Source organism: Parahoeflea alexandrii, assembly GCF_027214025.1.
Classification (GTDB): domain Bacteria; phylum Pseudomonadota; class Alphaproteobacteria; order Rhizobiales; family Rhizobiaceae; genus Hoeflea; species Hoeflea alexandrii_A.
In genome coordinates this window covers 454,140-564,827 of sequence record NZ_JAPWHB010000004.1, presented here as the reverse complement: position 1 = coordinate 564,827, position 110,688 = coordinate 454,140, and the positions used below count along the sequence as shown (strand labels likewise).

Genomic DNA, 110,688 nt, shown 5'->3' with positions numbered 1-110,688 from the left:
ATGAAGCCGCCAGGGGTCATGTGATAGGCAAGGCTGTTGTGGACCAGATCACCGGAACGAAACCCCGCGGCGAACAGCGCGCGCGCCGCGGACCAGGGGTCGGCGCCAAGGCCCTGCGGTTCCCAGACCGGGCCAGGTGACATGAAGACGCGGTTGCCCTTGAGCGCATCTGGATCGGCGAGGCCACCGAACGGCGGATTGGCCTCCTGCATCTGCATCAGATCCGGCTTGCGCAGGACCGGAAGTGCGGCCAGGGCAGGCCGGTCGACAAGACTTGCGGGATCCGGATGACCGAGCCAGGCATCGAGTGCGGGAAGCCGCTTGAGGCTGCGGCTCAACAGTGTCCTCAGGCCCTCAAACGTCTGCTGTTCGCGGATTTCGGGCGCACGCGTTTCGCGATCATCGAAATGGCTGGTCATGACAGGGGCCTGTGCTTGCTTAGATGCGGCGTACCAGGGTGAACTGGGCACCCGTGGACGAGGTGCAGTTGAGCTGCGACGGGGTGGCAAGCGCGCAATTGACCCGCGAGGTGGTCTGCCGCAGCAGCGAAGTCAGCTCGATCTCGACGATCTGATCCGACACGTAGCGATAGGACCCCTCCGCCAGCAACGAGTTGGTGTCGGTGGTGCGGGTTTCGAAGCGGCCATTGTAGAAGCTGGATATGATGCCGTTGGGGTCGGTCCACTGGCCATCGATCCCCTGCGGCTGCACTTCCACGGGACGGGGCGAGTAGGTCGCCGACTGACAGGCGGCAAGCAAACCGGCAAGTGCGCCAATGACGATGATGCGATTTAGGTTCATGATCCGGTGTTCCCCTCGAGCCGTCATCAATATGATTCCATCTATGAAAGAATGCAGCGCCGGCGTGTTGAAAGCAAGGCAGCACCTTGCCGGCGGGCCTTGCGGCCCGGCCGGCGGTCGAAGCCGATCTCGAGTCTAGTGGACCAGGACGTTGCGGAACTGCCAGGGATCGCTCTTGTCGATGTCTTCCGGGAACAGTCCCGGACGGCCATCAAGTGGTGTCCAGTCGGTGTAGTGACCTTCGACCGGCCCGAGATAGGGCGTCTGCACTTCGAGGCAGCGCTTGTAGTCGATCTCGTCGGCCTCGACGATGCCTGCCTGCGGGTTTTCCAGCGCCCAGACCATGCCGGCGAGCACGGCCGAGGTGACCTGCATGCCGGTGGCGTTCTGATAGGGGGCGAGCCGGCGGGTTTCCTCCAGCGACAGGCGCGAGCCATACCAGTAGGCGTTCTTGTCGTGACCATAGAGCAGCACGCCGAGCTCATCGAGACCCTCGACCAGCTCGTTTTCGTCGAGCACGTGCAGGACCGGCTGGGCGTTGCCGCCATTGCCAAACATCTCGTGCAGCGACAGCACGGCGTCATTGGCCGGATGATAGGCATAGTGGCAGGTCGGGCGGTAGGTGACGTCGCCGTCCTTGTTCTTGACAGTGAAATAGTCGGCAATCGAGATCGACTCGTTGTGGGTGACGAGGAAGCCGTATTGCGGGCCGGGAGTCGGGCACCAAGTACGAACCCGCGTGTTGGCGCCGGGCTGCTCGAGATAGATCGCCGCCTTGCAGCCTTTCTTATGCTTCTTGGCGTTTTTCGGCATCCAGTTTTCATGGGTGCCCCAGCCGAGTTCGGCCGGCTGCAGCCCCTCGGAAATAAAGCCTTCCACCGACCAGGTGTTCCAGAAGACGTTGAGCGGCTTGGGCGTCTTGGTCAGCTGGGTATCGCGCTCGGCGATGTGGACGCCCTTGACGCCGACCTTCTTCATCAGCTTGGCCCAGCCTTCACGGTCGTGCTGGTCGGGCTCCTCGAACTTGATGCCGAGATTATTGGCGAGGTTGACCAGAGCTTGCTTGACGAACCAGGACACCATGCCGGGGTTGGCGCCGCAGGTGGACACGGCGGTGGTGCCGCCGGGGTTCTTCTTCTTCTCGTGGCGCATGGTCTCGCGCAGGGCGTAATTCGTGCGCTCGGAATTCTTCATGTTCTTGTCGAAGTAGAAGCCGAGCCACGGCTCGACCACGGTGTCGATGTAGAGAACATCGAGTTTGCGGCACAGCTTCATCAGGTCGACCGAACCGGTGTCGACGGAGAGGTTGACGCAGAAGCCCTGGCCACCGCCCTCAGTGAGCAGCGGCTTGAGCAGTTCCTTGTAATTGTCCTTGGTCACATGCGCCTTGACGTGCCGGATGCCGTGCTGGGCGAGGATCTCCATGTCGGCAGCATCGTCGCGCGGGTCGATCACAACCATCCTGCTCTTGTCGAACTTGAAGTGACGTTCGATGAGCGGGAGGGTGCCTCGGCCGATGGAGCCGAAACCGATCATCACGATCGGGCCGGTGATTTCCCCGTAAACCGGATAATCCTCGTGGGACATGTCATTCGCTCCAAAAAATGGCGCTGCAGCCGTCTGCGGCGATTGCGGCGGCTAAACCATACTTCTCTGTTACAATAAAGCGAAATCAGACGGGTCAGCCGTCCATGGCATCGAGTTCGTCGATCAATCCCTCTATCATCGAAAGACCCTGGTTCCAGAAACCGGGATCCGATGCATCAAGTCCGAACGGCGCGAGAAGTTCCGTGTGATGCTTGGTGCCGCCGGCCTTGAGCATGTCGAAATAGCGCTCGCGGAACCCGTCCGGGGTTTTCTCGTAGACAGAGTAGAGCGAGTTCACCAGACAGTCCCCGAACGCGTAGGCGTAGACATAGAACGGCGAATGGATGAAATGCGGGATATAGGCCCAGAAGGTCTCGTATCCTTCCGACAGGTTGACCGCCGGACCGAGGCTTTCCGACTGCACGTCCAGCCAGAGTTTTCCAAGTTGCTCCGACGTCAGCTCTCCTTCGCGGCGCGCGGTGTGCACCCGTCTTTCGAATTCGTAGAACGCGATCTGGCGGACCACGGTGTTGATCATGTCCTCGACCTTCTGGGCGAGCATGGCCTTGCGTTCGCGGCGGTCGGTCGTGCGTTCGAGCAGGGCGCGGAAGGTCAGCATTTCGCCAAACACCGAGGCGGTCTCGGCAAGGGTGAGCGGCGTTGACGACATCAGCGCGCCCTGGGCGCCCGCCAGAACCTGATGAACCCCATGGCCAAGCTCATGCGCCAGCGTCATCACGTCGCGGGGCTTGCCCAGGTAATTGACCAGCACATAGGGGTGAACGGAAGGCACGGTCGGGTGGGCGAATGCCCCCGACATCTTGCCCGGACGGCTCGGGGCGTCGATCCAGCTGCGATCAAAGAAGCGGCGGGCGATGTCGGCCATTTCGGGGGCAAAGCCGTGATAGGCCGACAGGACCGTGTTCTTTGCCTCGTCCCATGCGATGGTTTCGCGCGGCGTTTCCGGCAGGGGCGCATTGCGGTCCCAGAATTCCAGCTTTTCCAGTCCAAGCCAGCGGGCTTTCATGGCGTAATAGCGATGCGACAGCCGCGGGCTGGCTTCGCGGACAGCCTGGGCGAGGGCGTCAACGACTGGCCGCTCCACCCGGTTGGCCAGGTGACGGCTGTCGGCGATGTCTTCGAAGCCTCGCCAGCGGTCGGAGATTTCCTTGTCCTTGGCGAGCGTGTTGGTGATCAGGGTGAAGGTGCGCAGGTTTTCCTTGAAGGTTGCGGCCAGCGCCAGGCCGGCTTTCTTGCGCTTTGCGCCATCGGCATCCTGCAACAGCGACAGGGTGACCTCGAGCGGCAGCGGTTCATCATCGATGGTGAATTCGAGGCTGCTCATGGTTTCATCGAACAGCCGGTTCCAGGCGGCATGCCCGGTCATCGACTTTTCATGGAATAGCTGCTCGATCCTGTCTTCGAGCTGGTAGGGCCGATCCAGCCTGAGGTCATGGATCCAGGGGGTGTAGCGGGCGGCGCGAGGATCCCGGTTCAGACTTTCCTCGATCAGGGCGTCGTCGATCCGGTTGAGTTCGAGCGCGAAGAACAGAAGATGGGCGCTGATGTCGGTCATCGCGCTCTGCACGTCGCCATAGAACTTGGCGATCGCCGGGTCGGAGGTGTTGGTGAAGTAGGCAAGACCTGCATATGAGATGATCCGGCCCAGCAACTCCTCGAGCTTTTCGTAGGCTTCGATTGCCGCGCCTAGGCCCTCATCGCCGGTGTTGCCGGCGGCTTCGGCGATCCTGCCCTTCCAGCGCGTTTCGAAGCTTTCCGCGCCGGTTCGCGCGGCGGCGAGATCTGCCTTGAACTCGGGCGCCTCCGGACCTGAATAGAGATCGCCGAGATTCCAGCCCGGCAGATTCCCGAGAGCGGCTTCGCTTCCCCGGGCCGTTGCGGGCGCACGGACTGGCGTATGGTCCAGAATCGACTTCGGCATCAGGGCACTCACTTTCATCTTCAGAACCGGGACTCAAAGGGGACGGCCGGGTGACGCCCGGTTTTACCGGCAGCGACGATTAAAATGCAAACATTTCTCGAAATCCGATTTTCAGCCTTTGCTGTCACTCTCGGGCAATGGTCAGAACCCTTCATGATGCCACCGGGAACGAGGAAACAAGATCCGTGTCCAAACGAATTTTGATTGTTGATGACGACCCGGTTCAACGCCGACTGCTCAAGGCGGCTGCGGAAAAAGCCGGCTACGATGTCGAGCTGTTGACCGAGGGGCGGTCGGCGCTTGCGCGCTTGATCGAACCGGAACACGGTTTTGATGCTGTCGTGCTCGATCTCATGATGCCGGAAATGGGCGGACTGGAAGTGCTCGAACGGCTTTCCGCCGCGGGCAGCACAACGCCGGTCATCGTGCAGACCGGGCAGGGCGGCATCGAGACCGTGGTCAAGGCAATGCGCGCCGGTGCTTTCGATTTCGTCGTCAAGCCTGTGTCGCCGGAGCGCCTGGCGCTGGCGCTGGGCAACGCGCTCAAGGCCTCGCGCATCAATTCGGTGCCGATGCCTTCGGTGCGGCACACCGGCTTCAATGGCATCGTGGCGGCCAGCCCTGCCATGGAACGGGTGATTTCGCTCGGCCGCCGCGCCGCGGCATCGACCATTCCGGTTGTGCTCGAAGGTGAGTCCGGCGTTGGCAAGGAAATGATCGCCCACGCCGTCCAGTCCGAAAGCGGACGGCGCAACAAGCCGTTTGTCACGGTCAATTGCGGGGCTATTCCCGAGAATCTGGTCGAGAGCATTCTGTTCGGCCATGAAAAGGGGGCCTTCACCGGCGCCACGGAACGGCATGCCGGCAAGTTTGTCGAGGCCGACGGCGGGACGCTGTTCCTGGACGAAGTCGGCGAGCTGCCGCTTGACGTCCAGGTCAAGCTGTTGCGCGCCGTGCAGATGGGCGAGATCGAAACCGTGGGCTCACGGATGCCCAGGAAGGTGGATATCCGGCTGATTTCCGCCACCAACAAGGACCTGATCGAGGAGGTCAAGGCCGGCCGGTTCCGCGAGGATCTGTACTACAGGCTCAATGTGTTCCCGATCCACGTTCCGGCCTTGCGCAAGCGCAAGGAAGACATTCCGCAACTGGTGCGCCACTTCACCGAGCGATATGCCGGTGTCATCGGCGGGCGACGCATTCGCAGCATCGCGCCCGATGCGATGGCACTGCTGACCGCCCATGACTGGCCGGGAAACATCCGCGAGCTGGAGAATGCGATTCACAGGGCCATCGTGCTTTGCGACGGCGACACGCTGACCATCGACCTGTTCCCGCAGATCGCCGCGCAGATACCCGGCTACAGTCTTGAGCCCACCGGCTCTGACAGGGAAGCTCCGGCCGGTTCGGGGGACGTGCCGGAGGCGCTCGATCTGACGCCGCAGCCAGCCGTTTCAGTCAAGGACCCGGTTGCCTATCCCGAGATCAGCGAGCCGCTCATTCCCGCCGACAGCGGCATGCCCGCGGTCAATGCCGTGACGCCCGAAGGCGAAGTCCGCCGGCTTGCCGAGGTTGAGGAGGAACTGATCCGCTTCGCCTTGTCCTTCTATCGCGGCCAGATGAGCGAAGTCGCCCGCAGGCTCGGGATCGGCCGCTCGACCCTGTACCGGAAACTGAAGGACTACGCGATCAATCCGGATGATCCCGACCGGGAGGCAGCGTGAAACAGTATTTTCGTCCCATGGTGAAATTACTGTTGCCGGTTTGATCTGCTTCATTCCCTGTTAAGTGATCATTCACTATAAGTGTCCCTGCAGCGATGCTTGGCAGCGATTGCCATTGTGTCACCGCATTTGATCACCAAATGGTGATCTGTAACGGTTTTCCGGCGCCCGGGGACAGCATTGGCGACATTGAACACAGTTTCAGTCCTGACACAGGCCACGTGTTGCACCGGTGTGCAAATCTGGCACATGATGCGTATTGCCGTGGCCCGGGTGGTTCTGCTGGCGATCATCGCGGTTTCAGCCGGGTTCGCGGCGATGCCGGAAGCGTCTGCGGAAACACGGTCTCTCAAGCTCTATTACCTGCATACCAAGGAAAAGGCCGAGATTGTTTTCAAGCGCAATGGCCAATACGACAAGGCCGGCCTGAACAAGCTCAACCGTTTCCTCAGGGACTGGCGGCGCAATGAACCGACCAACATGGATCCTCGCCTGTTCGACCTGGTCTGGGAAGTCTACAGGCAGGTCGGTGCGCGGGACTACATCAATGTCGTTTCCGCCTACCGGTCGCCGGCGACCAATGAGATGCTGCGGCGGACCCGCGGCGGGCAGGCCAAGAAAAGCCAGCACATGCTCGGCAAGGCAATGGATTTCTACATTCCCGGCGTGAAGCTGAGCAAGCTTCGCGCCACGGCCATGAAAATGCAGGGCGGCGGGGTCGGCTATTATCCGAAATCCGGATCGCCCTTCGTGCATCTCGATGTTGCCGGCGTGCGTGCCTGGCCGCGGATGAGCCGGCAGGAACTGGTCAGCCTGTTCCCGGACGGCAAGACCCTCCATTTGCCGCCGGATGGCAAGCCGCTCCCTGGCTATCAAACCGCGCTGGCGGAATACAAGCGGCGTGGCGGAGCGATCGCCTCTTCCAGCGGCGGTAATGTCGCTTCCGACAAGAATACCAAGCGCTCGGGCGGATTGCTGGCGGCCCTGTTCGGCGGCGGCGACGAGGATGAGGAGCCGGAAGCAATTGCGGCGGCGCCAAAACCGGTGCCCGCACCACCGCAGACACAAATCGCAGCGCTGCCGGGCGTTCTGGATACACCGGCGGAAGTGGCGCCCGCAGCAGTTGAGACGGCCTTGGCCTTGCCGGCACAGCCACCCATCCCGGTGGCGCGCCCGGTGATCGAACAGCCGCAGCCGGTAGTGGTGGCAGCGCTTGCTCCACCTGCGCCGGTCTTGCCGGCACAAAGCGAAATCAATGCATTCGCTGCAGCCGCAAATGCCGATGTCGTGCCAGAGGAATCTCAACAGATCGATCTGGCGAGCATTCGCGCACCGATCCCGCAATTGCTGGCTGAACGGGCCGTCGCGCCGGAACCTGCTGCCCCAGAAGCTTCTGCCGATGTCGCGGCCGTCGAATTGGCAGCACTTCCGGTCCCCAGCCTGATAAAGGCGCGGATGCAGATCGATACGTCGGAACAGCCCGTACAAGACCAGGAGATTGCCGCGGCACTGGTCGACCGGGCGGCCGAGGCTGCACCGATCCCTGCTGAAGCGGATACACGCCTGCCATCCGCCGCGGATTTCATCCCGTTGCCGATACGCCGGCCGGGAGATCGCGCAGCCGACCGGGTTGCGACTGCACCGCGCGAAGTCGAAATGGCATCGCTGGCCCCCGTGCAACGGGGCGCGCGGGTTGCCAGCCTGTCGGCAAGCGTCGCCGCATCCCGCAAGGGTGACCGGCCGACGGCCGTGGCGGCGGCAGAGCAACCGCAGCGCACGTCGATCCGGACCGAACCCAAGCTGACGGACACCATCATCTCGAAATGGGCGCTGGCCCAGGACCGCGTCAAGAAGATGGCGACGCCGCCCGGCAAGCCGCGCAAGTTCGTTGGCGCCCAGCTTCGGGCTGCTCCGACGGTTGTCTATGCAAACGGGTTTGCGCCCGGCGGCGGGGAGCTGCCGCACAATCAGTTCACCGGCTCGGCCGTCAATTTCATCACCGTCGCGCGATTCGACAACTGACGCCGACGGACAATTCCGGCACGGCGGTTGATCGCTGATTGCGCGCGATAGGGCGATTGCGCGAAAAGCCGGCGCCGGGTGCAAGCAGACTTCGGCCGACTTCAGGACCTTGCTGATATAAAACGACAACGCCGCGTGTTCGATCAAACACGCGGCGTTGTGAGTCTGGAACTGTCCAAAGGCCTGCATACCCACAGGAAACCCTGTGAGCGCGGGCGGCTTCGGGTCAGATTGCGTCTTCGGGCTCGGGCGCCATGCCCAGCGCGTGCAGGTAGGTATCAAGGATCGCCTCCTGCTCGAGACGGTCGTTCTGGTCCTGCTTGCGGATGGCGACGACCTTGCGAAGCACCTTGGTGTCGTAGCCGTTTGCCTTTGCCTCGCCGTAGACATCCTTGATGTCGTCGGCGATGGTTTTCTTCTCTTCTTCCAACCGTTCAATGCGTTCGACAATGGAACGGAGCTGGTCGCGGGCGACGGCGCCGGCATCGGACATGAGGTCTCTCCTGTTAGGACAATGAGGGGTAAAATGCGTAAGGCTTCAAGTGCCCAAACAGGGGCCTGGGGTCAAGGGCGTTTGAGCCATACCCCGGGAATAATCCCGATTTTCACCGGTCGCTAAGCCACGCGCGACCCATGCAGCTCGACCTGGTGCAATTCCGGCAGCCCGGTCAGGTCCATAAGGATCGGCGCAAGCCGTTCGACCCAGGAATCAACGCCGGAAGCGTCGCCGATCAGGTCCTGGCGAATCTCGAGAAGCGCATGCGGCAGCCCGGTCATCGAACAGTGCCTGTGCATGGTGTCGCCCCTGAGCGCCCCGTCATAAGGTTCATTGTCGCCGACGACCAGAGCGGGGTCCGTCCCCAGGGCATTGATCAGGGCGTGCGCCGCCCGCGGATCGGTATCCCATAGAATGCCGGCATGCCAGGGCCGTGGCACGCCTTTCCAGGCAGGGGTGAAGGAGTGAATCGAGATGATCAGCGGCGCCGTGCCGGCCTTGCGCCAAGTTTCGGTAATAACCGTGGAGACGGCGTCATGATAGGGCCGGTGAAACAGGTTGAGGCGGCGTTCCCGCTCTTCGGCGGTGAGCGGGTGATTGGCCGGGATGACCATCCCGTCCGAGAGTTTCATGATCAGGGTCGGGTCGTCCTCGCCCCGGTTGGGATCGATCAGCAAGCGTGAAAAACAGCCGAGAACCGCGGGAACCCCCAGCCGGGCTGCGAGTCCGCGGGTCACATCCTCGACGCCGATATCATAGGCGATATGGCGCGTGAATGCCTGCGCAGGCAGGCCGAGATCGCCATATTCGGCAGGAAGTCGGTTCATCGCATGATCGGCGAGAATCACCAGGGAATGGTTCGGATCGCCGGGAATGATCTCAAAAGGCTGAAAGCCTGACATGACGGGTACTGGGGCCAAGTTTGAAGGAAGTGCGGTTGACCGGATCAATTGCACAGCCGTGCTCTGTGGGCAACCGTCCGGAGTGGTACTTCATCTGCCATAAACATTTACAGGTGCATGATGTGAACGAAGCTTGCCTTTAGTCTAGCGTCTTTCGTTGACTTTCATGGCCCCCCGGCGCAAAAAGCAAAGCACAAATCGAGAGCGGAGACTGACCGAAATTGTTGTTTCGCAAGTTGCCAAAAGCCTATCTCCCCATCGTCAGATTCGCTGCGCTCATACCTCTGACTGCCGGAGCGATGATGCTTGCCTCGGCCCAGGAGGCGAGGGCTGACTTTCGGGTCTGCAATGGAACGCAGTCGCTTGTCGGCGGCGCTATCGGATACCGCACAGAGGAAGGCTGGGTGACGGAGGGCTGGTGGCAGATCCCCGCCAATTCCTGCGCCACCCTGATCGAGGGACAGCTGGGATCTCGTTATTATTACCTCTACGCAGAGGACGCCGGCGGCGGTGGCCGTTGGGCCGGTGACATCAACATGTGTGTCGCCGACAATGAATTTCGCATTGTCGGCGTCGAGGACTGTTTCGCCCGTGGTTTCCAGCGCGTGGGATTCAAGGAATACGATACCGGGAGACAGGGCAGCTGGATGGTCCAGCTATCGGATGCCCCGGAAGCGCCAGAAAGCCAGAATTGATGAAGCGGCTACGCAATGTAAAAATACTCGCGACCCTAGGTCCTGCCTCATCGGAAGAGGCAATGATCCAGAAGCTGCACGAAGCCGGCGCTGATCTGTTCCGCATCAACATGAGCCATTCGAGCCATGAGCTGATGCGTACGCTGGTAGGCCGTATTCGCGCGGTGGAGAAGACCTGCGGCCGGCCGATCGGCATCCTTGCCGATCTGCAGGGACCAAAACTGCGGGTGGGCAAGTTCGCGGACGGATCGGTGACGCTCAAGGCAGGGCAGACGTTCACCCTCGACAATAAGGATCTCCCTGGCGACGCGACGCGGGTTTTTCTGCCGCACCCCGAGATCCTTGAGGCCGTGCAGCCAGGTCACCGCTTGCTGATCGACGATGGCCGGCTGCAGTTACTGGCTGTCGAATCCAACAAGACATCGATTGTCTGCACTGTCGTCAGCGGGACCAAGATCTCCGATCGGAAAGGCGTCAGCCTGCCCGACACCACACTCGGCGTCGGGGCGCTGACCGAGAAGGACCGCAGCGATCTCGATGCGATCCTGGCCGTCGGCGATGTCGACTGGGTGGCCTTGTCGTTCATTCAGCGGCCGGAGGATCTTGCCGAAGTCCGCAAGATCGCGCGCGGCCGCGTCGGCCTGATGTCGAAGATCGAGAAGCCGCAAGCGCTTGAATGCATCGACGAGATCATCGAATTGTCGGATGCGTTGATGGTTGCGCGCGGCGACCTCGGGGTGGAAATGCCGATCGAGTCGGTTCCCGGCATCCAGAAGCAGCTGACCCGCGCCTGCCGCAGGGCCGGCAAGCCGGTCGTGGTTGCCACGCAGATGCTGGAATCGATGATCTCGGCGCCCGTCCCGACCCGGGCCGAGGTGTCCGACGTCGCCACGGCGGTGTTCGAAGGTGCGGACGCGGTGATGCTGTCGGCGGAATCCGCTGCCGGCGATTATCCCGTCGAAGCCGTCGAGATGATGGCCTCGATCGCCCGCAAGGTGGAGCGCGATCCGAACTATCCCGGCATCATCTATTCCCAGCGTCCGCAACCGGATGCGACCGGTGCGGATGCGATTTCGCTCGCTGCCCGGCAGATTGCCGAAACGCTCAACCTGTCCGCAATCGTCTGCTACACATCATCGGGCAACACCGGCCTGCGCGCCGCGCGGGAACGGCCGCAGGTGCCGATCATCGCCCTGTCGCCGGTCTTCCATACGGCGCGGCGGCTTTCGGTCGTCTGGGGGCTGCATTGCGTGGTCACCCAGGATGCCACCGATCTCGATGACATGGTCGACCGCGCCTGCCGGATTGCCTTCCGTGAGGGGTTCGGCAAGCCAGGCGACCGCATCATCATTTCCGCCGGCGTCCCGCTCGGAACTCCCGGCTCAACCAACATGCTGCGGATCGCCTATATCGGATCCGACGGGATGACCGGGATCTGAGTTTCCGTCGGGAAGTCCCCGTTTTCGATTGGATGACGGCAGCTCGGTACTAGCCAGGGCAGACGGCGTTGTCTGTGGCCAACGAGGCCTCGGCCGTCGCCGCGGCGACCTTCAGATCGACATCGATCCCGGCCACTTTCTCGATGGCACGGACAGCGAGATCCGTTGTCACGTGATCCGGCTTGTGGCCGAGATTGCGGATCCAGACGAGTTCTGCGCCGTCGATGTCGCGGGCCAGCCCCTCCGAGTGGATGTGAGCCAGAACGACCGAATCGCTGTCGCCGGTGACAATCACGGTCGGGCTCTTGATCTCCGTGTACCGCGGCGCGACCCGGGTCACATAGGGCTTGAGGTTGGCGACATCGATGGCGTTGTTGCGGAAGGCCTGCGGTCTTAACACCAGAGCCGGGGCGGTCTTGTCGACATAGTCGACCGGCTTCGGATTGGGCGCGAAGACGCAGGCCGATCCGCTTTCCAGGCGGGTCAGGCCGGCTGGAAGCGCCAGCGTGTTGGCAAACAGCGGGCCGATCAGCGGCGTGCGGGTCAGGCCGTAGTACCAGGCAATGCCGCCGGGCCATGAGTGGGTGGCAGGCGCAAGGAAGACCAGGCCTTCCGTCATCTGAGGATGAGCGAGCGCAAAACTTGCCGCGATCGCGCCGCCGAAGGAATGGCCGATGATGATGGCGCTGGATATGCCCTTGGCCTGCATGGCGCGGGCGATGGCTGCGGCTTGCCCGTCGGGCGTATTGTTGGCCGCGTCCCCGCGTTCGGACCAGCCATGGCCGGGCCGGTCGATGAACAGCATTTCGGCCCGCCCCTCGAGTTTGGGTCGAAACGGGACTTCCTGATCGAGCAGATTGCCGCTGGCGCCATGGATGAAAACCAGCGGCGGAAGGTCGGCGCCCTCCGGACGCGGCACATGCACGGCATGAAGCCTGTAGCCACCGACATCGATCATCTCGCCTGTCGGCGGATGTCGGGCCTCGATTTCACGCGCCTTCAGTCTGGTCCATACCGCGAGACCGGCCAACAACAGCAGAATGCTACTTATCAGGATTATCATGATGGTCCGGACCGGTCTTCGTGCGAGCATGAGGGATCATTGCCGATTGGTGGGGGATCAGGGCGTTTCAGCTTCCTACGGGAATTGCCCGGGGAAAGTTTCAGATCCTGCTGCCGGCGAGCTTGTCCGCCAATTCTCCAAGCCGCGTCTGGGCCTGCCGATTGGCGGGGTAGATTTCCAGCATCTGTTCCCAGGCCTTGAGCTCGAGCTCGTCGTTGCCCGAGGCTGCCAGTATGGCGGCCATGCCGGCGATGGCGCCGAAATGGCGGGGCTCGAGGGCCAGAACGCGGCTGATGTCGGACATGGATTTATCGTGTTTGCCCAGCGTGTAGTTCAGCGTGGCCCTGCGATTCCATCCCTCGGGGTAATCCGGCATCAGCACCACAACCTGGTCCAGCAGATCGAGAGCCAGGCCATTCTTGTTGTCAGCCATCGCCTTGTCGGCCCACTGCATCAGCAGATTGGCCGTGGCGCTGCCCGAATCGCGCCACTTGGCCCAGATGCGTTCGCTTATCCCGTTTCGCCTGCTTTTCATCCCGCTCGCGCTTGAGTTCCGCAAACAGTGTGTCCAGCGTGCTGACTGGCTGAACGGACGCCGTGGCTGGAGCTGATGTTTCGGCGCGAGCCGGCATGTCCTGAATGCTGCCGCAAAGGATGGCTGTGACGAAAACGGGAACAATTCTGGAATACGAAAAATGGCGCATGACGGAAAGCTAGTCCGTCTGCGCCAAATATCAATTGCAAATTTTGGTGAGGGCCATACAGGCCCTCGGCTTCAGCCCTGGCGAGCCTTGAAGCGCGGGTTCATCTTGTTGATGATGTAGACCCGGCCTTTGCGACGAACCAGGCGGTTGTCACGGTGACGAGCTTTGAGCGCCTTAAGCGAATTCTTGATCTTCATTGTTCTGATCCGCGAGTTATCCGGGCGACGAAGCCGCCTATTCAATCAAAAGCGCGCCAGTCAAGGACGCGCTCATCGGTTGGCAGGGCATGTACCCGCTTGGGCATTTCCTGTCAACCGCGGGGCCGCTTTTTCCCGCCAAGAACCTGTTCAGAAAGGCTCCGTGCGCGGGCTGATCCGGGTGACATGCCCCATCTTGCGGCCGGGCCGTGCTTCCGACTTGCCATAGAGGTGCACCACGGCGTCGGATTCTCCCGCCAATTCAACGACGTTGTTGATGTCGTCGCCGATGAGATTCTCCATCACGCAATCGGAATGGCGTCGCGTGTCGCCAAGCGGCAGTCCTGCTATGGCGCGAATATGCTGCTCGAACTGCGATATGGCGCAGGCGGCTTCGGTCCAGTGACCGGAATTGTGAACGCGTGGCGCGATTTCGTTGACCAGCAGCCGGTGATCGCCATCCTGGCGGACGGCGAAGAATTCAACGGCAAAAACCCCGACATAGTCCAGATGCCCGGCAATTGCGGTGGCAATCCTCAGAGCTTCGGACTGCGCCTCCGGGCCAAGGCTGGAGGGTACGGTCGATGTATGCAGGATGTGATTGCGGTGTTCGTTCTCGGCCACGTCATAGGCCCGGACTTCGCCGGACAGGCCGCGGGCGGCGACAACGGAAACCTCGCAGTCGAAGTGAACGAAGGATTCAAGGATGGCCATCTGGCCGAGCATGGCCTCGAAGGCCGTGTTGGCGTCCTCGGGACGCAGAAGTTTTGCCTGCCCCTTGCCGTCGTAGCCCAGGCGCGTGGTCTTCAACACCGCCGGAAGTCCCGTGAGTTCCATGGCCTCATCAAGATCGCTGCGCTGCGAGATCGCCGCAAACAGTGCTGTCTCTGCGCCGAGCTCCCGTGCCATGGCCTTTTCGAGCAGCCGGTCCTGGGCGACTTCGAGCGCCTTCGACCCCGGCCTGACCGGCACGCGGTCTTCGAGCCATTGAACGGCCTTGACCGGGACATTCTCGAATTCATAGGTGACGACGTCGCACAGATCCGCCAATTCCTGCAGCGCGGCCGGGTCATCATAGGCGGCGACGATCTGGGTGTTGGCGACCTGCGCAGCCGGCGCATTGCTGTCGGGCTCGAGAACGATGGTCTGGTAGCCCAGCCGCGCTGCGGCCATGGCCAGCATGCGGCCGAGCTGGCCGCCGCCAATGATGCCGATGACCGCGCCTGGCGCCAGTGCCTCGACGCTCATGGCTGATCCACCGGATGGTCAGCGACGGCGTCCGTCCGTGCCTGGCGCCAGTCGTCGAGCCGCCGGGCCAGCGCGTCGTCGGTGAGCGCCAGAACGCTTGCAGCGAGCAGGGCTGCGTTGACAGCACCGGCCTTGCCGATGGCGAGTGTTCCAACCGGGATGCCGGCCGGCATCTGGACGATCGACAACAGGCTGTCCTGGCCGGACAGCGCCTTGGATTCCACCGGAACGCCGAATACCGGCAGTGGCGTGAATGCCGCCGTCATGCCGGGCAGGTGAGCTGCACCGCCGGCGCCGGCGATAATCACCTTGTAGCCTTCAGCGCGGGCATTCTTGGAAAACGAAACCAGGCGGTCCGGCGTGCGGTGAGCGGAAATGATCAGCGGCCGATGGGGTATCCCCAGCTCCGCCAGCGTCTCGGCGGCATGTTTCATGGTCGGCCAGTCGGACTGGCTTCCCATGATCACGGCGACCTTCGGTGATTCGGCTTGGCTCATGGCACGCTCCCCGGTCAGGCTATTATGTCCGGTATGATCTGGTCTTCGATCTCGGTGATCCGGTCCTTGATCGCGAGCTTCTTCTTCTTCATTCGCTGTATACGCAACTGATCGCAGCCAGTCTGAATCATTGCATTGATGGCGACGTCGAAGTCTTCGTGCTCATGGCGCAACCGCGCCACCAGCATGCGAAGCTCCGCTTGTTCCTGATCGGACATGCAGTTTCCCCGTTTAACCCACCCCGTCGGCGCCTTGCCCGAACTTGGTGTCATGGCGGCGCTCGTATCACAAAAACAGGTGTAACGGGAAGTTATCCACCTTCAAGAAATCATCTTCGACAAATGGAAAAAGCCGTGGCACACTCCTTGGTGTCAACAAACGATTTGCACCGGTGTTCCGGCGCCGGCGCAGTCCAACGAAGGAGTCGCTTATGTCGATTGATGCTCACCTTGCCACACTTGAAAAAAAGCATGGCGAACTGGAGGCCGAACTCCGTACGGTGCAATCACAGCCATCCGTGCACGACGAGATGATTGTGGATATCAAACGACGCAAGCTTCGGCTCAAGGATGAGATCAACCGCCTGCGAGCCGACACCCAACACTGACCAGATTTGCATGACACGAGGATGACAGAGGGCGCGGGTCTTTCCCGCGCCTTTTCATTTCCGGATTTAGCCTTGCGCTTGTTTGACGCAGTCGGTCTGTTTGGTTCTGCAGCAAAGCGTCCGGATCAGGACCAGAACTGGTCGACCCAGAGGTTGAGGTGCAGGAATCCGTCGGTTCTCACCTTGTAGATCCGGCGTGTGCCCTGGTTGGTGACGGTCACCAATTTGCTTTCGAGAAGCGCCTTGAGATGCTGGGAGACCGCGGGCCTGCTGATCGGCAGGCCCTTCGCCAGTTCATTGACCGTGCGTGGCTGTCGGCGCAGTTCTTCCAGAAGAAAACGCCGGTTCGGATCTGCGATAGCTTGGAAAGCATCCATGGTCATGGATGCAGGCTATTTTAAAGACTCCAGCCCGGCAAGTCTTTTGTGTGCGCTGCAACCGGCCGTATTTCCGGTGTTTTCGCTTGTTTCAGACAAGTGAATGTCCGGGCATTTTACGGTTGTGCAACGGCTGCCGCTTCACGACGAGCTGAGGGTCTTTGCCTCGTCGCGCAGCAGATACTTCTGGATCTTGCCGGTCGATGTTTTCGGGACTTCATGGAAAATCACGGTGCGCGGGCATTTGAACTTTGCCAGCAGGCTGCGGCAATGCTCGATGACATCCTCTTCGGTCAGGTTGAAGCCGGGCCGGAGTTCGACGAAGGCGCAAGGCGTCTCCCCCCATTTGTCATCCGGGCGGGCGACCACCGCCGCTGCCATGATACCGGGATGCTTGTAGAGCGCGTCCTCGACCTCGATCGAGGAGATGTTTTCGCCACCCGAGATGATGATGTCCTTGGAGCGATCCTTGAGCTGCAGATAGCCGTCGGGATGCATGACGCCCAGATCGCCCGAATGAAACCATCCGCCGCGGAAGGCCTCGTCGCTGGCTGCAGGATTTTTCAGGTAGCCCTTCATGACGATGTTGCCGCGGAACATGACCTCGCCGATGGTCTCGCCATCGGCGGGAACCTTTTCCATGGTTTCGGGGTCCATCACCGCCAGGTCTTCCAGCGCCGGGTAGCGGACACCCTGGCGGGCCTTCTTGCTGGAGCGGGCGCCACGCTCGAGGTCGGACCATTCCGCCTTCCATTCATTGACGACCGCGGGTCCGTAGGTTTCCGTCAGGCCGTAGAGGTGGACGACCTCGAAGCCGGCGTCGGCCATGCCTGCGAGAACGGCTTCCGGCGGCGGGGCTGCCGCGGTGTTGAAGCTGACGGTCTGGGAGAATTCGCGCTTTTCATGGTCGGGCGCATTCAGAAGTGTCGACATGACAATCGGCGCACCGCAGAGATGGGTCACGCCATGGTCGGCGATGGCATCGTACATGGCCTTGGCGCGGACCCAGCGCAGGCAGACATGGGTGCCGCCAACCACGCCAAGCGTCCAGGGAAAGCACCAGCCGTTGCAATGGAACATCGGCAGGGTCCACAGATAGACCGGGTGGCGTCCCATTCCCGAGGCGATCACGTTGGAGTAGCCCATCAAGGCGGCGCCGCGGTGGTGATAGACCACGCCCTTGGGATTGCCCGTGGTTCCCGATGTGTAGTTCAGCGAGACAGAGTCCCATTCATCGACAGGCAAGGTACGGGTGAAGTCCGGAGACGCGGCAAGCACGAATTCATTGTAGTCGCGGGAACCGATACGGGCGCCTTTCGGAAAGGGCGCGTCATCTGGATACTCGGTGTCGTCGTAATCGATGACGACGGGGCTGACTTCGGCCAGGGTCAGCGCTTCCGCCATGACGGCGGAGAATTCGCGGTCCACGATCAGGATCTTGCAGTCGGCGTGATCAAGCTGAAAGGCGATTGCCTGTGCATCGAGCCGGGTGTTGATCGAATGCAGCACGGCTCCGATCATCGGCACGCCGTGATGGGCCTCGAGCATCGCCGGGGTGTTGGACAGCATCACCGAGACGGTATCGCCCCTGGTAATACCCAGCGCCGACAAGGCGTTGGCCAGCTGCCGCGAGCGCTCGAGGAATTCGCGATAACTCACGCGCATGGCGCCATGGATGATGGCCACGTGATCCGGCTGGATCAGCGCGGCGCGCTCAAGATGCGCCAGCGGCGTCAGCGGCTGGTAGTTGGCCGGATTGCGGTCGAGATCGGTTTCGTAGGGATTGGCGCTCAAGATCGGGTTCCAATGCATCGTGTCAGGGACAATGAAGCATCAAATCACCAGAACAGGGCCTTGTCATCACGCTAATATGTGAACCGCACCATCCCAGATCAGCTTCAACGCGGTAAAGAACACCATCAGGTACATGAACGGGTAGAAAATGTCGGGTTTCATGCGCCTGACGATGAATGCACCGGCCAAGGTCGCCACCGGCGCCAGCGGCGCCAGCACCAGCGAGGTGGAGAGATTGGTCATGTCGAACTGACCGAGCGCGAAATAGGGCACCAGCTTGATTGCATTGATGATGGCGAAGAAGCGAACGCTGGTCCCGGTGTAGGTCTTGGGATCCTGGCGCAGAGGCAAGGTGTAGATCTGGTAGGGCGGACCGCCGGCGTGGGAGACGAAACTGGTAAAGCCGGCAAGCGTTCCCCAAAGCGTGCCCTCGATCGGCCGGTGTCCGTGCGGGGCCGGCATGGCGCCGTTGCGGGCGGATGCAAACCTTTGTGCGACGTAGCGCAAGACAAACCAGAGCGCCACGGCACCGACGATCAGCCGGACCATCGGTGCGGTGACCCAGGCGGCGGTGGCCCATCCGATGGCAATCCCGATCAATGCGCCGGGCAGCATGATGACAAGCGTCTTGTTGTCGCTGTTGCCGCGCCAGGTCCAGAGGCTGACCATATCCATGACGATCAGGATCGGCAGCAGGATGGCAGCGGCCTGAACCGGTGAAATCGCCAGCGCCATCAGCGGCACACCAAGCAATGCCATGGCGCCTCCGAAACCACCTTTGGACAGGCCTACCATGATCACCGCCGGAATGGCGGCGGCGTAGAAGAACGGGTCAGTCATCATCGGGGCAGTTGATCCTTGTGTCGCGCCGGTCTATCCCGTTTGGAGCAAATTGGCCATATCGGCTTCCAGCGCTGGCCCTGACAGGAATTCTCATGACTGACCCGATCGATCGTTGCCGTCTCGTTCTCGTGACGCCGGATATCGCAGATGCCGCTCAACTGGCCCAGCTGACAGGTGACGCGCTTCGCGGCGGCGACGTGGCTTCCGTCATCATTCCGCAGCATGAGCTGGACGAGAAGAGCTTCCAGAAGCGGTGCGAGGCCCTGGTTCCCGTCATTCAGGCTGCCGGCGCGGCTGCACTCGTCGCCGGCGATACAAGGGTTGCCGGACGGGTGCGGCCCGATGGGCTGCACATCGAAGCGGGCCCCACGGCCATGGCCGAGGCCGTTGCCAAATATGCTCCGGGACTGATTGTCGGCGGCGGCAATGCGCGCGAGCGCCACGCCGCGTTGTCGATCGGCGAGGCGCAGCCGGATTACGTGATCTTCGGATCGATCGATGGCGACATCAAACCCGAGCCGCACTCGAAGAACATCGCCCTGGCGGAATGGTGGGCCGACATGATCGAGATCCCTTGCGTGCTGATGGGCGGGACGAGCATCGCCTTCGTGGAAGAAATGGCGCAAACCAGGGCCGAGTTCATCGCCTTCGGAAAAGCTGTCTTCGGCGATCCCGCCAATGCCGCGCGCATCGTTGCCGAAATCAATGCGGTTCTTGACGAAAAAGCGCCACGGTTAGGCCGATAATGGGTGAAATGTCCGATCTTGGTGTTTTGACCTGTCGCGGGATGGTTTCCATGCTTTGCCGATCATCCGGAATGCTGCCGCTTGCCTTGTTGCTGGCGCTTGCCGGCGGGCCCTCGGCTGCCCAGACGAGCGGCGGCGAGACGGCAGCAGCGGCCGATGTCAAGGAAGCCAAGACACCCGCGGATGCCACGGTACGGGCTTTCGGCGCATTTCAGCGCGGCTATTACCTGACCGCGATGGAACTGGCGCTGCCGCGGGCGCAGCTTGGCGATCCCGCCGCGCAGACCCTGCTGGCGGAACTGTTTGCCGCCGGCCTCGGGGTAGCGCGCAACATGGATGACGCCGCCTTCTGGTACAAGCAGGCTGCCGAGGCGGGCGACGCTTCCGCACAGTTCAAGTACGGGCTGATGCTGCTCGAGGGCAAGTATGTCGAGCCCGACCGGGCCAAGGCCGAAGAGCTGATGAAGAAGGCAGCCGATGCCGGCAACGCATTCGCACAGTTCAATCACGCGCAGATGCTGGTTGCGGACAAGCCCGGCGACGCCGGCGTGCTCGAGGCGCTGCCCTATTTCGAGAAGGCCGCCGAGCAGGGCGTTGCCGATGCGCAGTACGCTCTGGCCCAGATCTACAACAACACCGATGGGGTTCCCGACGAAAAGCGTGCCCGGGCGCGCGAGTTCATGGAGAAGGCGGCGCGTGCGGGGTATGACACCGCGCAACTGGATTATGCGATCTGGCTGATCGACGGAGTCGGCGGTCCGAAGGACTACGAAGCCGGTTTCCGCTGGATGCAGGTCGCCGCGACACGCGGAAACGTGGTGGCGCAGAACCGGATGGCGATCCTGCACATCAATGCGATCGGCACGAAGGGCGACCCGGTCGAGGCAGCAAAATGGTATATCCTGTCGCGGCGGGCCGGGTTTGACGATCGGGCGCTTGACGATTTCTACCAGGGCCTGACCGAAGAAGAGCAAAAACAGGCGATCGAGGCCGCAAACCAGTTCGGCAAGCGCTGATTCACCTCAATGACACTGTTGAGCAATGGCGCAGACTTGAAAAGCTGCGCTATTTGTGGTCTTGAAGCCGCCAAGCGGGCCCGAAAACCGGGCCCGGACAAAGCTCGACGCGGAAGCTCTCATGAAAATCAACGGAAACGAAATTCGCCCCGGCAATGTGCTTGAGCACAATGGTGGTCTGTGGGCGGTGGTGAAAACCAATGCGGTGAAGCCGGGCAAAGGCGGCGCCTTCAACCAGGTCGAGATGAAGAATCTCATCGACGGCACCAAGCTCAACGAACGGTTCCGGGCGTCCGAAACCGTCGAGCGCATCCGGCTTGAGCAGAAGGACTTCCAGTTCCTCTACGAGCAGGGCGATGCTCTGGTGTTCATGGATCTGGAAAGCTACGAGCAGCTTGAACTGCAGAAGGACTTTGTCGGCGATCGCCGCGCCTTCCTGCAGGACGGCATGATGGTGACTGTCGAGCTCTACGATGAGCGGCCGATCGGCATCGCGCTGCCCGATCACGTGACCCTGGCGATTGCCGAGGCCGATCCGGTGGTCAAGGGCCAGACGGCAGCTTCGTCCTACAAGCCCGCCATTCTCGAAAATGGCGTGCGCATTCTCGTCCCGCCGTTCATTTCGGCTGGCGAGCGGGTGATCGTGGACACCAACGAGCTGACCTACCTGCGCCGCGCCGACTAGAGCATTTCCGGCGAAACCAGAAACGCCGAAAGCTCTAACTTGCTGCTTGCATGCATTTCCAGCGAAACCGGAACCCGGTTTCGCTGGAAATGCTCTAAACCGGTCGCAAGACCATGCTCCGCCCGGAGCGTTGAGACACCGGCCTGTGGCGCGTTCATCCGTCGCGCTGCCGACACCAAGGAATAAGACAGATGGCGCGTTCAGCCCTTCTCAATGTAATGGTCCAGTCGGCGCTCAAGGCCGGTCGCTCGCTTGCGCGCGACTTCGGCGAAGTGCAGAACCTGCAGGTCTCGCTCAAGGGGCCGGGCGACTATGTCAGCCAGGCAGACCGCAAGGCCGAGACCATTATCAAGAGCGAACTGATGCGCGCGCGCCCGACCTATGGCTTCATGGGCGAGGAAAGCGTCGAGGAAAAAGGCACCGACGGCGCCCATCGCTGGATCGTCGACCCGCTGGACGGCACCACGAACTTCCTGCACGGCATGCCGCATTTCGCGGTCTCGATCGCGCTCGAACGCAATGGCGAGATCGTTGCCGGCGTCATCTACAATCCGTCCACGGACGAGCTCTACACGGCCGAGCGTGGCGGCGGAGCCTTCCTCAACGACCGCCGTCTCAGGGTTGCGGGCCGCAAGGCTATGTCTGACGCGGTGATCGGCACCGGCGTGCCGCATCTGGGGCGCGGCCATCACGGCAAGTTCCTGGTCGAGCTGCGCCATGTCATGGGCGAATGCGCAGGCATCCGCCGCATGGGAGCGGCTGCGCTCGACCTGGCCTATGTCGCGGCGGGCCGGCTCGACGGTTTCTGGGAGACGCCGCTCGAGCCCTGGGACATGGCGGCCGGCATCATCCTGATTCGCGAAGCCGGCGGATTTGTCTCCGACACCACCGGCGGGACCGACATGTTCGGCACTCGCTCCATCGCGGCCGGCAATGAATACATCCTCAAGGGCCTTCTCGAGCTTGTCCAGCGCCCTGTTCCCAAGGCCTGACCAAGATCTCACAGCGTTGTTTTGAAAGCACGCTTTCATTTCCGCCATATTATCGGTTAGTCTCCGCCTGATCTTTTGATTTGGGATAACGGCCGGGACGGACAACGCATGGCGAAACTGACATTGTCTGGTTGGGGTATCTCCGAAGACGGCAGCGGTGCGGATCCGCACAAGCTCTCCAGTCCGCTGGTGTTCTTCTGGAGCATGATGATCTTTCTGATCCTCTCCGGCTTCGTCGCCGCCATCCTCTACCGGCAGATCCAGACGGCGTTTCTCGCCAATCCGGGCCTCAACGGGCTGATTGTCGGGGTTTTGGCCGTTGGCGTGCTCTTGGTGTTCACCCACGTGCTCAGGCTTCGTCCGGAAGTGCGCTGGGTCAATTCGCTGCGCGCCACCGGCGATGCGGAGAAGGTGGGGCGCGACCCGGTGCTGCTCGCGCCGATGCGGGCGCTGATCGGCCGCCGCCAGGAAATGGCACTGTCGACCTCCTCGCTGCGCTCCATTCTCGATTCGATCGGCACCCGGCTCGACGAATCGCGTGACACGTCGCGTTATCTCATCGGCCTTCTGGTGTTCCTCGGGCTGCTCGGCACCTTCTGGGGCCTGCTTGGCACCATCGGCTCGATCAACCAGGTTATCCAGTCACTCGATCCTGGAAGCGGCGGGACCGAGGACGTGCTGTCAACGCTGAAGAGCGGGTTGTCGGCGCCGCTTGACGGCATGGGAACGGCGTTCTCGTCCTCGCTGTTCGGTCTGGCCGGATCGCTGGTTCTGGGTTTTCTGGACCTGCAGGCGGGCCGCGCGCAGAACCGGTTCTACACCGAGTTGGAAAACTGGCTGTCGACGATGACGGATCTCGATTCCGGCATGGTGATGCCGGCTGAGAGTGCCGGAACCACCGAAGAGATCCGGATGCTGTCCGAGCGGATGCAGAAAATGTCGCAGGAATCCGGCATGACCCCGCGCACAACGGCGGCGATGGCGAGCCTTGCCGAAGGCATCCAGGGCTTGGTCAAGAACATGCGCAACGAGCAACAGATGCTCAGGGACTGGATCGAGGCGCAGCAGGTTGAATCGCGGCGGATGCGCGAGACACTCGACAAGCTCAGCGACAAGATCGGGGAAAAATAGGCGATGGCGCTGGCACGAAACCGGCGGCGGGAGCGGACGGTCGACTACTGGCCGGGATTTGTCGATGCGTTGTCGACATTGCTGCTGGCGATTATGTTCCTGCTCACCGTATTCGTTCTGGCGCAGTTTTTCCTGTCGCGCGAAATATCGGGTCGCGACCAGGTGCTCAACCGGCTCAACAGCCAGATCAATGAACTGACCCAGCTGCTGGCGCTTGAGCGCTCGGGCAAGCAGGATCTCGAGGATACGCTGGCCAATCTGCAGGCGTCGCTGTCGGAATCGGAATCCGACCGGTCGAGATTGCAGGAACTGCTGGCCAGCGGTTCGGGCGCAAGTGCCGCCGCCGAGGCACGGATCGGCACGCTCTCGGAAACGCTTGATGCCGAGAAGAAAGTCTCGCAACGGGCGCTCAACCAGGTCGATCTGCTCAACCAGCAGATCGCAGCACTCAGGACCCAGCTCGGCGCGCTGGAAGACGCGCTTGAAGTCTCCGAGACCAAGGACCGGGAAACCCAGGCGAAGATTGCCGATCTCGGCCGCCGCCTGAATGTCGCGCTGGCGCAGCGGGTGCAGGAACTCAACCGCTACCGGTCCGATTTCTTTGGCCGCCTGCGCGAGATCCTGTCGAGCCGCGAGGATGTGCGTGTGGTGGGCGACCGGTTCGTGTTCCAGTCGGAAGTGCTGTTCCCCTCGGGTGGGGCCGAGCTCAATCCTGCGGGCAAGGAGCAGATGGCCAAGCTTGCCGCGGCGATCATCGAGCTTGCCCGCGAGATCCCTGAGGAAATCAACTGGGTGCTGCGCGTCGATGGCCACACCGACAACGTGCCGCTGTCAGGGACCGGCCGCTACGCCGACAACTGGGAGCTTTCCAGCGCCCGTGCGACATCGGTGGTCAAGTACCTGATCGATGAAGGTGTGCCTGCCAACCGCCTGGTGGCTGCAGGCTTCGGCGAGTTCCAGCCGATCGCCGAAGGCGATACCGACGAAGACCGCGCCACCAACCGCCGCATCGAGCTCAAGCTGACCGAACGCTGATGCGTGGCGTGCCTACAGCGCCGCGCATCCAACTGGATTCGCAAAGGACGCTGCAGCACTTTGACATGCATTAGCAGCGACCCGGCGGCCGCCGATATCAGCCGAGATGAGGGAATGCCTGTCGCACCGGCAGCGGCGCTGCCAGTGGCATGTAGTCCTCTGGCTTGAAGCGCACCAAGCCGGTGACGAACAGCGCATCGCGAACATCCTGCTCGAGTTCCCGGATCGCCGCCTCGACCGCATCGGCGATGATGCCGGCGCGTCCGGCATTTACGGCGCCGGTGATCAGCGGCAAGGCCGGTGTTTCAGGCGTTGTTGCAAAGACAGCCAGATCATCCGCCGCAGGCTCGTGGCGTTTTGCCAGTTCCCAGGCAACGGCATCGATTGCGGCCCAATCGGCCTCAGAGGCCGCGACGGCGCGGATCGAGGCACGGTGGGCACCGGTTTCCAAGGGGCGCGGCCTGGAATCATGTCCGCCTGACGCCAGCAGCCGGACCGGAGCCGCGAAGCCTGATTGCGAATGCGCCATGTTGTAGGCGAAGCGCATGTCGACGAGGTCGCCCAGATGTTGCGGCGCCTGGCTCTTGCGTGCGACGAGCACGCTGAAATACTTTCCGGGCGCGGCGCCGGTCACGGCATGGGCCGGGGTGCCGACGAGCGTCACCTTGTCAGCGAGCATGTTGGCATAGGGGTAGCCGCAGGTCTGTGAAAGAAGCAGGGCAGGTGCGTTCCACAGCGCCTCAGGATCCGTAACCCGCTCAAGCTGTTCAGGCGCGTCGATGCCTCGGCTTACCAACTGTCGCCGGATCGACTGCCAGTAGCTGTCGGTAGCCTCGCGGACTTCCGGCCAGTCATACATGGGCAGGGAGGCGGCGCCGGTTGGAGCGCCGTCTCCCTCTGTCACACGTCCGTTCACGCGTTGTCGCCGCGCGGTTTGCGTGGTTCGATCGGCCAGGCCACCGGCTCCTTCGGCTGGAAGCCGAAGCGGCGGAACACTTCCCAGTAGCTCTGGTAGCGGTAGCCGCCGTTCATGCGCAGGAACCGGGCACGGTTCTCCCGGAAGAAACCGGGGATGCGGTACCAGGCAAGCGATGGATAGGCGTGGTGCACCGAATGGAAGTTGTTGTTGAGAAACAAGAGGCTCAATGGCCCCCTGGTCTCGATGATCACCGAGCGCTGGTTGGCCTTTTCAACGGCCTGGTGCTCAATGAAGGAGCGCACCATCAAAAGCCCCATGCCGAAATAGGCGGCCGCGAAATAGGCCAGCGGATGGAGGCTGCCATAGAGGCCGATCAGCCAGAACAGCAAGGCTACTGCCAGAAAATGACGCAGCCATACGTTACGGATGACCTTGTCACCGGCTCTGGCGCGGACGAACTCGCTGCGCAGGAAACCGATCGTGGCAAGGGCCGGGCCGATCGTCATCCGGCCGATGAGGGTGTTGTTGGCCACCAGCAAGGCCCGCAACCAACGCGGCAGCGCCGCCCATGCCGACCGGTCGAGATAGTAGCTCTCCGGGTCGTCGTAGGGATCGGTGATGTTTTCGTTGATGTGATGGGTGAGGTGGCAGGATTTGAAGCGCAGGTAGGGCACCAGCACTCCAATTGGTGGAGCGATCAGGAGATCGTTCAGTTTCTGGTTTCTGAATGGATGACCATGCAAAAACTCATGTTGCAGCGAGGAATGTAGCGTGATCACGGGGATCAGCAGCAGGACACGTAGAATGTCGGGCAAGTCAGCCCACCCGAACGCCAGCAACAACCACACAGCATAGCAAACGCCTGCGAGAAGCAGGGTCCGCCACTCCGCGTCATTCCGCATCGTGGATACACCTTCTGAATGTTCCTGTTATAGCCCGCGGACCGAGGTCCCGCCCCCCGCGTGGCTTCCAGACGAACACCAGACAATTACCTTGATTTGACTGGTTTCACAATAATCCCGCCGTGGGATTTGCGAATTATTTGCCGGCTGTCGATTCCAGGGCGGCGCCGGCTTCCGCGGAGAGCGCTTCCGCCCCGTGCTCGAACTGCAACCGCGCGAGGCGGGCGTAGAGGCCGCCGCGGGCGACCAGTTCGGCGTGATTGCCTTCCTCGACAATCCGGCCCTTGTCCATCACCAGAATGCGGTCGGCGCGCAGCACGGTTGCCAGGCGGTGGGCAATGACGATCGTTGTGCGGTCGAGCATCAGCCCTTCGAGTGCCTTCTGCACCAGCGTTTCGTTTTCTGCGTCGAGCGCCGAGGTGGCCTCGTCGAGCAGCAGGATCGGCGCGTCGCGCAGGATTGCCCGGGCGATTGCCACGCGCTGGCGCTGGCCGCCGGAAAGCGTAATGCCGCGTTCACCCACCTGGGTGTCATATCCCTTGTCCAGAGCCATGATGAAATCATGCGCCTGTGCCGCCTTGGCGGCCGCCTCGAGATCCGCCTGGCTGGCATCAGACCTGCCGAAGGCAATGTTGTCGCCGACGCTGCCGGCAAAGATCGTCACGTCCTGGGGGACCAGGGCAATTCGGGAGCGCACGTCGGCCGGGTCGGCTTCCCGGACGTCGACAGTGTCGATGAAGACGGTTCCGGCGGTGGTGTCGTAGAATCTCAGGATCAGCGAGAACAGGGTCGACTTGCCGGCGCCGGACGCGCCGACCACCGCCACCGTCTCGCCGGGGCGGACGTGAAAGCTGGTTCCGGTCAGCGCAGAGGTGTCGGGCCGCGACGGGTAGGCGAAATGCACCTTGTCGAACCGGATATCCCCGATCGCGGGGGAGGGCAGCGCCTTGGGGGATTGCGGCGCGCGGATTTCGGGCACTTCATCGAGAAGTTCGCTGAGACGCTCGGCGGCACCGGCGGCCTGGGACAATTCACCCCAGACCTCGGACAAGGCGCCGAGGCTGCCGGCGGCGAAGACCGAGTAGAGCAGGAACTGGCCCAATGTGCCGGGCGAGAGCTCGCCCGAGAGCACCGACTGGGCGCCATACCAGAGCACCGCGACCACGGAACCGAAGGCCATGGCAATGGCAAAGCCGGTGAGGATGGAGCGGGCAAGAATGGATTGGCGGGTTGCCGTGAAAGCCGCTTCGACAGCCTGGCTGAAACGGGCCTGGGCGCGGGCTTCGGTATTGAATGCCTGCACGGTTCTGGTTGCGCCGATGGACTCGCCGGCAAAGGTCATGGCATCGGCAAGTTTGTCCTGGGCCATGCGGGAGCGCTTGCGGACCTTGCGGCCGAAACCGACCATGGGAAAGACAATGACCGGGATGGCAACGAGAACCAGGGCCGAGAGCTTGGGCGAGGTGATGAACATCATGGCGCCGGCGCCGATGCACAGGATGGTGTTGCGCAAGGCCAGGGATGCAGTGGCGCCAACGGTGGACTTGATCTGGGTGGTGTCCGCTGTCAGCCGCGAGACAATCTCGCCCGAGCGGTTGGCATCATAGAAGGCGGCGGACAGCTGGGTGACGTGGTCGAAGACATCGCGGCGGATATCGGAGACAACTCGCTCGCCCAGCGTGATGACGAAGTAATAGCGGCACGCCGAGGCAAGGGCCAGCATGACGGCAATAGCCGCGAGCATCGAGAAATAGGTGTTGATGAAACCGGCATCCTGGGCTGAAAAACCGTGATCGATCATCCGGCGCACGGCCATGGGCAGGGTCAGGGTGGTGACGGCGGCGAGCAGCAGGAAGGCAAGCGCGCCTATCACCAGATGCGGATAACGCCGGATATACGGGAAAAGCCGGGCGAGCGGCCGTACCGAAAGGCGGGCCGTTTTGGGTGTATCGGTTGGTTCAGCCACGTCTGCTCCTGGTATGCGCATTCAATGGACAGGCAGACCGGCAAAAACGGATGCGGCCCTTGTTATCGACAGTGCCTTCATGTATAGGCTCGCCATCGAATTGGGAAGTCGTTGTTCCAAGGGACACCGGCTTCATTTATGTGTTTGGCCAAAATGCCGCAAGCATCGCTGCGCAGGGGCCTCCCAACGGCAGGACGAAGAAGAAGATGAAGGCGAACATCCATCCCGATTACCACATGATCAAGGTGGTCATGACCGACGGCACCGAATACATGACCCAGTCGACCTGGGGTGCCGAAGGCGACACCATGAACCTCGAAATCGATCCGAAGTCGCACCCGGCATGGACCGGCGGCAACCAGCAGATGCTGGACCGTGGCGGCCGTCTTTCGAAGTTCAAGAAGCGTTTCGAAGGCCTCAGCCTCTAAGACGTTCGGCAATCGCCGGCACTCAGAACCCGCCGCTCCCGGCGGGTTTTTTGTTGTCGTCAAACCGGAGCGGCGGCGTCCGGCACAGCAACGTAAAAAGCCCGCGGCAGGCGCCGCGGGCTTTGAAAAATCTGATGTGGCTCAGCTCAGGCTATCAGCGCTTGGCGAAAACCGTCTGCAGGAGATGCTGCTGGGCCTGGACCGAGTTTTCGTTGTCCGGCTTCAGGGCCGCGGCTTCCACGGGACGGTAGATCTCGCGGTCGAGCAGCGCCACCCGGTTCTGAATCCGCAGGGAGCGTTCGACCAGATCGCGGAAGGCTTCCGGCAGATCGCTCCAGCCCTGGGCGGTGCGGTCGCAATTGAAGCTGTCGAGCCGGACCTTGTTCTTTTCGGCGAGAACCTGATCGCGGTTCATCTCGCCGTTGTTGACGGCACGCTGCAGCAGCAACCAGGACGCCATCTGCATCAACCTTGTGGTCAGCCGCATGGATTCCGCCGCGTAGAGAACGCCGGCCAGCCGCGGCAAACCCTTCGAGGCGATCCGGCCGGGGCCATCAAGATAGTTCGCGGTTTCCTCGACCAGGCCCATCCCTTCGGCATAGAGCGCCTTGAACTGGGCCGAGTTGGCCATGCGGTCCGCGAGGTTGATTGTGTTGAGGCTGGTTTCAGACATGGGCCGGAATATCCTGATTACAAAATACTGGGTAGGCGGCTTTCGCAGGGCGGGAAAGGTCTCTGCCTTGCCCGGGCAGAATGGACCGCGGGCCCTGTTCCGGCAAGTGTATTCTTAAGAAAGGGTTAACGTCAAAACCGCGGTGAAACAGCAAATGAAACATCCTGTTGGTGGCCGGTCGGCACGGATCCGGGACCCTTCATGCGGATCGTTCCCGCCCGCAAAATGTATCTGAATGAAGACGTTTTACCCTAGGGACTTTTGCCGCTCGGGAGCAAGGCAAAAAAAGAGCCGCATCAGCGGCTCTCAAGAGTTTAACAGGGAGGCGTCAAACAGAATGACCGCAGGTCAGACTGTCAAATCCAGGAAGTCTGGATGCGTTTAGTAAAGACTTGTAAAGCTTAACCGAAGCTTAACGGATTTTATCATTTCTGTAACGCATTGCGAATTAAGCTCTATTTTTGCTTGAAGAAGCTCTCGGCGGTGCTCCGGCTGGATGTCTTGGAGGATTTTTCTGCTTCCAGGCGCCGGATTTCTTCGTGCAGGAGCGCGATTCGCTCCTCCAGTTCTCCGGCAGACAGAAATGTCAGGTCGCAGCCGATTTCATGGCGTTGTCCGGGTTCGGGACGGTCTTCATCTGCAAACATGGTCTTGTCCTCGCGTTTCGGCCTTCTCGTGCATCGGATGTGCCGGGATCCGGGTTTTCCCGTGTATTGTCCCGGGTCAAGCCGCCGGCCGGCATTGCCGTTATCCTAGCCCGTGCCTAAGCTGTGGAAAAGTGTGAGCAGGAGAACGATCTGATGCGTGCAATCGAAATCCGCGAACCCGGCGGCCCCGAAGTCCTCACCCCGACAACGCGCGACAAGCCGGTCCCGGGCGAGACGGAACTGCTGGTCAAGGTGGCGGCCGCGGGGGTGAACCGCCCTGATTGCCTGCAGCGGCAGGGGGCCTATCCGCCGCCGCCGGGCGCGTCCGATATTCCGGGGCTGGAAATTGCCGGGGAGGTGGAAGCGGTCGGCGCCTCCGTTCAGGGGTTCAAGCCCGGTGATCAGATCTGTGCACTGGTGGCGGGCGGCGGATATGCCGAGTATTGCAGCGTGGACGAGACCAATGCGCTTATGGCCCCTGCGGCGCTGACCATGACCGAGGCGGCGGCGATTCCCGAGACTTTCTTCACGGTCTGGCACAATGTGTTCCAGCGCGGCGGGCTTAAGGCCGGTGAGACCTTCCTGGTTCATGGCGGAACCTCGGGCATCGGAACCACCGCCATACAGCTCGCCAAGGCGTTTGGCGCGCGGGTGCTGGCAACCGCCGGATCCGAGGCGAAATGCACCGCGATGCGCGAGCTGGGCGCCGATGTCGCCATCAACTACCGCGACACGGATTTTGTCGAGGCGGTCAGGGAGGCGACCGGCGGCAAGGGAGCGGATCTGATCCTGGACATGGTCGGCGGCGATTACATCACCCGCAATTACCAGGCGGCGGCAATCGAGGGCCGCATTGTTCAGATCGCCTTCCTCAGGGGCCGCAAGGCCGAGGCCGACTTTGCACTGCTGATGACGAAACGGCTGACGCACACCGGATCCACGCTGAGAGCCCGCGACATCACGTTCAAGGCTGAGATTGCCCGCGAGTTGCGCAAGCATGTCTGGCCGCTCTTGAGCGAGCGGAAGGTCTTGCCGGTGATGGATTCTATCTTCCCGATGGATCAGGCATCCGCCGCGCACCGGCGGATGGAGGATGGCGAACACATCGGCAAGATCGTGCTCGACATGAGTTGAAGCCGGTACCGGGCCGCACCCCAAGCCGAAATCGCGTGTGGGTCGGCCTATGCGTCGTGCGCGGCGCGCGGATCGAGATTGATCGATTCGGGCGTCGCCGCCTTGGCCGAAGGCGTCGAGGTGAAGCTTTCGCGCTCTTCAACGGGAATGGCCGCGCGCATGCGGGTCCGGATCAGGGCGTAGACCGCAACGCCGAGGTGGGCGACGGCCGTCACCACGAACAGAAGATGCGGTTCGACGGCCATGACGAGGCCGCCGAGAAGCGGGCCGACGATCGTGCCGATCCCGTACAGCAGCAGCAGGCCGCCCGAGACAGTGACAAACTTGTCGCTGGCCGCAAAGTCATTCGCGTGCGCCACCGTGATTGAATAGAGCGTGTAGGACATCGCGCCATAGAGCGAGACAAGACCAAACAGGATAGCAAGGCTGTCCGGTTTGATGATGGTGATGGCAAGACCGGAAAGTCCGGCGATGGCGGCAAGGGCGGCCAGGACATAGCGCCGGTCCATCCGGTCGGAGATGCGGCCGGCGGGTACCTGCATGACGGCGCCGGAGAAGATCGTGATCGACATCATGGTGGCGATTGTGAAGGTGCTCAGGCCGACATTGGCGCCGAAAACCGGGGCCAAGGTGCCAAACGCCCCGTTGGCGACGCCGATCAGCAGGATCGCAATGAAGGACACCGGCGAATTGCGGTAGATCATCCCGAGATCGAGCTTGACCTCCTTCAATGGCGCCGGGCTGGACGCGGTCGACACGGCCGTGGGCAGCAGCGCCAGGCAGTAGAGGATGCCTGCGATGATGAAGAACGTCGTCTGGGTGACGTCGCCGAAGGCGATGCTCATCTGGCCGGCGACGATGGCGACATAGGTGACGGTCATGTAGAGCGAGAAGATCAGGCCGCGGGTTTCGTTGGTGGCGCGCTCGTTCAGCCAGCTCTCGATGATCATGAAGGCGGCAGCCAGCGAGAAGCCGGTGACCACACGCAGCACGATCCAGCTGACCGGATCAACCAGTAATCCGGTCAGAAGCGCGATGATGGCAATGGTTGCCGAAAACGCCGAGAAGGCTCGCACATGGCCGATGCGCCTCACCAGCCGTTGCGAGAAAACACAGCCGAGCACAAAACCGGTTGCCCAGGCGGTGCCCAGAAGGCCAAGCGAGGTGGGCGAAAAGCCCTCCACCGATCCGCGCATGGGCAGCAGCAGCCCGTGAAGGCCATTGCCGGCCAGCAGGAAGGCCGTGCCGAGAAGCAATGACAGGACGGGGAGAAGATTGCTGCGCATGAGGAACCGGTGTGTAAGTATGTTTCAGGATTTGGGCGAACCGGGAATCATCGCCCAGATTTCGTTAAGCCTAGCTGATTGACCAGGATCATGACAGGTGTATGGCTAAACTGGAAAAGGCATGATGCATGGCGACCAAAATACTGCTTGTCCTGGTTCTGGCGGCCATGGCGCTGCATCTGATCAAACCCTTCGGTCTTCCGGGGCTGAAACGACGCAGCGATGTCTGGAAAATCGCGCTTATTCTGATCTTTGCGATGATGATGGCGCTGGTGCTTCGGCCTGAATGATCCGCGCGATGTGCTCAGCCCAGTGTTTGTAGCCCAGCGCGTTGGCATGAAACCCGTCAACCGCGAAACCCTCGGCGCCCTCGACCGGAAGCCGCTCCAGGGCGATCGCGTTCCGCTCCCGGCAAAGCTGAATGCCCATGGCATTGATGATCTGCACACGCAGGCCAAGGACGAAAGCGAGTGATGGCGGCAGCGCCGGCACATCCGGCATGTCGATGACTGGTGACCAGTAGACCCTTGCTTCCGGCCAGCGGGCATGGATCGCGTAGAGCAGACCTCCAAAGCCCTTCTTGAAGGCCGAGCGGGTGACAAAATTCTTGGCGTCATTGGTGCCGACGGACACGAGTACATGGGTGAAGTCGCGCTCCTCGATATGCGGGATCACATGATCACGGACCTGGGCGGAAATTGCGGAATTGGCGCCGGCGTTGCGCCAGGTGACGGCCTTGCCTGTCGCTTCGGCGAGAATGGCTGCGAGTTGCGGGCCCAACGTTTCCTCGATCCGGTCGGCGCCCACGCCGGCTGCGGAAGAATCGCCAACGACCAGAATGCGGATGTCCGCTTTGCCTTCCCCTGATTGTCCCCTTGGACGACCGCGCGGCGGTGGAAGCCGGGGAACAACACGGCGTACGCCCAGACCCTTGCTTACGGCGACCGGGACCAGCACCCAACTGACGAGACCGGCGAGAAATTTGTTCATGGCTGCGATCGTCTCTTCGTTTGACAAAAACCACTGCTGGAAATGGGGATCACCATAAAAGACAACCCGCCGTGTTGCCACGGCGGGTTGAAACAAATCCGCTTCGCTGACGTGCTGTCAGGCCTTTCGCGAGGCTTCGAAGATGCTGTCAATCGTCGCGGCAAGCGTCGCATCGAATTCCGCATCGGTCTGGCCGTGCGACAGGCCTTCGGTCAGGGCGCGCGAGAAGGAGGCGATCACCCCGTCATTGGCGCTCAGCAGGCGGTTGGCCTCATCGCGGGAATAGCCGCCCGACAGGGCCACGACGCGCATGACGCGCGGATCGTCGACCAGCGGCTTGTAGAGATTGGCGACTGTCGGCAATGACAGTTTCAGCATGATCTGCTGGCCGGCGGGCGCGGCTTCGAGGTGCCGCCGGATCGCGGCCAGGAGCAGGGATTCGGCTTCGGCCTTGTCGGCGATCTTGATGTTCACTTCCGGTTCGATGATCGGCATCAGCCCGTGGCCGAGGATCTGCCGGCCGACTTCGAACTGCTGGGCGACGATGGCTTCGATCCCGTCCTTGTCAGCGGTATTGATCACCGAGCGCATCTTGGTGCCGAAGATGTTCTTGGCGACAGCCCGCTCGAGCAGCGCGTCGAGGCCGTTCATCGGCTTCATCAACTGCACGCCGTTATTTTCGTCCATCAGGCCCTGGTCGACTTTCAGGAACGGCACGATGCCGCGCTTGTCCCAGAGATAGTCGGCGGTCGGAATGCCATCGATCTCGCCGTCCATGGTGCGCTCGAACAGGATCGCGCCGATCACCTTGTCGCCAGTGAAGGCAGGCGACTTTATGATGCGGGCCCGCATGGCATGGATAGCCGCGAACATTTCCGCGTCATTGGAATAGGCGTCTTCCGCCACGCCATAGAGCTTGAGCGCCTTGGGCGTGGAGCCGCCCGACTGGTCGAGCGCGGCGATGAAGCCGTCCTTCTCCGCCATCTGTTTCGCCATCGTCGCGTTCATCATGCCTAAACCCCTGGTTATCTTCATCTTGCGGGCTGCTTTAACAGAAGCTGTACTGGAGAGAAAATAGGCCTCATGCGTCTTGAATCGATTGAAAATAATTCAATCGTTTAAATGGGTTGGACAATTGGCCGAAGAGTTAACGGGCGGAACGAGCCGCCAGGACACTTCAGCTCTTGAGCACGTCGACGCCGGGCAGAGGCTTGCCTTCCATCCACTCGAGGAATGCGCCGCCGGCGGTCGAGACATAGGTAAAATCCTCGGCCACGCCGGCGTGGTTGAGTGCCGAGACCGTGTCGCCACCGCCGGCCACCGACACCAGAAGGCCTTCGCCGGTGCGGCGCGCCGCATGCTGGGCGGCCGACACCGTGGCTGCATCGAATGGCGGGATCTCGAAGGCGCCGAGCGGGCCGTTCCAGACCAGCGTATCGGCCTTGGTGATCCAGGCGTTGATGGCTTCAACGGATTTCGGGCCGACGTCGAGCATCATGGCGTCGGCGGGGATTGCGGTGACGTCGACCGTCTCATTGTCCGCTCCGGCCTTGAACTCGCGGGCGACAACGCCGTCGACCGGAAGCACGATGGCGCATCCTGCGGTTTGCGCTTCGGCTTCGATCGCCCTGGCGGTTTCGGCGAGGTCATGCTCGCACAGGGACTTGCCGACATTGATGCCGCGGGCGGCCAGGAACGTGTTGGCCATGCCACCGCCGATGACCAGCGCGTCGACCTTCTTCACCAGGTTCTGCAACAGGTCGATCTTGGTGGAGACCTTGGCGCCGCCGACGATGGCGACCACCGGGCGGGCCGGGTTGCCGAGGCCTTTCTCGAGCGCGACCAGTTCCGCCTGCATGGTGCGGCCGGCATAGGCGGGCAGCAGGTGGGCCAGGCCTTCGGTGGAGGCGTGGGCGCGGTGAGCCGCAGAGAAGGCGTCATTGACATAAATGTCGCCATTCTCTGCCAGCGCCTTGGCGAATTCGGGGTTGTTCTTTTCCTCGCCCGCATGAAACCGGGTGTTTTCCAGGAGCAGGACGTCGCCGTCGACCATTGCGTCCACGGCCTTTTTGGCGGTTTCGCCGATGCAGTCGGCAGCGAAATGGACGCGGTGATCGAGAACGCTTTCGACGATGCCGGCAATCGGGTCGAGCGACATCGAGGGTACGGCTTCGCCCTTGGGGCGACCGAAATGCGCCAGCAGGATCACCCGGGCGCCCTTGCCCGAGAGTTCCATGATGGTCGGCGCGACCCGTTCGATGCGGGTGGTGTCGGTCACCTTGCCGCCCTTGACAGGAACATTGAGATCGACCCGCAAGAGAACGCGCTTGCCGGAAATGTCGGTCAGGTCATCGAGGGTCTTGAATGAGGTCATTGCATGTTCCGATCGTCAAGTTTGTGTCCTGCGGGGGTCCGGCGCGGAGATTACATCGCAAATGTAACGACGCAAGCGGAGGAGGCAAAAACTCCGTGCGGCTTCACGTCTCATGTACGGCGCTTGCGGGCAAAATCCCGTGCCATCTGGATGAGTTCACGCAGGTTCAGGAACAGCGGCAACCGGGTTGCCGGGGCGACCGGCTCTAGCGAAATCCCGACCGAGCTGACGAGACCGTGTTCGTCGATCTGGCGCACGATCAGCACGATGCGTCCGACCTTGACGCGGTCGGCATAGTCCAGCTTGCCGCCCAGGCGCTGTTCCATCAGCTCGGAAATACTCATTGCCTTCTCGGCTTCGCCCAGCACGCCGGGGCCGTAGGCGTTGTCGAGTTCCTCGCCACTTCTTGAGGGGTCGATCGTGAAGGTGCCGAAAAACTCGTTGTCATCCTCGTTGACGGCCAGCTTGGAAGCAAAAAGCCGGTCGAGCAGGCGGGAAAAGCCGGGAGCGATGAACAGGTAGACCTGGTCGTTTTCACGCAGGCGGCCCGCGTATTGATAGCGCATCGACTTGCCGTCACGAATGACCAGCGAGGGACGGGCCCAGCGCGGAATCCGTTCTCCGCGAAGTACCGGACTGTCGGCGACCACCCGGTAGGCCAGGAGTTCGTGGCTGGCGGTGCCCGGCAGGTCGAGCTCAAGCTTATCGATCGCGCCGATCTGCGGCGGAACGATCAATCCGAGCCGGTGGGCGATCGGTTTGACGGTCCATCCCTGGATGGCGAGGGACACCATCACCACGATAAAGGTCGTGTTGAAATAGAGCTGTCCGTTTTCGAGGTTGCCGAGAATGGGCAATATCGCCAGCAGGATCGAGACAGCGCCGCGCAAGCCCACCCAGGCGACGAAACCGGTTTCGCGCTGGGTGAAGTCAAAGGGCAGGAGACAGAGCCAGACGGCCAGTGGACGGGCAATGAAGACGAGAAAGATGGCGAGGCCGATCGCGGGGAGGATGATCTGCGGAAACTGCGATGGTGTGGCGAGCAGCCCGAGAACGAGAAACATGATGATCTGCGCCAGCCATGTCATGCCTTCCTGAAACCGCATGATAGACGCCTTGGGCTGGATCTTCCTGTTGCCCGCGTAGATGCCCGCGACATAGACCGCGAGAAACCCGCTGCCGCCGATAGCCGATGTGTAGGCAAAGACCAGCAGCGCCAGTGCCAGAACGAAAATCGGAGCGAGGCCGCGCTCGACCGGAATCCGGCGAATGATCTGGACGATCAGGATCCCGCCGAGCAGACCCATGACCAGGCCGAGACCGATCTGCTTGCCAAACAGCACCAGGAGATCGAGACCAGCACCGCCGAGATCCTCGCCGCTGGCCACGATGCCGACCAGTGCTGCGGTCAGGAAGATCGCCATCGGGTCGTTGGTTCCGGATTCGACTTCCAGGGTGGAGCGCACGCGGTCACGGATGTTGATGCCGCCGGTGCGCAGCAGGAAGAACACGGCCGCCGCATCGGTGGAGGCAACGATCGATCCCAGCAGCAGGCCCTCCAACCAGGAGAAACCAAGCAGAAAGCTTGCGGCAATGCCGAACAGGATGGCGGTCAACAGCACGCCGATCGTAGCCAGGGTCAGCGACGGCACCGCCGCCTGCCTGAAGGAGTGCAGCGATGTTCCGTAACCCGAATCAAACAGGATGATCGCCAACGCAATCGAGCCAAGCATGTAGGCCGCGGAATTGTTGGAAAAATCGATGCCGAGACCATCGACGCCGGCGATCAGACCGATGAGAAGAAAGAGCAGCAGCAAGGGCGCGCCGAAGCGTTCGGCCAGCAGGCTCGAGAAGGCCGCGATAAGGATGAGTGACATGGAAGCCAGTGTCACCAGGTAGAATGTGTCCAACCGTTGCCCTTTCCGCAGGTTTTCATTCGAGGTCTGCCGGTCTTGCTGGGATATCCGAGTATGGGAGGAGGCCGCATCGGGATCAATGTGGCAGATGCCGCTCGCCCGAAACTTCCAGAAAAATCGGGTGGGATTTGGACCGGATCAGGGGTGCGGTGAATATTGCAGGTTCAATTTGATCCGGATGCCGGAATCAGAACCGCCACCGTCCTTGCGAACGGTGGCGGCGCCAATTTACAGGATCAGACCCGGCAGCTTTCAGCTTTCGGGCCGGTGACCGCCTGTCAGATCAGCTTTGCCATCGCAACGGCGGTGTCGCCCATGCGGTTGGAGAAGCCCCATTCGTTGTCGTACCAGGTCAGGATCGAGCACAGGGTGCCGTCCATCACCTTGGTCTGATCCATGTGGAAGACCGAAGAATGCGGGTTGTGGTTGAAGTCGATCGAGACGTTGGGCTCGTCGGTGTAGCCCAGAACACCCTTCAGCGCACCGTCGGCGGCATCGCGGATGGCCTTGTTGATCTCTTCAACAGAGGTCGAGCGCTTGGCGATGAACTTCAGGTCGACCACCGAGACGTTGGGGGTCGGGACGCGGATCGACATGCCGTCGAGCTTGCCGTTGAGATCGGGAAGCACCAGGCCGACGGCCTTGGCCGCACCGGTCGAGGTCGGGATCATCGACATGGCGGCTGCGCGGGCGCGGTAGAGATCCTTGTGCATGGTGTCGAGCGTCGGCTGGTCACCGGTGTAGGAGTGGATCGTCGTCATCATGCCCTTTTCGATGCCGATGGCATTGTGCAGGACATGGGCGACGGGCGCCAGGCAGTTGGTGGTGCAGGATGCGTTGGAGACAACGAGATCATCCTTGGTCAGCACATTGTGGTTGACGCCGTAGACGATGGTCTTGTCCGCGCCGGCAGAAGGGGCTGACACGAGGACGCGCTTGGCGCCGGCTTCGAGATGAATGGCGGCTTTCTCGCGTGCGGTGAAGATGCCTGTGCATTCCATGACGATGTCGATGCCGAGATCGCCCCAGGGCAGGTTCTTCGGATCGCGCTCGGCGAAGACCTTGAAGGAATCGCCGCCTTCGATGCGGATGGTGTCGCCGTCGACTTCGACTGTCTTGGGGAACTTCCCGTGAACCGAATCCCAGCGCATCAGGTGTGCGTTGGTTTCCACCGGACCGAGATCGTTGATCGCCACGATGTCGATATCGGTGCGGCCGGATTCATAAATGGCTCGCACAACATTGCGGCCGATACGGCCAAATCCGTTAATGGCAATCCTGGTCTTCATGCTAGTCCTCCGTCCTGGGTCCGAGTGCGCCTGTATCCGTCAAGGATCAGGCTTCGTCATGTAAGCGAGCTTCGACCGCGGCCACTGCGGCTGCGGCGGTGATGCCGAAATGTTCGTAGAGTTCCTTGTAAGGTGCGGACGCCCCGAACCCGGTCATGCCGATGAACAGGCCATCTGAACCGATGAAGCGGTCCCAGCCCTGGCGGATGCCCGCCTCGATGGCGATCTTGACCTTGGAATCCCCGATAACGGCCTTTTTATACTCCATGCTTTGTTCTTCGAACAACTCGAAGCAGGGCACTGAGACCACCCGTGCGGTGTGACCTTTCGCCTCAAGCATCTGGCGGGCTTCAAGCGCGATCTCGATTTCCGAGCCGGTGGCGAAGATGGTGACATCTGCGTCGCTGGCCGAAACCAGATCGTAAGCACCATAGGCACAGAGGTTTTCCTCGGTGAAATCGGTGCGCACGGTCGGCAGGTTCTGACGGGTCAGCGCGATGCCGCTCGGGCGCTTGCCCTGTTCGAGCGCAATCTCCCAGCATTCCGCGGTTTCGACGACGTCGGCCGGCCGGAACATCAGCAAGTTCGGGATGGCGCGCAGAGCCGCCATCTGTTCAACCGGCTGGTGGGTCGGTCCGTCTTCTCCAAGACCGATGGAATCATGGGTCAGAACGTGGATGACACGGATGCCCATCAGCGCCGCGAGGCGGATCGAAGGCCGGCAGTAATCGGAGAAGATCAGGAAGCCGCCGGAATAGGGGATCAGGCCGCCATGCAGCGCGATGCCGTTCATGATCGCGGCCATGCCGTGTTCACGAATGCCGTAGTGAACGAAGCGGCCGGAGAAATCATCCGGGGTGATCGGCTTGGTCTGGCTCGTCTTGGTGTTGTTGGAGCCGGTGAGGTCGGCCGATCCGCCAATGGTTTCGGGAACGACGCCATTGATGACTTCGAGCGCCATTTCCGAGGCCTTGCGGGTGGCAACGTTCGGGAGATCTTCGGCCAGCTTCTTCTTGTAGGCGGTGATCGCGGGCTCGAGTTCGCCCGGCAGTTCGCCGCTCATGCGACGCTCGAACGCCATGCGGACATCGTTGTCGGCGTCAGCCAGACGGGCTTCCCAGGCCTTGCGGTCCTTGACCGAGCGCAGGCCGGCGAGCCGCCATGCGTCGAGGATGTCGGACGGTACGACGAACGGCTCCTCGTCCCAGCCCAGCGCCTTGCGTGTGCCGGCGATTTCCTTGTCGCCGAGCGGCGAGCCATGGGCACCGCTGGTTCCGGCCTTGTTGGGCGCCCCGAAACCGATGACGGTCTTGGCGGCGATCAGCGTCGGCCGGTCCGATTTCTGCGCGGCCTCGATAGCCTGCGCGATGGCGTCGGGATCGTGGCCGTCGATGTCGAGCGTGTTCCAGCCCGATGCCGCGAAGCGGGCGAGTTGGTCGGTGGAATCGGTCAGCGAAACCGGTCCGTCGATGGAGATCGAATTGTTGTCCCAGAACAGGATGAGCTTGTTGAGCTTGAGATGGCCCGCGAGCGAAATCGCTTCCTGGCTGATGCCTTCCATCAGGCAGCCGTCGCCTGCCAGAACATAGGTGTAGTGTTCGACCAGATCGGAGCCGAACTCCTGGGCAAGCTTGCGTTCCGCCATGGCCATGCCGACAGCGTTGCCGATGCCCTGGCCGAGCGGGCCGGTGGTGGTCTCGATGCCTGCGGCGTGGCCGTATTCGGGGTGGCCGGCGGTGGGAGAGCCAAGCTGGCGGAAATTCTTGATGTCCTCAAGCGAGATGTCGTCATATCCGAGCAGGTAGAGCAGCGAATAGATCAGCATCGAGCCGTGGCCGGCCGACAGCACGAAGCGGTCGCGATCGGGCCAGTCGGGCTTTTTCGGATCAAAGGTCAGATAGCGCGAAAACAGCACCGTGGCGACATCGGCTGCGCCCATGGGCAGGCCTGGATGTCCGGATTTGGCTTTCTCTACAGCATCCATGGACAGAAACCGGATCGCATTGGCCATCCGGTCGTGTTTTTCGCGTGAAATCATGATGGTTCCGCCTAGTCGCGTTCATGTCAGGTCCGGGCTTGATCAAGTCCGGATCGAAGGCCGCGCACACATAGCAGTTGCTTCGGCGGAGTCAACAAATGCCTTGTCTGCAAACGGCTGGGGATGCAAAAGGTGGTTTTGTTGACGCCCCGTTCGGCTGATGCGTAAACTCGCGCCCACAAGTGTCCGGAATTCAAGCGATTCGGCTTGTAATCCAGATTCAGGGAAGCTGATGATGCCGGTTGAAAAGACAGTACAATCCGCGCTTGAGGCATTGAAAAAAGCCTTGAATCAGCTTGACAATGAAGTCGATCGGCAAGTGGAGGCCAGCCGCAGCTCAATCGAAGCGGCGGCCGAACTGGACCGCATGATCGAGGACCGTACACGGATTGCGCTGGAACTCGACCAATCTCAGGACAGGGCCAACCGTCTGGAAGAAGCCAATCGCGAGGTTTCCCGTCGGTTGGTGACGGCCATGGAAACAATCAGGGCGGTTCTGGACCGCTGAGATTTGTATGAGACTTGGAATTGTCAAATCGCATTTGCCTTCGATCAGCCGCGGTCGTGCAAAACAGGATGTGTTGAATGGCTCAGGTTACGGTTACCATTGACAGCAAGACCTACCGGATGGCCTGCGAGGAAGGCCAGGAAGAGCATCTGAGCGATCTTGCCGGGCGTTTCGACCGCTATGTCGGACATCTGAAGAACCAGTTCGGCGAGATCGGTGACCTGCGCATCACGGTGATGGCAGGCATCATGGTGATGGACGAATTGCATGAACTGCAACGCCGGATGCGCGGCCTCGAGGCCGAAGTCGACACATTGAAGAAGACAAGGGACAATGCGCTGAGCCAGGTCGACAAGACCGATCACGATCTCGCGCAGGCCTTGTCGGAGGTCACCGGCAAGATCGAGCAGATCGCCGGCAAACTGGCCGGTCGGGGATAGTCATTTCATCCTGAAAGCACTGCGTGGGCTCCGGGAGACATTTTCGGATGCCGCCTTTCAGCCTGTTTGCTGCACCAGCTCTTCGAGCGCGGCGACCACCTTTTCGGGCTTGGCGTGCATGATGTGCTGGCCAATGCCGGGGAACTCCTCGTAACGGCAGCCGGGAATGCGGTCGGCGGCGATCCGTGCCAGCCGCGCGTTCACCGCCGGGTCGGTGGCGCCATGAAGAACGACGGTCGGCACGTTCAGCGAAGTGAGCAGACCGCTCCAGTCCGAATTGCTGGATCCGGTGTCGGCAAGAAATGCGGAGGCGCCGCGTGTTGTGACATGCCGGATGCCCGCGCGAAGCACGTCATAGATCTCGGGGTCCTCCAGCGCGTCACGATCGCCGGGGCTGTTTTCCGCGAGTGCCGAGAGGTAGCGATGGGAACCGCCGTAACGAAGATAGGAGACAGCGGTGCGGGCAATGAACTGGTGAGCTGCCGCGGAGGCAATTCCGCTCGACATAGCCAGTTTTTGCAGGACCCCGATCGGCACCAGGTGATCTGCGATTTGCAGCGGGAAATAGGCGGAACACAGCACCAGTCCGGAGACCCTTTCGGGATAAAGGTGGCAGTATTCAATGGCGCAATGTGCGCCGAACAGATGGCCAAGCACCAGGCTGCGCTCAATGCCGTGTTCTTCACAGACAGATCTCGCATCCTCGATGGAAGTCGCCCGTTGGGCAGTGCCCTGCACGGGATCGTCGGTGGCCCCATAGCCGGGTTTGGACACACCGAGAAGCTCGAGACCCGCTTTTTGCAGCAACTGGCGGGCCCCGGAGGTCAATTCCGGGCTTTGAAGAAGTCCGTGAAACATCAGGACATGGTCGCGGCTCCGGGCGGCGTTCGAGATCAAGGGATAGTGGACGTAGCTGATCTTCCGGCCTTGCCGGGCCGTCATTCTCCAGGCCGATACGTCATGCGCGAAGGGGAAGTTGCCGATCGGTGTCGTGGTCACGCCGGCAGTGTCGGCCGGTCCGCCGGACAGGGCGGCCAGACTGACCAGATCATTGACCACCTGAACCGCATCGACCCTGGACGCCACGCCAAGCTTTCGGAAGATCGCCTTGGTCTGGCTCTTGATCGTGTCGACAGAGCGGAAGCGTTCCTTGGCGATCTCGACATTCGACTTGCCGTTGGCCATCAGTTCGAGAACCTCGATTTCCGAGGATGACAGGCCGAGGCTGCCGCTGAGCACCACTTGCACGCTGCGGCTCCAGTTGGCGCCGGGCAGGGTGACGATGACCACATCGAGCACTTCATCGCGGCTGAGAGACACGAATACGCCTTCACCCTCACTTCGAACAAAGCGCCGGTTGCCGCGTTCGCCCTGGTCATCCGGTCCGAACATGTCGGCGACACTTGTCAGCACCGGGCCTGTAAGGCTTGCCTGCAGCAGTCTCAACTGGGCGCTTGAATGGGTGGAAGGGCCGTTGGTGACGACCGTCTTGTTCTTTCGATCGAGCGTGAGCGAAAACCCGTCAAGATAGCCGTAGACCTTGAGCGCTTCCTTCGATTGGGCGACAATCCGCAACGCCCGATCAATGACGATCTTGACCGCGGGACCTTCGACCAGCGAACGATATTTTGCTTCCGGTGCAGGTGACATGACCTGTGCCAGTTCCGCGGCAATATCAAAATGCTTGCCGATTTCTCCGGTGAAAACCGGCTGGCCTGTCTCCCCTACCGCCAGGAAGTCCTCAAGATCCTTCATGAACTCGGTGAATTCCTGATCACCCTTGAAATACGAGTAGATGGCTTGGATTGCCATGGTAAGCGGGGTCGGGCCACCAGCTGGATTCATGGACAGGAACTCGTTCTCTTGGTACGGTTGCAGGCAATTGATCTTACACGAGAAAAAGAGGTCCACAAGTCCGCCGCTGCGTGGTGCGTGCTGGCGGAGTTCCAGGAGGATTGGCAATCGGGCAGCTAGAAAGCCTTGGTGAAGGTGAGATCCATTCCAGTGCTTGAAAAATTGTAGAATGCCACGTTGCTGGCCTGATCCTTGCGAAAGACGCCGACGATCGGCGACAAGCCAGCGATCTCGAAATTCTCCTTTCGAAATGATCCTCTGATTTCCCAGGAGGTGTCCTGCCGAAAGATGCGCAACCCCGGAAAGAGGTCCTTGAACTTGCGCTTGCCGACCGAGAGCGAAGCATTCATCCGGATGCCGTAAGCGAGCGCCATTTCCGCGCCTAGAGTGGCGGAAAGGCCGTCATAGGAACTCCATGGCCTGCCGGAAATGGTCTCTGTTTCAAAGCTCCCGGTGACGGACATCGCAAAACGTCTGGAAAAGGCGTGTCTCAATGATGTCGTCGCTTGCGTGGTCAATGCGGTTGCGGCTCCCGCAGCATCAAAGCTGCGGTGCATATGGATGATCTCGCCGGAAAGCCACCAGGTTTGCGAGAAGTTCCATTTTCCCGACACCCGTCCGCCGATTCCCAGGCTGTTGGCCTTCCGGTTCAACCAGTGGCGGTCGATGATCGCCTCGGCCTGCAGCGAATAGGCGAGCTCGTCGCGCCTGAAGCCTGCCCGGAATTCTGCCTGTTGTTTGTCGAACTGGTCGTTGGAATAGTCTGATATGCCGCCGGAGAGGGAGGCGTAGACGGAGAGACTTTCGCTCAGCGAATGTGAATAGCCCGCCACTGCTCCGAGCTTCAGGCCCACTCCCGATTGCTGCCGTGCCGCATTGGCAATCAGGAACGGCAGGCCGCCGATCATGATGATCGACTCGGAGCTGCCGTCATTGACGTTGGTCGATGGGGCAAGCGAGACATAGCCCGACAGGGAAAAGCCTTCCTTTGTACCTATCTGGCGTGCGAGCCGGTCAAGCTGGTCCCTGTCGTGTGCAAGATCGGTGGAATCGGCAAGCCGGCTCAACTGATAGCGCGCGCCCTGCCGCTTGCCCTGGGTCGCCAGAATTTTCACCAATTCGATCCGGACGGCATCTATATCCGGAGCACGGGTGAGGATGTCCCGGAGCAGCTTTTCCGCCTCGTCGAGATGCCCCGTCCGCGCATGGACCACGGCAAGAAGATAGGCGGCCGGGATTGCTTCAGCTCCCTGGAAGCGTGTGCTTTCGAGCAGGGTTCTGGCTTCTTCATACCTTCCCTCGGTTACCAGAGCTTCGGCGGAGCGGAATACCGATTCCGCCCCGGCGGACCGCTGGCAGGGGCTGAGCAGCAAGAGCGCCGTCGTGCAGAAAACGAGCAGATGGGCTTTGCCTGTCCTCCCCTGACACCCGTGTCGCGGCCGTTTTCCCATTTCCCTTGCCCAGGAATACTCGGGATATGTTTGCATCATCGCTTATTTCTTCACGCCGCCGAGCGCGCCGGACATGATGTAATCGCGGTTCGCACCGTCGAGTTGCGCATTGCCTTCAATCACGTAGGCAGCCGCGGTTTCCGCAGCCGCGTCGCCAAAGAAGGCACCGATCGCCTCGTTGTAGACTGCAGTTCCGACCGGGTTGTTGCTGGCGTCGACCAGTTGCGCGGTGCCGGTATATTCGGAGCCGGTGATGTTGGCGTTGATGTTGAGGCCGGTCGCATTGGGGTTGAGAACGACCTTGTTGCCGTTCTTGTAGGCCGCGAGCTCTGCTCCCGATATGCCCCCGGTCACGGTGCCGGCGGCAAAATCGGCGGTAAGCTCCACCGTCCCGCCGCTCAGGCCCATGCTCTGCATCGTGCCGTTGTCGTTGTAGACGGAGGTTCCGCCCTCGTGGAATCCCTTGTATGTGGCCTGCCCGGAGGTCGGCATGTTGGTCGTGTTGTTGCCGATATATCCAACCGCATAGATCGCGCTTCCATCGCCGGCGGTTCCTTCCTGGTAGCGGATGGTGGTGCCGTGCTTCATGACGATCTGTTCAACGAACGTGTTGTTATCATAGACATTGTAGACGCCGACCGACGACAGGTTGGTACTTTCGTTGGAAGCCTGTGCATCGCCGAAGTTGCCGTTCTCGAAGTACACATTGCCCTTCACGTCCTTCATGCCGTTGATGGCGGTGCCACCCTGAAGCGTGTCCGCCGTGCTTGCGGAAACAAGCGCCGGATTGGTGCCCTGGTTGGCGTTCGGATTTGGGTCCATGTCTGCCGAACCGTTGAGGTTGATGCCGCCGGCTGCCGATCTTTCGAGGATGCTGGCCTGGGTGATCTGGTGGCTGGAAGAGGGAAGATTTGTGTAGGAATTGGTCGACGAGGTGTTATTGGAACTGGCGCGGAAGGCGAGTGCCTTTCCGGATGTCTTGATCGGCAGTGTATTGTTGCTCACGGCAACCGGCGTGGCGACGGCCCCGGTGGGGGCGGAACTGGATGATGTGCATCCGCTGATGCCGGGAAGGGCTGCAAGCACCATGGCACCGGTAATGAAAGTCTTTCTGGTCATTATAAACTCCTCAACCAACAGAAACTCACCACGACTCAAAAAAGCACGGGCTGTCCGGCTCCACGGTGGAGTATCGGCAGCCTGGCAATGCGCACCTGGATTGAGGGGCGCATGGATCTTGGCGATGACAAGGGAACGACGGGGTCGCTCCTGAGGGGGAAGTATCGGTGGAACGTGAGCAGTCTCAATCACCTGAAGGGGTGAAAACCCTGTCCGGTGATTTGCCGATTGGCGGAATCCGATTCATGACCTATATGAGTGAGGCGATCTGCGCCTCTCGACAGGATACGTAATCCCTGGGGCCTTAATTGATCCAAAGGGAGCTGTCCCTGATCGGACCCGTGGGTCCGGACATATGGCGCCCACCTACGTTGTAGGTTCCCAGGATCAATAAATCCATCGGTTGCCGTGGATCGCACTCAACCTGTCGATGATGTTCGGGATCAGGCCCATGGGCTGCAGCTGTCTGCTGCAGCCAGAGGGGCGGCTGTTCAACCTTGCGAATTCCATCGACCGCCGGCAGGCGACGGCTCAGTCCTTCGCCTTCGGGGGGTTGCTACTGGCGAATGCAAGGTGAATGCGTTCGTAGCACTCACAGGACCTGCTTTCCAGAATGCTGCGATCGGTGATTGTCACATTACCGCGCGTGTATTTGAGTGCACCCGCATTCATCAAGGCATTGCACACCGAGCTGACCGTCGCGCGGCGCATGCCCAGGACCTTGGATATCCCCTGTTGGGTCACCTGAAATGTGTCCGAGTTCACGCGGTCATGGGCGTGCAGAAGCCAACGGCTGACCCGCTGCTCGGCCTTGTGGAGGCTGTTGCAGGCAACGGATTCCATCAATTGCACGGTCAGGGACTTGGCGTATCGCATCATGGCGTCGCGGACGCAGGGGTAATTCTCGATTGCCTCGTCGAGATCCTTGATCGAAATCCAGGATGCATATCCGGGAACCTGAACCGTCGGCTCGCTGATCGTCTTGCCGCCGCCGAAAATGAAGGCAATTCCAATGAACCCTTCATTGCCGATCGAGGCTTTCTCGACGCTTCGTCCGTCCTGCATCTGGGCCATCAGGCATATGACACCCTCATGCGGAAAGATCGCATGGGTGAACAGTTCCCCGTCCTTGTAGAGAACCTGACCCTCCGACAGTCGCCTGACGACGGCACGTGACTCCAGGAATGCGATTGCATCGGGCCGCAATGCCAGCAGGATTTTGTTCCGGGTTTCGAAATCGCCGATCATTTCAGTTTTCAATTCTCTTCGCCTCTTGCGGATCCATCACTCGATCCAATCCTATAAGAAGTACGTCTTAATAACGAAAACAGTAAAGATTTGTTAATTATATTGTACGTACGGTATCGTTCACATATAGAGCGATAACGTTCATAAAGACATTTTCAGATGAACGGACGTGTTGGGAGCCATGCCAATGATTTTTAAGGAAGCCGACGGCAATCACGGCAATTTGTCCAATGGTATTCAGTCTGAAGATGCGTATTTAATTCATTCTAGAGATTATCGCGAAGCTTGCAACGAATTAATCGCCTACAAGGAGGCTCTTGATCAAAATACTATTGTATCAATTACGAATAAATCTGGAAAGATAACTTATGCAAATGAAAGATTTTGTAGTATCAGTAAATATAAAAATGAAGAGCTTGTTGGCCAGAAGATAAGCATTTTGAACTCCGGATTCCATGGTCGGGAGTTCTTCGCGGATATGTGGAGAACCATTGGCAGCGGTCGCCCCTGGCGGGCTGAAATATGCAATCGTGACAAGAATGGTGATTGCTATTGGGTAGACACGACGATCGTCCCCAAGCGGAATCAGTTCGGGAAAATCGATGGATACGTATCGATCCGCTATGACATTACCGAACGCAAGGCGATCGAAAAGGCCCTGCATGATGAAGTGGAAAAGAGAAGAGATACCGAATTATTGCTTCGGGAGTTGATCGCAACCATCCCTGATGGCGTTGTTGCCTTCGACCTGGAAGACAAGCTGCTGCACTTCAACAAAGCATATAAGGATTTTCACACAGCGAAAGCCCAGCATCTTGTCGCCGGCATATCGTTTGCAGAGCTGCTCAAGATTGCTGTTGAAAACAATCAGTATCTGGGCCTGTCCGAGGATCCGAAGGCACGCGAAGCCTACATCGAAAACCGACTCAAGCGGCATCTCAATCCAGCCAATCCGATCATTCAGCAGCTGAGTGACGGCCGCTGGATCCAGGTACAGGAACGACGCTCGAAGGCGGGCTATACCGTTGGTGTCTGCACTGACATCACCGACATCAAGCAGGCCGAGAAAACGATAAAGATCCAGGCTGAGCAGGATTCCCTGACTGGTTTGTCGAATCGCTCCGTGCTGATCAGCCGGCTGACCCGGGCATTGGGCGAGCGCAAAGGTGTCGAGCAGACCGGTGCGCTTGTTCTGATCGATCTCGATCATTTCAAAGATGTAAACGACACGCTTGGCCATGACGCGGGGGACAAGTTGCTGATCGAGGTTGCCCAGCGGCTTACCGAGGTCTTGCGCAAGACCGATACGGTGGCACGCATTGGCGGAGATGAATTTGCGATCTTGCTGCCCAATGTCAGCACCATCTCCGAAGTCGAGAAGATCGGCGAGAAGATCGTATCGAGGCTCAACGAGATTTTCATGTTGGGTCACAGGGTCGTGCGCCCTGGCTGCAGTCTTGGAGTGACGTTTTTCCCCGCCGATGGATCTACGCCAAAGGACTTGCTGAAGAACGCCGATATCGCGCTTTACCACGCCAAAGCGAGAGGCCGCGGCGTCTGGTCGTTCTACAATCCCGCGCACAAGCAGCAGGTGGAGCGGCGCCAGGCGACTGCCGATGCGTTGCGCGCGGCGATTTCCGAAAACCAGATCGAAATCGCGGCCCAGACCCAGGTTTGCTTCCGCACGGGCAAGCATATCGGGTTCGAGATCCTCGCCCGATGGAAACATCGGGGAAGTTATGTGCCGCCATCGGAGTTCATTCCGGTCGCAGAAGAAACCGGGTTGATCATCCCGCTCGGCCAGGCAGTCCTGGAGCAAGCCATGTCCATGGTGCGCGACATCCGAGACAAGGGATTTGATCCCGGCCGGATTGCGGTCAATGTCGCAGCTTCCCAGCTTAAGCAGCATGATTTTGCCGAAACGGTGATTTCGATGCTTGAGCGGTATGGGCTTGAAGCCGACGTGCTGGAAATCGAAGTCACGGAGAATGTGCTGCTCGATCGCGTCAGCAACCAGATCGGGCGGTCACTGGATGACCTGCACCGCCTCGGCGTGCAGATCGCGCTCGATGATTTTGGCACGGGTCATGCATCGCTTTCGCATCTGAAGCGGTTCCCCGTGCATTGTCTGAAGATCGATCAGTCCTTCGTCCGCGAGATCGAAACCGGAACCGAGGACGCAATCATTGTTCGAGCGATCATCAATCTCGCCCACAACCTCGGCATGCGGGTGGTTGCAGAGGGCATCGAGACCCGGGATCAGTTCGAACTTCTGCGCGAGCAGGCGTGCGATGTCGGGCAAGGCTATCTGCTTGGAAAGCCGATCGCCCCTTCAGAAGCGTTTTCGTTTTGCGCGCCTGCCGCGTTTGACAAAACGGCAACAGATATCGATCCGGGACGGTTTGCTCCCGGATTGAAACGGGCCGCATCAGGTTAGAGTTTCGCGGTGCATGGCATAGGAGCTCCGGAAAATTAATAAGAAAAGTTAGTTGCGAACCGGAACCGGCAGTGGAGCAGTTTACTCAAAACACCACAAGGGACGGGAACAATGAACAATTCTACAGATGCTGCGGTTGCATCCGACCAGGATATGCGCGGCCGGCTGGATTTTATCGGCTTGAATGAAAAGGGCTGCGCGGACTTGCGCCAGCTCAAACCGCTCATCGAGCGGGAGCTGCCCAAGGGGCTGGATCGGTTCTACGAAACTGTGTCGAAAACGCCGGAGGCGAGGAGGTTCTTCTCCTCCGAAAAGCACATGAGCGGCGCCAAGGACGCGCAGCTCCGGCATTGGGAATCGATCGTCAGTGGTTGCTTCAATGACGACTATGTCGAGCGTGTTCGTACCATTGGCGCCGTGCATGCGAGGATCGGGCTTGAGCCGAGATGGTACATCGGCGGCTATGGCCTGCTTGTCGAGCATCTTGTCCACGCCATCATCAAGGAGCTTTGGCCTGCGGGCGGCGTGTTTTCCAGGAAAAAGGGATCGGCAGAGGAACTGAGTTCCCTGGTTGTCAGTCTCCTCAAGGCGGTCATGCTGGATATGGACCTGTCGATCTCGGTCTATATCGAACAGGGCGAGGAGGCAAAGAAGAAGGCCGAACAGGAAGCCATCGCCAACGAACGTTCCCTGGTGATCGACAGCTTCGGCCAGGCGATGAAACAGATCGCGGCGAAGAACCTAGCCCACCGCATCGAAGATGACCTGCCGGAAGCCTACGTATCCCTGACCCGGGATTTCAACGGCGCGGTGGAGCAACTCGCCGACATCATCGACCGGATCGGAGGGTCGGCGGAGCAGATCAATTCCGGCGCCGGAGAGATCCGGTCCGCCGCGGACAATCTGTCCAAGCGAGCCGAGCAGCAGGCCGCCTCGGTCGAGGAAACGGCGTCGGCCGTTGAGGAAATCACCGCGACTGTCACATCCTCGACCAGCAGGGCCGAGGAGGCGGGGAAACTGGTCGAGCGGACACGGCAGAATGCCGAGCATTCGGGCGAGGTGATGAAGCAGGCCGTCACCGCCATGGCCTTGATCAGCAAGTCGTCGGAAGACATTACCCGGATCATCGGCGTGATTGACGAGATTGCGTTTCAGACCAACCTGCTTGCTCTGAACGCCGGGGTCGAGGCTGCTCGTGCCGGCGAGGCGGGGCGCGGGTTTGCAGTTGTGGCCCAGGAAGTGCGGGAATTGGCGCAACGATCGGCCGCGGCCGCCAAGGAAATCAAGCAACTCATCACCACCTCGGGAGAGCAGGTGAAGTCCGGCGTGTCGCTGGTCAGCGAGACGGGGAAGGCACTCGACAGCATCGCCGGCGAAGTCCAGGAAATCGCCACCAATGTTCATGCGATCATCGGGGCCGCGCGGGAGCAATCGGGCGCCTTGAAGGAAATCAACACCGCGGTCTCGGCTGTAGACAAGGGAACTCAGCAGAATGCTGCGATGGCCGAAGAAATGACGGCCAGCAGCCACTCGCTTGTCAACGAGGTGACGGAGATCAGCGCCATGCTGCGGACCTTCCAGACACGGTCGAACCGGCAGCGCATGGCGGTCGTTTCAAGTGGGGTTCACCTGGCGAGAGCCTGAAAACATCCCGCCTGCAGGAAGGCTTTGGCGACAAGGTGCCGGAAAGGCACCTTGTTTCGTCCATGACCAGAGCGTTCCATTCTTGCCGCTTCACGGTATCGACAGGTCTTGGGGCTGCGGCGACTTACGCATGCCCATGCCTCCCGCAATGCAATCGGCGGGAGCGCGGCCCTGGTTTCCTACTCGATGAGCCCCATCTTCATGGCGCGGGCGACGGCTTCAATGGTGGTGCTTGCCATCAGCTTTCTGCGCGCCGATGCAAGGTGATCGTTCCAGGCTTCCCGGCCAGTGCCATCGGATTCGTCGGGGTTGGGAAGCTCACCTCTTGCAATCGATTGAAGGCATGATCTTTCGGGGTGAGTCAATCGCTCCGTCTGGTCTTTCATGAATGTCCGCAAATCAACTGGTTTGAAAATGTATCGATGGACCGCGTAAGCCGCGGCTTTCGCGGGACCGGTGATAAACGCACTGGCCAGTCGGCGGCAATCGGATTCCGGAGACGTCGTTTACAGTTGGTGAGGAACCGTTCCAATCTTGCACGCAACCGCCTCCGGCTCCGGGTGTGGACCGGAAATCATTGACGCCGGGCAGTCGGCAGGGGTACGCCGCATTCTCGAAATTCGAGACGGAGAGGCAAATGGACAGCAAGGCAAGCATCCGGTCGGCAGTGTTGGCTCGGCGGGATGCGCTCGCTCCGGAACAGCGGATCGAAATGAGCCTGGCGATGGCCGAGGCTTCCGAAGCCCTGTCCTTCGATCCGGGCGCCATCATCGCCGGATATCTGCCGATCCGGTCGGAGCCCGATTTGAGGCCGATGCTTGCACGCCTGCGCGAGCGCGGCGCCCGGCTGTGCCTGCCGGTGGTGCTCGACCGCGAGACAATCGTTTTCCGGGAGTTTGTCCGGGGCGCGGATCTCGTCAGGACCGGGTTCGGAACATCGGGTCCGGGACCCGAGGCCGAGGTGCTTGAACCGGATGTGCTGATCATGCCCTTGTCGTCGTTTGACGCCCGCGGCAACCGCCTGGGTTATGGCGCGGGCCACTATGACCGGGCGATCGCGCGGCTGAGGGCGGGCGGCAAGTCGCCTCTGATGATCGGTACCGCCTTCACCGTTCAGGAATCCGCGGCGCTGCCGGCCGAGGATCACGATGTGGCCCTCGACATGATCCTGACAGAGCAAGGCTTGCGCTCGCTTTCGCAATCTCTATAGAGAGCGAATGCGCCTTTTGTTTCTTGGAGATCTGGTCGGACGATCCGGCCGCACCGCGGTCTGGAACCGCCTTCCCGGCCTGATCCGCGATTACAAGCTGGATTTCGTCATCGTCAATGGTGAGAACGCCGCGGGCGGTTTCGGCATCACCGAGGAGATCTTCCTCGAAACGCTCAATGCCGGGGCCGATGTGGTGACCACCGGCAATCACGTCTGGGATCAGCGTGAAGCGCTGGTCTATGCCGACCGGCAGGACCGGTTCCTGAGGCCTGCCAACTATCCCGCCGGCACACCGGGGCGCGGCTCCAATCTCTACATCGCCCGCAATGGGGCGCGCGTGCTGGTCGCAAACATCATGGGGCGGGTGTTCATGCATCCCGATCTCGACGATCCGTTTGCCTCCGGCGAAGCGATCCTTGCTGCGTGCCCGCTCGGCGAGCAGGCGGACGCGGTGGTGTTCGACTTTCACGCCGAAGCCACCAGCGAGAAGCTTTGCTTCGCGCATTTCGTCGACGGGCGGGCGAGCTTCGTGGTGGGAACGCACACGCATGTGCCAACCGCGGACGCGCAGATCCTGAATGGCGGCACCGCCTATCTCACCGATGCCGGCATGTGCGGCGATTACGATTCCTCGATCGGGATGGACAAGGAAGAGCCGGTCAACCGGTTTGTCTCCAAGATCCCGAAGGGCCGTTTTGAAGCAGCTTCCGGACCGGCGACGATCTGCGGCGTGGCCGTCGAGATTTCCGACCGCACCGGGCTGGCCGAAAAGATCGCACCGCTCCGGATCGGGCCGAGACTGGCAGAAACCTATCCGGACTTCTGGAGCTAGACCCGTCGGCCCGACTGTTCAGCGGTACTTCGCGGCGCTGATGAATTCGCCGAATGTCTCGCACCAGACCAGAACGGTGGTGTAGGCCTTGATGTCGACCGAGGGTGGAACCTCGACCAGGAAACCGTCGAAGGTCTTGATGTCGCCGAGGCGTATCGCCGAACTCCTGACGGCCTCGAACTGCTCTTCATCCTCGACGAACTCCGGCACCAGGTAGAGCTTGTAATCCGGACCGGGGGCCAGGCTTCCGCGGTGGGCGATCCGGTTGGCCGAGACGCTGACGGTGCCTTCGCCCCAGTGCAGGAAATCGCTCCCCTTGAGATCACGCCGGAATTCGCCGGTGTAGAGCGCCGAGCGCGCACTCTCCTCGAGCATGGCCTGGTCCGGCGAAGGCGGTGCGGTGATGATCGGCAGGAGATAGATCCCGAGGGCAAAGCCCGCTGCCAGCATGATGCTGTGGGTGATGATCCGAATTATCCAACGCATGGTTTTTCCTCCCCCCGCAACACTACCCCTGTCAGAGTTCCTGTTGCTTGCCCTTCACCAGGGGCCTCTTGGCGTCCGGGTCGGGCGGCAACATGCCGCGTTCCTTGAGCCAGGGATGAATGGTGACGGCACGGCTCAGCGCTGCGATCGCAACTTCGGGCCGGCCCATCCGCATCAGGACATGGTACATCCCCGACCAGGCGGCGAAATGATCGGGATCGAGTTCCACCGCTTTCTCGAGATCCGACAGTGACCCGTCGATATTGTCACGCAGGAAGCGGGCGAAGGCGCGCTGGTTCCAGCCCTCCGCATAGTCGGGGGCTTTTTCAATGGCTTCATCGAATGCCGCTTCGGCAGCCTCGAAATCATAGCTTTCACGCCGCTTCATGCCGTGGTCGATGGCCGCGCGGACCTCGCGCGTCGGCGCCTGGTCGAGCCACCAGTTCCAGATGGCGTTCTCGGCAAGGCGGCCCTCGCGCTCGGTCTTTGCCGTCTTCAACGCCTCGAACAGCCGTTCTCGTTCGCTCGTGGTCTCGGCGAGCGACAGCGACGGGGCCGGCACGAAGCAAATGGCAGCGAATGCGCCAGCCAGAAAGTTCCTGCGATCCATGCTCAGACTCCCCTCAGCACAAGTATGGTCGGACGGCGCGGCAATGTACGTGCCGAGATGGTGAAGCTGTCGTCATTGACCAGATCGGTTGCGAACTTGTCGCCCATCATCTCGATGAAGCTCGACAGCGGCGCGCCGCGGCGGTGCATCGGCAACAGGATCGAGGATTGCAGGCGCTGGGCAATCCCGGTCATCGCGGCGTGACTGAGCGTCAGGCCGCCATCCACCGGCACCATTACGATGTCGAGCCGGCCGATCTGGGCGAAGTGCCGGTCTTCCAGCGGGTGGTGCAGGTGACCGAGATGACCGATGCACAGGTCCGCAACCTCGAAGATGAAGATCGAATTGCCGTCCGGCTCCATGGCGCCGAAATTGCGGATGTCGGTGGTGACGTTGCGAACATAGACATCCTCGACCACCACATCATGATCGGCGGGTGTGCCGTCGAAATTCCAGCCGCGCAGCACGTGTTCGATGCGCTCGTCCGGCGACAGGGTGAAATGCGAGGAATGGGCCTTGTTCATGGTGACGACATCGGGGACCGCCACGTTTCCGGCCCATCCGTTGTAGTCCGTCGCAATGGTAATGCCGCCGGGCGTGGTGATGACATAGGTCGAATGGCCGGCGAAACTGATCTCTACCTCGCCCGGTCCCGCTGCTGTCTGGACCAGCTCATGGTCAAGATCTTCGGGGGTAAGGTTGGCGTAAATGACGCCGGGAAGGGCTTGCGCGACTGCAAGGCACTGGCTGAAGGGGCGCTGGCTTTCCTGGGCGGTCGCCGGCGAGGCGAGAAGGAAGGCTGCGGCGACGAGCATGAAGGCCTTGATACGGTGCATGGCGGCGGCTCCGTGAAACAGTCTCACAGAAAGAGTTTAGAGCGCGGCGACGTAACGTAAAGGGGCGGGCTTGCCCGGACATACCCGACGTATGGTCAGGGCGTGCTTGTCATCTCCCGCCAGCGCTGTTTCAGCGCTTCGTAGCCGTCGGTTGGCTGGGCGTCATAGGCGAGCTCATCTTCGGCGATTGTCATGAACGGCTGCCTTGAGCGGCACCAGATGTGCCCGGCGGGAACCAGCCAGGAGGTGTCGTCGAGCGTGCCGGCCTTGATGTTGATTTCCGGCGAGCCGTCGGTGCCGTGCCAGATGCGGACGCCGCAATCGGGGCAGAACCAGCCCTGTCGCTCCTTGCCGGAATCGCTCATGCGGCTCACGCATTTGAGACCCGGGTCGACATCCATGTCCTCGCGCCTGAACCGCAGGCTTTCCCCGAAGGCCGAGGAGGTGTGCCTCTGGCACTCGGTGCAATGGCAAAGATAGAACACGACCGGCTGGGCATGCATCCGGTATCGGATCCGGCCGCACTGGCAACCGCCGGTCAGCGGCAGGGGCGGGACTGTGGTTTTCTGCATGATCTGAACCTTCTGGACGAAACGCGGTTAGAACCTTATAACGCGCCAAACCAGATTCCAGAGCAAAGAACAGAGGCGTTATGGCCGGCCATTCACAATTTAAAAACATCATGCACCGCAAGGGACGGCAGGACGCCGTCCGTTCCAAGATGTTCTCCAAGCTCGCGCGCGAAATCACGGTTGCCGCGAAGATGGGCTCGCCGGATCCGGCGATGAACCCGCGGCTGCGACTGGCGATCCAGAATGCCAAGGCGCAGTCGATGCCCAAGGACAATATCCAGCGTGCCATCAACAAGGCTTCCGGCGGCGACAGCGAGAACTACGAGGAAGTGCGCTACGAGGGCTACGGCCCGGGCGGCGTTGCCGTCATCGTCGAGGCGCTCACCGACAACCGCAACCGCACCGCTTCCAGCGTGCGCGCGGCGTTCACCAAGTCGGGCGGCGCACTCGGCGAAACTGGATCGGTGGGTTTCATGTTCTCGCGCGTCGGCGAAATCATCTATCCGGCGGACGCAGGCGATGCTGACGCGATCATGGAAGCCGCGATCATGGCCGGCGCCGAGGATGTCACCAGCGGCGAAGAGGAACATGTCATCCTCTGCGCCTTCGAGGATATCGGCGAGGTGTCGAGCGCGCTCGAGGAAGCGCTCGGCGAGGCGCAGTCGGTCAAGGCTGTGTGGAAGCCGCAGACATCGGCTCCCGTCGATGAGGACAAGGCGATGTCGGTGCTCAAGCTGATCGCGACACTCGATGACGACGATGACGTGCAGAACGTCTACGCCAATTTCGAAGTGTCCGACGAGGTCATGGCGAAACTGTCTGCCTGACGCTTCCGTCCGTCGAGAATTGCAAAGCCGCCGGTCAATCGGGACCGGCGGCTTTTTCGTGTCTTACAGGGCGGACCGCATGGCGCCGAACAGGTTGACGGATTTCAGCCTGGCCTCGATCGAATAGATCGGCATGGAAATCATGATCTCGTCGGCCCTGGTGGCCGCGATGAAGCTCCGCATTTTTTCCGTCACTGTCTCCGGGGCGCCGACCATGGCGTAGCGCAAGGTGTGCTCGACGGCGATCTTCTCCATCTCGTTCCAGAACCCGTCCATGCTGTCGATCGGTTTGGGCATCTTGCCGCGGGCGTTGCGGCGCATGTTGACGAAGGTTTGCTGCAGGGTGGTGAAGAGGTAGTTGGCCTCTGCATCCGTGTCGGCCATCACGCCCATGGTCGCAGCCATGACGTAAGGCGCATCGAGCTGTGCGGAAGGGGTGAACTTGGCGCGATAGATGTCAAGCGCTTCCAGCAGCATGTCGGGTGCGAAATGCGAGGCGAAAGCGTACGGCAGCCCCAATGCCGCAGCCAGATGGGCGCTGTAGATGCTGGAGCCGAGAATCCAGAGCGGCACGTGGGAACCGGCCCCGGGAACTGCGAGCAGCATGCGTTCATCGGGCTCACCGAGATAGTATTGCAGCTCGACGATATCATCGGGGAAGCTGTTGGCGCCTGTCTCCAGATTGCGGCGCAGGGCGCGGGCGGTGTTCATGTCTGTGCCCGGCGCGCGGCCGAGGCCGAGGTCGACACGGCCGGGAAACAGGGCTTCAAGCGTGCCGAACTGCTCGGCAATCACCAGCGGCGAGTGGTTGGGCAGCATGATGCCGCCTGAGCCGATGCGGATGGTGCTCGTCGCATGCCCCGCCTCGGCGATGACCAGCGATGTGGCCGCACTTGCGATGCCCTTCATGCCGTGATGCTCGGCCAGCCAGAAGCGGGTGAAGCCGGCATCTTCCGCCTGCTTGGCCATCAGCCGCGTGCTGGAGAGTGCGTCGCTAGCGGTACCGCCCTCGACGATGGGGCAGAGATCAAGAATGGAAAAGGCGGTCATGAGGATCTTTCGGGGCTGAACTTTGATGAACTCCATGTAGGTGGCCGGTGGCGAAAAGCCAAAGACAGATTGTTGTTCTGCGTGTTTGTTTTTGGTTTGTTCACATTTCGATGGAATGGTCCCACGCATGCAGCTAGGGTTTTTTCATGAAGCACGCGATTCGGATAATCGGGATTGATCCCGGGCTGAGAAACACCGGCTGGGGTGTGATCGACAGCCTGGGCAACTCGTTGCGCTTTGTCGCCTCGGGAACGATCAAGTCAGACAACAAGCTCGATCTCGCCTCGCGGCTAAACCAGCTTTATTCCGGGCTGGAGACGGTGCTGCACGACTTCCAGCCGTTCGAGGCGGCGGTCGAGAATACCTTCGTCAACAAGGACGCCACGGCGACACTGAAACTCGGGCAGGCGCGCGGCATTGCCATGCTGGCGCCGGCGCGTGCCGGCCTGCGGGTTGCCGAATATGCGCCGAACGCGGTGAAAAAGGCGGTGATCGGCGTCGGGCATGGCGACAAGAAGCAGATCCTGATGATGGTCAAAATGCTGATCCCAAAGGCCACCTTCGACAGCGATCACGCCGCCGACGCGCTGGCGATCGCCATCTGCCATGCGCATCACCGCACATCGCCCGAATGGCGGATGGCGGCGGAATGAACGGGCTCCTGCGTTCTTGACATGTTCCACAAGTAGGAATAAGTTGGATTTATTCTTACTTGGAGTGACGCAGTGCGCGTATCGGAAAAAGGTCAGGTGACTATCCCGAAAAACCTCCGCGATCTGGCAGGCATTGGCGCCAACAGCGAGGTTGTCTTCTCCGTGGAAGGCGGGCGAATTTTTCTTGAGGCCAAGGATGGCGGCGAACGCAAGGCTGACAGGCAGCGCCTGACCCGGTTTCTTGCCGCGCTCGACCGTCTCGAAGGCACCGGCGATCCGACGCTCAGCGCGGACGACGTCATGCGCGAAACGCGGGATCGCTAGGACATGGCGACACTGGTCGATACAAATGTCCTGATCGACATCGCTTTCCGCGATCCGGATTGGCGGGACTGGTCGCGCGGCCGGGTGACGGAGGCGCTCAAGCACGGCGCTCTGGTCATCAATCCGGTGATCTTCAGCGAATTTTCCTACCGCTACGAGTCCCTGGAGGAGGTTGATGCGCTGCTCGACCCTTCCGAATTCCAGCGTGAGCATCTTCCCTGGGCTTCGGCTTTCGCCGCGGGGAGAGCCTTCCGGTTCTACCGCAACAATGGCGGAAGCCGCGAGCGGACATTGCCCGATTTCCTGATCGGCGCGCATGCGGTGGTCCGCGGTTATCGGCTGCTGACGCGCGATCCAAACGGCTACCGCAGCTATTTCCCGACGCTCGACATCATAGCCCCGGATACGCACCCATGATCGGCAAACTCAAAGGTACCATAGAGGAAATCGGCGAGGATCACGTGCTCATCGACGTGCACGGCGTCTGCTACGTGGCGTTCTGCTCGTCGCGGACGTTGTCACGGCTGGGTTCTGTCGGCGAGGCGGCGGTGCTGTTCATCGAAACTTATGTGCGCGAGGACCAGCTGAGGCTGTTCGGTTTCGAGAGCGCGCTGGAGCGTGAATGGTTCCGGCTCTTGCAGAGCGTTCAGGGCGTCGGCGCCAAGGTGGCGCTGGCGGTGCTGTCGACGCTGACCGCGTCGGAACTCGCCAACGCGATCGCGCTGCAGGACAAGGCGACGGTGGCGCGGGCGCCCGGCATCGGACCGAAAGTGGCGCAGCGCATCGTCACCGAGCTCAAGAACAAGGCTCCGGCCTTCGGCGGCGACGCTGGCGGCGCGATGGGGCTGAAGCAGGAACTGGGCGAGGGCGTGGCCTCGGCCCCGGTCGCCGATGCCGTTTCGGCCTTGTCCAATCTCGGTTATTCGCGTGACCAGGCGGCCAACGCGGTGGCTGCGGCCATGAAGCTCGCCGGCGACGATCCGGATTCGGCCAAGCTGATCCGGCTGGGGCTGAAGGAACTGGCGCGGTAGGTTTCCTTGCTTTTGGGGGGAATCCTTACTATCTTGAAATGTAAGGATTGAATGGAATGGTAAGGATATGGGTGTCGAATCAAAGATCACCACCAAGGGTCAAACAACAATCCCGATCGAGGTTCGTGAATATCTGAAAGTCGGGGCGGGCGACCGCATCGGCTATGAATTCGTCGACGGCAAGGTGGTGCTGGTGCCGAAGAACCGAAGCGCGCTGGATTTCGCGGGCGTGCTTTTTGAACCAGACCGCGAACCCGTGTCGGTGGAAGCCATGAACGAGGCAATCGGCGAGGCTGTCTCCGATCGATACGAGCGGTCGCATGATCGGGATTGACACCAATGTCATCGTCCGGCTCTTGACGCGGGATGACCCCGCGCAGTTCGACGCTGCGGTCAGGCTGGTGAAGGCCAGCGGTCCCGACAGGCCGCTGTTTGTCAATCCGATCGTGGTTGCCGAAACCATCTGGGTGCTCGAGCGGATCTACAAGACCGACCGGGCGACGGCTCGAAAGCAAGTGGCCGGGTTGCTCGACACGGTGGAGATCAAGGTGCCGGAGACCATGCAGATGGACGGTTGGAGCGAGTGGCTGAAATCGCCGCATCCGGACTTTTCTGATGTCATGATTGCCGGACTCAACAGCGCAAATGGATGTGAAACAACGATGACGTTCGACCGCAAGGCCGCCCAATCTGTCCCCGGCATGGAACTCCTGACATGAGCGACTCTGACCGCCTGATCTCCCCGGACAAGCGCGGCGAGGACGTCGACACGACCCTGCGTCCGCAGTCGCTCGACGAGTTCACCGGCCAGGCCGAGGCGCGCGCCAACCTGAAAGTGTTCATCGAGGCGGCCAAGGGCCGGGCCGAGGCGCTCGACCACGTGCTGTTCGTCGGGCCTCCCGGGCTTGGCAAGACCACGCTGGCGCAGATCATGGCCAGGGAACTGGGCGTCAATTTCCGCTCGACCTCGGGTCCGGTGATAGCCAAGGCCGGCGATCTCGCAGCCCTTCTGACCAATCTCGAAGACCGCGACGTGCTGTTCATCGACGAGATCCACCGGCTCAATCCGGCGGTCGAGGAAATCCTCTATCCGGCGATGGAGGATTTTCAGCTCGACCTGATCATCGGCGAGGGGCCGGCGGCACGCTCGGTCAAGATCGACCTCTCGCGGTTCACACTGGTCGCGGCGACCACGCGGCTCGGGCTTTTGACCACGCCGCTGCGCGACCGCTTCGGCATCCCGGTGCGGCTGCAATTCTACACGGTCGAAGAGCTTGAACTGATCGTGCGCCGCGGGGCTAGGATCATGGGGCTCGGCATGACCGATGACGGCGCGCTCGAAATCGCCCGCCGGGCGCGCGGCACGCCACGCATCGCCGGACGGCTGCTCCGGCGGGTCCGTGATTTTGCCGAAGTCGCCAAGGCCGAGGCGGTGACCCGGCAGATTGCCGACGAGGCACTGACGCGGCTGTCGGTCGACAGCATCGGGCTCGACCAGCTCGACCGGCGCTATCTCGACATGATCGTGCGCAATTTCGGCGGCGGTCCGGTGGGGATCGAGACCATAGCCGCCGGCCTGTCGGAGCCGCGCGACGCGATCGAGGACATCATCGAGCCCTATCTCATTCAACAAGGCTTCCTGCAGCGCACGCCGCGCGGGCGGGTGCTGACGGCACGGGCCTGGAGCCACATGGGGCTCAATCCGCCCAAGGATCTTGCCGCCACGCAAGCCAGCCTGTTCGAAGACGAATGAGCGGCAAGTCGCGCCGCACGATCCGGTTCAACGACGAGGGCCGGCGCTTCAACGCCCGTGTCGCCGGGCTGGCGCTCAATCGCGGCCACCTGCTGATCCACCGGGCCGTGCACGAGCCGTTCTGGACCATTCCCGGCGGCACCGCGGAACTGGGCGAAGACAGCCGGGCGACGCTGGTCCGGGAAATGCAGGAGGAACTCGGCGTCGAGGTCAGCGTCGGGCGGCTGGTGTTCCTGGTGGAGAATTTCTTCGATTTCGAAGGCCGCTCCTGGCACGAGATCGGCTGGTATTACCTGATGGACCTGCCCGGCGATTTTCCGTTCTCAACCGACGGCAGGATCGTCCACGAGATCGCCGACGGCAAGAACCGGCTCGAGTTCAAATGGGTGCCGGCGACGCGCCAGAGCCTCGCCGCCTTGCCGCTGCCGCCGGTGTTCCTGGCCGACCGGATCGAGGCCCTGCCGGAAACAACGGAACACATCATCTGGGATGACGGCCAATTGTAAGGCCGCGCCGGACCGGCCGCCGTTCGGCCAAGGCCCCGTCGTTCAGACCGTTTCGGCGAGCTGCCTGAGGGTCTCCTCGAACAGCGGCCAGCCACCCGGTTGCCATCCGAGCGTGCGGATTTTTCCGGTGTCCATTTCCGCGACCCCCGCCTTGTCTGCAGAGACGGGAAGGGCGGGCAGGCCCGATCGCGCTGCCTTGAGAGGCGCCAGGATGTCGCGCGTGTCGGCAACCAGGTCGGAGACGTTGAAGCTCTGCCCCCCGACCAGTTCAGGTCCGGCTTTCAGCATAAGACGCACCGCCCGCGCGGCGTCGCGGCCGTGCACTTCCGACCCGGCGCGGACCGGCACCGGGTGCCCAGCCAGGTAATTCGCGAACAGGCCGTCCCACTTGTTGGGTCTGAGGTCGCCATAGACGCCGGTGAGGCGCAGGCTCGCGGTGGTGAAACCGGGCGCATTCAATGCCGCAAGCGCCTGTTCTCCCATTAGCTTGATCTCCCCGTAGAGGGACGCCGGCTGCAGCGATAGGTCCTCGGTCAGGCGTGTGCCGGGTGCAATGCCGTCATAGACGGCACGGCTCGACAGGAAGACGAAGCGTTTCACGCCGGCGCGTTTGGCGGCTTCGAAGAGCCTGACGCTTCCGTCGAGATTGCACCGGCGGAAACGGTCCGGGTCATCGCCTTCGCCGCCGCGATAGCGTCCGGGCAGGTGATCGAAGGCGGCATGAACTACGGCATCGATTCCGGCGAACAGGTCTTCGTCGATGCTTTCCGCATCGAGCGTTGCGGGCCGGAAGGTAACGGCCCGCGGGAACAGGTGATCGGCGGGCGGGGTCCTGCCGGCAACGGTGACATCGTAGCCGGCTTCCAGCAGCGTCTCGACGATGTAACGCCCGACCAGGCCGGTGCCGCCGGTGACCAGGGTTTTCATGTCTCGCCTGGTCCGGAGGGATTGGCCAGCGCGGCAATGTCCGGGATCGCCTCTCCGGTGAAGTAGGCATGCCACAGATCGATCAGTGGGCGTAACTTGTCCGCCTTCGGATGATCGGCCTCCCAGGGCTTTTCATACTGGTAGTGCAGCACGCCAATTTGCTTCCAGTCCCACAGTTCGGGCAGGTTGAACCAGACATATTGCAGCATGTTCATGGTGACCGGCAGGCCGTGCCAGTCGGGGAAAAACGTCTCGAGAAAGGTCTGGTCGGTGCGTCGCCAGAACACATCGGGCTGGTCCAGCATCTCCACCATTGCGGCGAAGGTCTCAAGCGACGGCCTGGCAACGAAGACGCCGGAATTCAGCCGGTGAAAATCCCGCAAGGTCTCGTAGACATTGGGTGCCGCGGAGAATTCGGGATAGTCGAACAGCTTGTCGATGTTGCGCAACACCAGCGCATCGGCGTCGATGAAGACGCAAGCCTCATACTCGGTCAGCTGCCAGAGCCGGAGCTTGCAGAAATTGTCGAGCGGCGAATGAAAGGCCGGCTTGCGCCCCTTGGTGAAAGGAGCGTCGGCGTGCAGGCGTCCGCGGGCGTGGCGCTCGTTGAAGCCGTCCGAGGTGTCGAGCAGCTCGGTCCGGACCAGGCGGCAATCGAGATCCGACAATGGTTCCAGCGCGGTATCCTCGACCCCGCCGGTGTGCAGAACCACGATGTCGGCATCCGCACCGGCATGCCGGATCGAGCGGGCAAGCGCTGTCGCGCCCATCGCGTAGTCTCGATTGGTGACCAGCGTGACATAGGCGCGGGTGCCCGCTGCGGGCCGGTTCGCGCTCAGGCCTGCAGGTAGGGGGGCGGGTGCGCTCATGAAACGGATTTGAGCGCCTTGCCTTCCGGATCGCGGTTGATCGAATTGGCGATGTCGCGGGTCCAGGCGGACACGGCGGGAACCCGCGAGCGGTCGACGCGGTAGGCATATTTCTTCGCCACGTCGACGACTTCTTCGAGCAGGCCTTCCTTCAGCGTCGTTGGCTCAAGCCCGAGCCCGAGGAACTTCTCGTTGCGGACCACGAGATCGTTCTCTGCGGCTTCCTTGCGCGGGTTCGGCAGCCAGGCAATCTCGGCGCCGGTCATTCCGGAGATCATCTTGGCCAGATCACGGACACGGTGGGTCTCGGTCATCTGGTTGAAGATCTCGACCTTTGCACCGCGCGCCGGCGGGTTCTTGAGCGCGATCTCGATGCAGCGCACCGAATCCTGGATATGGATGAAGGCGCGGGTCTGTCCGCCGGTGCCGTGAACGGTCAGCGGATAGCCGATCGCAGCCTGGATCAAGAAGCGGTTGAGCACCGTGCCGTAGTCGCCGTCATAATCGAAGCGGTTGACCAGTTGCTCGTGGCGTCTTGTCTGGTCGGTGTGGGTGCCCCAGACGATGCCCTGGTGCAGGTCGGTGATGCGCAGATTGTCGTTCTTGGCGTAGAACTGGAAAATCAGCTGATCGAGGCACTTGGTCATGTGGTAAATCGAGCCGGGATTGGCTGGATAGAGAATATCCTGCTGCACGGTCTCGCCGGCCATGGTCTCGATGCCGACCGGCAGATAGCCTTCCGGGATCGCCGCGCCGACGGTCGAGTAGCCATAGACGCCCATGGTGCCCAGATGCACCAGATGCGCGTCAAGTCCCAGTTCCACCATGGCGTTGAGCAGATTGTGGGTGGCATTGACGTTGTTGTTGACCGTGTAGTTCTTGTGGCGGTCGCTCTTCATCGAATAGGGCGCCGCGCGCTGCTCGGCGAAATGGATGATCGCATCGGGCCGCTCTTCGCCCAGCCATTTCTTCAGAAGCTCGTAGTCCTTGGCAAGGTCGATCAGGTGGAAATGGATCTTGCGGCCGGTTTCCGCATGCCAGATGCGGGTGCGTTCCTGGATCGAATCCATCGGGGTGAGAGACTGGACGCCCAGTTCGGTGTCGATCCAGCGCCGCGACAGGTTGTCGATGATGTGGATTTCGTGCCCTGCGTTGGAGAGATGCAGCGATGTCGGCCAACCGACGAACCCGTCGCCGCCCATGATTGCAATCTTCATCGATGATTCTCCTGTGCCTGCATGGTTTTAATCCTGATAGATCGGTTTTATGACAGAAACACGATTGTCTCAAATCCAAGTTGGGGCTGTGGATAAACTGGGCGCAGGAGCAGGCAGGCCGGAACCATGCACATATCGCTATCGGGACACATGCAGGACGGCAGCCATCGGCTGACGCAGCGGGTTTATTACGAGGACACGGACTTTTCCGGATTCGTCTATCACGCGCGCTACCTGCATTTTTTCGAGCGCGGCCGGACGGATTACATCCGGCTTCTCGGCGTGTCGCAGGGGCAACTGCATGCGCAGACCGATCCCGCGGACGCCGTGGCCTTCGTGGTCCGGCGGATGGAAATCGATTTCAGGTCGCCGGCGCGCATGGATGACGTGCTGACCATCGTGACGACGCCCGCAGAGGTTCGCGGCGCGCGGATGCTGCTCAGCCAGGCGATCACGCGCGATGATCAGGTGCTGGCGGCTGCCGAGGTAACTGTTGCGGTAATCAACGGATTTGGCCGGGCACGGCGGCTGCCGGAGGCGCTGATGCAGCGCTTTCTTGGCGCGGGCCATGCCGGTGATCATGCCGGGGAGGTGTCATAATGGTTGTTTCCTCGAATGAAGACCTCGAAAATCTCCGCGAGATCGGACGCATCTGCGCCAACACGATCAGGACGATGGCGGCGGCCATGGAACCGGGGATGACCACCCGCGAGCTCGACCTGATCGGACGGCGCTTTCTCGAAGATCACGGCGCCCAGTCGGCGCCGGAGTTCTGTTACCAGTTTCCCGGTGCGACCTGCATTTCGGTCAACGAGGAAGTTGCCCATGGCATTCCCGGCGAGCGGGTGATCGCGGCCGGCGACCTGGTCAACATCGACGTTTCGGCCCTCAAGGACGGTTATTTCGGCGACACCGGCGCGTCCTTCGGCGTCGCCCCGGTGGCGGCGCGAACCGGCCGGCTGCTACGGGACGGCAAAAGGGCGCTGTCGAAAGGCCTGGCCCAGGTCAAAACCGGGGCGCGGTATGCCGCCATCGGCGACGTGATCGGCAAGTTCGCCCAAAAAAACGGCTACACGCTGATCCGCAACCTCGCCAGCCACGGGGTCGGCAAGTCGTTGCACGAGGACCCCTCGGAGATCGCCACCTGGCCGGACCGGCACGAAAAACGGCTGATGACGGAGGGGCAGGTCTTTACCGTCGAGCCGTTCCTGTCGCTCGGCGCCACCGTCGCCGAGAGCGAGGACGACGAGGATGCCTGGACCCTCTACGGCTACCCGCGGGCGTTGACGGTCCAGTTCGAACACACGGTCGTGGTCAGCCGCAACGGCCCAATAATCCTCACGCTTCCGGATTGACGGACGGCTCGGGAAGCCTTGGTTGCACCGGGTTCGAATCCTAACCAAGCCTTAACCATAATAATTTATTACCGAAATCATGAGGATTGCGCGGATCGTGTGCGCCATCCTTTGACCAAATTTGACCGCGAGAAGACTTTGAAAGTGGTTAGGCGGCAATCGCTCACTTCTGGTCTCCCGGCAAAAGTGACGTCTTGGCCGCCCGGTAATAAAGCCGGGCGTTTGGATTCGAGGGTAATTGAATGGAACAGGTTGGACTTGCAGCAACCAGCGACGTAACGCTCTGGTCGCTCTTCATGCAGGCTGGTTTTGTGGTCAAGATCGTGATGCTTGGCCTGATCGGCGCATCGATCTGGACCTGGGCCATCGTCGCGGACAAATGGATCTCGTTCGGCAAGTTCCGCCGCCAGCTCGACCAGTTCGAGCAGGTGTTCTGGTCGGGTCAGTCGCTTGAGGAATTGTACCGGACATTGTCTGACAAGAAATCGTCCGGCATGAGCGCGATCTTTGTCTCGGCCATGCGGGAATGGAAAAAATCCTTCGAGCGCGGCGCCAAGTCGCCGATCGGCCTGCAGATGCGCATTGACAAGGCGATGGACGTGACACTGTCGCGCGAGGCCGATGCGCTGGAATCCCGGCTTGGGTCGCTGGCGACGATCGGATCGGCGGCGCCGTTCATCGGCCTGTTCGGCACCGTGGTCGGCATCATGACCTCGTTCCAGGCAATCGCCGGATCGAAATCCACCAATCTTGCCGTCGTCGCGCCGGGCATTGCCGAAGCGTTGCTCGCCACCGCCATCGGCCTGCTGGCCGCCATTCCCGCGGTCATCGCCTACAACAAGTTTTCCGGCGACGCGGGCAAGCTGTCCGCCCGCATGGAAGGCTTTGCGGATGAGTTTTCCGGCATCCTGTCGCGGCAGATCGACGAGCGTCTCAACGCCCGTCAGGCAGCGGAATAGGGGGCGCTCATGGGCATGTCCGTATCGGGTGGCCGGGGCGGCGGATCGCGCCGCGGAAGGCGTGGCAGCCGCAAGCAGCTGTTGAGCGAAATCAACGTCACGCCGTTCGTCGACGTGATGCTGGTGCTGTTGATCATCTTCATGGTTGCCGCACCGCTGCTCACCGTCGGTGTGCCGATCGACCTGCCGGAGACCGAAGCCAAGGCGCTGAATTCCGAAACCCAGCCGATTACCGTTTCGGTCAATTCCTCGGGCCAGGTTTTCCTGCAGGAGACCGAGATCCCGATCGATGAAGTCGTCGCCAAGCTCGAGGCGATTGCCACCACCGGTTATGAAGAGCGGATCTATGTCCGCGGCGACACCAATGCCGATTACGGCACCGTGATGAAGGTGATGGCCCGCATCTCGGCGGCTGGCTTCAAGAATCTCGGCCTGGTGACACTGCAGGAACAGGACAGTTGACGGCGCGCTGATGAAGGGAAGTCTGGCGACATCTACAGTTTTGCATGCGCTGGTGCTGGGCGTCGCCCTGTCATCCTTCACAGCGCCGCGGACGCTTGAGGTCGCCGATGTGGAATCGTTTCCGGTCAGCATCGTGCCGATCGAGGAGATCACCCAGATCCAGCAGGGGGTGAAGACCGCACCGGTGGCCGAGAAGGCCGCTCCGACGCCGACGTCGCGTCCCGATCCCGTGCCCGATGCGCAGAATGCCGGCGATAACGCCGTCGATCTGAAGTCCAGCGAAGCGGCCACGCCGAGCCCGAAGGAAGTCGTTTCCGAGGCGCCGCCGAAGCCAGCGGAAAAACCGGCGCCGAAGCCGGAATCGGTCAAGACGGCCGAACCGACCCCGGCCCCCGAAAAACCGGCTGAACCTGCGCCGGCGCCGGTCGATGTGGCGGCGCTGCCGGCGCAGACGACACCTGATCCGGTAGCCGAAGCGATCACCGAGGCTGCCCCGGCCGAGCCGCAATTCGCGGCCCTGCCGAGTGCCGGCCCGGTGCCGCAGACTCGTCCTGAACCGGTGAAAGCCGCCGCAAAGCCGGAAGCGCAGGAGAAGGCCTCGTCGAAGGAGAGCGATTTCAATGCCGACGAGGTGGCGGCACTTCTCAACAAGCAGGATGCGACCGGCGGTGGTGCCAAGCGCTCGACCGAAACCGCATCGCTCGGCGGCCAGCGGACCACGCGCGGCAACACGCTGAGCCAGAGTGAGATGGATGCGCTCAGGGGCCAGATCCAGAAATACTGGAACATCATTCCCGGCATGGCCGATGGCGGAGATGTGCGGGTCACGGTCAAGATGCGGCTTGATCAGGCAGGCAATATCATTGGCGAACCGGATGTGTCCGCCAGCGGCGGCTCTGCGGGAACCCGTGGTACCCTGTCCGGCAGCGCCCGGCGTGCGGTGCTCAGGGCCCAGCCCTACCAGTTGCCGAAAGAGAAGTATGATTCATGGGCTGAAGTGATCGTGAACTTCGATCCGAGCCAGATGTTCTAAGCGCTGAAAGGCTGCATTATGAAAATGATCAACCAGGTTCTTGTCTTTCCACTGGCAATGGTTGCCGCATTGGTCCTGCTGACGGCAGGTCCGGCGCGGGCGGTTGTCGAGATCGATATCAATCGCGCCAATGTCGAGCCCTTGCCGATCGCGATCACCGACTTCATCTCCAACGATGATCTGGGCGCGCAGATCGCCGCGGTGGTGGCGGCGGACCTCAAACGGTCCGGACTGTTCGCACCTATCGACAAGGCCGCTTTCATCGAGAAAATTTCCAATCCCGACGCGGCGCCGCGGTTCCAGGATTGGCGGGTGATCAACGCACAGGCGCTGGTCACCGGCCGGCTGGCGCGCGAAGCCGATGGGCGTCTCAGGGCCGAGTTCCGGCTGTGGGACACTTTCGCCAACCAGCAGCTTTCCGGCGAACAGTTCTTCACCCGGCCGGAGAATTGGCGGCGGGTGGCGCACATCATCGCCGATTCGATCTATGAGCGGCTGACCGGCGAGAAGGGCTATTTCGACAGCCGCGTGGTGTTCGTGTCCGAAAGCGGCCCGAAGACCGACCGCAAGAAGCAGCTGGCGATCATGGACCAGGACGGCGCCAACCTGCGCATGCTGACCAATGCCAACGACATCGTGCTGACGCCGCGGTTTTCGCCCTCGCGCCAGGAAATCACCTACATGTCGTTCGAGGGCGGCCAGCCGCGGGTCTACCTGCTGCAGCTGGAAACCGGCCAGCGCGAGCTGGTCGGCAATTTCCCGGGCATGACGTTCTCGCCGCGCTTTTCGCCCGATGGCCAGAAGGTGATCATGAGCCTTCAGCAGGAAGGCAACGCCAACATCTACACGATGGACCTGAGGTCGCGCTCGACCACGCGGCTGACCAACACCGCCGCAATCGACACCTCGCCGTCCTATTCGCCCGACGGCAGCCAGATCGTGTTCGAAAGCGACCGGGGCGGACGCCAGCAGCTCTACATCATGGGCGCAGACGGTTCCAACCAGCGGCGTGTGTCATTCGGAGACGGCTCCTACTCGACGCCTGTGTGGTCGCCGCGCGGCGATCTGATCGCGTTCACCAAGCAATCGGGCGGCAAATTCTCGATCGGCGTGATGCGGACCGATGGCTCGGGCGAGCGCATTCTGACCACCGGCTTCCACAACGAAGGACCGACCTGGAGCCCCAACGGGCGGGTGCTGATGTTCTTCCGCCAGCCCGCCGGCGCCGGCGGTCCGCAGATCTATTCGATCGACCTGACGGGCTACAACGAGCAGCTGGTCAGCACGCCGACCTATGCGTCTGACCCGGCCTGGTCGCCCTTGCTGGAGTAGGGGTAGATCCCGAAAAGGGCAGGATTTCGCCGTCTTTGCGCCGCATTGTACGTTCAAACGCTGCAAACAGAGACGAAATAGAGAGAATTTTAACTGTCTTTCTTCAACGCCGATTAACCGCGACCGGTTACAAATGGTCAACCAAACACGTCCAAGGAGTTCGGCCATGCGCCGCATGCAAGAATTTGCCCGCAACCCGGCGATGATCGCGCTGTTCACAGCGCTCGTGCTGACAGGCTGCGCCTCGAAAAAGAACAACCTGCCCAACAACGCCGCAGATCTCGGCCTGGCCGGCAATGCGGCTCCGGGCACCCAGCAGGACTTCACCGTCAATGTCGGCGACCGGATCTTCTTCGACACCGATTCCTCGGTGATCCGGGCCGATGCTGCCGCGACTCTCGATCGCCAGGCGCAGTGGCTCAACCAGTATCCGAACTACCAGATCACGGTTGAAGGCCATGCCGACGAGCGCGGCACGCGCGAATACAACCTTGCTCTGGGCGCCCGCCGCGCGGCCGCCACGCGGCAGTATCTCTCCACCCGTGGCATCCAGGCAAACCGCATCCGGACGATCTCGTTCGGCAAGGAGCGTCCGGTCGCGGTCTGCGACGACATCTCCTGCTGGTCGCAGAACCGGCGCGCGGTCACGGTTCTCGGCGGCGCCGGAAGCTGACGGCAGGTCCCAGGTTTGGAATGAGAGATGGCGGCTCCCGGGCCGCCATCTTTTTTGTGGCAGGTCGGTTTCACCATAGTTTGGCCGGTTTGTGCGTTGATTTGCTATCCTGCCATGCGTTATCCAGTTGTCCGGGCAATTACCCGTGTCATGAGGTCAGGCCGATGAAACCCTTTTCCAGACTAATCGCAGCGGTGGCGATCAGTGCCTTTGCTTATCCCGCGAGTGCGGCGCCGCTGCTTTCCGCTTTCTTGCAACAATCGCCGGTGCCGCCCGCACCGGTCGGAGCCGCGGACACGAGCCGGGCACCGGTGATCCTGGCGCAGAGCGGTGATCCGGTCTTCCGGATCGGGCAGCTCGAGGAGCAGGTTCGCGGGCTCAATGGCCGCATCGAGGAACTCGGGTTCCAGCTGTTGCAGATGCAGGAGCAGATGCGCCAGATGCAGCAGGACAACGAGTTCCGATTCCAGGAGCTCGAGAAGACCGGCAACCAGCGCGGCGATGCCGGCCCTGCCGTCACCCAGCCGGGCATCGAGCAATCGAGCACCGCGTCGACGACCCCGGACACGCAGGGGCTCGGTGCCCCCGAGACGGATCTCGGCACCATCCGGTTTGATGACAAGGGCGATCTCATCGGCGGAATCATCCAGCCGATGGATGGCGGAAGCGATACCGCCTCGCTGTCATCGCCGGAAGACATGTATCAGGCCGGATACAATCACATGCTGGCCGGCGACTATGCTCTGGCCGAGCAGGTGTTTGAGGATTACGTCGCCAGCAATCCGGATGATCCGCGGGCCTCGGACGCCATGTTCTGGCTGGGCGAGGCGCAGTATTCGCAAGGCCGGTACCAGGAGTCCGCCAAGACCTTTCTCGACGCCCACAAGCGGTACCCCCGCGCCGACAAGGGCGCCGATACACTGCTCAAGCTTGGCATGTCGCTGGCCAAGCTCGACAATCGTGAAACCGCCTGCGCCACGCTGCGTGAGGTGCTGATCCGCTATCCGGGCGCTTCGGCGGCGGTACGCGCCAAGGTCAGCGAAGAGCAGAAACTGGCGAGCTGCTGAGTTCTTGTCGAACCCGATGATGCCCGTTCATTCGGGCGGTCCCGCACAAAAACCGCCATCACTTTATCAATGTCTCTCTGATTTTCTTGCCGGCCTGACCGACCATCGCCCGCTCGGCGTGGCAGTGTCGGGTGGTTCGGATTCGCTCGGATTGCTTTACGGGCTCGCCGCCCTGGTGCCCGCGGTAAAGCTGGTGGCGTTGACGGTGGATCACGGCCTGCGTCCCGGATCGGCCGACGAGGCGCGCTGGGTCAAGTCCCGCTGCCGGCGGCTCGGCATTCGTCACGAGACGCTCAAATGGGAAAGCGGCCAGCCTGAGACCGGTCTGCAGGCCGCGGCCCGGGCGGCCCGTTACCGGTTGCTGGCCGAGGCATCCGCGCGCCTCGGTCTTTCCGCCGTGCTGACAGCGCACACGCGGGATGACCAAGCCGAAACGCTGGCCATGCGCCGTGCCCGCAGTGCGTCGGAGGATGCTCCGGGCCTCGCCGGCATTCCGCCGGCAACCCTGTTCGAAGGCCGCATGTGGGTATTGCGGCCGTTCACGGGATTGCCTCGCATCAGGATCCGCGAGTTTCTTCGCGGCAAGGGTGTCGAGAACTGGATCGAGGATCCGTCCAACAACGATGCTCGTTTCGAGAGGGTGCGGGTTCGCACCCGATTTCGCGAGGAAGGAGCGGCGTTGGACGGACCGGATGGGTCGCAGATCGCGATCGCCCGTTTTCGGCTTGCCAGCCTGGCGGCAGACTTCATCGATGCCCGCTGCCATGTTGATGTGGACGGCCTGGTTCGGATGCGATACCGGCCGGATGATGCGCCGGAGGTGACGACAGCGGCGCTGGAAGCCCTGATCGACTGGTGCGGCGGCGCTTCGCGTCCGCTCGACAGGCGCGGCAAAGCGACGCTTGCCGGTTTCATCAGCTCATCCGCTGGCGGCGGTGAGGGCGGGGCCATCAGCCTCGGACGGACGCTGATCCGGCGCAGCGGAACCTGCCTTGCTCTCGGACGGGAACGCCGCGACGTAGCCGGGCTCAGCCTCGAACCGGGTGGCCGGGGCGTCTGGGACCGGCGCTTTAACGTTCACAATCTCTCCCGCACGTCGATGCTGACAGTGTCAGGGAGCGAAAACCGCGGTATCATGCCCTGTTTCAGCCGTGATCGCGATCTATCTGAAGCAGATTGGCGCCTGGAGGAAGGAGTTGTTGGCGGATTTGTCTGCCAGCGGCTTGCGGGCCGCAGTTCGCGTATTCTGCCGGTGCAGCAATTGCCCATCGCCCAGGCGCTGGCCCGATTGGCGAAGCTCAGGCCGTTCCCGGAGTGCCCCTGGGCCAATCCACTGGATATTCCGGCGTTAACTGCGATGAAACTGCGATGACAAACGCCGCCGGCAGCCTTGGCAAGTCCCTTCCGGGCTCCTATGTTACAGGTTGAGTTTTTGAAATTCGGTTGTGCGCCGGTGGCTGCAGGCCTTGATCCCCGAGGAAGAGTATGAATCCCAACTTCCGCAATTTTGCCCTGTGGGCAATCATCGCGCTTCTGTTGATCGCATTGTTCAACATGTTTCAGAGTCCAAGCGAACGGACCGCGGGGCGTGACATCGCCTATTCGCAGTTCCTCAAGGACGTTGATGCGGGGCGTGTCCGCGACGTGACCATCGTCGGCGAACGGATTTCCGGCAACTACACCGATTCCGCCACCGGGTTTCAGACCTACTCGCCGGGCGATGCTGGCCTGATTGATCGTCTCAACAACCGCAATGTGTCGATCACCGCGCGACCGGAAGTCGACAGTTCCAACACGCTCGTCGGCTACCTGATCTCCTGGCTGCCGATCCTGCTCATTCTTGGCGTCTGGATCTTCTTCATGCGCCAGATGCAGGGCGGCTCTCGCGGTGCCATGGGATTTGGCAAGTCGAAGGCGAAGCTGCTGACCGAGGCGCATGGCCGCGTGACCTTCGCGGACGTGGCAGGCGTTGACGAGGCCAAGCAGGACCTTGAGGAAATCGTTGAATTCCTCCGGGACCCGCAGAAGTTCCAGCGGCTCGGCGGCAAGATCCCGCGCGGTGTCCTGCTCGTGGGCCCTCCCGGTACCGGCAAGACGCTGACAGCGCGTGCCGTCGCAGGCGAGGCCAATGTTCCTTTCTTCACCATTTCGGGTTCCGACTTTGTTGAAATGTTTGTCGGCGTTGGCGCATCCCGCGTTCGCGACATGTTCGAACAGGCCAAGAAGAACGCACCTTGCATCATCTTCATCGATGAAATCGACGCTGTCGGTCGTCATCGTGGCGCAGGTCTGGGCGGCGGCAATGACGAGCGCGAACAGACGCTCAACCAGCTGCTGGTCGAGATGGACGGCTTTGAAGCCAATGAAGGCATCATCCTGATCGCTGCGACCAACCGTCCCGACGTTCTTGACCCTGCCCTGATGCGTCCGGGCCGGTTCGACCGCCAGGTCGTTGTGCCCCTGCCTGACGTCAATGGCCGCGAGAAGATCCTCAAGGTGCATGTGCGCAATGTGCCGATGGCGCCAAATGTCGATCTCAAGGTTCTTGCCCGCGGCACACCCGGCTTTTCGGGTGCCGACCTGATGAACCTTGTCAACGAAGGCGCATTGCTGGCAGCCCGTCGCAACAAGCGGCTTGTCACCATGGCCGAGTTTGAAGACGCCAAGGACAAGGTCATGATGGGCGCCGAGCGCCGCTCGACGGCCATGACCCAGGAAGAAAAGAAGCTCACCGCCTATCACGAAGCCGGTCATGCCATCGTTGCGCTCAATGTCGCCGTGGCCGACCCGGTTCACAAGGCGACGATTATTCCGCGTGGCCGTGCTCTCGGCATGGTCATGCAGTTGCCCGAGGCTGACCGCTATTCCATGAGCTACAAGTGGATGGTATCGCGGCTGGCAATCATGATGGGTGGCCGCGTTGCCGAGGAGCTGACCTTCGGCAAGGAGAACATCACGTCGGGTGCGTCGTCGGACATCGTTCAGGCAACCAAGCTTGCTCGTGCCATGGTCACCGAATGGGGCTTTTCCGACGAGCTCGGACAGGTCGCCTATGGTGAAAACCAGCAGGAAGTGTTCCTCGGGCATTCAGTGGCGCAGTCGAAGAACGTTTCGGAAGCGACCTCGCAGAAGATCGACAGCGAAATCCGCCGCCTGATCGACCAAGCCTACAGCGAAGCCCGGGAAATCCTGACCAAGAAGAAGAAGGCGTTCATCGCCATCGCCGAAGGCCTGCTCGAGTACGAGACGCTGACCGGCGAGGAGATCAAGGCGCTGATCCGCGGCGAGAAGCCGGCCCGCGACATTGGCGACGACACGCCGCCGAGCCGCGGAACGGCGGTTCCGACCGCCGGTGCCAAGAAGGGTGGAGCCGGCAAGAAGGGCGATGAGCCCGATACCGGACTGGAGCCGCAGCCGCAATAAGGCGGGGTTCGGGCGTAAACCATACCAACCAAGATTTGTTGACAGCCGCCGTCTGGCGGCTGTTTTGTGTGTATTGCAACGGTTTGTAACAAAATCTGATTGTATTCTTGCGCCGATGTGTTGGATCAAGCGGGATACAAAAATATTCTATCGGGACAGCACCGGGGGCTTCCATGAGCAGGCGATATTTTGGCACGGATGGGATTCGTGGCCAGGCAAACAAGGCACCCATGACGCCGGACCTGGCCATGCGGGTGGGGATCGCGGTCGGAAACCTGTTTCGCCGCGGTGACCACCGGCACAGGGTGGTGATCGGCAAGGACACCCGTCTGTCGGGCTACATGATCGAGAACGCGCTGGTGGCGGGCTTCACGGCTGCGGGCCTCGACGTGTTCCTGCTCGGACCGATTCCGACGCCTGCTGTGGCGATGTTGACCCGCTCGCTGCGCGCCGACATCGGCGTGATGATTTCCGCCTCGCACAACCCCTACCAGGACAACGGCATCAAGCTGTTCGGACCCGATGGCTTCAAGCTGTCGGACGATCTGGAGCACCGCATCGAGGAACTGATGGACGAGGACATCCATCTGCAGCTGGCACGTCCGGATTCGATCGGCCGCGCCAAGCGCGTCGACGGGGTGCATGACCGCTATATCGAATTCGCCAAGCGCACCCTGCCCAAGGACATCACCCTGGCGGGGATGCGTGTTGTCGTCGACTGCGCCAACGGGGCCGGCTACAAGGTGGCCCCGGCGGCACTCTGGGAACTCGGAGCCGACGTGATCGCCATCGGCGAGGAGCCGAACGGCACCAACATCAACCTCAATTGCGGTTCCACCCATCCTGTCGCCTTGTCACGCAAGGTCCATGAAGTCCGCGCCGATATCGGGATTGCGCTCGATGGCGATGCGGACCGTGTGCTGATCGTCGACGAGACCGGCGCGGTTGTCGACGGCGACCAGCTGATGGCGCTGATCGCCGAATCCTGGAAGGCTGACAACATGCTGCGAGGCAAGGGCATCGTGGCGACCGTGATGTCCAATCTCGGCCTTGAACGCTTTCTTGATGGCATCGACCTGACACTGGCCCGGACCAAGGTAGGCGACCGCTATGTCGTCGAGCACATGCGCAAGCATGATTTCAACGTCGGCGGCGAGCAATCGGGCCATATCGTGCTTTCGGATTTCGCCACCACCGGCGACGGCCTGGTCGCAGCACTCCAGGTGATGGCCTGCGTGCAGCGCATGGGCCGTCCGGTGTCGGAGGTCTGCCGGAGATTCGAACCCGTGCCGCAGGTGCTCAAGAATGTGCGGCATTCGGGCGGCAATCCGCTCAACGACGCGCTGGTGAAGACGGCGATTGCCGACGCCGAGGCAACCCTCGGGGCCGGTGGCCGGCTGGTCATCCGTCCTTCCGGCACCGAACCGCTTATCCGGGTGATGGCCGAGGGTGACGACCGCCAGAAGATCGAGTCGGTGGTCGATCAGCTGATCAACGTGATTTCGGGCGTCCGCAACGCAGCCTGATGGTTGGCGGACAGCTTGCGGGCACTCTACTGCGACGGATGCTGCTTGATGTTGCATAGTGGTGCGCGGCAGTCGTGGCCGATCATGCCCGCCGTGCCTGTGAATTGTTCCGCCGGCAAGCAAAGCAATCAAGTCTACTTCAGTGATCCGCTTCACAGGATGCGGTGTTTTTGGCTGTGTCCAGTGCCGGTCCGCCGGCATTTTTGCCGGGCCGGGGCTATTCTAGGAGCCACGCACTTTTTCACAGTCTAAATTAGCGTGCGCGTCCCCTATTCTTCGATTCTTGGTAAATAGACGTGGTTAAGTGGGTTTTAACTTTTCTGCTTCATTCTCCATCCCGAACCAACAATCGTGTTGTCACCATGCCCGGCGACAGCGCATGTCTCGACGATGGAGTCTATCATGAGAAAGATATTCCTGGCTGGTACTGCGATGCTGCTTGCCGGCGTAGGTGTCGCTGGAGCTGCTGATTTCCCGGCCCCGTATGTGGAGGCGCCCGTCTATGAAGCGCCGGTCTCGCAGCCTGTCGCCGCCGCCGGCGGCTGGTATCTTCGCGGTGACGCGGGATATTCCTGGAACAAGATGAAGGGTGCTGATTTCTGGCAAGGCGTCACTGGAACAGCGGGTTGGGCGCCGTTCACGAGCGGCACGTTACGTGGTTCCTACACGATTGGCGCGGGCGTCGGTTATCAGGCAACGCGCTATCTCCGCGGCGATTTGACGGTGGACTATTTCAGCAAGGCGAATTTCCGTGGGTCGACCAGCGGTGTTCAGGGCGGCGCCAATTTCACTTCGACGGACAGTTCTTCGGTGTCGGGTTTTGGCCTTCTCGCCAATGCCTATGTCGACTTCTACAAGACTGGTCGATATACATTTTATGCAGGTGGCGGTCTCGGCGGAACGCGTGTCAAATGGGATCATCTGAGCAACACCTCTTGCCCTGACGCTGGCGGTGCTTGCAATCAGACCGTCTTTCATGACGGTCGGTCCAGCTGGCGGTTCACTTATGCGCTGATGGCTGGCGCGTCTGTGGATGTGACTTGCAATTTGAAGGCGGACGTCGGTTACAGATATAGGCGTGTTTCTGGTGGCGAAATGTTTGGTTTCCCCCGGGCGCCTGCTGCAGGTGCAAGAGCGGGCACCCAGGTATACGATCGTGGTTTCAATTCGCACGAGGTTCGCGGCGGTCTTCGCTATGGCTTCGGCGGCTGCGCCGAGCAGGAAGTCTATATCGAGCCTGCTCCGATCATGCCGGCGGTCTACAAGTAAGCCTCGACCGGATCGCCTGATAGCTGATTACTTTTCAACCGCCCGGCTGCAAAGCCGGGCGGTTTTGCTGTGTCCGCACCTCCTGGCCGCGCGTGTATCGGTGCGAAAAAACATGCTTAACAAACATGCTTAACCGGGGCTTAACCAGTCGCGGCCATAGTGGCCTTCATACGTATCCGGGGCGCGTTCGAGCGGGGCCGGTTCATTTGAAGGGAATTTGGCCATGATCATGCGACTTGCTGTGGCGTCCAGCCTTGCTGCTCTGATGGGACTTTCAGCGCCTGCCCGGGCGGCAGACCTCGATGAAATCATCTACGCGAAGGAACTGCCGGTCACCCAGGCGGTCGAGATCGGCTCGGGATGGTACCTGCGCGGTGATCTCGGATATTCGACCAAGACCCGCGGCGTCGCCACCAGCTACTCCGCCTTCACCGCCGGATCGCCGGCAACCTATACCTCGACGCCCTACGATAGTTCCTCGCTGAGTGGCGACTGGTCGGGATCGCTCGGCGTCGGCTACAATTTCACCGACTATCTGCGCGCCGATCTCAGCTTCGACTACAGCCGCGGCCGCTTCAACGGCACCACAAGCTCGACGCTGCCATGCACAGGGCTCGGCGCCGGAACATGCTCCAGCGTCGATACCCAGACATTCGAGCAGTACGGCTTCATGGCCAATGCCTATGTCGACCTCGGAACCTTCGTCGGCTTCACCCCCTATGTCGGGGCCGGCGCCGGCATCACCCGGGTGAGCTGGAAGCCATATGCAAACGATCTGACCTGCGTTGGTGCTTGCGGCGTCACTGCTGCGACCGACCGCACCCGGCCGGGCACGCAAAGCTGGCGCTTCACCTACGCGCTGATGGGCGGCGTCTCCTACGACCTCAGCAAGGACCTCAAGCTCGATCTCGGCTACCGTTACTCCAAGATCAAGGGCGGCAATCAGTCCGGCTTCGACGCCGGCACCGTGGCCGCCGGTGCAACCGGTTTCCAGGTCCGCGACAACGGCTTCGAAAAGCACGAGGTCCGGGTCGGCCTGCGCTATAACCTCTGGTAGGCGCGGCCAGCCACGTCAACAGGGAAGGGCGGATCATCTCCGCCCTTTTTCGTATGCTGCGTCGCAAAATGGACCTTGACTTCGGATCGGCCCGGGATTAACCCCGTCAGTGGGCCACCCCTCCCCAACGAGGGGCCACTATCTGGAAGGATAGCCATTATGACGACTGTTACGAAGCCGGACGTGCGTCCGGCCAATCCCCGTTTTTCTTCTGGTCCCTGCGCGAAGCGTCCCGGTTGGACGCCCGAAGCGCTTCTTGACGCGGCTCTCGGCCGCTCGCATCGGGCCAAGATCGGCAAATCCAAGCTCAAGCAGGCCATCGACCTGACGCGCGAGATCCTTAGCGTGCCGGACGATTACCGCATCGGCATCGTGCCGGCATCCGACACCGGCGCCGTCGAGATGGCCCTGTGGTCGATGCTCGGCGCCCGGGGCGTCGACATGGTGGCCTGGGAAAGCTTCGGCGAAGGCTGGATCACCGACGTGGTCAAGCAGCTGAAGCTTGACGACGTGCGCAAGATCACCGCCGCTTACGGCGAACTGCCGGACCTCAGCACAATCGATTTTGACCGCGACGTGGTCTTCACCTGGAACGGCACCACCTCGGGCGTTCGCGTCCCCAACGCCGATTTCATTCCGGCCGACCGCCAGGGCCTGACCATCTGCGACGCAACGTCCGCCGCGTTCGCGCAGGATCTCGACTTCGCCAAGCTCGATGTCGTCACCTTCTCCTGGCAGAAGGTGCTGGGCGGCGAGGGCGGCCACGGCATGCTGATCCTGAGCCCCCGCGCCGTCGAGCGGCTGGAGAGCTACGTTCCCGCCTGGCCGCTGCCGAAGATCTTCCGCATGACCAAGGGCGGCAAGCTGATCGAGGGCATCTTCGTCGGCGAGACCATCAACACGCCGTCGATGCTCTGCGTCGAGGACTATATCGATGCGCTCAGCTGGGCCGGAAGCGTCGGCGGCCTCAAGGGGCTGATCGCTCGCGCCGACGCCAACGCCAATGTGCTGCACCGCTTCGTCGCCGACAATGACTGGATCGCCAATCTCGCCAAGGTCGACGAGACCCGCTCCAACACCTCCGTCTGCCTGGTGATTTCCGATCCGGAGATCACGGCACTTCCCGCCGACGCGCAGGCAGCCTTCGCCAAGGCGATGGTGACCCGGCTCGACAAGGAAGGCGTGGCGCTCGATATCGGCGCCTATCGCGATGCGCCGGCCGGTCTTCGCATCTGGTGCGGCGCCACCGTCGAGACCTCCGATCTCGAGGCGCTGACGCCCTGGCTCTCCTGGGCCTTCGCCCAGGAAAAGGCCGCGCTCAAGCAGGCCGCCTGATCTGACGCCTTCGCGGCCGTGCCGGAGAGTTCCGGCGCGGTTCGGCATCCCGTTTTCCCTTTTTCAGACCACTCAATGGAGGCCATCATGGCACCTCGCGTACTCGTATCCGATGAACTGTCGGAAACCGCCGTCCAGATTTTTCGCGATCGCGGTGTTGAAGTCGACTTTCAACCCAAGCTCGGCAAGGACAAGGAAAAGCTGCTCGAAATCATCGGCAATTATGATGGCCTCGCCATCCGCTCGGCCACCAAGGCGACCGAGAAGCTGATCGCGGCGGCGACCAACCTCAAGGTGATCGGCCGCGCCGGCATCGGCGTCGACAATGTCGACATCCCGGCAGCCTCCCGTCGCGGCATCATCGTCATGAACACGCCGTTCGGCAACTCGATCACCACCGCCGAGCACGCCATCGCGCTGATGTTCGCCGTCGCCCGCCAGCTTCCCGCCGCAGACCTGTCCACCCAGGCCGGCAAGTGGGAGAAATCGAAATTCATGGGCGTCGAGATCACCGGCAAGACGCTCGGCGTCATCGGCGCCGGCAATATCGGCGGCATCGTCTGCAAGAAGGCGATCGGGCTCGGCATGCATGTGCTGGCTTATGATCCGTTCCTGTCGAAGGAACGGGCCGAGGAAATGGGCGTCACCAAGGTCGAGCTCGACGAGTTGCTGGCCAAGGCCGATTTCATCACCCTGCACGTGCCGATGACCGACAAGACCCGCGGCATTCTGAACGCCGAGGCGCTGGCCAAGACCAAGCCCGGCGTGCGCATCATCAACTGCGCCCGCGGCGGCCTGGTCGACGAGGCAGCCCTTGCCGAAGCGATCAAGTCCGGCCACGTCGCCGGCGCCGGCTTCGACGTGTTCGAGACCGAGCCCGCCACCGAAAGCCCGCTGTTCGGCCTGCCCAACGTCGTCTGCACCCCGCATCTGGGGGCGTCCACCACCGAGGCGCAGGAAAACGTCGCGCTGCAGGTGGCCGAGCAGATGTCGGATTACCTGATCAAGGGCGCCGTCTCCAACGCCATCAACATGCCGTCGATCACCGCCGAGGAAGCCCCGATCCTCAAGCCCTTCATCCGGCTTGCCGACGTGCTCGGCTCGTTTGCCGGCCAGGTCACCGAGAACCCGATCAAGCAGATCGAGATCCTCTATGACGGCGTCACCGCAGGCATGAACACCAAGGCGCTGACGTCGGCGCTGCTCGCCGGCCTGATCCGCAACCAGGTGGCCGACGTCAACATGGTCTCGGCGCCGATCATGATCAAGGAAAAGGGCATCGTGCTCTCCGAGGTCAAGCGCGACAAGACCGGCGTCTATGACGGCTACATCAAGCTGACGGTGACCACCGAGAAGCAGACCCGCTCGGTCGCCGGCACCGTGTTCTCGGACGGCAAGCCGCGCTTCATCCAGATCAAGGGCATCAACATGGACGCCGAAGTCGGCCAGCACATGATCTACATCGCCAACACCGACGTGCCGGGCATGATCGGCTACATGGGCACGACGCTCGGCGACGCCGGCGTCAACATCGCCAACTTCCAGTTGGGCCGCGAAAAGGAAAGCGGCGAGGCGATCGCACTGCTCTATGTCGACGGCGTGGTCGGCCAGGACGTGCTCGACAAGCTCACCGCCCATGAGGCCATCAAGCAGGCCAAGCCGCTGGTGTTCAACGTCGACTGAGTGTCGGCGGGGAGACCCGGATGAATGGACCGCCTCCCGGGACGAAACGTTTCGGGGGGCGGCTTTGGTTTTGGGGTGGGGATGGGAGCGATGTCTGCTTCGAGCAGGAAGCGGGCAGGTCAACAAATTTTTCATATATGTTATATTAAATTTCGCACATGTGTAGAAACGACAATGTTCAGCATTCGCATTTGGAGCATCAGTGTCCGGATTCCGACGCGTCGGAAGACCTGTCGAATGCGTTGGAGAATGAGCGGGCCCTCAATGCGCTGTTGCGGACTGTAACCAACAGCGCCCCGCTCGATGCGATCCTGCTCGAATGTCTTGACATCATGCTGGCGGTGAGTTGGCTTTCCCTGCTCCCGAAGGGGGGCGTCTTTCTTGTCCAGGAAGAGGCCGACACTCTCCATCTTGTCGCACAACGCTGGCTTTCCGACGAGCTGCTGACGCTGTGCGCGCGCGTTCCCTTTGGCAAATGCCTGTGCGGGCGCGCCGCGGCCCAGCGGCGGTTGCTGCACGCAAACTGCGTCGACACTAGCCACGACATCAGCTTCGACGGAATGCAGCCGCACGGTCACTACAATGTTCCGATCCTGGATGGCGGCAACGTCGTCGGCGTCATCGTGCTCTATCTGCCCCACGGCCATGGGGCAAAGCAGGGCGAAACCCGGTTTCTGACCGCGGTCGCGGATATTCTTTCCTTGGTCATTCGCCAGAAGCGCGTGGAGCAGGACCTGAAGGAGGCGGTCGGCAAGCTCGAGAAAATGGCGCTTGTCGATCATCTCACCGAGCTTCACAACCGCCGCTACCTGATCGATCAACTGGAAAGGCATTGCGAAGAGGCAAGGCGGCACAAGAGACCTCTTTCACTCGTCATGATCGACATGGATCGCTTCAAGCACATCAACGACACGCATGGTCACGCGACAGGAGACCGGGTTCTCTACCAGACGGCACGGGTCATCGAGGCGAGCGTTCGCACCTACGATGTTTCGGCCCGGTTCGGCGGAGAGGAATTCTGTCTTGTCTTGCCGGGCACGGGCCTGTGCGGCGCGGTCGAGGTTGCGGAGCGCGTCAGAACCGCAGTGGAAAGCATGCCGATCGCCATGCCCGATGGCAGCACCCTGCATTTCACGGCGAGCCTCGGCGTGGCGGAACTCGATCACACCGAGACACCCGAGCAGGGACTGGCGCGCGCCGATGCGGCCCTCTATGCCGCGAAGCGGCTTGGCCGAAACCGGGTGGAACAGGCCGCCATTTACGCGCCTCAAGGCGAAAACCGGGCTCATCCGGCCGCGTTGAAGCCGATCTTCAGCTAGACGGCTTGCGGCTCCGACCGGCCGCCATGCGGGCCTCCCGGCCGTCCTCGGGCGGCGTCGATGCGGGTCAGCAAGACCGTCCTGTGCGTGCCGTCACTCTATGTGTCTTCGCCCTATAGCCAGCTTGCCGACGTGCTCGCCAAGCTCACCGCCCACCCCGCCATCAAGCAGGCCAAGCCGCTGGTGTTCAAGGTGGACTGAGGGGTGGGGGGCATTGCCCGGATGACTGCGCGGCCTTCCGGAGCTTGAGGGCTTTGGGTGCGGTTTTGGTTGGGGGGTATGTATGGCTGATTGGGGGCCGTGATATGACCGTCCGCTATTGGTGACGTTCATCGCAAAAACGAGACTTTCCCGTATTTACTTCGATCATAAAGTGCTCAACACTGTCATGGTGGTGCAAATCAAGCCTTCAGAAACAGCAGCTTAAGGTTGCTGTTCCATTGTCATTCCGATGGATGCTCTTTGTTCTGTCGCCAGTATCGATCAGAAATCTTCTTCGGTTGATCTTCGGGGGATCGGTACCTTTCCTCTCGTGTCGATATACCCAGATGCCGATGGAACAATGCAACATAGTCACGATCGTCTGACATGTCGCTAGCTAGAGACGAAACCTTTCCTCCGACCTCAAGAGTTGCTCCACCCGTCGACATAACGGGGAGGATTTTCGCGTCTGGCTGAAAGTGGCGGAACATTTCGAACTCAGCCAAGATTCCCGCCATCCCACCAATAAACACCGCGGCCGCGAATTGGGTCTCGGAGAACATGCGCTCACGCATCTCCAACAGGCTGGCTTCGCGGTTGTCGTTGATCTTCTCAGTGAACCGGACGTTCTTGAATCGCTCGTTGTCCTCGGGAAACTCGTCCTCGAAGAAGTTCGATTGATAGAGCGTTACCCATTTCCCATAGTCGACATCAATTTCCTGCGCGATGAACCAGATCATTGGGGTTATAGCCGGATGGCCACCCCAAACCAGAGGCCTTCTACCAAGCGTGACGTGAACGAGCGCCGCCACCGCGGATGTAATCGCGACAACATTCGTAGTGGCGGCATACTGAGCCCCTCGAAGAGGGTCTGGCACTCCCGCGGATAGGAATATTGCATCTGCCATTGTCAATCATCCATCCCAGCCAGCGCCCAACCGGCCTCAGAAACTCGTATCGCTCTTACCGACTTGATCTGTTCATCGAGCCACGACAGATGTTCAATCCATGCAGGTCGAATTCCAATGTGATCATAAACCAGGATGGGGGAATTATCCTGCTCGGCGCGCTTTGCCTTCTTCACGATATCATTCAGGGTCTCTGCAGTAGGTATACCGACAACCGGATAAGCCCAAACAAGTTGATCATTGAGAACGCGAACCGCCATGGCTCTGTGTGCTCCGATGCCTTCGATTGCGCCGCCTATCTTCTCGACATCAGCACGCAGTTTTCCCGTAATAGACATGTACCTTGCCGCGATGCTCATACTCCGTAGACGTTCGACCCGGACGGCTATGGAGTCCGCGGTGGCATCCACGATAGGACCGTCTGCACCCAGTAACTCTTCTGGGTCGAGATACACAGTCTCTGACATATCTGTTAATTTTGACGGGGTGTGTCGAGGCCAAATTACACGTATTACCTGAATTTCCTTTGCGCGCGCCCTCGCGATCTCCTGCCGAGTCCAGCGGCTGCCAAAATAAGTTGGCGTATCGAGCATCACCATTACGTCAGAGTCTACCAGACGATGCCAGAGAACCTCCTGAAAGGGATCGCCAGGCCGAATACCATGGGTGTCAAGGAAGACGTCGAAACCCCGTGCGCTTAGGAGGTCATGCATCTGGAGCGCCGCGATGCGAGACTCCGTTCGCCGATAGCTGATGAAGACTCTACGCTGAGGACGCAGAAGCCCGACACATTCCAAGGCCGCGGCCGCCAACTCGGTAAGGTCGGCATCATCGGTTCGACGTCGTAGACCATTGGCGGGCTGGAGAAGACTAGGAATTTCCGTGCCGAAATCTCCGTGTGGCCCAACCGTCGGGATAATTGGCATACTGCCTTCGACTAGCTTTTTTGCTACGGCTAAATCGGTCTCAGGATCACCGCCAAAGTAAATAGCGCAGAAGGCGTTTTCCGGGACACGAGATGCCACGCTTACTCCGTCGTGGATCATCACATCACTACCAAGATGGAGGTCAAAATCCTTGACCATCGAAGCGAGGGTGGATGTCAGTGTCTCTCGTTCGTTTTGGGTGGGTGATCCCAATATGGCCAATTCATAGAGGCTCATCGTCCGGCGAGTCCTGCTGCCGTTTCGATCCAACCACCGATGTTTTCTCGACCATTTTGCTCTGAGAAGTCGTAGGTTAAGCAATGCTTCGAGAGGGCGTCTACGGTATCCGTAGTGGGAGCATTGAACCATAGGTCGCTCGCCGGGATCGCAGTGGAGTAGTCACTATATTGCTGCCATTTGCCGTCGATCCATTCGGCAAGGAAAATCCCATTCGACGTCTTGTATAGCCCCATGGCATCCAGAGGGTTTGCTCCTTTTGTACCCAAGACGCCATCTTTGTTTTTTACGCCGTGAATGTGCACCGTAAGGATGCCATTGCCCTTGAGGACGCTCCTCGCAATCTCATAACGGACCCAGCGACGACGCCAAGTATCCTGCCCCGTCAAGACGCACGTCACAGAGGTGTTCTCAAGCCCTTTCCGCAGAAACTTCTTCAATGCGTCAGGGCTCTCCTTCTTCGAAGCTTCGAAGACGCTATTATCGAAAAAGCCGACGCTTTCTTGGTTTTCGGGCTTTACCACCCAGCTATTGCGGACATTCCACGCGCGCCAGACGTCGGGTTCATAGTGAAATGAAAAGAAAGTCCTACGCGCCATTCATTAGATCCCATAACTTGTTGGTTTGAGCTTAATAAGGTGTAGCGCTACCGCGCAATATAAGCCCTCGGTTGTCCGCGCCAAAATGGCCGATGCCGCCGGATTGCGCCGAGTCCAAATGTCTGTAGAGTTGAAGATACTCGTTGCCATGAGTATTGCCGCGGCTGTCAATGGTGGGGACAATCAGAATCCGATCAACGTCCTTTACGCCGTCCGCGTAGCCTATCTCCCAAGGGCACCATCGACTCCCCATCGAGTTCTCTGTTGCCAGGAAAAAAAACATCTCTGATAACCTGATCTTCTCTTGAATTCGCATTGCTGTGCGCCTGTCGGGTTGATCAGGCATGGCGGCGTCTTCCCAGTCAATATAGACTTCCCAACCTAGATTTTGGAGAAAGTTCTGGAGCCCTTTCGCGAGATCGGCATCCTTGTGGCTGTGGCACAAAAATGCGTTTCTCTTGTTTTCTGTTCTGGCCTCTGCTGCCGTCCTTCGGCTTGTGGAGACGCGGGCGGCGTCACGAATCGCTTGTTGCCTGAATGCCATGTTCTCCCGCCCTCGCTGTTAAGATGTGGACGTTGAATGTATAATGTTTTCTCAACTTTGAGTCGATGCGATTGGATATGGCGCCACAAAAAATTAACAAAAGCATTTTCCCAATCTATCTTGAAGCTTGTCCGGTTGGTGCGGAACGCATTTCGCCCAATTTATGAATGCTTCGATAGAAGAGATGAGAATGAGGGGTACCGCTATCTTGGTCGGCTAAAATTTAAGGCTACTTCTATGTTGGACTGTTTGGCAATCAATTGGCCCGCGGCCAGCCTAGAAGCTTCATTATTTAGCTGCTCAGCAGACAGACTGGTTTCAGTAATTGCACAATTGAGCTGAACGACCGAACTGTGGGCGCAAAGCAGTAATGCAGTCTAGCTGTTGCTTAATGGAGTTGGGGCTGCCCCCCTACCTCTTCCCCCGCTCCGACAGCCAGATGCCGCCCAGCACCAGGCCCAGCGCCACGACGTGGTAGAGATGCAGCATCTCGCCCAAAATCATCACCGAGAGCAGCGTGCCGAAGATCGGCACCAGGTTGATGAAGATGCCGGCGCGGTTGGAGCCGATGATCTCGTTGCCCTTGATGAACATCACCTGCGCCACCAATGAGGGGAAGATGGCGGTAAAGGCGGCGACCAGCCAGCCGGTGGTGTCGGGCCAGGTGACCGCGCCGCGCGCCACTTCGAAGGCCGCGAAGGGAAGCGAGGTCAGGAAGGCCGAGGCCGCCATCACCGTGATCATCGACTGCCAGTGCAGCACCGGCTTGTAACGCAGCGCCACCGTGTAGCCGCCATAGCAGAGGACGGCGAGCAGCATCAGCGCGTCGCCCTGGTTGAGTTCGAGCCCGATCAGCCGCGCCAGGCTGCCGCTTGAGGCGGTGATCGCCACGCCCGCCAGCGTGAGTGCGAAACCGACGATTTGCGCCGGCGTCACCTTGATGCGGAACAGGATAAAGTTGGCGAGGAAGATCACCATCGGCATGCCCGCCTGCTCGATGGCGACGTTGATCGCCGTGGTGTATTCGAGCGCCGAGTAGAGCAGGATGTTGAACACGGTGAAGCCCCCGGCGCCATAGGCCATCAGGAGGGGCAGGTTGGCGCGGATCACCTTCAGGTCGCGGCGCACCTGGGGCAGGGCGAAGGTCAAGAGGATCGCAAAGGCCATGCCCCAGCGCACCGAGGTCAGCAGCATCGGCGAGATGTGGCCGACGGCCAGCTTGCCGGCCACCGCGTTGGCGCCCCAGGACAGCGAGGTGATGATCAGGAACAGGTAGGCGCGCAGGATCAAGATGGCTCTTTCAGATTCGTCGGACCCGGCCTGCCGGGCGGGCAACCGGCTGGCCTGCAGCCGATTGTGCGATAAAACGGACGGGCCAGGGAAGGCCACCGTCCCTGATTGCCGGGATGCGGGGAAATTGTCACGCAAAAAAGCCTGAACTGTGTGTGCAAGGGTCGATTTTGCCCGGCCAGTTCTGTATGCATGCGCGGGTTTTTGTTTTTCGGGCCTCGTGCGAGGGGCCGCTATCCAAGGGGTTGTCATGGCCAACGTAGTTGTCGTCGGGTCGCAATGGGGTGACGAGGGAAAAGGCAAGATCGTCGACTGGCTCTCCGAGCGCGCCGACGTGGTGGTGCGTTTCCAGGGCGGGCACAATGCCGGCCACACGCTGGTCATCGACGGCAAGGTCTACAAGCTGTCGCTGTTGCCTTCGGGCGTGGTGCGGCCGGGCAAGCTCGCCGTCATCGGCAATGGCGTGGTGATCGATCCGCATGCGCTGGTGAGCGAGATCGACCGGCTGGCCGAACAGGGCGTCGTCATCAACGGCGACAACTTGCGGATCGCCGACAACGCCACGCTGATCCTGTCGCTGCACCGCGAGCTCGACGCGCTGCGCGAGGATGCGGCGTCCAATTCCGGCACCAAGATCGGCACCACGCGGCGCGGCATCGGCCCGGCCTACGAGGACAAGGTCGGCCGCCGGGCGATCCGGGTGATGGATCTCGCCAATCTCGAGACGCTGCCGGCCAAGGTCGACCGGCTGCTCACGCACCACAACGCGCTGCGCCGCGGCCTCGATCAGCCGGAGATCTCGGTCGACAGCATCCTTGATGAGCTGACCTCGGTCGCCTCGCGCATCCTGCCGTTCCGCGAAACCGTGTGGCTGCTGCTCGACCAGAAGCGCCGCGCGGGCAGCCGCATCCTGTTCGAGGGCGCGCAGGGCACGCTGCTCGACGTCGACCACGGCACCTATCCCTTCGTCACCTCGTCGAACACCGTGTCGGGCCAGGCGGCTGCAGGCTCCGGCCTCGGGCCGGGATCGCTCAGCTACGTGCTCGGCATCACAAAGGCCTACACCACGCGCGTCGGCGAAGGCCCGTTCCCGACCGAGCTCAACGACGCCACCGGCCAGTTCCTGGGTGAGCGCGGCCATGAATTCGGCACCGTGACCGGGCGCAAGCGCCGCTGCGGCTGGTTCGACGCGGCACTCGTGCGCCAGTCGGTTGCGGTCAACGGCATCACTGGCATTGCGCTGACCAAGCTCGACGTGCTCGACGGGCTGGAAGAGCTCAAGATCTGCGTCGGCTACGAGCTTGACGGCGTGCAGATCGACCATCTTCCCGCCAGCCAGGGCGCGCAGGCCCGCGTCACGCCGGTCTACGAGACCATCGAGGGCTGGAAGGGCACCACCGTCGGCGCCCGCAGCTGGGCCGACCTGCCGGCGCAGGCGATCAAGTACGTCCGCCGCATCGAGGAGCTGATCGGCGCGCCGGTGGCGCTGTTGTCCACAAGTCCCGAGCGCGATGACACGATACTTGTGACTGACCCGTTTGAAGACTAGGTTAGCGCAATCGCGTGATTTGGAGCGCTTTGTGGGATCAAACCAGGGTAGAGCATGGCGGATTTTGTAGCAGTCATCCGGAAGGCGGTCGACAGCCTGCCCAACAATACGCCGGAGAACCGGGCCAAGGTCTATGACAAGGCGCGGGCCGCCATCCGCCGCCAGCTGGAAGCGATCAACCCGCCGCCGTCCGACGAGGTGATCGCCCGCCAGCTCGACAAGCTGGGCGCGGCCATCGACGAGGTCGAAAGCGACCACGCCGAGGCGCTGCCCGCCGATGTCGACGAGACCGAAGCGCTGATGGCCGAGCTCGAATCGATGGTGGAAAAGAGCCCGGTGATCGCCGAGCCGAAGCCCGAACCCCGGCCTGAGCCGAAGCCCGCGCCCAGGCCCGAACCGAAACCGGAGCCGCGGCCGGAACCAAAGCTCGAACCCGCGCCGGAGCCCCGCCCGGCGGCTCCCGTTGCAGCGCCCGCCGCCCCGGTGCGGCAGGACCCGCCACGCGCCACCGAACCCGCGCCGCTCGATTACGACGACTATGACGACGAGCCCGCGCCCTACGAACCGGCGCGCAAGGCGTTTGTCGAGCCCGGGCCTGCCTGGGAGCCCGAGCCGGTCTCGCGCCCGGCGGATCTGGTCGGCGAGGCGCATGACGCAGCCTTCGGTCTTGATCACGCGCGCGAACGGCAGACCGCAAGGCCCGTGCGCCAGCAACCGGTCCAAAAGTCCGGCAAGGGCGGGCTGCTGGCGGCGGCCCTTGTCGCCCTCTTCGTCGTCGTCGTGGCTGTTGCCGGCTTCATCTACAAGGACACGGTCGTCGCCATGTTCTCCGCCTCGCCGGTCGATACGCCTGTGGGATCCGGTGTAGCGGGCGGCGATGCGCCGGACGCCGCGGACACGGCCCCCGCAGCCGAGGCCGCCGCTCCCGAGACCGCGCCGGTCGAAACGGCGCTGACCGAGGAAGCCGTTCCGGGCGAGGACGGCAAGTTCACCCAGCGGCTCAATCCGGACGGAACCGAAACCGATGCCGGCCCGGCCGAAGGGCCGGAGGCCGACGGCGCCGTCGAAGGCCGCTCGGTCGCGGCCCTCACCGATCCCGGCCCGGCCGACGAGAGCGTGGCCGAAGAGACCACCGCCGACGCCGCGGTCGCGCCCGAGGATGCCGCAGCCCCGGCTTCGCAGCCGCTCGGCGTGCAGCAGAAGATGATCCTCTACGAGGAGCGCCTCGGCCAGCAGTCGCTCGAGGTCAAGCCCGGCACCGTGGTCTGGACGCTGGTCAGCGAGCAGACCGGCGACGGGCCGGACGAGCAGGTGATCCGCGGCGAGATCAACAATCCGGACAAGGGGCTTTCGGCGCTTCTGACCATCAAGCGCAACACCGACGCCTCGCTGCCCGCCAGCCACATCGTCGAGATCGTCTTCGCGCTGCCCACCGATTTCGACGGCGGCGCGATCGACCAGCTGCAGCGCATCGCCATGAAGCAGACCGAGGCCGACCAGGGCACGCCGCTGATCGCGGTGCCGGCCAAGATCACCCAGGATTTCTACATGGTGGCGCTCAACGATCTCGAGGAAGCCCGCAAGGAGAACACCGAGCTCTTGCGCAACCGCAACTGGATCGACATCCCGGTGGTCTATTCCAACGGCCGCCAGGCGCTGATCACGCTCGAAAAAGGCGCCAGCGGCACCGAGGTGTTCAACCAGGCGCTCGATGCCTGGGCAAGGGCCGGCGGGTAGGGGCTGGGTAGGGGGCTGGTAGCCTTTCGGGTTAAAGCGCCATGTTGGGAGCTTTCGGCCCCAAGCCACTGTTCGGGCGGATGTCTGCGTTGGGCCCCAAAAAACAGCCAGTCAGGCGCCATCAATCATTGCAGCAGAAGCAGAATCTTCCCACCAGACTTGCTAATGAGCGCGGCCTCCCTGCGCGTGAGAGGAAGGCCGTTCGCGGGATAATTAGCGGCATGGTGGAGGATCGCGACGCATTCATCTAGGTTGCGTCGCGGCGATGTCCTTTGCGAGATCACTGGCGCTGGCGAAGCCCCAGCTGTGTCGATCCGCCCGCAGGTATGCGACCAGTCGCAGTCGCCCGGTTCCCGTCACGGCCGACCGCGCGATGTCGTCCGGGAGGATAATCTCGCGCCCATAGCTAGAGCGACGGGGAAGATTCAGACCGGTGATCCCAATACTTATGATCTCGGTGCAGTAGACGTGCTCCTGTTCATCCAGCCTGTAGTGGTGGTCGAACGGAGTACCGACAAGCCCGAACAGCTTGACGATTGCCTCGTGTTTGCGCCGTTCGCTGCCGAGGTGAGGCCGCAGGACGACCAGTCTGTCCGTGTCCACGAGATGGTCCACAGGCGACAGCTGGGCACCGTGCGCCTGCGCCGATTCGATGATGGACCGGCCTTCCCGGATCGCGTCATGGTAAGGCACGATTGCCGGGTTGTTCCACAAGCCCATGGCCTTCAACTCGCGCTCGGAGCCGAGATAGACCGCGGAATGGCCAAACATTCCGGCGCCGGTATGGCCGGAGAGGCGATGCTTGTTGCTGAACAGGAGTACGTCCAGCGGCCGCATGCGCGTGCGCACTTCGGCGAGGGCACCGGCGCTGTACTGCAGCCGGCCGTGCCTCCACTGAACGGCGGAGATCGCCATGCCGATGGCGGGGGCCGCAGGTTCCGCGACAGCGATCAACCAAGAGGGATAGAGCCCGACCTCGTTCGGTTGACGCGTCGTGGTCGAACAGGCCGACACCAAGACAATCAATCCCGCCAACGCGAGTCCCCTCGCCACAATGGCGCGTCCTTCAAGCTGTTTCATGTCTAGCAATGCCCCCGACTGGGAAGAAGACATCACACGCCGCGACAGCGTTTGCATTGACCCAAATCAACGGTCGCCGTCATCGCCCGCGCCACGGAGTTTGCGGTCCTGCCCGGCCTTGCCGGATAGGCGATCCCCCTGGTCGGCCGGATCGCCGCCGTCGTGGAAGTGATCGACGCTCTCACGATAGCGCCCCTGTCAGGGTCGGTCTTGGCATTCGACTACGCCAAGGAGAAGTAGGGGCAGCAAGTTCCGGATGGTCGGCGCTTACTGAATCTCAGTCGCTGGGAGGCGGTGAACTCCGGGTTGCGGGGGGCGTAGCAGCGGGCCGGAAGCCCGGCGACTGCGGAAACCAAGGCATTCGTGCCGGAACCGGGAGGAGACTGGTCCACACCGGCACCAGCGGCGCTGTTTGCCTCCTGAACTTCCCGCGAAGCATCGGCTGGTGAACGCCTGCCCACAGGCCTGTCCTTGATGCGGCGTTTGCGGCTCGAGCGGTTTGCATGTGCGCCATGCGGAACAAAGAGTGGGCGAGACAGTTTATGCAGCATGACAGACATCCACTATACTGCTGACCGGGAACGGATCGTGATCGAGCGGGAGCTCGATCATCCGGACCGGCTTGCCAAAACGCTGGATAGCCGGTTCCACCTGCCGGGCACATCGATCCGTTTCGGACTGGATACGGTTGTCGGCCTGGTGTCCGTCATCGGCGATCTGTTTGACGTCGGCTTCAAGGCCAATCTGCGCAATGTCGCGATCCTGCGCGAGCAGCTTGGCGCGAGGAAACGGGAACACAGCTCCGCGCAGACCGAAACAAGCGCGACAGCCTGAACGGTACGGCGTCTGGCAGCGTGACGCACGGTTGCCCGCCCGGAGGGACCAGGGACAGGCCAGCGCAGACGTCTCCCAACCGGCAAAAAGCCTCCCTTTTTTCCACACCCTCTCCACCCATGCCACACTACCCCCACCTTCCGTCCTGAACGGATGGCCGGGGCTGACGGAGCCCGGGCCGGCGGGAGGCGGTGAGTTCCGGTGGGCGGGGGCCGTACCCGCGGGCCGGAAGCTTGCGAAGCAACACCCCGGTCAGCGCGGGGAGCCTGCTGGATCGAGGTGGATCTGGCCGAGGGTTTTACCCGCGCGAATGGCCGGAACGGTCGGGCGGCCTCCGGGTCGCCGATCGGCGGCGTTTGATCCGCAGTCCTGCCCGGGCCGGTTGCCCGCCAGGACCAGCGGCATCACCGCAAACGCCGGCCTGACAAGTCCCTGCCGCGCCTGAGGGGTAATCCCGCCGGGCCCCGGGTGGGAGAGGGCGGTGATCGGTCCCCGAAGGGTCGAACGCGACGAAACCGCCCAGGGCTCGCGTCAGGCTTCGCGGGAAGGAGGGCCAGCTTCGCGCCCGGAAGGTGCGAGGGTCCCTCACCGGTGGGGCGCGGGCGACCGTGCCAAGCCACACTCTTCCAACCACCACGGGCCAGCCGCCCGCGCCCCACGAGTCCGGATGATTTGCCGGACACCGGACTGCCCCCATGCCGCCGGCGAGATTTTGTTTTCCGCGCGGGATTTTGGCGTGGGGGGAAGGGGGCGGCGGACGGATGACGGCGGGCTACGCACAAAAAACCTCGAAAGCGTCTCCGCCTCCGGGGTCTCAATGTCTGGCCATGTGAGCCGTGCGGTCAGTCCTCGACGGTTACCAGCGCCCGGGCGCGGGCGGCGGCCGCCTTCTGGACGGCGTCCTGGACCTTCTCAAAGGCGCGTACCTCGATCTGGCGGACGCGCTCGCGGGAGATGTCGAACTCGGTGGAGAGATCCTCCAGCGTGATCGGATCGTCGCGCAGACGGCGGGCCTCGAAGATGCGCTTTTCGCGCTCGTTGAGCACGGACAGCGCGCTTTTCAGCATGGCGCGGCGGGTTTCGAGTTCGTCCTGCTCGACCAGCATGTCTTCCTGGTTGTCGGAATCATCGACCAGCCAGTCCTGCCACTGACCGGATTCGCCCTCGCTGGCGCGGATCGGCGCATTCAGCGACGCATCGCCGGCAAGCCGGCGGTTCATCGAGATGACCTCTTCCTCCGACACGTTGAGCTTGGTGGCGATTTCGGCCACCTGGTCGGGGCGCAGGTCGCCGTCCTCGACGGCCTGGATCTTGCTCTTGACCTTGCGCAGGTTGAAGAACAGCCGCTTCTGGTTGGCGGTGGTGCCCATCTTGACCAGGCTCCACGAGCGCAGGATGTATTCCTGGATCGAGGCCTTGATCCACCACATGGCGTAGGTGGCCAGCCGGAAACCCCGCTCCGGATCGAATTTCTTGACGGCCTGCATCAGCCCGACATTGCCCTCGGAAATGACCTCTCCGATTGGCAGGCCGTAGCCGCGATAGCCCATGGCGATCTTGGCGACCAGGCGCAAATGGCTGGTGACGAGCTTGTGAGCGGCCTTGGTGTCCTCGTGCTCGAGGAACCGCTTGGCCAGCATGTATTCTTCCTGCGGTTCCAGCATGGGGAACTTGCGGATCTCGGCAAGATAGCGATTGAGACCGTTTTCGCCCGCGGAAATGGACGGCAATTTGACTTGGGCCATGACAGCACCCCCTTATCCCGATTTTCGGCTTCCTTGCGGCAAGCCTGAAGGTCCGGACCGAACATCGCATCCGAACTTTCCTCACGTGGCATTTAATTGTGGCGAAACCCGGGTTCAAGGTGCAACCGGTATCACGGAAGCGTGAAGAGGCCCGGAAGAGGCCAGCCGGGCCGGCTCAGAGGCCTGCAAGGCTCGCGCGCAGCTGTTCCATGTCGGCGGGAAGCGGGGCCTCGAAGCGCAGCGTTTCGCCGGTCGCGGGATGCTCGAACACCAGCAGGAACGCGTGCAGCGCCTGGCGCGGAAAGGTGTTGACGATCTCGCGGATGTCGTCGGGCAGCCGGTTGGCCTTGGTGCGGAAGGCTCCGCCATAGTCGAGATCGCCGATCAGCGGATGGCCGATATGGGCCATGTGAACGCGGATCTGGTGGGTGCGGCCGGTTTCCAGCCGGCATTCGACGAGGCTGGCGGCGCAGGTGCCGTCCGGTTTTTCGTCATAGCGCTCGCAGACCAGGTAGTGGGTTACCGCATGACGGACATCGTCGCCGTGATCGGTGCGGACGGCGCGGCGGATGCGGTCGCGGGCGCGGCCGAGGCTCGCGTTGATGGTGCCCTTCAGTCCCTGCGGCTTGCCCCAGACGATGGCCTGGTAGGCGCGTTCGAGCGGGCCGGTTAGCCCGTGGTCGGCGAACTGTTCTGCCAAATGGCGGTGCGCCAGGTCGTTCTTCGCCACCACCATGACGCCCGTCGTGTCGCGGTCGAGCCGGTGGACGATGCCGGGCCGCTTGACGCCGCCGATGCCCGACAGGCTGTCGCCGCAATGATAAATCAGCGCATTGACCAGGGTGCCTGTCCAGTTGCCCGCACCCGGATGCACCACGAGGCCCGCCTGCTTGTTGATGACGATCAGGTGGTCGTCCTCGTAGAGGATCTCGAGCGGGATGTCCTCGCCGACGGGATCGGCGTCCTCAGGTTCGGGCATGTCGAGCTCGACCCGGTCGCCTGGATGGATCTTGTGCTTAGCCTGTTTCGCCGCCACGCCGTTGACGCTCACCGCGCCGGCCTCGATCAGCGCCTTGATGCGGCTGCGCGACAGGTCGGGCTCCAGTTCAGTGGCCAGCCAGGCGTCGAGCCGGCCTTCGGCATCCTCGCCGGCGACCAGGGTCTGTTTGCCCGTCTCGCCATTGAGAGCATCCTGGGCTTCCCTATCGCTGTCGGCTTCGGTAAACGGTGTCGCGTTCTTCACTATCAGGGTCCGCCCGGCAAGGAATGGAAATGTCGAAAATCAACGAGGACGATCTCGACGAGAAGCCGCTTGATCCAGAGATGGAAAAAGTCCGGCGCAAGATGGTCCGGCTGCTGGCCGTGTCGATCGGCATCATGTTCATCGGTCTTATGACCGTGCTGGGCGCGATTGTCTATAAATTCACGAGCAGGGACGATCCCGCCGCCGGCGCCGCGCAGGTGGCAGGTTCCGCAGGCAGCGTTCCCTCCGACGCACCGGTCGAGGGCGTGGCGGCGCTGCCGGCCGGCTTCGTCGTCGAAAGCGTGACGCTCGACGGCAACCGGATCGGCTTCTTCGGCCGCGCCGCCGACGGTTCGCGCCGCGTCATCGTTCACGACATCTCGGTCGGGCGCATTGTCAGCGACATCGTCGTGATCACCCGCTGACCATGGAGCCGGAAATCCGGGCACGGCTCGTCAGGATCGAGGATCCGGCAGACCCGCGCATCGCCGAGTTCACCGCGATGCGCGACCGCGATCTCGCCGGCCGGGGCGACCGCTTCATCGCCGAGGGCCGGGTGGTGCTGCAGGCGCTGATGGACGCCGAGGCAGGTTCCAGGCGGTTTGTGCTCGAAAAGGCTCTGATCCTCGAAAACCGGGTCGACGGGCTTGGCGACGTTCTCGCCCGGATTGATCCCGGCTGCCCGGTCTATGTCGCCGGCCGCGAGGTGCTGGATGCGGCGGTGGGCTTTGCCATGCATCGCGGGATCCTGGCTGTCGGGCGGCACCTGCCGGCCACCTCGTTCGAGGCGTTCCTGTCGGGATTGCCGGAAAAAGCCCTGCTGGTGGCCGCCTGCGGCATTGCCAATCACGACAATATCGGCGGCATCTTCCGCAATGCCGGGGTGTTCGGCGCCGAAGGCGTGGTGCTTGATAGCTCCTGCTGCGATCCGCTCTACCGCAAGGCGATCCGGGTTTCGGTCGGGGCGGCGCTGAGGGTTCCGTTCTGCCGGGCCGGCTCGATCGAGGAAATGGTGAGCGCGCTCTCGGCGCACGGCTTCGAGGTTGCCGGGCTGTCGCCACGCGGCGCGGAGGCGCTGAGCAGCTTTCAGCCGGGCCAACGCCTGGCGCTGCTTGCCGGCACCGAGGGCGAGGGGTTGCCCGCCGAACTCATCGCCCGGATCAGGACGCTCAGGATCGAGCAGGCGCCGGGGATGGACAGTCTGAATGTCGCCACCGCCAGCGGCATCGCGCTTTGGCACGCCTCGACCCGCATGGGCCGGACAGCCCCTAATGCATGTCGCGCTCAAATGGAATCATTTGAGCGATAACGTACATGCATTATTTCAATGTCTTACAGCGACCTTTGCGCATCCGTTTGGATGCGCGGCGCTGTAGCCGGGTCTTTACTGGTCAGCCCCCAGCACTGAGGTCTCAGCCGTTGCCGGCAAGCATCTCGCGGGCGCGGGCGGCGAGACTCGGCTCGCTGCTGCCAGGCTGGACGGGGTCTTCGCTGCCCTTGAGGATATTGTAGATCGGCGAGGCGTCGCCGTCCCGGCTGGCGGTCAGTTCCACCATCATCGCGGCGACGGTGGCGATCTCGCGCCGCAACGCCGCGTCGTTGCTGCTGCTGTCGGCTTTCAGCAATCGCTCGATCAGCGCCGCCTGGCGGGCGCGAAGACGGTCGATCTTTTCGTCTTCGGAGAGGTCTTCGGTGCCTTGCGGCTTCGCCGTGGCGGCCTGTTTTACGGGGGCCTGCTCGACGGAGGGTTTCGGCTGGGCGGCGGGCTTGTCCCTGGCGATCTGGTGAATTTCGGCGCCTGGCTGCGCGGCCTTGTCCGCCGGTTCAGTTGCGGCTGGAGCGGGTGTTTCGGTGGCGGCGCTTTCTGCTGCGTCACCGGCGATGTTGCCGGCCTGCGGCGGCGCGGCGGTTGGCGGGGTCTGCCGGGCGGCGCCGTTGCGGCCGCTCACGGCGGCCTTTCGCGCCAGGCTGTTGGCTTCCTTGAGGGCGCTCTTGGTTTGCCGCAACTCGTCGGAGAGTTCGCGGTTTTTCGCCTTGAACCGCTCGACTTCGGCGATCCGGCGTTCCAGCGCGTTCTCGCGATCGGTCAGCGCCGTAATCGCCTTGGCGAGCTTCTCCTCGCTTTGAGCCAGCCGCTCGTCGTTGCTTTTCAGCCGGTTTTCCAGGTCGCGGCTGACGCTTTCCGAGTCCTTGAGCGAGTCGCGCAAGGCGTTGCGTTCGGTGCGGAGTTCCCTGATCTGGGACTTGAAATTCTCCGCTTCGGTGTCGAGGGTGACGACGTCGATGCGAAGCTCCTCGATCTCGGCGCCGAGGCGGTTGATCTTGTCATCGCGCATGGCGATTTCGTGCTTGCGGGCCTCGGCCAGCCGCGCCGCGTCGCCGAAATTGCCGGTCAGGGTGGTGATCCTGGCGTCGCGCTCGTTTACCTGCGAATGAAGATCACGAATGTCGGCATCCTGCTCTTCGATGCGTTTTTCCGCATCGAGCTTTTCGGCACGAATGGCGACCAGTTCGTTGCTCAGCCGAGTACCCCGCGCCACACTTTCGGTGAGCAGGTCGCGGTTGTGCTTGAGATCGACCGACAGACGGGCGTTTTCAGCCGCAAAGGCCGCTCGCGCCATATCCTTGTCGGCGCGGATCTCGGCCGTGGAAAGCGGCACGCTGGCGCGGATCCTGCGCTCGGTCAGACTTACCACCCGGCGCTGGATGATCGGCGCAACGATCAGCCCGACAAGAGCGGCGGCCAGAAAACCCAGCGCAAATAACAGGACAAACTCGATCACACCGTATCCACATTGTCACGGGCAGGGCTCAAGAAGGGCCCGGCCAAACCTGCGGAAGCATTAAGCATGGCGGGGCCGAATCGGCAAGCGGCAAGAGGTGAAGGTGGGACGCAGAAGGCGGAATCCCAAGGGATTGCTGCAATAAAAAGGCGGCCGCAAGCGGCCGCCTGACGTCTTCAAAAAACCCCGGATCAGCTAGAACGGGTTCCAGGTCGGTGTCTGGGTCATTTTCAGATAGCCGATATTGATGCCCAGCCGTGCGCCGACGCCGGTGCGAATGGGAACCATCAGTATATCGCCGCGCTTGAGCACCGTCATGCCAAGACCGGCGATCACGTAGGCCGAGCCCGATACGCCGCCAAACCGGCCATAGACGGCTTCGACGCTGGGGAGGTTGTAGACCAGCATCATGGTCCGGTTGCCGTCGCCACCATAGTCCCAGCCGATCGACGGGCCTTGCCAGAACAGGTCGTGCTGGCCGGCATTCTTGGTGTAGAGCTGACCTTCGCCGTAGGTCAGGCCGCCGATCAGGGCGCCGGAGGCTTCCTGGCCGAGAACGTAGCCGTTCGGCAGTCCGTAGGACTGGAATGCCTTCTCGACAACCTTGGCGAGACCGCCGGATGTGGTTCCGAAGAAGCCATGGCCGGCGTCGATGATCTCCTGCATGCTGTATTGCGATGAATTCGCCGCCTGCGCGGTCGCTCCCGGAACCGTTCCGGAAACAAGCAGCAGCGCGAGAAGAAAGGTGGCAAATGCACGAAGGCAAAAGCGGGACACGATCATAGAGTCCACTCCGTTGATGGGACGGTAGATACCGCAGGAAACATTGATCACATTGTGGCGCGCCGATCTTAATAAGCAGTTTACCAAATGTGGTGTCTTTAGGGCAGGATATGCGAAGCAATTTTCGGCCATGGCCAACTGTCGGCCCATGGCCCGAAGCGCTTGCGATAAACCGCACCTGATGCGATTTTGCTGCCCAGCCGATTCGACGCGCGGGGCACAAAGAGGAGATTCTTGATGTCGAAAAACCATAACCTGACCCTGGCAGGTCCAGACCTGGCAGCGCTTTTGTGCAGCCGCGTGTGCCACGACATCATCTCGCCGGTCGGCGCGATCAACAACGGGCTGGAGCTGCTGGATGAGGGCGGCGCCGATGCCGATGCAATGGACCTGATCCGCACCAGCGCGCTCAACGCTTCGGTGCGGCTCAAGTTCGCCCGGCTTGCCTTCGGCGCATCGGGGTCGGTGGGCGCCTCGATCGACACCGGCGAAGCCGAAAAGGCAGTGCTCGACTATGTGTCGGCCGACAAGAAAACCGAAGTGCGGTGGAGCGGGCCGCGCGCCATCATTCCGAAGAACCAGGTCAAGCTGCTGCTCAACCTGTTCCTTGTCGCCTACGGGGCCATTCCGCGCGGTGGCGAAATTGATGTGACGGTGGAGACGCCGGAGACCGATCCTAAGTTCCGCCTGGTCTGCAAGGGCAAGATGGTGCGGGTGCCGCCGAAATTCCTGGAGATCTATTCCGGCAATGTCGACGAGGCAATCGATGCCCACTCGATTCAGCCCTACTATACCGTGCTCCTGGCGGATGAAGCCGGGCTTACGCTTTCCTGTTCGGCCAATGCGGACGAGGTGGTGTTCACCGCCGAACGCAAGGCTGCAGCCTGAGACAGGGGCCGGGGAAGCGGCAACGCTCCGTTAAGCCTGTCTGATTACGAAATGTTCGCTCCCTTGAGCTAGTCTTCCCTGCAGTGAGGGCGCATCCGCCAGCGGGTGCGCCAGGAAGAAGCCAAGGGAGACGCGCCATGCGCCGCTTTATGATTGCCGATGATTCCGCCGTGATTTGCAAGGTTGCCAAGCGCATCCTGACCGGGCTGGACTATCTCGTCATCGAGGCGTCCAATGCCGGTGAAGCGATGATCATGTGTGATGCGCAGCTTCCCGATGTCCTGTGCGTCGATGCGGGCATGACCGGCGCGCTGGACCTGATCTCGTCGGTGCGCCAGATGGAAGGCGGCAAGGATGTGCGCATCTACTACCTGATGATCGAAAAGGAATTCAAGCAGATGATGGCGGGCAAGCGCGCCGGCGCCGACGATTTCCTGCTCAAACCGTTCGACCGCCGCAGCCTGACGGAAGCCTTCGCGCCTTACGCCGCCGCCGCCTGACCCTTCCCGAACCGTTGGAGACTTGCTCGTCCATCGACCGATGGGGCGAGCCCTCCAGGACATAAAAAAACCCGCCGAACCGGCGGGTTTTTGCTGTTTCAGGCCCAATCCCGGGAAAGGGGAGGAGGGATCAGGCGCTTTCGAGGATTTCGTTTTCGTCGGGTTCGCGCAGCACGTAGCCGCGGCCCCAGACAGTCTCGATGTAGTTCTTGCCGCCGGCCGAGGTCGCAAGTTTCTTGCGCAGCTTGCAGATGAAGACGTCGATGATCTTGAGTTCCGGCTCGTCCATGCCACCGTAGAGGTGGTTGAGGAACATTTCCTTGGTGAGCGTCGTGCCCTTGCGGAGCGAAAGCAGCTCCAGCATCTGGTATTCCTTGCCGGTGAGGTGAACCCGCTGTGCACCAACTTCGACGGTCTTGGCGTCGAGGTTGACCACCAGGTCGCCGGTGGTGATGACCGACTGGGCGTGGCCCTTGGAACGGCGGACGATGGCGTGAATGCGCGCCACCAGCTCGTCCTTGTGGAACGGCTTGGTCATGTAGTCATCGGCGCCAAAACCGAGACCGCGAACCTTGTCCTCGATGCCGGCCATGCCGGACAGGATCAGGATCGGGGTCTTGACCTTGGAAAGCCTGAGAGTGCGCAGGACTTCATAGCCGGACATGTCCGGCAGATTGAGGTCGAGCAGAATGATGTCGTAGTCGTAGAGCTTGCCGAGGTCGACGCCCTCTTCACCGAGATCGGTGGTGTACACGTTGAAGCTTTCAGACTTCAGCATCAGCTCAATGCTCTGAGCCGTGGCGCTGTCATCCTCAATCAGTAGAACCCGCATATTTATCCCCTTTTCCGCCGCCGCAAGGTGTTTGAGATCCACTTACGCGATACGGATCCAGTCGTTGCCTGATTTGGAGGCTGCCATGGAATGGTTAACAAATTCTGATCAGGTTAGGCAACCACTATCAGAATGTTAATTATCACTGGCATACTCCTGATTTTACTCCAAAAAAACTCTCGGATTTTCTTGAATCAACACATCAAGAAATGGCTCCAAGTGATTCAAAGGACTCCGGAATGGCGGGCGAAAAAATCATGCTTTCCGTTTACCCCGCCTTAAACCATGAGGCGTAGTATTAACGATGCCCGTAAATGAATGGTTACCGCGGCGGACAAAAAGTTAACGTCGTGGTCATTATTTGCACACCGGGACTGGCAGGGTTTGCCAGTGTAACGAGTTTCATTAACCGGGATCTCGCATCACGGGAGTATTGCGTATGAAGTCGCGTGAGAGCCACGTTCGCCTGAAACAATTCCAGGTCAACGAGAAGACCCGTCAGCTTGGGCAGATCCAGCTGATGATGGCAGAAATGGAAAAGATGGCAGCCGAGCTGGAGTACCAGATCACTGCCGAGGAGAAGAAGGCCGGAATAACCGATCCTTCCCATTTCGCCTATCCAACCTTTGCAAAGGCCGCGCGCCAGCGGTCCGACAATCTGCAGAACTCAATTCGTGAATTGAAGGTTCAGCTCGATGCGGCCGAACTGGCGCTGGAAGAGGCGCAGGCCGAGTTCGAGAAGGCGGCCGCACTGGAAGTGCGCGACGCCGGACACAGGTCAAGCCGGACGGGCTGAGTTCGGTTCGTACAAGCCAAGATGAGAGAGATGGCCGAAAGGCCAGGCGCGGGCGGTTGCCCGCGCCTTTCGTGCGTTGATGGGGACGATGCCCCGGAGCTGTGCCGCTGAATATCCCCGTCGTGTCTGCGCTCCCCGGCCCGCCTTCCGGCCCGGTTCAGTTCACCACGTCGCGCCATTCCGGATGCCGTTGCGCCTGCGCCTTGAAGAACGGGCAGAGCGGAATGATTTTCCATCCCCCGGTACGGGCGGCCTCAACCGCATGAAGCGCCAGCGCCTGGCCGACACCCTTGCCGCGCAGGCTATCGGGGACGCCGGTGTGATCGATGATGACAAGCTGCGGCGAGGCGCGCGAGAACGTCATCTCGGCCTCGACGCCTTCAAGCCTCGCGATGTAGCGTCCGCCGGTCGGGCCGTTTTCCTCACTGATCTGCATGGGTGCTCCTGATTGCCAATCTCTGCCGCACTCGGATATGGAGATGCGTGCCATCAGTTTAAACCAGCCGATGTCGTCTCGATACCAAAACCGGTTCGAGGCCCGGCAGGCGGGGAGCGGGTATGAGAGCAGATCGATGCGTTTGACGCTTGCCCTGGCATTGGTGCTGGCGCCGCTGTTTTTCGGGCTCGGCATCGTGTTGCCGCTGATGCGGTTCGAAACGCTGTATTTTTTTGACCAGTCGCCGTCGCTGCTGGGCGTGATCGCGACGTTGTGGACAGGGGACGATCCGGTTCTGGCCGTGGTGGTGGGGCTGGTTTCGGTGGTGTTTCCTGTGGTCAAGCTGGTGGCGATTGCCGCCGAAGCCCTGGGGCTTTCGCACAAGCCGGGGCTTGCCACGCGGCTGTTGCCGCATCTGAGCCGCTGGTCGCTGATGGATGTCGTGCTGGTGGCGCTGGTGATCGTCGCGGCCAAGACCGGCGGGCTGGCCGAGGCGTTTTCCCAGCCGGGCCTGTGGTTCTATGCGGGCTCGGCGCTGGCGGCGGCGATCGCCCACGGGCTTGCCGGCCGCTCCGGCCCGCCGCCCGGAGCCTGACCCGGCACCCGTGATCGGGAACACGACAGCGACGTACCAAGCGGTCGGGCCAAGCTGTCAGCAAGGCACGCAAGGACGGCAGGCTGCCGCTTCATCCGTAAAGCATTCGGGTATGAGCGCTCGATGAAGCCCGAGGGCTTCAGGACTTGATCAATGCCGGTACTGCTGGATCCGTGTCGTGCGCAGGCCGGCGAGGCCATGGTCGCTGATGGAGGACTGCCAGGAGAGGAATTCCTCAACTGTCAGCGTATAGCGATCGCAAGCCTCCTCGAGGCTCAAGAGGCCGCCGCGAACTGCGGCCACCACTTCAGCCTTGCGCCTGATCACCCATCGACGGGTGTTGGCGGGCGGCAGATCGGCTATCGTCAACGGACTCCCATCGGGGCCGATGACATATTTGACGCGGGGTCGTACCATTTCGGTCATTGGACTCTCTTACACACTCAAGACCTATCGAGCAGAGACTACAGGCTGGGGTTTAAAAATTGGCTAAGGGGCCGGCAAGCATTTGGTAAGTTTTGGCACAGGGCCTTTGCCGGGGTGCGATCAAGTGGCGCGCGGGCGGGAAGGCATCTTGTTGCCGGGCGCCGCACACCCTATAAAGAAAGGGTCCGCGAGGAAATTTTTGCAACCGCTTGATCAGCGCCTTGAACGCTGTTGAATGCCGGGGAAGCCAGTGAACAGTCTCGATTTTGATAAGGACCCGCGCGACACGCGGGTGGTGGTCGCCATGTCGGGCGGCGTTGACAGCTCCGTCGTGGCGGGGCTCTTGGCGCGCGAGGGCTATGATGTGCTCGGCGTGACGCTACAGCTTTACGATCATGGCGCCGCCGTGCACCGCGCCGGCTCCTGCTGCGCCGGCCAGGACATCGACGATGCCCGCCGCGTCTGCGAGACGCTGGGGATCCCGCATTACGTTCTCGATTATGAAAAGCGGTTCCAGGAAGCGGTGATCAATCCGTTCGCCGAAAGCTATGTCGCCGGCGAAACGCCGATCCCCTGCGTGGCCTGCAACCAGACCGTCAAGTTCGCCGACCTGTTGGCGACCGCCCGCGATCTGGGCGCCGACGCGCTGGCGACCGGGCACTATATCCGCTCGCGCCCCAACCCGGCGCCGGGCAATCCGGGCCGGCGGGCGCTGTACCGGCCGATCGATTCGGACCGCGACCAGAGTTATTTCCTGTTCGCGACCACGCAGGACCAGCTCGACTATGTCCGTTTTCCGCTGGGTGAGCTGCCGAAGATCCGCACCCGCGAACTGGCCGAGGAAATGGGCCTGAGCGTGGCCGACAAGGCCGACAGCCAGGACATCTGTTTCGTGCCGCAGGGCAAATACGCCAACGTGATCACCAAGCTGAAGCCGAATGCGGCCCTGGCCGGCGAGATCGTGCATATCGACGGCAGGGTGCTGGGTGAGCACCAGGGCATCGTCCACTACACCATCGGCCAGCGCCGGGGCATCGGGGTCGCCACCGGCGATCCGCTTTACGTGGTGCATCTCGACGCCCGCTCGCGGCGGGTGATCGTCGGCCCGCGCGAGGCGCTGGATACACGGCGGCTGATCCTGCGCGACGTCAACTGGCTCGGCGACGCGCCGCTTTCGGACATCGGGCCTGAGGGACTGGACTGCTTTGCCAAGGTGCGCTCGACCCGGCCGCCGCGGCCGGCGATCCTGCGGGTCGGCGAGGGCGGCGAAATCTCGGTCGAGCTCATCGAGGGCGAAGCGGGCGTCGCGCCCGGGCAGGCCTGCGTGCTCTATTCGGCGCCGGGCGACGAGGCGCGGGTGTTCGGCGGCGGCTTCATCGACCGATCGGAGCGTTCGCCGGCGGCCGAGGCGATGCTGTCCACCCTGCTGCAGCCGGCCGCCTGAGGCCTGGTGCAGCAGCAAACAGCGCAACAGGTCAGCGGGGCATCGGGGTCATTGCCCGAGGCCCCGGCCATGCGCTGCCGCATCAAACTTCACATCAATCGTGCCGGACGGTGCCTTCCGACAGGATCTCGATGACCGCGAGGCCGTCGGCGACCGGGGTGCGCGGTTTTTCGCCTGTGGCGATGCAGTCGAGGAAATGGGCGCATTCGCGCGTCAGCGGCATGCCGTCGGGGATCGCCACATAGTCCGGATCGACCATCTCGGACTGCCAGCCATTGTCGTCTTCCCACAGCTTGTGCCGGTAGACTGCGAGCTTCTGGTTCCAGGGCGCGACATCGTCGAACACCGCCATGGCCTTCGACCCGATGACAGTAAGGCGTCGTTCGCGGTAGGGGTTGAGCCGCGAGGCGAAGACGTGGCTGCGCACGCCGCTGGCGAATTGCAGGTGCAGGTGGGCGAAATCGGACAGCCGGTTGAGCATGGCCGAGCCGACGCCGCGCACACTGATCGGCTTTTCGCCGGTCAGCGCCAGGATCAGCGACAGATCATGCGGCGCGATGTCCCACAGGGCATCATTCTCGGCGTGGAACTTGCCAAGCCCGACCCGATGGGAATGGATGTAGCGCACGGCGCCCAATTCGCCCGCGGCGATCATCGTCTCGAGCGCCTCGAAGGCCGGATGGAAACGCAGCACGTGGCCGGTCATGGCGATCAGGCCGGCCTTTTGGGCGGCATCGACCACGCGGCGCGCATCGGCCACCGACAGGGCAATGGGCTTTTCGACCAGCACGTGCTTGCCTGCCTCGAGCACCGCGATGGCCTGGTCGGCGTGATATTGCGGCGGCAGGGCCAGCACCACGCCGTCGACGGCGGGATCGGCGAGAACCTCGTCGAAGCTCATGGCGCGGACGCCGTGCCTGCCTGCCAGCTCGCGCGCGCGGTCTTCATGGCGGTCGGACACCCCATAAAGAGCGCCGAGCTCGGCAAAAGTACGGGCGTGGTTCGATCCCCAGTAGCCGCATCCGACGACAACGATCTTCGGCATGGTTTCCGGGGTGAGGGGGCTTTGCATGGCAGGTGATTCCCGAGTGCTTCTTGTCCGAATGCATGTCGCGCACAATCGGAGTTGATTGAGCGATGCCGGACATGCATCAATTCAAAGTGCTGCAGCGTCGCTTGCGCATCCAGTTGGATGGGCGGCGCTGTCGTCCTTCGGCGACCGGATTAGACCCGATGGCAGGCCATGGCAAGGCACGGTGCGGATCCCGAGGGCCGGACTGCCTGCGGCATGGCGTCGTGCCTGGCCGTTCCACCCCGCCAGAGCGGCATCAAACCCGCATCAAACCGGCGTCAAATCCACGGCACAAGGCCGTGCCGCAGGCGATATGCGGGCGAAGGCAAGAAAAGCCCGAACGGCGCTTGACACCGGCGCAGGCCGCACCTTATATGCCGCCCGTCCGGCCCGATCACATCGGCGGCTGGCGGCGGGGTAGCTCAGCTGGTTAGAGCAGCGGAATCATAATCCGCGTGTCGGGGGTTCGAGTCCCTCTCCCGCTACCATTCAAGCAACAGCTTTAGCCCTATGTTTTCGCTGCGTGCGTGTGGATGAATGGCCCGATAATCCCGGAGGGCTATCTCGCGTTCATTGGCTATTTAGCCAACCGATGATGCATTTTTTCAAGATGTTATGTAGATCGACGATTCTTGCAGCTGTGGTCTAGCATAGCAAAGTCGCCAATTAATATCCCCGTATCCGTCGCTTGTGAAATCCTTTCTGTCTCTGCAAACAAGAAAGTTGAGAGCGAAAGATGCGTCTATATGAGGGTTGCGAGCCTGACATAACTCTGACGGATATTGCGTGGAAAAGACTTTGGCTGTCAGCGCTTGAACTGAAGCGCACACTCGATCAAAAGGCGCCATTTGATTTTCCGGGTAAGGTCAAAAAGGGGCGTTCTTTGCTAGTCGGCGAGGGAAACTTGAGCTTTTCCAGATCTCTAGCCAGAATTGTTGGTGTGGCTGCCAAGAACATGACGTCCACGACTTTTCAAGGCGAAGATGATTATACGGAAGCGATGCGCGCCAATGCGCGTGTGCTTCGGCGTAGCGGTGCCACGGTCATGTCGGGTGTTGATGCGACAAAACTATCAAAGTGGTTTGGGCGCAGCAAATTTGACCTCCTTGTTTTCCAGTTCCCAAATGTTGGGAGCAGGAACCCATTGTATGGCCGGAATCCGAACCATATTCTGGTTCGCCGTTTTCTCAAAAGTGCGACCGAACATCTGACTGGCAACGGCATTGTTGCCATATCTGCGGTTAACAGCCCTCACTATGATGGTGCATTTGATGTCGACGGTGCGGCTGAACGCAACGAATACGAGATTCCGGTTGCCTATCCGTTCTACTTTTCCGATTATCCGGGCTATACTCATGTGAAGACGAAAGACGATGGGGCAAGCGCCGTTGGCGAAGGCGATGAATTCGTGACCTATGTGTTTCACCGGAAGAAGCAGGTGGCGAGGAAATGGATGCTTCGTTGAGCGATACCTCCGCGGATCTGCCGCCTGGCGCGGTCTGTCTTGCCGGGTTCATATCCCCGTCCGAGGAGGCGGCACTTGTCGGTCATCTGGATGGCGGGGAATGGAATTCGGAACTCAGGCGCCGGGTGCAGCACTTCGGATACCGCTATGATTACCGGGCACGGGCGGTCACTGCGGAGGCATTTCTCGGTGCCTTGCCTGCCTGGCTCGCATCATTGAGCGAACGGCTGGCGGCGGCGGGATTTGCCGGCGGCGTGCCGGATCAGGTGATTGCCAATGAATATCTGCCCGGGCAGGGGATCAGCGCCCATGTCGATTGCGTGCCATGCTTCGATGACACCATTGTCTCGATCAGCCTGTTGTCGCGATGCGAGATGGTTTTCCGGCACAGGCCGAGTGGCGCGACGCGGGCGATCATTCTTGAGCCTTGTTCCGCATTGGTGCTGACGGGCGCCGCGCGCTACGAATGGACCCACGAAATCCCGGCGCGCAAGAGCGATATTGTCGAGGGGAGGAAGGTCCAGCGGTCACGCAGGATCTCGCTGACCTTCAGGAAGGTTGTCCGATCCATCTGATGGCGTGACAACCGGAAATGGCGCTGCTGTCAGGCGGAGGGCATAGGGAAGCGCTGGCCTGGTCCCCCGCTTTTGCCGGGGCTCTGCAGTGGAATTCACTTGGCCAGATACTCACACATGGAGGTGATCATCCCCTTTGGTCCGGTTTCGACGCAACGCCTTATCCGGCCCACTCCACCCGATAGCATCCCCGCACCCCGCCTACCGTGTCGGCGAGCGGATCAAGGATTGCAGGGTGTAGACCAGGACGGCGGTGCCTATGGCGCCGAGCAATGCCACGCCCAGGAGGACGATCAGGTCGATCGGGCCGCCGATGTCTCGGAAGCCGGAACTGGTGATCATCTGCACGAACAGCACGGCGGCGATGGCGCCGAATGGCATCGACAGCTGCGCCAGCAGGAACTTGCGCATCGACATCGAGCGGTCGCGGACAAGCACGTAGAGATAGGCGACGGTGATCGCGACTGCGGCCACCACCATGGCCCAGAACAGGCCGCGGCCGAAGATCTCCTCGAAGACGGCGATCAGGGTGGTGAAGGTCAGGTCTTTCATGATGCTCTCCTCAGGCCTTGCCGCGCAGCATGGCGTTGTAGGTGGCCTTCAGCGCCACTTCCTTCATCAGCCAGCTGATCCAGAGTTCCTCCAAGGGCGCGATGATGCCGGGGAAGGAGGGGGTGAGATTGTTCTTGTAATCGAACTCAATCAGCATGGCGCGGCCGACGCGGGTGATCAGCGGGCAGGAGGTGTAGCCGTTGTAGGTTTCGCTGCCCTCCCGGCCGTCGATGGCGGCGACCAGATGGTCCTCGACCACCGGAACCTGCCACTTGACCGAGGCCGCGGTCTTGCCCTTGGGCACGCCGGCGACATCGCCGAGCGCGAAGATCTCCGGGTAGCGCAGATGCCTGAGCGTCTGCTGGTCGACTTCCACCCAGCCCTGGTCGGTCCACTTGTCGGCCCAGGACAGGCCCGACTGCCGGATCACGTCGGGAGCGCGCTGCGGCGGGATGACATGCAGGTAGTCGTATTCGAGCTCGGTGTCGCCGTCGGGGGTGGCGAAGGTGGCGCGCTGACGGCCCGGCTCAATGGACTTGAGCACATGGCTGTAGGCGGGCTTGATGCCGCGGTCCTCGAACAGCATGCGCACCTTTTCCGAGACGATCGGCACGCCGAAGAGGCTCTGGTTGTTGGCGGCGTAGAC

113 protein-coding genes, 1 tRNA gene, 1 other RNA gene and 1 pseudogene (2 of these 116 running past the window's edge) are annotated in these 110,688 nt (G+C 61.7%); 60 read left to right on the top strand and 56 right to left on the bottom strand.

From position 1 onward, the window contains the following. The 4 genes from O4H62_RS16300 to O4H62_RS16285 form a co-directional block, all read right to left on the bottom strand. On the bottom strand, positions 1-419 hold the 5' portion of the coding sequence (locus O4H62_RS16300; protein ID WP_269389399.1) for a phenylacetate--CoA ligase family protein. Its footprint begins 835 nt before the window's first position; the window shows 419 of its 1,254 coding nt (coding positions 1-419); it begins with the start codon at positions 417-419; its stop codon lies off the left edge, out of view. 19 nt (positions 420-438) lie between these two features. After that, positions 439-801, bottom strand: coding sequence for an outer membrane lipoprotein Omp10 (gene omp10, locus O4H62_RS16295; RefSeq protein ID WP_269389398.1), 363 nt, complete (start codon positions 799-801; stop codon positions 439-441). A 135-nt stretch (positions 802-936) separates the two neighbouring features. Next, positions 937-2,388 (bottom strand): homospermidine synthase, encoded by a 1,452-nt coding sequence (locus tag O4H62_RS16290; RefSeq protein WP_269389397.1) that lies wholly within the window; start codon positions 2,386-2,388, stop codon positions 937-939. A 94-nt stretch (positions 2,389-2,482) separates the two neighbouring features. Continuing rightward, positions 2,483-4,330 carry a M3 family oligoendopeptidase gene (locus O4H62_RS16285; RefSeq protein WP_269389395.1) on the bottom strand — a complete coding sequence of 616 codons (1,848 nt, stop codon included), beginning with the start codon at positions 4,328-4,330 and terminating at the stop codon, positions 2,483-2,485. A gap of 185 nt (positions 4,331-4,515) precedes the next feature. Here O4H62_RS16285 and O4H62_RS16280 point away from each other — a divergent pair, with 185 nt between their 5' ends. Then, entirely contained in the window at positions 4,516-6,054 is a 1,539-nt protein-coding gene (locus O4H62_RS16280) for a sigma-54-dependent transcriptional regulator (RefSeq protein ID WP_269389394.1), read from the top strand. Positions 6,055-6,303: 249 nt separating this feature from the next. Continuing rightward, complete coding sequence (locus O4H62_RS16275; protein ID WP_269389392.1) at positions 6,304-8,076, top strand: DUF882 domain-containing protein; 1,773 nt, start codon at positions 6,304-6,306, stop codon at positions 8,074-8,076. Positions 8,077-8,302: 226 nt separating this feature from the next. Here O4H62_RS16275 and O4H62_RS16270 read toward each other — a convergent pair whose 3' ends face one another. After that, a complete protein-coding gene (locus tag O4H62_RS16270; protein ID WP_269389391.1) occupies positions 8,303-8,569 on the bottom strand; it encodes a DUF2312 domain-containing protein in 267 nt (88 codons plus the stop codon). A gap of 122 nt (positions 8,570-8,691) precedes the next feature. Next, positions 8,692-9,474: an N-formylglutamate amidohydrolase gene (locus O4H62_RS16265; RefSeq protein WP_269389389.1), complete on the bottom strand. Its 783-nt coding sequence runs from the start codon at positions 9,472-9,474 to the stop codon at positions 8,692-8,694. Positions 9,475-9,773: 299 nt separating this feature from the next. Here O4H62_RS16265 and O4H62_RS16260 point away from each other — a divergent pair, with 299 nt between their 5' ends. Both O4H62_RS16260 and pyk read left to right on the top strand, forming a co-directional pair. Continuing rightward, positions 9,774-10,169: a DUF1036 domain-containing protein gene (locus O4H62_RS16260; protein WP_269389388.1), complete on the top strand. Its 396-nt coding sequence runs from the start codon at positions 9,774-9,776 to the stop codon at positions 10,167-10,169. Next, positions 10,169-11,608 (top strand): pyruvate kinase, encoded by a 1,440-nt coding sequence (gene pyk / locus O4H62_RS16255; RefSeq protein WP_269389387.1) that lies wholly within the window; start codon positions 10,169-10,171, stop codon positions 11,606-11,608. Before O4H62_RS16260 ends, pyk begins: the two co-directional genes overlap by 1 nt. A 49-nt stretch (positions 11,609-11,657) precedes the next feature. Here the strand turns inward: pyk and O4H62_RS16250 are convergent, their stop codons facing one another. The 6 genes and pseudogenes from O4H62_RS16250 to O4H62_RS16225 form a co-directional block, all read right to left on the bottom strand. Continuing rightward, positions 11,658-12,701, bottom strand: a complete 1,044-nt coding sequence (locus O4H62_RS16250) for an alpha/beta fold hydrolase (protein WP_269389386.1) — start codon at positions 12,699-12,701, stop codon at positions 11,658-11,660. Between the two features lie 70 nt (positions 12,702-12,771). Then, a pseudogene (locus O4H62_RS16245) lies at positions 12,772-13,375 on the bottom strand (tetratricopeptide repeat protein). A 71-nt stretch (positions 13,376-13,446) separates the two neighbouring features. Next, positions 13,447-13,572, bottom strand: a complete 126-nt coding sequence (gene ykgO, locus O4H62_RS16240; protein ID WP_007607121.1) for a type B 50S ribosomal protein L36 — start codon at positions 13,570-13,572, stop codon at positions 13,447-13,449. 150 nt (positions 13,573-13,722) lie between these two features. Next, positions 13,723-14,820 carry a 5-(carboxyamino)imidazole ribonucleotide synthase gene (locus O4H62_RS16235; RefSeq protein WP_269389379.1) on the bottom strand — a complete coding sequence of 366 codons (1,098 nt, stop codon included), beginning with the start codon at positions 14,818-14,820 and terminating at the stop codon, positions 13,723-13,725. Continuing rightward, a complete protein-coding gene (purE, locus tag O4H62_RS16230) occupies positions 14,817-15,317 on the bottom strand; it encodes a 5-(carboxyamino)imidazole ribonucleotide mutase (protein ID WP_269389377.1) in 501 nt (166 codons plus the stop codon). Before purE ends, O4H62_RS16235 begins: the two co-directional genes overlap by 4 nt. 14 nt (positions 15,318-15,331) lie before the next feature. Next, entirely contained in the window at positions 15,332-15,535 is a 204-nt protein-coding gene (locus O4H62_RS16225; protein WP_269389376.1) for a YdcH family protein, read from the bottom strand. 212 nt (positions 15,536-15,747) lie between these two features. On the opposite strand from O4H62_RS16225, the gene O4H62_RS16220 reads away from it, so the two are divergent. After that, entirely contained in the window at positions 15,748-15,924 is a 177-nt protein-coding gene (locus O4H62_RS16220) for a YdcH family protein (protein WP_269389374.1), read from the top strand. A 125-nt stretch (positions 15,925-16,049) separates the two neighbouring features. Here O4H62_RS16220 and O4H62_RS16215 read toward each other — a convergent pair whose 3' ends face one another. The 3 genes from O4H62_RS16215 to O4H62_RS16205 all read right to left on the bottom strand — a co-directional run bounded on the left by O4H62_RS16215 (position 16,050) and on the right by O4H62_RS16205 (position 18,938). After that, positions 16,050-16,307: an ArsR/SmtB family transcription factor gene (locus tag O4H62_RS16215; protein ID WP_269389373.1), complete on the bottom strand. Its 258-nt coding sequence runs from the start codon at positions 16,305-16,307 to the stop codon at positions 16,050-16,052. Between the two features lie 135 nt (positions 16,308-16,442). Then, on the bottom strand, positions 16,443-18,095 hold the full coding sequence (locus tag O4H62_RS16210) for an acyl-CoA synthetase (RefSeq protein WP_269389372.1): 1,653 nt from the start codon (positions 18,093-18,095) through the stop codon (positions 16,443-16,445). 66 nt (positions 18,096-18,161) lie between these two features. Then, complete coding sequence (locus O4H62_RS16205) at positions 18,162-18,938, bottom strand: sulfite exporter TauE/SafE family protein (protein WP_269389370.1); 777 nt, start codon at positions 18,936-18,938, stop codon at positions 18,162-18,164. Positions 18,939-19,030: 92 nt separating this feature from the next. Between O4H62_RS16205 and O4H62_RS16200 the strand changes: the two genes are divergently transcribed. From O4H62_RS16200 to O4H62_RS16175, 6 genes are all read left to right on the top strand, one after another. Beyond that, a complete protein-coding gene (locus tag O4H62_RS16200) occupies positions 19,031-19,684 on the top strand; it encodes a thiamine phosphate synthase (RefSeq protein ID WP_269389368.1) in 654 nt (217 codons plus the stop codon). Between the two features lie 50 nt (positions 19,685-19,734). Beyond that, complete coding sequence (locus O4H62_RS16195) at positions 19,735-20,700, top strand: tetratricopeptide repeat protein (RefSeq protein WP_331284467.1); 966 nt, start codon at positions 19,735-19,737, stop codon at positions 20,698-20,700. Between the two features lie 121 nt (positions 20,701-20,821). Beyond that, positions 20,822-21,385: an elongation factor P gene (gene efp / locus O4H62_RS16190; protein WP_269389365.1), complete on the top strand. Its 564-nt coding sequence runs from the start codon at positions 20,822-20,824 to the stop codon at positions 21,383-21,385. Between the two features lie 191 nt (positions 21,386-21,576). Further along, positions 21,577-22,377 (top strand): inositol monophosphatase family protein, encoded by an 801-nt coding sequence (locus tag O4H62_RS16185; protein ID WP_269389364.1) that lies wholly within the window; start codon positions 21,577-21,579, stop codon positions 22,375-22,377. 108 nt (positions 22,378-22,485) lie between these two features. After that, positions 22,486-23,508, top strand: a complete 1,023-nt coding sequence (locus O4H62_RS16180; RefSeq protein ID WP_269389362.1) for a flagellar motor protein MotA — start codon at positions 22,486-22,488, stop codon at positions 23,506-23,508. Positions 23,509-23,511: 3 nt separating this feature from the next. Then, the gene (locus tag O4H62_RS16175; protein ID WP_269389360.1) at positions 23,512-24,543 is read left to right on the top strand and encodes a peptidoglycan -binding protein; all 1,032 of its coding nucleotides are present in this window, start codon (positions 23,512-23,514) and stop codon (positions 24,541-24,543) included. A 97-nt stretch (positions 24,544-24,640) separates the two neighbouring features. On the opposite strand, the gene O4H62_RS16170 is transcribed toward O4H62_RS16175, so the two are convergent. From O4H62_RS16170 to O4H62_RS16160, 3 genes are all read right to left on the bottom strand, one after another. Beyond that, on the bottom strand, positions 24,641-25,459 hold the full coding sequence (locus tag O4H62_RS16170; protein ID WP_269389358.1) for a phosphate/phosphite/phosphonate ABC transporter substrate-binding protein: 819 nt from the start codon (positions 25,457-25,459) through the stop codon (positions 24,641-24,643). Next, positions 25,456-26,277, bottom strand: coding sequence for a fatty acid desaturase (locus O4H62_RS16165; protein WP_269389356.1), 822 nt, complete (start codon positions 26,275-26,277; stop codon positions 25,456-25,458). The genes O4H62_RS16170 and O4H62_RS16165 overlap by 4 nt, the downstream gene beginning before the upstream one ends. A gap of 223 nt (positions 26,278-26,500) precedes the next feature. Next, positions 26,501-28,330: an ABC transporter transmembrane domain-containing protein gene (locus O4H62_RS16160; RefSeq protein ID WP_269389355.1), complete on the bottom strand. Its 1,830-nt coding sequence runs from the start codon at positions 28,328-28,330 to the stop codon at positions 26,501-26,503. Positions 28,331-28,536: 206 nt separating this feature from the next. On the opposite strand from O4H62_RS16160, the gene rpmE reads away from it, so the two are divergent. After that, the gene (gene rpmE / locus O4H62_RS16155) at positions 28,537-28,758 is read left to right on the top strand and encodes a 50S ribosomal protein L31 (protein WP_152007527.1); all 222 of its coding nucleotides are present in this window, start codon (positions 28,537-28,539) and stop codon (positions 28,756-28,758) included. 154 nt (positions 28,759-28,912) lie between these two features. Here rpmE and O4H62_RS16150 read toward each other — a convergent pair whose 3' ends face one another. After that, a complete protein-coding gene (locus O4H62_RS16150; RefSeq protein WP_269389352.1) occupies positions 28,913-29,431 on the bottom strand; it encodes a DUF1465 family protein in 519 nt (172 codons plus the stop codon). 455 nt (positions 29,432-29,886) lie between these two features. Beyond that, on the bottom strand, positions 29,887-30,078 hold the full coding sequence (locus O4H62_RS16145) for a DUF1192 domain-containing protein (protein WP_269389347.1): 192 nt from the start codon (positions 30,076-30,078) through the stop codon (positions 29,887-29,889). Between the two features lie 153 nt (positions 30,079-30,231). Here O4H62_RS16145 and O4H62_RS16140 point away from each other — a divergent pair, with 153 nt between their 5' ends. Next, entirely contained in the window at positions 30,232-31,212 is a 981-nt protein-coding gene (locus tag O4H62_RS16140) for an NAD(P)H-quinone oxidoreductase (RefSeq protein ID WP_269389345.1), read from the top strand. A gap of 47 nt (positions 31,213-31,259) precedes the next feature. Here the strand turns inward: O4H62_RS16140 and O4H62_RS16135 are convergent, their stop codons facing one another. Then, a complete protein-coding gene (locus O4H62_RS16135) occupies positions 31,260-32,498 on the bottom strand; it encodes an MFS transporter (RefSeq protein WP_269389344.1) in 1,239 nt (412 codons plus the stop codon). 128 nt (positions 32,499-32,626) lie between these two features. On the opposite strand from O4H62_RS16135, the gene O4H62_RS16130 reads away from it, so the two are divergent. After that, entirely contained in the window at positions 32,627-32,788 is a 162-nt protein-coding gene (locus tag O4H62_RS16130; protein ID WP_269389343.1) for a hypothetical protein, read from the top strand. Here the strand turns inward: O4H62_RS16130 and O4H62_RS16125 are convergent. The 6 genes from O4H62_RS16125 to tkt form a co-directional block, all read right to left on the bottom strand. After that, positions 32,739-33,488 carry an SGNH/GDSL hydrolase family protein gene (locus O4H62_RS16125; RefSeq protein WP_269389342.1) on the bottom strand — a complete coding sequence of 250 codons (750 nt, stop codon included), beginning with the start codon at positions 33,486-33,488 and terminating at the stop codon, positions 32,739-32,741. The two genes, O4H62_RS16130 and O4H62_RS16125, sit on opposite strands and share 50 nt — an antisense overlap. A 117-nt stretch (positions 33,489-33,605) precedes the next feature. After that, on the bottom strand, positions 33,606-34,499 hold the full coding sequence (locus O4H62_RS16120; RefSeq protein ID WP_269389341.1) for a fructose bisphosphate aldolase: 894 nt from the start codon (positions 34,497-34,499) through the stop codon (positions 33,606-33,608). Between the two features lie 166 nt (positions 34,500-34,665). Next, positions 34,666-35,862 carry a phosphoglycerate kinase gene (locus tag O4H62_RS16115; RefSeq protein ID WP_269389340.1) on the bottom strand — a complete coding sequence of 399 codons (1,197 nt, stop codon included), beginning with the start codon at positions 35,860-35,862 and terminating at the stop codon, positions 34,666-34,668. A gap of 110 nt (positions 35,863-35,972) precedes the next feature. After that, positions 35,973-37,772, bottom strand: coding sequence for a potassium/proton antiporter (locus tag O4H62_RS16110; RefSeq protein ID WP_269389338.1), 1,800 nt, complete (start codon positions 37,770-37,772; stop codon positions 35,973-35,975). A 284-nt stretch (positions 37,773-38,056) separates the two neighbouring features. After that, on the bottom strand, positions 38,057-39,067 hold the full coding sequence (gap, locus tag O4H62_RS16105) for a type I glyceraldehyde-3-phosphate dehydrogenase (RefSeq protein ID WP_269389337.1): 1,011 nt from the start codon (positions 39,065-39,067) through the stop codon (positions 38,057-38,059). 46 nt (positions 39,068-39,113) lie between these two features. Continuing rightward, on the bottom strand, positions 39,114-41,105 hold the full coding sequence (gene tkt / locus O4H62_RS16100) for a transketolase (protein ID WP_269389335.1): 1,992 nt from the start codon (positions 41,103-41,105) through the stop codon (positions 39,114-39,116). A gap of 235 nt (positions 41,106-41,340) precedes the next feature. On the opposite strand from tkt, the gene O4H62_RS16095 reads away from it, so the two are divergent. Together O4H62_RS16095 and O4H62_RS16090 are read left to right on the top strand one after the other, a co-directional pair. Then, entirely contained in the window at positions 41,341-41,613 is a 273-nt protein-coding gene (locus O4H62_RS16095) for a DUF4164 domain-containing protein (protein ID WP_269389497.1), read from the top strand. Between the two features lie 77 nt (positions 41,614-41,690). Continuing rightward, positions 41,691-42,053, top strand: a complete 363-nt coding sequence (locus O4H62_RS16090) for a cell division protein ZapA (protein WP_269389333.1) — start codon at positions 41,691-41,693, stop codon at positions 42,051-42,053. A 57-nt stretch (positions 42,054-42,110) separates the two neighbouring features. On the opposite strand, the gene O4H62_RS16085 is transcribed toward O4H62_RS16090, so the two are convergent. The 3 genes from O4H62_RS16085 to O4H62_RS16075 form a co-directional block, all read right to left on the bottom strand. Next, positions 42,111-43,865 carry an alpha/beta fold hydrolase gene (locus tag O4H62_RS16085; protein ID WP_269389332.1) on the bottom strand — a complete coding sequence of 585 codons (1,755 nt, stop codon included), beginning with the start codon at positions 43,863-43,865 and terminating at the stop codon, positions 42,111-42,113. Positions 43,866-44,023: 158 nt separating this feature from the next. After that, the gene (locus O4H62_RS16080) at positions 44,024-45,397 is read right to left on the bottom strand and encodes a porin family protein (RefSeq protein ID WP_269389331.1); all 1,374 of its coding nucleotides are present in this window, start codon (positions 45,395-45,397) and stop codon (positions 44,024-44,026) included. A 3-nt stretch (positions 45,398-45,400) separates the two neighbouring features. Beyond that, positions 45,401-46,477 (bottom strand): transferrin-binding protein-like solute binding protein, encoded by a 1,077-nt coding sequence (locus tag O4H62_RS16075; protein WP_269389330.1) that lies wholly within the window; start codon positions 46,475-46,477, stop codon positions 45,401-45,403. Positions 46,478-46,739: 262 nt separating this feature from the next. Here O4H62_RS16075 and ssrS point away from each other — a divergent pair. Continuing rightward, positions 46,740-46,896: non-coding RNA, 6S RNA (gene ssrS, locus O4H62_RS16070), on the top strand. A gap of 112 nt (positions 46,897-47,008) precedes the next feature. Here the strand turns inward: ssrS and O4H62_RS16065 are convergent. Then, complete coding sequence (locus tag O4H62_RS16065) at positions 47,009-47,737, bottom strand: Crp/Fnr family transcriptional regulator (RefSeq protein WP_269389329.1); 729 nt, start codon at positions 47,735-47,737, stop codon at positions 47,009-47,011. Positions 47,738-47,912: 175 nt separating this feature from the next. On the opposite strand from O4H62_RS16065, the gene O4H62_RS16060 reads away from it, so the two are divergent. Continuing rightward, positions 47,913-50,162: an EAL domain-containing protein gene (locus O4H62_RS16060; protein ID WP_269389327.1), complete on the top strand. Its 2,250-nt coding sequence runs from the start codon at positions 47,913-47,915 to the stop codon at positions 50,160-50,162. A 111-nt stretch (positions 50,163-50,273) separates the two neighbouring features. Continuing rightward, positions 50,274-51,806, top strand: a complete 1,533-nt coding sequence (locus O4H62_RS16055; protein ID WP_269389326.1) for a methyl-accepting chemotaxis protein — start codon at positions 50,274-50,276, stop codon at positions 51,804-51,806. 179 nt (positions 51,807-51,985) lie between these two features. Here the strand turns inward: O4H62_RS16055 and O4H62_RS16050 are convergent, their stop codons facing one another. Further along, complete coding sequence (locus tag O4H62_RS16050) at positions 51,986-52,192, bottom strand: hypothetical protein (protein WP_269389325.1); 207 nt, start codon at positions 52,190-52,192, stop codon at positions 51,986-51,988. A gap of 251 nt (positions 52,193-52,443) precedes the next feature. On the opposite strand from O4H62_RS16050, the gene O4H62_RS16045 reads away from it, so the two are divergent. Then, on the top strand, positions 52,444-53,016 hold the full coding sequence (locus O4H62_RS16045) for a 5-formyltetrahydrofolate cyclo-ligase (protein ID WP_269389323.1): 573 nt from the start codon (positions 52,444-52,446) through the stop codon (positions 53,014-53,016). Between the two features lie 7 nt (positions 53,017-53,023). Continuing rightward, a complete protein-coding gene (locus O4H62_RS16040) occupies positions 53,024-53,848 on the top strand; it encodes a TIGR00282 family metallophosphoesterase (protein ID WP_269389322.1) in 825 nt (274 codons plus the stop codon). 18 nt (positions 53,849-53,866) lie between these two features. On the opposite strand, the gene O4H62_RS16035 is transcribed toward O4H62_RS16040, so the two are convergent. From O4H62_RS16035 to O4H62_RS16020, 4 genes are all read right to left on the bottom strand, one after another. After that, positions 53,867-54,334 carry a DM13 domain-containing protein gene (locus tag O4H62_RS16035; RefSeq protein WP_269389321.1) on the bottom strand — a complete coding sequence of 156 codons (468 nt, stop codon included), beginning with the start codon at positions 54,332-54,334 and terminating at the stop codon, positions 53,867-53,869. Between the two features lie 31 nt (positions 54,335-54,365). Next, positions 54,366-54,944: a tetratricopeptide repeat protein gene (locus tag O4H62_RS16030; protein ID WP_269389320.1), complete on the bottom strand. Its 579-nt coding sequence runs from the start codon at positions 54,942-54,944 to the stop codon at positions 54,366-54,368. 2 nt (positions 54,945-54,946) lie between these two features. Beyond that, a complete protein-coding gene (locus O4H62_RS16025; protein WP_269389318.1) occupies positions 54,947-55,780 on the bottom strand; it encodes an MBL fold metallo-hydrolase in 834 nt (277 codons plus the stop codon). Between the two features lie 95 nt (positions 55,781-55,875). Beyond that, positions 55,876-56,352, bottom strand: a complete 477-nt coding sequence (locus O4H62_RS16020; protein WP_269389317.1) for a GFA family protein — start codon at positions 56,350-56,352, stop codon at positions 55,876-55,878. Positions 56,353-56,432: 80 nt separating this feature from the next. On the opposite strand from O4H62_RS16020, the gene O4H62_RS16015 reads away from it, so the two are divergent. Beyond that, positions 56,433-57,179, top strand: a complete 747-nt coding sequence (locus tag O4H62_RS16015) for a YebC/PmpR family DNA-binding transcriptional regulator (protein WP_269389316.1) — start codon at positions 56,433-56,435, stop codon at positions 57,177-57,179. Between the two features lie 63 nt (positions 57,180-57,242). Here the strand turns inward: O4H62_RS16015 and O4H62_RS16010 are convergent, their stop codons facing one another. Then, entirely contained in the window at positions 57,243-58,229 is a 987-nt protein-coding gene (locus O4H62_RS16010; protein WP_269389496.1) for an LLM class flavin-dependent oxidoreductase, read from the bottom strand. A 146-nt stretch (positions 58,230-58,375) separates the two neighbouring features. On the opposite strand from O4H62_RS16010, the gene ruvC reads away from it, so the two are divergent. From ruvC to O4H62_RS15970, 8 genes are all read left to right on the top strand, one after another. Beyond that, on the top strand, positions 58,376-58,882 hold the full coding sequence (gene ruvC / locus O4H62_RS16005; RefSeq protein WP_269389314.1) for a crossover junction endodeoxyribonuclease RuvC: 507 nt from the start codon (positions 58,376-58,378) through the stop codon (positions 58,880-58,882). Positions 58,883-58,954: 72 nt separating this feature from the next. Beyond that, the gene (locus O4H62_RS16000; protein ID WP_269389313.1) at positions 58,955-59,206 is read left to right on the top strand and encodes an AbrB/MazE/SpoVT family DNA-binding domain-containing protein; all 252 of its coding nucleotides are present in this window, start codon (positions 58,955-58,957) and stop codon (positions 59,204-59,206) included. Between the two features lie 3 nt (positions 59,207-59,209). Beyond that, a complete protein-coding gene (locus tag O4H62_RS15995; RefSeq protein ID WP_269389312.1) occupies positions 59,210-59,623 on the top strand; it encodes a type II toxin-antitoxin system VapC family toxin in 414 nt (137 codons plus the stop codon). Further along, a complete protein-coding gene (gene ruvA / locus O4H62_RS15990; protein ID WP_269389311.1) occupies positions 59,620-60,237 on the top strand; it encodes a Holliday junction branch migration protein RuvA in 618 nt (205 codons plus the stop codon). Before O4H62_RS15995 ends, ruvA begins: the two co-directional genes overlap by 4 nt. Before the next feature lie 67 nt (positions 60,238-60,304). Next, on the top strand, positions 60,305-60,571 hold the full coding sequence (locus O4H62_RS15985) for an AbrB/MazE/SpoVT family DNA-binding domain-containing protein (RefSeq protein ID WP_269389310.1): 267 nt from the start codon (positions 60,305-60,307) through the stop codon (positions 60,569-60,571). Then, entirely contained in the window at positions 60,558-60,956 is a 399-nt protein-coding gene (locus O4H62_RS15980; protein WP_269389309.1) for a PIN domain-containing protein, read from the top strand. The genes O4H62_RS15985 and O4H62_RS15980 overlap by 14 nt, the downstream gene beginning before the upstream one ends. After that, a complete protein-coding gene (gene ruvB, locus O4H62_RS15975; RefSeq protein WP_269389308.1) occupies positions 60,953-61,990 on the top strand; it encodes a Holliday junction branch migration DNA helicase RuvB in 1,038 nt (345 codons plus the stop codon). The genes O4H62_RS15980 and ruvB overlap by 4 nt, the downstream gene beginning before the upstream one ends. Next, on the top strand, positions 61,987-62,496 hold the full coding sequence (locus tag O4H62_RS15970; RefSeq protein ID WP_269389307.1) for an NUDIX hydrolase: 510 nt from the start codon (positions 61,987-61,989) through the stop codon (positions 62,494-62,496). Before ruvB ends, O4H62_RS15970 begins: the two co-directional genes overlap by 4 nt. 42 nt (positions 62,497-62,538) lie before the next feature. On the opposite strand, the gene O4H62_RS15965 is transcribed toward O4H62_RS15970, so the two are convergent. The 3 genes from O4H62_RS15965 to O4H62_RS15955 are packed head-to-tail and all read right to left on the bottom strand — an operon-like array spanning position 62,539 to position 65,509. Then, positions 62,539-63,423, bottom strand: coding sequence for an NAD-dependent epimerase/dehydratase family protein (locus tag O4H62_RS15965; RefSeq protein ID WP_269389305.1), 885 nt, complete (start codon positions 63,421-63,423; stop codon positions 62,539-62,541). Next, positions 63,420-64,292, bottom strand: coding sequence for a glycosyltransferase (locus O4H62_RS15960; RefSeq protein WP_269389304.1), 873 nt, complete (start codon positions 64,290-64,292; stop codon positions 63,420-63,422). Before O4H62_RS15960 ends, O4H62_RS15965 begins: the two co-directional genes overlap by 4 nt. Continuing rightward, entirely contained in the window at positions 64,289-65,509 is a 1,221-nt protein-coding gene (locus tag O4H62_RS15955; protein WP_269389303.1) for an NAD-dependent epimerase/dehydratase family protein, read from the bottom strand. Before O4H62_RS15955 ends, O4H62_RS15960 begins: the two co-directional genes overlap by 4 nt. Before the next feature lie 126 nt (positions 65,510-65,635). Here O4H62_RS15955 and ybgC point away from each other — a divergent pair, with 126 nt between their 5' ends. The 17 genes from ybgC (at position 65,636) to O4H62_RS15870 (ending at position 84,203) form a co-directional block, all read left to right on the top strand. Continuing rightward, positions 65,636-66,109, top strand: a complete 474-nt coding sequence (ybgC, locus tag O4H62_RS15950) for a tol-pal system-associated acyl-CoA thioesterase (protein ID WP_269389302.1) — start codon at positions 65,636-65,638, stop codon at positions 66,107-66,109. Next, on the top strand, positions 66,109-66,864 hold the full coding sequence (gene map / locus O4H62_RS15945; protein ID WP_269389300.1) for a type I methionyl aminopeptidase: 756 nt from the start codon (positions 66,109-66,111) through the stop codon (positions 66,862-66,864). The genes ybgC and map overlap by 1 nt, the downstream gene beginning before the upstream one ends. 242 nt (positions 66,865-67,106) lie before the next feature. Next, on the top strand, positions 67,107-67,823 hold the full coding sequence (gene tolQ, locus O4H62_RS15940; RefSeq protein ID WP_269389298.1) for a protein TolQ: 717 nt from the start codon (positions 67,107-67,109) through the stop codon (positions 67,821-67,823). Between the two features lie 9 nt (positions 67,824-67,832). Next, positions 67,833-68,285, top strand: coding sequence for a protein TolR (gene tolR / locus O4H62_RS15935; RefSeq protein WP_269389296.1), 453 nt, complete (start codon positions 67,833-67,835; stop codon positions 68,283-68,285). A gap of 10 nt (positions 68,286-68,295) precedes the next feature. After that, positions 68,296-69,318, top strand: a complete 1,023-nt coding sequence (locus tag O4H62_RS15930; RefSeq protein WP_269389294.1) for a hypothetical protein — start codon at positions 68,296-68,298, stop codon at positions 69,316-69,318. Between the two features lie 57 nt (positions 69,319-69,375). Further along, on the top strand, positions 69,376-70,650 hold the full coding sequence (gene tolB / locus O4H62_RS15925) for a Tol-Pal system beta propeller repeat protein TolB (protein WP_430538449.1): 1,275 nt from the start codon (positions 69,376-69,378) through the stop codon (positions 70,648-70,650). A 133-nt stretch (positions 70,651-70,783) separates the two neighbouring features. Next, positions 70,784-71,323, top strand: a complete 540-nt coding sequence (gene pal, locus O4H62_RS15920; protein ID WP_269389291.1) for a peptidoglycan-associated lipoprotein Pal — start codon at positions 70,784-70,786, stop codon at positions 71,321-71,323. 164 nt (positions 71,324-71,487) lie between these two features. Then, on the top strand, positions 71,488-72,390 hold the full coding sequence (ybgF, locus tag O4H62_RS15915) for a tol-pal system protein YbgF (protein ID WP_269389289.1): 903 nt from the start codon (positions 71,488-71,490) through the stop codon (positions 72,388-72,390). A 19-nt stretch (positions 72,391-72,409) separates the two neighbouring features. Further along, positions 72,410-73,762, top strand: coding sequence for a tRNA lysidine(34) synthetase TilS (tilS, locus tag O4H62_RS15910; RefSeq protein WP_269389288.1), 1,353 nt, complete (start codon positions 72,410-72,412; stop codon positions 73,760-73,762). A gap of 113 nt (positions 73,763-73,875) precedes the next feature. Then, a complete protein-coding gene (ftsH, locus tag O4H62_RS15905) occupies positions 73,876-75,813 on the top strand; it encodes an ATP-dependent zinc metalloprotease FtsH (RefSeq protein ID WP_269389287.1) in 1,938 nt (645 codons plus the stop codon). A 173-nt stretch (positions 75,814-75,986) separates the two neighbouring features. Continuing rightward, positions 75,987-77,339, top strand: a complete 1,353-nt coding sequence (gene glmM / locus O4H62_RS15900) for a phosphoglucosamine mutase (RefSeq protein ID WP_269389285.1) — start codon at positions 75,987-75,989, stop codon at positions 77,337-77,339. Positions 77,340-77,741: 402 nt separating this feature from the next. Continuing rightward, a complete protein-coding gene (locus tag O4H62_RS15895) occupies positions 77,742-78,608 on the top strand; it encodes an outer membrane protein (protein ID WP_269389283.1) in 867 nt (288 codons plus the stop codon). A gap of 223 nt (positions 78,609-78,831) precedes the next feature. Continuing rightward, positions 78,832-79,665 (top strand): outer membrane protein, encoded by an 834-nt coding sequence (locus O4H62_RS15890; RefSeq protein WP_269389281.1) that lies wholly within the window; start codon positions 78,832-78,834, stop codon positions 79,663-79,665. Between the two features lie 159 nt (positions 79,666-79,824). After that, positions 79,825-81,000, top strand: coding sequence for a phosphoserine transaminase (locus O4H62_RS15885; protein WP_269389279.1), 1,176 nt, complete (start codon positions 79,825-79,827; stop codon positions 80,998-81,000). 87 nt (positions 81,001-81,087) lie between these two features. Then, on the top strand, positions 81,088-82,683 hold the full coding sequence (gene serA, locus O4H62_RS15880) for a phosphoglycerate dehydrogenase (RefSeq protein WP_269389277.1): 1,596 nt from the start codon (positions 81,088-81,090) through the stop codon (positions 82,681-82,683). 191 nt (positions 82,684-82,874) lie between these two features. Then, positions 82,875-84,002, top strand: a complete 1,128-nt coding sequence (locus O4H62_RS15875) for a sensor domain-containing diguanylate cyclase (RefSeq protein WP_269389275.1) — start codon at positions 82,875-82,877, stop codon at positions 84,000-84,002. Positions 84,003-84,062: 60 nt separating this feature from the next. After that, the gene (locus tag O4H62_RS15870; RefSeq protein WP_269389273.1) at positions 84,063-84,203 is read left to right on the top strand and encodes a hypothetical protein; all 141 of its coding nucleotides are present in this window, start codon (positions 84,063-84,065) and stop codon (positions 84,201-84,203) included. Positions 84,204-84,445: 242 nt separating this feature from the next. Here O4H62_RS15870 and O4H62_RS15865 read toward each other — a convergent pair whose 3' ends face one another. The 5 genes from O4H62_RS15865 to O4H62_RS15845 all read right to left on the bottom strand — a co-directional run bounded on the left by O4H62_RS15865 (position 84,446) and on the right by O4H62_RS15845 (position 88,707). Beyond that, positions 84,446-85,111, bottom strand: a complete 666-nt coding sequence (locus tag O4H62_RS15865; protein ID WP_269389272.1) for a hypothetical protein — start codon at positions 85,109-85,111, stop codon at positions 84,446-84,448. Positions 85,112-85,113: 2 nt separating this feature from the next. Beyond that, entirely contained in the window at positions 85,114-86,274 is a 1,161-nt protein-coding gene (locus tag O4H62_RS15860; protein ID WP_269389271.1) for a toll/interleukin-1 receptor domain-containing protein, read from the bottom strand. Further along, positions 86,271-86,873, bottom strand: a complete 603-nt coding sequence (locus tag O4H62_RS15855) for a TIR domain-containing protein (RefSeq protein WP_269389270.1) — start codon at positions 86,871-86,873, stop codon at positions 86,271-86,273. Before O4H62_RS15855 ends, O4H62_RS15860 begins: the two co-directional genes overlap by 4 nt. Before the next feature lie 31 nt (positions 86,874-86,904). Beyond that, on the bottom strand, positions 86,905-87,417 hold the full coding sequence (locus O4H62_RS15850; protein ID WP_269389269.1) for a toll/interleukin-1 receptor domain-containing protein: 513 nt from the start codon (positions 87,415-87,417) through the stop codon (positions 86,905-86,907). Between the two features lie 411 nt (positions 87,418-87,828). Continuing rightward, positions 87,829-88,707 (bottom strand): DMT family transporter, encoded by an 879-nt coding sequence (locus O4H62_RS15845; RefSeq protein WP_269389267.1) that lies wholly within the window; start codon positions 88,705-88,707, stop codon positions 87,829-87,831. 250 nt (positions 88,708-88,957) lie between these two features. Here O4H62_RS15845 and O4H62_RS15840 point away from each other — a divergent pair, with 250 nt between their 5' ends. After that, on the top strand, positions 88,958-90,256 hold the full coding sequence (locus tag O4H62_RS15840) for an adenylosuccinate synthase (RefSeq protein WP_269389266.1): 1,299 nt from the start codon (positions 88,958-88,960) through the stop codon (positions 90,254-90,256). A 54-nt stretch (positions 90,257-90,310) separates the two neighbouring features. Then, a complete protein-coding gene (locus O4H62_RS15835) occupies positions 90,311-91,993 on the top strand; it encodes a hypothetical protein (protein ID WP_269389264.1) in 1,683 nt (560 codons plus the stop codon). A gap of 243 nt (positions 91,994-92,236) precedes the next feature. Here the strand turns inward: O4H62_RS15835 and O4H62_RS15830 are convergent, their stop codons facing one another. Continuing rightward, positions 92,237-93,073, bottom strand: coding sequence for a YiiX/YebB-like N1pC/P60 family cysteine hydrolase (locus O4H62_RS15830; RefSeq protein ID WP_269389263.1), 837 nt, complete (start codon positions 93,071-93,073; stop codon positions 92,237-92,239). Positions 93,074-93,622: 549 nt separating this feature from the next. Here O4H62_RS15830 and O4H62_RS15825 point away from each other — a divergent pair. Then, positions 93,623-93,907 carry a DUF4112 domain-containing protein gene (locus O4H62_RS15825; protein WP_269389261.1) on the top strand — a complete coding sequence of 95 codons (285 nt, stop codon included), beginning with the start codon at positions 93,623-93,625 and terminating at the stop codon, positions 93,905-93,907. A gap of 842 nt (positions 93,908-94,749) precedes the next feature. Here O4H62_RS15825 and rpoH read toward each other — a convergent pair. After that, the gene (rpoH, locus tag O4H62_RS15820) at positions 94,750-95,652 is read right to left on the bottom strand and encodes an RNA polymerase sigma factor RpoH (protein ID WP_269389259.1); all 903 of its coding nucleotides are present in this window, start codon (positions 95,650-95,652) and stop codon (positions 94,750-94,752) included. 175 nt (positions 95,653-95,827) lie between these two features. Continuing rightward, positions 95,828-96,811, bottom strand: a complete 984-nt coding sequence (locus tag O4H62_RS15815; RefSeq protein ID WP_269389495.1) for an RluA family pseudouridine synthase — start codon at positions 96,809-96,811, stop codon at positions 95,828-95,830. Positions 96,812-96,924: 113 nt separating this feature from the next. Here O4H62_RS15815 and O4H62_RS15810 point away from each other — a divergent pair, with 113 nt between their 5' ends. Together O4H62_RS15810 and O4H62_RS15805 are read left to right on the top strand one after the other, a co-directional pair. After that, positions 96,925-97,320: a hypothetical protein gene (locus O4H62_RS15810; RefSeq protein ID WP_269389258.1), complete on the top strand. Its 396-nt coding sequence runs from the start codon at positions 96,925-96,927 to the stop codon at positions 97,318-97,320. A 2-nt stretch (positions 97,321-97,322) separates the two neighbouring features. Beyond that, positions 97,323-98,204, top strand: a complete 882-nt coding sequence (locus tag O4H62_RS15805; RefSeq protein WP_430538444.1) for a TrmH family RNA methyltransferase — start codon at positions 97,323-97,325, stop codon at positions 98,202-98,204. Between the two features lie 103 nt (positions 98,205-98,307). Here O4H62_RS15805 and O4H62_RS15800 read toward each other — a convergent pair whose 3' ends face one another. Together O4H62_RS15800 and O4H62_RS15795 are read right to left on the bottom strand one after the other, a co-directional pair. Next, positions 98,308-99,678, bottom strand: coding sequence for a hypothetical protein (locus O4H62_RS15800; RefSeq protein ID WP_269389257.1), 1,371 nt, complete (start codon positions 99,676-99,678; stop codon positions 98,308-98,310). Positions 99,679-99,873: 195 nt separating this feature from the next. Next, a complete protein-coding gene (locus O4H62_RS15795) occupies positions 99,874-100,461 on the bottom strand; it encodes a DUF1134 domain-containing protein (RefSeq protein WP_269389255.1) in 588 nt (195 codons plus the stop codon). A gap of 237 nt (positions 100,462-100,698) precedes the next feature. On the opposite strand from O4H62_RS15795, the gene chpT reads away from it, so the two are divergent. Beyond that, a complete protein-coding gene (gene chpT / locus O4H62_RS15790; RefSeq protein ID WP_269389253.1) occupies positions 100,699-101,349 on the top strand; it encodes a histidine phosphotransferase ChpT in 651 nt (216 codons plus the stop codon). Between the two features lie 137 nt (positions 101,350-101,486). Continuing rightward, the gene (locus tag O4H62_RS15785; protein WP_269389251.1) at positions 101,487-101,849 is read left to right on the top strand and encodes a response regulator; all 363 of its coding nucleotides are present in this window, start codon (positions 101,487-101,489) and stop codon (positions 101,847-101,849) included. A gap of 130 nt (positions 101,850-101,979) precedes the next feature. Here the strand turns inward: O4H62_RS15785 and ctrA are convergent, their stop codons facing one another. Then, a complete protein-coding gene (gene ctrA, locus O4H62_RS15780; protein WP_269389250.1) occupies positions 101,980-102,681 on the bottom strand; it encodes a response regulator transcription factor CtrA in 702 nt (233 codons plus the stop codon). Between the two features lie 439 nt (positions 102,682-103,120). Between ctrA and O4H62_RS15775 the strand changes: the two genes are divergently transcribed. Further along, entirely contained in the window at positions 103,121-103,477 is a 357-nt protein-coding gene (locus O4H62_RS15775) for a flagellar export protein FliJ (protein ID WP_269389249.1), read from the top strand. Positions 103,478-103,634: 157 nt separating this feature from the next. Here the strand turns inward: O4H62_RS15775 and O4H62_RS15770 are convergent, their stop codons facing one another. Beyond that, entirely contained in the window at positions 103,635-103,913 is a 279-nt protein-coding gene (locus O4H62_RS15770) for a GNAT family N-acetyltransferase (RefSeq protein ID WP_269389247.1), read from the bottom strand. Between the two features lie 136 nt (positions 103,914-104,049). Here O4H62_RS15770 and O4H62_RS15765 point away from each other — a divergent pair, with 136 nt between their 5' ends. Beyond that, positions 104,050-104,508, top strand: coding sequence for a paraquat-inducible protein A (locus tag O4H62_RS15765; RefSeq protein ID WP_269389246.1), 459 nt, complete (start codon positions 104,050-104,052; stop codon positions 104,506-104,508). A 150-nt stretch (positions 104,509-104,658) separates the two neighbouring features. Here the strand turns inward: O4H62_RS15765 and O4H62_RS15760 are convergent, their stop codons facing one another. Then, entirely contained in the window at positions 104,659-104,934 is a 276-nt protein-coding gene (locus O4H62_RS15760; protein WP_269389244.1) for a DUF1153 domain-containing protein, read from the bottom strand. Positions 104,935-105,169: 235 nt separating this feature from the next. Here O4H62_RS15760 and mnmA point away from each other — a divergent pair, with 235 nt between their 5' ends. Further along, positions 105,170-106,378 carry a tRNA 2-thiouridine(34) synthase MnmA gene (gene mnmA, locus O4H62_RS15755; protein WP_269389242.1) on the top strand — a complete coding sequence of 403 codons (1,209 nt, stop codon included), beginning with the start codon at positions 105,170-105,172 and terminating at the stop codon, positions 106,376-106,378. A gap of 94 nt (positions 106,379-106,472) precedes the next feature. On the opposite strand, the gene O4H62_RS15750 is transcribed toward mnmA, so the two are convergent. Continuing rightward, positions 106,473-107,450 (bottom strand): Gfo/Idh/MocA family protein, encoded by a 978-nt coding sequence (locus O4H62_RS15750; protein ID WP_269389241.1) that lies wholly within the window; start codon positions 107,448-107,450, stop codon positions 106,473-106,475. A 411-nt stretch (positions 107,451-107,861) separates the two neighbouring features. Between O4H62_RS15750 and O4H62_RS15745 the strand changes: the two genes are divergently transcribed. The 3 genes from O4H62_RS15745 (at position 107,862) to O4H62_RS15735 (ending at position 109,490) form a co-directional block, all read left to right on the top strand. Beyond that, positions 107,862-107,938: transfer RNA gene (locus O4H62_RS15745), tRNA-Met, on the top strand. 248 nt (positions 107,939-108,186) lie between these two features. Further along, positions 108,187-108,915 carry a class I SAM-dependent methyltransferase gene (locus O4H62_RS15740; protein ID WP_269389240.1) on the top strand — a complete coding sequence of 243 codons (729 nt, stop codon included), beginning with the start codon at positions 108,187-108,189 and terminating at the stop codon, positions 108,913-108,915. Then, complete coding sequence (locus O4H62_RS15735) at positions 108,912-109,490, top strand: alpha-ketoglutarate-dependent dioxygenase AlkB (RefSeq protein ID WP_269389238.1); 579 nt, start codon at positions 108,912-108,914, stop codon at positions 109,488-109,490. Before O4H62_RS15740 ends, O4H62_RS15735 begins: the two co-directional genes overlap by 4 nt. A 201-nt stretch (positions 109,491-109,691) precedes the next feature. Here O4H62_RS15735 and O4H62_RS15730 read toward each other — a convergent pair whose 3' ends face one another. Next, positions 109,692-110,042: a DUF5368 domain-containing protein gene (locus O4H62_RS15730; protein WP_269389236.1), complete on the bottom strand. Its 351-nt coding sequence runs from the start codon at positions 110,040-110,042 to the stop codon at positions 109,692-109,694. A gap of 10 nt (positions 110,043-110,052) precedes the next feature. Then, on the bottom strand, positions 110,053-110,688 hold the end of the coding sequence (locus O4H62_RS15725) for an NAD(P)/FAD-dependent oxidoreductase (RefSeq protein ID WP_269389235.1). It continues 678 nt past the right edge of the window; 636 of the gene's 1,314 nt are visible here — the last part of the coding sequence; its start codon lies beyond the right edge, outside the window — the gene reads right to left on this strand; its stop codon occupies positions 110,053-110,055.

What these genes read in the sequence shown, in the direction of transcription:
- O4H62_RS15775 (WP_269389249.1), top strand. Translation starts at nt 103,121, where the DNA reads ATGAAGTCGCGTGAGAGCCACGTTCGCCTGAAACAATTCCAGGTCAAC.
- O4H62_RS16020 (WP_269389317.1), bottom strand. Translation starts at nt 56,352, where the DNA reads ATGCAGAAAACCACAGTCCCGCCCCTGCCGCTGACCGGCGGTTGCCAG.
- O4H62_RS16055 (WP_269389326.1), top strand. Translation starts at nt 50,274, where the DNA reads ATGAACAATTCTACAGATGCTGCGGTTGCATCCGACCAGGATATGCGC.
- O4H62_RS15810 (WP_269389258.1), top strand. Translation starts at nt 96,925, where the DNA reads ATGTCGAAAATCAACGAGGACGATCTCGACGAGAAGCCGCTTGATCCA.
- O4H62_RS15750 (WP_269389241.1), bottom strand. Translation starts at nt 107,450, where the DNA reads ATGCAAAGCCCCCTCACCCCGGAAACCATGCCGAAGATCGTTGTCGTC.
- O4H62_RS16220 (WP_269389374.1), top strand. Translation starts at nt 15,748, where the DNA reads ATGTCGATTGATGCTCACCTTGCCACACTTGAAAAAAAGCATGGCGAA.
- O4H62_RS15985 (WP_269389310.1), top strand. Translation starts at nt 60,305, where the DNA reads ATGGGTGTCGAATCAAAGATCACCACCAAGGGTCAAACAACAATCCCG.
- O4H62_RS16125 (WP_269389342.1), bottom strand. Translation starts at nt 33,488, where the DNA reads ATGAACAAATTTCTCGCCGGTCTCGTCAGTTGGGTGCTGGTCCCGGTC.
- ruvB (WP_269389308.1), top strand. Translation starts at nt 60,953, where the DNA reads ATGAGCGACTCTGACCGCCTGATCTCCCCGGACAAGCGCGGCGAGGAC.
- O4H62_RS16225 (WP_269389376.1), bottom strand. Translation starts at nt 15,535, where the DNA reads ATGTCCGATCAGGAACAAGCGGAGCTTCGCATGCTGGTGGCGCGGTTG.
- O4H62_RS16180 (WP_269389362.1), top strand. Translation starts at nt 22,486, where the DNA reads ATGGCGAAACTGACATTGTCTGGTTGGGGTATCTCCGAAGACGGCAGC.
- O4H62_RS15995 (WP_269389312.1), top strand. Translation starts at nt 59,210, where the DNA reads ATGGCGACACTGGTCGATACAAATGTCCTGATCGACATCGCTTTCCGC.
- O4H62_RS16145 (WP_269389347.1), bottom strand. Translation starts at nt 30,078, where the DNA reads ATGTTTGCAGATGAAGACCGTCCCGAACCCGGACAACGCCATGAAATC.
- O4H62_RS15785 (WP_269389251.1), top strand. Translation starts at nt 101,487, where the DNA reads ATGCGCCGCTTTATGATTGCCGATGATTCCGCCGTGATTTGCAAGGTT.
- O4H62_RS16045 (WP_269389323.1), top strand. Translation starts at nt 52,444, where the DNA reads ATGGACAGCAAGGCAAGCATCCGGTCGGCAGTGTTGGCTCGGCGGGAT.
- tolR (WP_269389296.1), top strand. Translation starts at nt 67,833, where the DNA reads ATGGGCATGTCCGTATCGGGTGGCCGGGGCGGCGGATCGCGCCGCGGA.
- O4H62_RS15865 (WP_269389272.1), bottom strand. Translation starts at nt 85,111, where the DNA reads ATGGCAGATGCAATATTCCTATCCGCGGGAGTGCCAGACCCTCTTCGA.
- O4H62_RS15770 (WP_269389247.1), bottom strand. Translation starts at nt 103,913, where the DNA reads ATGCAGATCAGTGAGGAAAACGGCCCGACCGGCGGACGCTACATCGCG.
- O4H62_RS15890 (WP_269389281.1), top strand. Translation starts at nt 78,832, where the DNA reads ATGATCATGCGACTTGCTGTGGCGTCCAGCCTTGCTGCTCTGATGGGA.
- O4H62_RS16090 (WP_269389333.1), top strand. Translation starts at nt 41,691, where the DNA reads ATGGCTCAGGTTACGGTTACCATTGACAGCAAGACCTACCGGATGGCC.
- O4H62_RS15850 (WP_269389269.1), bottom strand. Translation starts at nt 87,417, where the DNA reads ATGGCATTCAGGCAACAAGCGATTCGTGACGCCGCCCGCGTCTCCACA.
- O4H62_RS15980 (WP_269389309.1), top strand. Translation starts at nt 60,558, where the DNA reads ATGATCGGGATTGACACCAATGTCATCGTCCGGCTCTTGACGCGGGAT.
- O4H62_RS16285 (WP_269389395.1), bottom strand. Translation starts at nt 4,330, where the DNA reads ATGCCGAAGTCGATTCTGGACCATACGCCAGTCCGTGCGCCCGCAACG.
- O4H62_RS15960 (WP_269389304.1), bottom strand. Translation starts at nt 64,292, where the DNA reads ATGAGCGCACCCGCCCCCCTACCTGCAGGCCTGAGCGCGAACCGGCCC.
- O4H62_RS15955 (WP_269389303.1), bottom strand. Translation starts at nt 65,509, where the DNA reads ATGAAGATTGCAATCATGGGCGGCGACGGGTTCGTCGGTTGGCCGACA.
- mnmA (WP_269389242.1), top strand. Translation starts at nt 105,170, where the DNA reads ATGCCGGGGAAGCCAGTGAACAGTCTCGATTTTGATAAGGACCCGCGC.
- O4H62_RS16275 (WP_269389392.1), top strand. Translation starts at nt 6,304, where the DNA reads ATGATGCGTATTGCCGTGGCCCGGGTGGTTCTGCTGGCGATCATCGCG.
- O4H62_RS16035 (WP_269389321.1), bottom strand. Translation starts at nt 54,334, where the DNA reads ATGCGTTGGATAATTCGGATCATCACCCACAGCATCATGCTGGCAGCG.
- O4H62_RS16030 (WP_269389320.1), bottom strand. Translation starts at nt 54,944, where the DNA reads ATGGATCGCAGGAACTTTCTGGCTGGCGCATTCGCTGCCATTTGCTTC.
- O4H62_RS15765 (WP_269389246.1), top strand. Translation starts at nt 104,050, where the DNA reads ATGCGTTTGACGCTTGCCCTGGCATTGGTGCTGGCGCCGCTGTTTTTC.
- O4H62_RS16270 (WP_269389391.1), bottom strand. Translation starts at nt 8,569, where the DNA reads ATGTCCGATGCCGGCGCCGTCGCCCGCGACCAGCTCCGTTCCATTGTC.
- purE (WP_269389377.1), bottom strand. Translation starts at nt 15,317, where the DNA reads ATGAGCCAAGCCGAATCACCGAAGGTCGCCGTGATCATGGGAAGCCAG.
- O4H62_RS16140 (WP_269389345.1), top strand. Translation starts at nt 30,232, where the DNA reads ATGCGTGCAATCGAAATCCGCGAACCCGGCGGCCCCGAAGTCCTCACC.
- O4H62_RS16115 (WP_269389340.1), bottom strand. Translation starts at nt 35,862, where the DNA reads ATGACCTCATTCAAGACCCTCGATGACCTGACCGACATTTCCGGCAAG.
- tolB (WP_430538449.1), top strand. Translation starts at nt 69,376, where the DNA reads ATGGTTGCCGCATTGGTCCTGCTGACGGCAGGTCCGGCGCGGGCGGTT.
- tkt (WP_269389335.1), bottom strand. Translation starts at nt 41,105, where the DNA reads ATGATTTCACGCGAAAAACACGACCGGATGGCCAATGCGATCCGGTTT.
- tilS (WP_269389288.1), top strand. Translation starts at nt 72,410, where the DNA reads ATGCCCGTTCATTCGGGCGGTCCCGCACAAAAACCGCCATCACTTTAT.
- O4H62_RS16060 (WP_269389327.1), top strand. Translation starts at nt 47,913, where the DNA reads ATGATTTTTAAGGAAGCCGACGGCAATCACGGCAATTTGTCCAATGGT.
- ybgF (WP_269389289.1), top strand. Translation starts at nt 71,488, where the DNA reads ATGAAACCCTTTTCCAGACTAATCGCAGCGGTGGCGATCAGTGCCTTT.
- O4H62_RS15970 (WP_269389307.1), top strand. Translation starts at nt 61,987, where the DNA reads ATGAGCGGCAAGTCGCGCCGCACGATCCGGTTCAACGACGAGGGCCGG.
- omp10 (WP_269389398.1), bottom strand. Translation starts at nt 801, where the DNA reads ATGAACCTAAATCGCATCATCGTCATTGGCGCACTTGCCGGTTTGCTT.
- serA (WP_269389277.1), top strand. Translation starts at nt 81,088, where the DNA reads ATGGCACCTCGCGTACTCGTATCCGATGAACTGTCGGAAACCGCCGTC.
- ykgO (WP_007607121.1), bottom strand. Translation starts at nt 13,572, where the DNA reads ATGAAGATCAAGAATTCGCTTAAGGCGCTCAAAGCTCGTCACCGTGAC.
- O4H62_RS15760 (WP_269389244.1), bottom strand. Translation starts at nt 104,934, where the DNA reads ATGACCGAAATGGTACGACCCCGCGTCAAATATGTCATCGGCCCCGAT.
- O4H62_RS16185 (WP_269389364.1), top strand. Translation starts at nt 21,577, where the DNA reads ATGGCGCGTTCAGCCCTTCTCAATGTAATGGTCCAGTCGGCGCTCAAG.
- O4H62_RS15825 (WP_269389261.1), top strand. Translation starts at nt 93,623, where the DNA reads ATGACAGACATCCACTATACTGCTGACCGGGAACGGATCGTGATCGAG.
- O4H62_RS16200 (WP_269389368.1), top strand. Translation starts at nt 19,031, where the DNA reads ATGACTGACCCGATCGATCGTTGCCGTCTCGTTCTCGTGACGCCGGAT.
- O4H62_RS16150 (WP_269389352.1), bottom strand. Translation starts at nt 29,431, where the DNA reads ATGTCTGAAACCAGCCTCAACACAATCAACCTCGCGGACCGCATGGCC.
- O4H62_RS15895 (WP_269389283.1), top strand. Translation starts at nt 77,742, where the DNA reads ATGAGAAAGATATTCCTGGCTGGTACTGCGATGCTGCTTGCCGGCGTA.
- O4H62_RS15835 (WP_269389264.1), top strand. Translation starts at nt 90,311, where the DNA reads ATGGCGGATTTTGTAGCAGTCATCCGGAAGGCGGTCGACAGCCTGCCC.
- O4H62_RS15840 (WP_269389266.1), top strand. Translation starts at nt 88,958, where the DNA reads ATGGCCAACGTAGTTGTCGTCGGGTCGCAATGGGGTGACGAGGGAAAA.
- ctrA (WP_269389250.1), bottom strand. Translation starts at nt 102,681, where the DNA reads ATGCGGGTTCTACTGATTGAGGATGACAGCGCCACGGCTCAGAGCATT.
- O4H62_RS15805 (WP_430538444.1), top strand. Translation starts at nt 97,323, where the DNA reads ATGGAGCCGGAAATCCGGGCACGGCTCGTCAGGATCGAGGATCCGGCA.
- O4H62_RS16130 (WP_269389343.1), top strand. Translation starts at nt 32,627, where the DNA reads ATGGCGACCAAAATACTGCTTGTCCTGGTTCTGGCGGCCATGGCGCTG.
- O4H62_RS16120 (WP_269389341.1), bottom strand. Translation starts at nt 34,499, where the DNA reads ATGATGAACGCGACGATGGCGAAACAGATGGCGGAGAAGGACGGCTTC.
- O4H62_RS16050 (WP_269389325.1), bottom strand. Translation starts at nt 52,192, where the DNA reads ATGAAAGACCAGACGGAGCGATTGACTCACCCCGAAAGATCATGCCTT.
- O4H62_RS15830 (WP_269389263.1), bottom strand. Translation starts at nt 93,073, where the DNA reads ATGAAACAGCTTGAAGGACGCGCCATTGTGGCGAGGGGACTCGCGTTG.
- O4H62_RS15860 (WP_269389271.1), bottom strand. Translation starts at nt 86,274, where the DNA reads ATGAGCCTCTATGAATTGGCCATATTGGGATCACCCACCCAAAACGAA.
- O4H62_RS16095 (WP_269389497.1), top strand. Translation starts at nt 41,341, where the DNA reads ATGCCGGTTGAAAAGACAGTACAATCCGCGCTTGAGGCATTGAAAAAA.
- rpmE (WP_152007527.1), top strand. Translation starts at nt 28,537, where the DNA reads ATGAAGGCGAACATCCATCCCGATTACCACATGATCAAGGTGGTCATG.
- gap (WP_269389337.1), bottom strand. Translation starts at nt 39,067, where the DNA reads ATGAAGACCAGGATTGCCATTAACGGATTTGGCCGTATCGGCCGCAAT.
- efp (WP_269389365.1), top strand. Translation starts at nt 20,822, where the DNA reads ATGAAAATCAACGGAAACGAAATTCGCCCCGGCAATGTGCTTGAGCAC.
- chpT (WP_269389253.1), top strand. Translation starts at nt 100,699, where the DNA reads ATGTCGAAAAACCATAACCTGACCCTGGCAGGTCCAGACCTGGCAGCG.
- map (WP_269389300.1), top strand. Translation starts at nt 66,109, where the DNA reads ATGGTTGTTTCCTCGAATGAAGACCTCGAAAATCTCCGCGAGATCGGA.
- O4H62_RS16260 (WP_269389388.1), top strand. Translation starts at nt 9,774, where the DNA reads ATGATGCTTGCCTCGGCCCAGGAGGCGAGGGCTGACTTTCGGGTCTGC.
- pyk (WP_269389387.1), top strand. Translation starts at nt 10,169, where the DNA reads ATGAAGCGGCTACGCAATGTAAAAATACTCGCGACCCTAGGTCCTGCC.
- glmM (WP_269389285.1), top strand. Translation starts at nt 75,987, where the DNA reads ATGAGCAGGCGATATTTTGGCACGGATGGGATTCGTGGCCAGGCAAAC.
- O4H62_RS16290 (WP_269389397.1), bottom strand. Translation starts at nt 2,388, where the DNA reads ATGTCCCACGAGGATTATCCGGTTTACGGGGAAATCACCGGCCCGATC.
- O4H62_RS16175 (WP_269389360.1), top strand. Translation starts at nt 23,512, where the DNA reads ATGGCGCTGGCACGAAACCGGCGGCGGGAGCGGACGGTCGACTACTGG.
- O4H62_RS15885 (WP_269389279.1), top strand. Translation starts at nt 79,825, where the DNA reads ATGACGACTGTTACGAAGCCGGACGTGCGTCCGGCCAATCCCCGTTTT.
- O4H62_RS16205 (WP_269389370.1), bottom strand. Translation starts at nt 18,938, where the DNA reads ATGATGACTGACCCGTTCTTCTACGCCGCCGCCATTCCGGCGGTGATC.
- ruvA (WP_269389311.1), top strand. Translation starts at nt 59,620, where the DNA reads ATGATCGGCAAACTCAAAGGTACCATAGAGGAAATCGGCGAGGATCAC.
- O4H62_RS16025 (WP_269389318.1), bottom strand. Translation starts at nt 55,780, where the DNA reads ATGCACCGTATCAAGGCCTTCATGCTCGTCGCCGCAGCCTTCCTTCTC.
- O4H62_RS16040 (WP_269389322.1), top strand. Translation starts at nt 53,024, where the DNA reads ATGCGCCTTTTGTTTCTTGGAGATCTGGTCGGACGATCCGGCCGCACC.
- O4H62_RS16195 (WP_331284467.1), top strand. Translation starts at nt 19,735, where the DNA reads ATGCTTTGCCGATCATCCGGAATGCTGCCGCTTGCCTTGTTGCTGGCG.
- O4H62_RS16010 (WP_269389496.1), bottom strand. Translation starts at nt 58,229, where the DNA reads ATGACCGCCTTTTCCATTCTTGATCTCTGCCCCATCGTCGAGGGCGGT.
- O4H62_RS15930 (WP_269389294.1), top strand. Translation starts at nt 68,296, where the DNA reads ATGAAGGGAAGTCTGGCGACATCTACAGTTTTGCATGCGCTGGTGCTG.
- ruvC (WP_269389314.1), top strand. Translation starts at nt 58,376, where the DNA reads ATGAAGCACGCGATTCGGATAATCGGGATTGATCCCGGGCTGAGAAAC.
- O4H62_RS15965 (WP_269389305.1), bottom strand. Translation starts at nt 63,423, where the DNA reads ATGAAAACCCTGGTCACCGGCGGCACCGGCCTGGTCGGGCGTTACATC.
- O4H62_RS16215 (WP_269389373.1), bottom strand. Translation starts at nt 16,307, where the DNA reads ATGACCATGGATGCTTTCCAAGCTATCGCAGATCCGAACCGGCGTTTT.
- tolQ (WP_269389298.1), top strand. Translation starts at nt 67,107, where the DNA reads ATGGAACAGGTTGGACTTGCAGCAACCAGCGACGTAACGCTCTGGTCG.
- O4H62_RS15740 (WP_269389240.1), top strand. Translation starts at nt 108,187, where the DNA reads ATGCGTCTATATGAGGGTTGCGAGCCTGACATAACTCTGACGGATATT.
- pal (WP_269389291.1), top strand. Translation starts at nt 70,784, where the DNA reads ATGGTCAACCAAACACGTCCAAGGAGTTCGGCCATGCGCCGCATGCAA.
- O4H62_RS16075 (WP_269389330.1), bottom strand. Translation starts at nt 46,477, where the DNA reads ATGACCAGAAAGACTTTCATTACCGGTGCCATGGTGCTTGCAGCCCTT.
- O4H62_RS16015 (WP_269389316.1), top strand. Translation starts at nt 56,433, where the DNA reads ATGGCCGGCCATTCACAATTTAAAAACATCATGCACCGCAAGGGACGG.
- O4H62_RS16080 (WP_269389331.1), bottom strand. Translation starts at nt 45,397, where the DNA reads ATGATGCAAACATATCCCGAGTATTCCTGGGCAAGGGAAATGGGAAAA.
- O4H62_RS16085 (WP_269389332.1), bottom strand. Translation starts at nt 43,865, where the DNA reads ATGGCAATCCAAGCCATCTACTCGTATTTCAAGGGTGATCAGGAATTC.
- O4H62_RS15870 (WP_269389273.1), top strand. Translation starts at nt 84,063, where the DNA reads ATGCGGGTCAGCAAGACCGTCCTGTGCGTGCCGTCACTCTATGTGTCT.
- O4H62_RS16235 (WP_269389379.1), bottom strand. Translation starts at nt 14,820, where the DNA reads ATGAGCGTCGAGGCACTGGCGCCAGGCGCGGTCATCGGCATCATTGGC.
- ybgC (WP_269389302.1), top strand. Translation starts at nt 65,636, where the DNA reads ATGCACATATCGCTATCGGGACACATGCAGGACGGCAGCCATCGGCTG.
- O4H62_RS16135 (WP_269389344.1), bottom strand. Translation starts at nt 32,498, where the DNA reads ATGCGCAGCAATCTTCTCCCCGTCCTGTCATTGCTTCTCGGCACGGCC.
- O4H62_RS16250 (WP_269389386.1), bottom strand. Translation starts at nt 12,701, where the DNA reads ATGCTCGCACGAAGACCGGTCCGGACCATCATGATAATCCTGATAAGT.
- O4H62_RS16265 (WP_269389389.1), bottom strand. Translation starts at nt 9,474, where the DNA reads ATGTCAGGCTTTCAGCCTTTTGAGATCATTCCCGGCGATCCGAACCAT.
- ftsH (WP_269389287.1), top strand. Translation starts at nt 73,876, where the DNA reads ATGAATCCCAACTTCCGCAATTTTGCCCTGTGGGCAATCATCGCGCTT.
- O4H62_RS15730 (WP_269389236.1), bottom strand. Translation starts at nt 110,042, where the DNA reads ATGAAAGACCTGACCTTCACCACCCTGATCGCCGTCTTCGAGGAGATC.
- rpoH (WP_269389259.1), bottom strand. Translation starts at nt 95,652, where the DNA reads ATGGCCCAAGTCAAATTGCCGTCCATTTCCGCGGGCGAAAACGGTCTC.
- O4H62_RS15855 (WP_269389270.1), bottom strand. Translation starts at nt 86,873, where the DNA reads ATGGCGCGTAGGACTTTCTTTTCATTTCACTATGAACCCGACGTCTGG.
- O4H62_RS15795 (WP_269389255.1), bottom strand. Translation starts at nt 100,461, where the DNA reads ATGATCGTGTCCCGCTTTTGCCTTCGTGCATTTGCCACCTTTCTTCTC.